Consider the following 114,831-nt stretch of genomic DNA (forward strand, 5'->3'; position numbering starts at 1 on the left):
GGATCGCCCTCGGTCACCGTGACCGCCGCGACCGGGGACGCGACCACCACCGGCCCCTGCACTGGCAAGAGGCGGGCGACCGACCCCTCGGGAGTCCACTCGGTGTTGCCATCGACGGGCAGGGCCAGGTCGAGCGTACGCCGGCCGGCCGGCAGGACGATCTCGTCCAGCCGGACGTCAGTGCTGTTCAGCAGCAGGCTGCGCAGGGTGGCTGGGCGGGCCAGCGGCCTCGACAGCGCGACGGTGACGCGGTGCGTCCACGGAGTGGAACCGTCGATGACGGTGGCAGGGCTCGGGGCCGTCAGGATGCTGGTGGGCGGGGCCATTCGGGCGGCGATGCCGCTGCGGGCACTCGACAGGTCGAGCACCAGGATCCGACCGGCGGCCCCCTTCCCACCATCCAGGACGACGCGGGTGATCCGCGCCAGGTCGATGCCGCCGGAGGAAAGGACGAAGCGCACCGTCTGCGCAAGCCACCGGCCTCCGGCCGCGTCGGTGGCGCCATGGATGCCTTGGCGCAGGGCCGGCCCCTGGGGCCGCAGCGTGGCACTGCGCCCCCGACTCGTCGACCAGGCGGAGGGTTGGTGTCCTCCTGGCCGTGGGTTCCATTGCCATGCGCACGTCCAGCGCCTCAGCACTCGACAGGCGCACCGGCCGCGCCGCACTCAGCACCATCGGGCTGCCCGCCTGCCAGACCCAGCCCTGCGGCTCCAGCGCGTCCCCGCCGAACTCCCGAGGCAGACGCCAGTGCGGGGGGCAGTTCCCCCTCCTGGGCGGCCACACAGTCCTCGGCGGTGCACCGCGCGGCCCCGGAGACCGTCCAGGCCGCATCGGTGGGCGTGGTCAGACGCTCCCGCGCGCCGCCGGTCGCCGAGCTCACCATGCCGGTCAGTGCTCCCTCGCCGGCGACAATCGCTGTTCTGCTGCGCACTCGGTCCACTCGCCGTCGTCCATGCCGGTGGGGGCGTCGGGGGTCCATTCGGTGTTGAAGTAGTTGTGGTTGGCGCCGGGCAGGTAGGCCGCAGTCGACAGGGCCTGCCGGGTGCCGTAGCGGATGGCGCCGTCGGAGTAGTCGACGCCCTGCAGGTCGGCGACGTCGCCGTCACAGCCGGGCAGGATCGTCAGCGTCGGCGTCAGCGGCGAGGCCGTCTGGAAGAAGTTCGTCGGGGCCACCAGCACCTGGCCAGCGATGTGCACGTCGCGATTGCCAAGGCTCTGGTTCGCGGCATGGGCCACCTTCTCGCCGCCGCGGTTGTGGCCGACCAGCATCGTGAGGCCCAGGTCATAGCGGGCCTTCACGGTGGAGGCAAAAGGTGCCGTCGCACCGCCCTGCCACGAGGCCAGCTTCGTCAGGTGCTCGCGCACCAGCCGGGCGCGGCCGTCCATGCCCAGGTCTGGGCAGCACCTGATCCTGGGCATTGATGGCATTGGCGTCGATGCTGACGGTGAAGTAGCCGCGGCTGGCGAGCTCCTCCTGCAGGTGGCGGTAGCCCTCGAGGTTCGGCACGGGGGAGCTGCCCTCGGCGCAGGGCCACTCGCCGGCACCCTCCTCGCACCACTGGTGGCGCCCGTGCAGGAAGACGACCACCGGCAGGTCACGTCCCGCCCTGGGCGCCACCACCCGTCCGGTCACCTCCTGCGGGTGGTCCATCCCGGGAAGTCGGATCGACCCGGTTGAGTAGGTGGCACTCACCACCGTGCCCAGCGGCGACGACTGGCGCGGAGCAGACCTCATGGGTGCCGGGGCCGTGCGTCGAACGTCCCTGACCGAGGACTCGCGCAGGGCCCCGTGGCGCACGTCCAGACGCGAAAGGTCCCGGGGGGGGGCCGCTGGACGCGCACGCGCACGGTGCCGTCACGATCGACGACGGCCGGGCCCAGGTCCTCCTCGCCGACGACGACGTGCGGCCGGGCATCGGTGACGGGCTGACCCTTCCAGGCGGGCCGGACCAGTTCGTGGCCGCCCTCGACGGGCCGGATGAACCATCCGGGCGGGGCCGTGGCCGCCACGTCAGGGGGGGTGGGGGTGTGGGTGCGGCGTGGGCGGCGGTGGTGCCGCCCAGCAGCAGTGCACCGGCCAGGGCGGGGGCCGCCGCACAGCGGTGGAGTGTCACATGGGATCCTTTGGTGGGTTGGGGTTCGTGGGGTCCAGCAGGTGGGGTGCCCGAGGGCAGTCCAAAGTTCCTGCCGATGCCCCGGTCACCGCAAGGGCTGTCTCACCCGGTGGCGGGAATTGTCCCGGGCCTTGGGGCAGAGACGGCCAGGGGGCACTGGGCACGCCCCCGGGCGCCGGGCACGTGCTGCAGCGACTGCGGGGTCGGACTCCGACGTGCACAGTGGGCGAAGGACCTCGGCGCACGGGCCCGGTAGGCTGGCTGCACCATGAGCAACTCCCAGCACGAGCAGATCGTCGCCACCCTCGTCGGCCGTTGGCCCGAACACCGCATCGCCCCCTCGCTGGGGCGCATCGAGGCCCTGATGGACCTGCTCGGGCATCCCGAGAAGTCCGCCCCGGTCATCCAGATCACCGGCACCAACGGCAAGGGCAGCACCGCGATCATGGTCGACGCCCTGCTGCGGGCCGACGGGCTGCGCACCGGCCGCTTCTCCAGCCCCCACCTGGTCGACGTCTCCGAGCGCATCTGCATCGACGGAGAGCCGATCAGCACCGAACGCTTCGACGAGGTCTGGGAGGACATCAGGCCCTATGTCGAGATGGTCGACGCCCAGCAGATCGACGGGGTCCAGATGACCTTCTTCGAGGTGATCACCGGACTGGCCTATGCCGCCTTCGCTGACGCGCCGGTCGACGTGATGGTCATCGAGGTCGGCATGGGCGGCACCTGGGATGCGACCAGCGTCTGCGAGCCGCAGGTCAGCGTCATCACCCCGATCGCCCTCGACCACACCCACATCCTGGGCGACACCATCACCGACATCGCCCACGAGAAGGCCGGCATCATCAAGCCCGGCAGCACCGCCGTGATCGCCGCCCAGGACGACGAGGCCGGCCCCATCCTGCTGGAGCGCGCCACCGAGGTGGGCGCGAAGCTCGTGCTGGAGGGCCGCGACTTCCAGGTGCTCGAACGCGCACGCGCCGTCGGCGGGCAGCTGCTGCGCCTGCAGAGCGCCGAGGGGCCTGTCGGCGACGTCCACCTGCCGCTCTTCGGCGCCCACATGGCCCACAATGCTGCCCTGGCGCTGGCCGCAGTCGAGGCGCTGCTCGGTGGCCGCGCGCTCAACCCGGAGGTGGTCGTCGACGGTTTCGCCGCCGTCGAGGCCCCGGCCCGGATGGAACTGGTGCGCACCTCGCCGCCCGTCCTGCTCGACACCGGCCACAATCCGCACGGCGCCCGCGCCACCATGGCGACGCTCGCCGAGAACTTCGACCTGCGTCCCTGCATCGGTGTGGTCGCGATGATGGCCGACAAGGACGTCGACTCCGTCCTGCGCATCTTCGCCGAACAGATGGACCAGGTGGTCTGCACCCAGGTCTCCTCGACCACCCGCGGACTCACCGCCCAGGAGCTGGCCGAGCGTGCCGCCGACGTCTTCGGCGAGGAGAAGGTGCACGTCAGCGAGGACGTCGCCGCCGCCCTCGAACTGGCCGTCACCCTGGCCGATGCCGAACCCACCGGCGGTGTCCTGGTGGCCGGCTCGGTCATCCTGGCCGGCGAGGCCCGCGCCATCCTGGCCACCGCCCCCACCGACGAGGTGGAACTCGACCGCGCCGACCTGCGCACCCCCTTCGACCTGGACGGAGACACCCAGTGGTGACGCTCGCGCTGCGCCCCGACAACCCGATGAACAAGGCGATGATGCTGATCCTGCTCTTCGAGGTCATCGTCTTCGGCCTGGGTTTCCCCGGCATGATCATGGTCTCCGACCGTCCGCTTGCCCCCGCACTGGCGGCCACCGTCGTCGCCTGCCTGCTGTGCCTGGTGGGCGCGGCACGGATCAAGACGCCCTTCGGCTACCTGGTGGGCTGGCTCGCCCAGCTGGCAGGCATCGCCCTGGGGCTGCTGACCCCGTGGATGTACGCGATGGGCCTGATCTTCTTCATGATCTGGGCCGTCAGCTTCGTCCTGGGACGTCGTATCGAGGCAACCCTCTGAGGCCTCGGCAGTTCCGGGGCCGTGGCGGGCGAGGCGATAGGGTCGCAGCCATGACGACCACCGAACGCACCCTGGTCCTGCTCAAGCCCGACGCCGTCGAGCGTCGCCTCGCCGGCGAGATCATCCGCCGCTACGAGGCCAAGGGCCTGACGATCGTCGCGATGCAGCTGCGCACCGCCGACTCCCAGACCGCCCAGAAGCACTACGCCGAGCACGTCGGCCGCGACTACTACGCCGGTCTGGAGGAGTTCATCACCTCCGGCCCGCTGGTGGCGCTGGTCCTCGAGGGCGAGCGCGCCATCGAGGCCGTGCGCAGCATCAACGGCACCACGGACTCCGCCGTCGCCGCCCCCGGCACCATCCGCGGCGACCTGTCGCTGTACAAGAACCGCAACCTCGTCCACGCCTCCGACGCACCCGACTCGGCCGCCCGCGAGATCGGCATCTGGTTCCCGGAGCTCTCCGCGTGAGCCAGCAGCCCCACGACGACGCGACGCCCGTCGCCTCGCAGCCGGTTGCCCTGGCGCCCGACCCGCACGGGCCGATGCCGTCGGTGTCGATGCCGCAGGTCGAGCTGCCCGTCGAGGCGCGGGAGTACCACCACTTCTGGCGAACCCCGCTGTGGAGCTGGTGGCGTCCTGTGGTGGCCGTGGTCGTGGGGCTGCTGGTCTTCCTCATCGTCTCCACCGTCGCCGGTGCCGTCGCGATCGGCATCGACGTGGCGACGGGACGCACCGGTCAGGCGGAGCTGGAGAAGATGGGCTCGGGCCAGGTGAATGCCACCCCGTCGCTCTTCCTGTCCAACAACCTGGCCCTGGCCCTGTTGATCCCGGTGTCCATGGTCATCTCCAAGGGCCCCTTCCGTCAGGGGCCGGGCTGGTTGGCGAGCGTCACCGGACGGATGCGCTGGGGCTGGATGGGCCGATGCTTCGCCGTCCTGCTGCCGCTCTGGCTGCTCTACACCGGCCTCGACCTCTGGACGCGTTCCCAGACCCCCGAGGGCCTGGGCCTGCACGTCAACGGCGACACCTGGCTGCTGCTGGCCGGCATCCTGCTCACCACGCCCTTCCAGGCCGCCGGTGAGGAGTACGGCTTCCGCGGGGTGCTCAACCGCAGCGCGGCCGGTTTTTTCCGGCACCGCGGCGTCGCCCTGGTGGTGGGTGCGCTGTTCAGCTCGGCCCTGTTCATGCTCGCGCATGGCGCCGGCGACCTGTGGCTCAACATCTTCTACTTCTGCTTCGGGCTGGTGGCCTGCGGCATGACCTGGCGCACCGGCGGCATCGAGGCGGCCATCGCCATGCACGTGGTCAACAACCTGCTCGGCGAGCTCCTGATGCCCTTCACCGACATCTCCGGCATCTTCGACCGCCAGGCTGGCACCGCCGACGCCTCGGTGCTGATCGGGGTGGCCGTCACCCTGGTCGGCTGGGCACTGGTGGAGTGGCAGGCCCGCCGTGCCCAGGTGGTGCGCTCCAGCGCCCCCGGCCGGGAGCGCCAGCGGGAGCTCGAGGCGAAGCTCGCCGCCTGGCAGCAGCAGGTGATTGCCTGGCAGCAGGCGCAGGCCCAGCCTCGGTCCTGAGCGTCGCTCTCGGAATTGAGCCAGGGTGCGAGGTGCCGACTACGCTGGGCGCATCATGACTTCTGTTTCCACCGGGGCGCCCGCTGCGCCCGAGAGCCTCTTCGGCCGCCTTGAGCCCCTCCTTGCCCAGGTGAGCAAGCCGATCCAGTACGTCGGCGGCGAGCACAACCAGGTGGTCAAGGCCTGGGACGACGTCGAGGTGCGCTGGGCCCTGATGTACCCCGACGCCTACGAGGTCGGCCAGCCCAACCAGGGCGTCGCCATCCTCTACGAGATCCTCAACGAGCGCGACTGGATCATGGCCGAGCGCAGTTACGCGATCTGGCCCGACCTGGAGAAGCTGATGCGCGAGCGCGGCATTCCCCAGTTCACCCTCGACCAGCACCTGCCCATGGCGCGCTTCGACGTGCTGGGGCTGAGCTTCTCCACCGAGCTCACCTACACCAACATGCTCAACTCGCTCGACCTGGCCGGCATCCCGGTCCACTCGACCGAGCGCACCGACGAGCACCCCGTCGTCCTGGCCGGCGGCCACGCCGCCTTCAACCCCGAGCCGATCGCCGATTTCATCGACGCCGCCATCCTGGGCGATGGCGAGGAGGCGGTGCTCCTGGTCAGCGAGATCATCCGCGACTGGAAGGCCGAGGGGCGCCCCGGTGGCCGCGACGGTCTGCTGCTGCGCCTGGCCACCACCGGTGAGGTCTACGTGCCGCGCTTCTACGACGTCAGCTACCTGCCCGACGGTCGCATCCAGCGCGTGGCGCCGAACCGCCCCGGGGTGCCCTTCCAGGTGCGCAAGCACACCCTGATGGACCTGGACCAGTGGCCCTACCCGGCCAAGCCCCTGGTGCCGCTGGCCGAGACCGTGCACGAGCGCTACTCGGTGGAGATCTTCCGCGGCTGCACCCGTGGTTGCCGCTTCTGCCAGGCGGGCATGATCACCCGCCCGGTGCGCGAACGCAACATCGAGACCATCGGCCAGATGGTCAACGGCGGGCTCAAGGCCACCGGCCTGGAGGAGGTGGGCCTGCTCTCGCTGAGCTCGGCCGACCACTCCGAGATCGCCGAGGTCACCAAGCAGCTCGCCGACCGCTACGAGGGCACGAATGTCTCGCTCTCCCTGCCGTCGACCCGCGTGGACGCCTTCAACATCGACCTGGCCAACGAGCTCTCCCGCAACGGACGCCGCTCGGGCCTCACCTTCGCCCCCGAGGGTGGCAGTGAGCGGATGCGTCGTGTCATCAACAAGCAGGTGAGCGAGGACGACCTGATCAACACCGTCGCCACCGCCTTCGGCAATGGCTGGCGCCAGGTGAAGCTGTACTTCATGTGCGGCCTGCCCACCGAGACCGACGAGGACGTGCTGGCCATCGCCGGCATGGCCCGTCGCGTGATCGAGACCGGACGCCAAGCGGCCGGCACCAAGGACATCCGCTGCACCATCTCCATCGGCGGCTTCGTCCCCAAGAGCCACACCCCCTTCCAGTGGGCCGGCCAGGCCTCGCCGGAGACGATCGACCACCGCCTGCAGCTGCTGCGCGAGACGGTGCGCGGGGACAAGCAGTTCGGCAAGTCCATCGGCATGCGCTACCACGACGGCAAGCCGGGCCAGATCGAGGGCCTGCTGAGCCGGGGGGACCGTCGCGTCGGCAAGATCATCGAGGCGGTCTGGCGCGATGGTGGCCACTTCGACGGCTGGAGCGAGCACTTCTCCTATGACCGCTGGGTGGCCTGCGCCGAGAGTGCCCTGGCCGACGACCCGGTGGACCTGGCCTGGTACACCACCCGCGAGCGCGACTACGACGAGGTGCTGCCCTGGGACCACCTGGACTCCGGCCTCGACCGTGACTGGTTGTGGGAGGACTTGCAGGACGCCCTCGACGGCGGCGACGTCGAGGACTGCCGCTGGACTCCCTGCTACGACTGTGGCGTCTGCCCGCAGATGGACACCGAGATCCAGATCGGCCCCACCGGCCGCAGCCTGATCCCGCTCAGCGTCGTCTGAGCAACCGTCCCTGACGCGACGGCGCGTGCCCCGGGTGACTGGGCACGCGCCGTCAGTGCGTTGAGGGGGCTCAGTTCATCGGGTCGACCAGCGCCCAGCTGCGCAGCGTCTCGCCCTTGTTGCGACCCTCTCCCACCAGCAGTGTCACCTTGCCGGTGGCCAGGTTGCGGTTGGCGATGGTGTTGGTGCCCGGGTCACACCCGTCGGCACGAGCCACAGTCACCACGCTGCCCTGCACCCGGATCGGGGCACCCGCATCGACCACCTTGGCGGTGCGGCCGCTGACCAGCCCGGTCTTGCGAGCCCCGCAGCCGACCATCAGCTCGACGACCTGGCCCCTCGGCGTGGTCCAGGAGTCGACGAAGCCCATCTTGGCCCCGTCGGTGCGGCGCAGGCCGGAGGTGAGTGGGGTGGGGCGCCCGCCCGACGTGCTCATGGAGAAGACCTGGGTCAGGTTGGGGCTGCCGGAGGTGGGGCTGCACACGGCGGTGAAGTTCGTGGCATCGCGGAAGTGCCTCGGGAAGCAGTTCTTGTATCCGCGGGGGTTGGGGACCACGCGCACCACCTTGCCGGTGGCATTGGAGTTGACGGTGACGCCGCGGGCCGTGTGCGCCACAAGGAGGGTGCCGGCCGGGTTCTGGGTGGCCACGTCTCCGATTCCCGGGAAGCTCACCTTGGCCCGTCCCGCGAGGTCGGCCCGCACCGTGGGGAAGGACGCTCCCGAGGTCTTGGGCAGGCCCTGCAGGATGAGCCCGGTGCCCGACGGCTTGGTGAAGCGGACGAAGTGCCAGTTCCCCTTGACTGGGGTGGTCTTGCGTGTCGCAGTGTCGTGGATGTTGATCTTCGTCACGCTGCCCGTCCGGTCCACCAGGAGGACGCGACGGCCGTCCTCACTGACGTCCTCGACGGACCAGTTGACCCCGACGCGCGCCAGGTGCTGCTGGCTGCCGTTGGCGCCGAAGCGCACCAGGCGGCCGACGGAGTCGCTCCCGCGGGCGACGACGGCGACGCCGCTGCCCTTGGTGGGGATGGTGGTGGCTGCCTGGCTGGTGCCGGCGGCCATCAGGCCGGTGCTGGCGACGGTGGCCAGGCCGGTGACGAGGGCTGCTGCGATGCGGGTCCTGCTCATGATGGGGTGCCTCTCGGTGACCGTGGGGCGGCCTGTCTGGCCGCTCTGCCCACACCACGGTGCGGGGCACCCGGATCGTCGCAGACGATGCCCAAGAGTTGCCGTAGGAGCTCCCTCAGCTTCTGATCAGCCCGGCGACGAACCACTGTGCACGTCCAGAAGCCACTGGGCACGCGATCCACGGAAGTTTTCAAGCTGCTTTGGACAGGTTGATGCCGGTGGGGCTTGGTAGTTCGGGGGCTCGGGGTGGTTGGTGGTAGCGCTCGGGGTGTTGGGCGTAATGAGCATCGAGTTGGGCTTGACGGCGGGCGTGGACGTGTTCGGCGGTGCCGGTGAAGACCTGTTCGGGGGTGTAGTAGCCGATCCCGGCGTGGTGGTGGGTGCGGGCGTAGCGGTCGAGATAGGTCGCCATCCAGGACCGGGCATGGTCCAGGTCGGTGAAGAACTCGGGCATGGTCAGGTCGTACTTGATCGTTTTGAACAGTGCCTCGCTGAATGGGTTGTCGTCACTGACGTGAGGACGGGAGAAGGACTGGGTCACGACCCCCTCGAGCAGCTTGGCCATGTCGTGGCTGCGCATCTGGCTGCCGTTGTCGGAGTGCAGCGTGACCGGTAGGCCGTGGGTGGCGAACGCCTCACGGAACATGGCCACGGCATGCCCCCGATCAGCGGTGGGCTCGACCCGCCAGGCCACCGGATAACGGGAGAACACGTCGAGCACGAGGAACAACTGGAACCGGGCCCGACCCCGGCCAGGCAGCTCGGAGATGTCCCACGACCACAACTGGTTCACCCCGCCGGCCTCGACGACTGGTTTGGCCCGCCCCGAACCCCGGACTTGTTGCTGGCCGTGGCGGCCCCGGCGACGATCCCCGACCATCGAGTGAGCTCGTGCGATGCGGTAGAAACTGGCCTGCGACATCACGACCTCGCCCCCATCGAGCGCCTCCCAGTAGACCTGCTGGACCGACAGACCCTCTCGTCCCTGTCGAGTGAGGGCCTCGATGACGGCCTCACGTTCAGCCGGTGTCAACGCCGCCGGTTGCAGGCTGTGTTTGCGACACCGACGTGACGGGTCGGCCGGGCCACGATGCTGACGGTCGTAGAACGTGGAACGCGGCAACCCGACGATCCGGCAGGCCGTGGCGATCGGCCAGCCGCCCGCATGGAGGGCCTCGACCGCGGCGATCAGGAAAGCTTGTACTGCTTCAGCCAGGCCTGGTACTCCTCCAGGCTCATCAAGGCGGTCGGGACGTCCTGCTGCGGGGCTGGGCTGTTCAGCGCGTCCTGCAACAGCTCGTGCTTATGTGGGTGATCGGTGTCAAGCGGTGGCGTGATCGAGGTCTTCGAGGAGGCTGGTGTAGATCTCGGCGCGGCGGGTTTGTCCTTTGGCGCAGGCGTCGTTTCGTTGGGCGATGAGGGTGGGCCGGTGGTGGTGGGTGGTGAAGAACATGGGGCAGGTTTCGCAGATCGTTTCGTAGCGGCAGTCGAGCTCGACGGGTCGGCGGCAGTAGCCGTTGCCCAGCAGGCGTTTGTCGACTTCGGCGTGCAGGGCGGTCATGGCTGGACCGGCGGCCTCGGCGGGCAGGACGGGGATGGCGGGCTCGGTGGCTTGGTAGAGGGCTTCGATCTTGTTGGTGACCTGGAAGTACTGGTCGGCGACGGTGCGGTCACCGATGCGGGCGTAGACCATCGTCATCGACAAGTCGGCGTGGCCGAGCAGCGCGGCGATCGCTTCGAGGCTCATGCCTCGGTTGATGGCTTGGGTGGCCAGGGTGTGTCGCAGCTGGTGGGGGTGGACGTGGCCGATACCGGCGGCGGTGGCAGCTTTCTGGACGGCCTTGTCGACGCGGGTCGGTGGAATGGGCCGTCCGCGTTCGAGCAGGAGCAGGTCGCTGGCCTGCCATGACGGGCGGTGGGCGATCCAGGCGTCGATGAGGGTCCTGAGGGCCGGGTCGAGGGGGATGTAGCGGTCGGTGTGGAGTTTCCCAACCGGGGTGCGCAGCCAGTAGCCGGTGCCGATCTGGACGACGGCGTTGATGCGTAGCCCGAGCAGTTCGCCGCGGCGCATGCCGGTGCGGGCCAGGATCTGGATCATCAACCGGTCGAGCTCGTCGGGTAGCTGGGCGGCGGCGGCCATGAACGCGGCAGCACGGGCATCGTCGAGGAACTTCGGCAGGGGCTTGTCCAAGCGTGGACGGTCTTCCCGGAAGACCAGGGCGCGGGTGGGGACATCGGGATAGTCCCATTCGGTGATGCGGGTGAAGAAGGTGTGCAGGTGACCCATCCGCATGCCCAGTGTGGTCTTCGACAACCCGGGCTGGCCGCGGTAGCCGGGTCGTTGTTCGAGCCAGTCGCGGTAGCCCTCGATGTGGCAGCGGTGCAGGTCGGCGATGCGAGCGGCATCGGGGTGGTGGGCGATGAGGTATCCGGCGAACTGCCGCAGTGTGGTCTCGAACAGCGTCACTGATGAGGGCCGCAGCGAGGCGTGGCATTGCTGCAGGTAGCGGCGCATCGTGGCCGCCATCACGGGAACATGGGTGGTGATCTGTTCCCAGTCGACCTCGGCGGCGCTGCGTGCCGCCCATGGCCGGCGGGTGGCTGGTTTGGGTGCTTGACCGCGGTGGAACATCACCGCGTCGAGGCCGAACAGTGGCGTCGACAACCATCGGGGCGGCGCGCTCGCTCGGGAGGCCATCACGGCTTCGACATAGCTGCTGCGCGCCTGCTGGTAGTCCTGCGAGGTCAGGGCATCAGGGCTGGTTCCGACGATCACGCAGATGCGCGCCAGGTGGGACCACATACGTCGGCTCTGTGCCGTGGTGAAGCCCAGCTCGAGCGCTTGGGTGGCGAATCTGTCGCGCTGCTCGGGGTAGGCGTCAGCGATGTAGATGCCCCAGTGACAGCATGACTGGGAGACGAACTCCGGGGTGACCGGCAGGCTGGTGGCGATGGCAGCGTGCGCTGCGAATGACATCACCTCGGTGCGGACCTGGCGGCGTTGCTCGACGTCGGCGTGGTTCCATCCGTCGAGATCACCGAACAGCCGTCCGAAGCGCTGTGCCGCCAAGCGCCGGCCCTTCGCCGATGCTGAACTGGAAGCAGCCGCAACATAGGAGGCCGTCACCTCATCGAGAGCCGCACTGGTGCTGACAGGGGCAACAGCAGTCATGGGCGTGGCCCTTCGATGATGGGTGGGTAGATGTCGGCCAGGACGTGCATGGCGTCGCGGTACTGGTCAGCGAGCCAGTCGTTGGACAAGTGCAGGTAGATGCGGGTGGTCTCCAGGTTGGCGTGGCCGGCCTGGGCCTGGATCGCCTCCAAGGCCATGCCCGCCTCCCGCAGCCGGGTGAAGCATGTGTGACGCAGCTCATGGCAGGTCGCGTGGCGCAACCCCGCCCGTTGACGGGCCCCAGCAAGGACTTCATCCAGCCCTGCCGCGCTCAGCGGCATGCCGCGGCGGGGCCCCTTCAACACCACGAACACCAGCCCGGTGTCACACCCCGGTGGCCGTTCGGTGGTCAAGTAGGCGGCCAGGTGCGTGAAGAACGCATCGACGACAGGGACGATGCGCTCGTGGCCGCCCTTGCCCTGGTGGACGAACACCCTGCCGTCGCCCAGCTGGATGTCTGTCAGACGCAGGCCCAGGACCTCACAGCGTCGCAGCCCGGCATGCAGCATCAGCGTGACCATCGCCCGGTCTCGCTCGGTGCGCAATGCGCCCATCAACGCGACCGCCTCCCCCGGGGACAGCACCTGCGGCAGCCGTTTCGGAGCCCGGACCAGAGGAGAGCCCCGCAACGACCGTGACCGGGGCGTCATCGACCGTGGAACCGGCTGACGTTCACAGACACCGCGGGTGACCAGATAGTCGAACAACGACGTGACCGTCGCCAGCCGGCGCTTGATGGTCGAAGCCGCCAGGCCTGGCTCGCCGTCGACCAGCCGGACCACGTTGCCGCCGTGGCGAGGTTCACGCTGCTGTTCGATGAAGGCCAACACATCCGCCGTGTCGACCTCGGCCGGGGGTTTGCCCACGATGGTGAAGAAGACCTTCAAGTCGAAGGCCTGCGCCAGCACTGAATTCGGTCGTAGGCGGGCCGCGGTGAACTTCAGGTACTCGTCGGTCCACTGCTCACCCAATCTGGGTGGCTGCCCCTCCACGAAGACCAGCTTCGGCACGAACCCAACCATGACCGGCCCCCAGCCGCTCGACGACACCACCATCGTCACCGCCGCGTCGCCGCGCTGTTCCACCGGGGTCAGGATCACCTACATATCAAGCCGCTTTTCCCATGATCGTCATCACCGCCTCGGCGGTCTCGACCCGCTTGCGCAGCTCTTGGTTCTCCTGCTCCAGGGCCATCAGCCTGGCCCGGTCCTTGTTGTCCATGCGCCACCTCGACAGTTCGGCCTGGGGCCCTAGCCTGCCCTCCCGCTCGGCCTGCAGCCAACGACGCACCGTTGCCTCAGCCAGATCCCAGCGCCGTAACAACGCTGCCCGCTCACCTCGAAGCCCTTCGCCCTGGTGGTACAACCGCAAGAACTCACGCTTCTCGTCATTGGTGAACTGACGTCGCCCCGTGGGCGTCACCACCGGCATCCCGCACCCTCCTCGCACTGAAACTGTCCAACACGAGCCTGACAAAATCCGTCCAGCACGTGCCCAGTGGAACTCCCGCGTGCACAGTGGAACTCCCGCGTGCACAGTGGGGCTGGCGCGGCCATGTCAGCAGTGGCCGATCACCTCGGGAATGAGGCCCAGGAGGCCGGGTTGGCTAGGATCACCGGGTGGCTCGACAGCAACCAGAACAGCAGGCACCTCCGGCACAGTGGCTCCGCGTCCAGTACGCCAAGCGCGGCCCGGCCCGGTTCACCTCCACCCGCGACTTCGGTCGCGCCTTCGAGCGTGCCCTGCGGCGTGCCGAGATCCCGATGGCCTACTCGTCGGGCTTCAACCCGCACCCACGGCTCTCCTATGCCAACGCTTCGCCCACCTCGGCGGCCACCTTCGCCGAGTACCTGGAGATCGGCCTGAAGGAGGAGCGCGATCCCGACCAGGTCTGCAAGGCCCTCGCCGAGGCCATGCCGCCCGGCCTCGAGATCGTCAAGGTCGTGCTCTCCGACCGGCGCGCGCTGGCCGACGTGCTCACCGCCTCGCGCTGGCAGGTGGAGCTCGACCCGGTGGGGGAGGGCGACATCGACGCCGAGGCCCTGCAGCGTGCCGTCGCCACCCTGCAGGAGCGCGACTCCTACGAGGTGAGCCGCATGACCAAGAGCGGTCTGCGCACCTTCGACGTGCGGGCACCGATCCTCGAGATGGCCATCACGGCGCCGCACACCCTGACGCTGCTCATGCGCCACACCATCCCGCTGGTGCGCCCCGACGACGTGGTGCGTGCGTTGCGTGAGCTGGAGCCCTCCCTGGAGGTGCCGCGCCCGGCCATGCTCACCCGGCTGGCCCAGGGCGAGCTGGTCGACGGCCAGCTCCGCGACGCCATGCAGCCCGCCCAGGACTGAACGCTCCCGCGCCACACGGCCCGGCACGGTCGCGATCCCGACCGTGCCGGGCCGTGGTGTGTCATACTGGCAGGCAGGTAAGCAGTCACGATGACTGCTCACTCGGACTGGTGAGCACTGCCAACCGCGACGATCATCTCGACCGCGGGGCTGGGCCGGCCGGTCCGACATCCGCCAGCTTTTCAGTCGCCGCCCTTGAGGTTCGCGACTGACCAACCGCACCCAAGTGGTGCCGAGGAGCGCACATGCTCGAAGATTCATCCCTTGTGCCAGAAGACTCCACGATGGGGCAGGACGCGGCGCAGGAGTCCCTGCCGCAGGAGCCCCAGGAGTCGGCCCCCGTCGAGGCAGTCGAGAAGCCGAAGCGTCGTCGCTCGGCGAGCCGGGCTGCCGGCGCCCCCAAGCAGGTCGAGGTCGTCGCGGAGGTGCCGCAGACCCGCGCTGCCGGCAATGCCTCGGTCGTCGTCCCCGACGAGAATGACCAGCCGGCCGAGAAGCCTAAGCGTCGCCGCGCGACCCGCCAGGCCGGTGCCGCCGCGCCCGTGCAGCCCGCCGCCGAGGTCCCCCAGACCCGACCCGCCTTCGAGGTGGCTCCCGAGGAGGCCACGACCGCGCCGGTCTTCGAGGAGCAGTCTTCGCCTCAGGCGTCCGCACTGGATGAGCCCGGATCGGACGAGTCCGTGCAGGACGAGGAAGCACCGGCCGAGGAGCCTCAGCCCGAGTCGGAGCCGGTCGAGGACGAGCCCGCCGAGGCCCCCGCCCCGACCGAGAAGCCCGCCCGCGCTCGCCGCAGCCGCAGCCGTCGGACCAAGGACGAGCCGAGCGAGGCCGTCGCCGAGGCTCCCGAGCTGCCCGCCGCACCTCAGGAGCCCGCCTCCCAGCAGGAACAGCAGGCGCAGGGCACCGACCAGCTCGATGCCGCCCTGGCCGCGGCCACCGAGGCCGCCGCGAAGCGTCCTCGTCGTGCCCGCAAGGTGGCCGGGACCCTGGCCAATCCCTTCATGACGCCCACCACTCCCGTCGGTGAGGACGGCGAGGTCGACGCCAAGGCGGTGCTGGACTCGCTCGCCGCCTCGATCGCTCGCGGGGATTCCCCCGAGTCCGAAGCCTTGGCTGCCGACCCCGAGGACCTCGACGAGGCCATCGAGGACGACGAGCAGGAGCAGGCTGTCGCTGACCAGGCCCACCATGGCCCGGAGCAGGACGAGCACGAGCAGGACGACCAGGACGAGGATTCCGACGAGAACGACTCCGACGACTCTGAGGGTTCTGACGAGTCCGACGACTCCGGGGAGGTGGGCTCGCGTCGTCGTCGCCGCCGCCGTGGGGGTCGTCGTCGTCGTCGCTCCAGCGACCAGGACAGCGAGACCAATGACCAGGCCGACGACGGCCAGGAGGATCGCGACGATTCGGAGGACGAGTCCTCCGATGACGAGGACGGCCAGGACGATTCCGGACAGTCCTCCTCCAGCGGCTCGCGTCGCCGTCGCCGTTCCCGTTCGGGCCGCCACCGCAGCTCCAGCGACGATGATGACCAGAACGGCTCCGACCAGGGCTCGGACGATTCCGATGACCACGATGACTCGGATGACTCCGACCAGTCGGGTGACGGCACGCGTCGTCGTCGCCGTCGCCGCCGTCGCCGTGGTGAGGACGCTGGTGGCACCGATGACGATCCCAGTGATGTCGTCGTGCGCGTCCGTGAGCCGCGTCGGATTCGCACTGCCGCCCAGGCCGCGGACGAGGTGACCGGCATCGACGGTTCCACCCGCATGGAGGCCAAGAAGCAGCGTCGTCGTGAGGGTCGCGCCGCTGGCCGTCGCCGCGTGCCGATCCTGTCCGAGGCCGAGTTCCTGGCACGCCGCGAGTCGGTGAACCGTCGCATGGTCATCCGCCAGGGCGAGGACTACACCCAGCTGGCCGTGCTCGAGGACGACATCCTGGTGGAGCACTACGTCGACCGTGCCTCGGCCACCAGCCTCATCGGCAATGTCTACCTGGGCCGCGTCCAGAACGTGCTGCCCAGCATGGAGGCCGCCTTCATCGACATCGGTCGCGGCCGCAATGCCGTGCTCTACGCCGGCGAGGTCGACTGGGCACAGTTCGGCGCCGCGGGTGAGCACAAGAAGGTCGAGCAGGTCCTCAAGAGCGGCCAGACGATCCTGGTGCAGGTCTCCAAGGACCCGGTCGGCGCCAAGGGTGCCCGACTCACCGGCCACATCTCGCTGCCGGGCCGCTATGTCGTCTACTCGCCCGGCGGTCACCTGTCGGGCATCAGCCGCAAGCTCGCAGACTCAGAGCGCCACCGCCTCAAGGAGATCCTCGGTGACGTCGTGGACGACAACTCCTCTGTCATCGTGCGCACGGCTGCGGAAGGTGCCAGCGAGGAGGAGCTCCTCCGTGATGTGAACCGCCTCAAGGCACAGTGGGAGATCATCGAGAAGAAGGCCAAGCAGGGAAGCGCCCCGCAGCAGCTCTACGCCGAGCCCGACCTGACGGTGCGCATCGTGCGTGACCTGTTCACCGAGGACTTCAGCGAGCTGGTCGTGGCCGGCAATGGCGGGCCCGAGGACGCCTACGAGACGATCAACGGCTACGTGACCCACGTCGCCCCGCACCTGGCCGGGCGCCTCACCAAGTGGGAGACCGAGGCCCAGGGCGATCCCTTCGCCAAGTACAAGATCGACGAGCAGATCGCCAAGGCCCTGGAGCGCAAGGTCTTCCTGCCCTCGGGCGGCTCGCTGGTGATCGACCGCACGGAGGCCATGACGGTCATCGACGTCAACACCGGCAAGTTCACCGGCAGCGGCGGCAACCTGGAGGCCACCGTCACCAGCAACAACCTGGAGGCGGCCGAGGAGGTCGTGCGCCAGCTGCGGCTGCGTGACATCGGGGGCATCATCGTGGTCGACTTCATCGACATGGTGCTGCCCAGCAACCGCGAGCTGTTGCTGCGTCGCCTGGTCGAGTGCCTGGGCCGTGACCGGACCCGCCACCAGGTGGCCGAGGTCACCAGCCTTGGCCTGGTGCAGATGACCCGCAAGAAGATCGGCACCGGATTGGCCGAGGCCTTCACCGAGGAGTGCGAGGGCTGCGGCGGCCGGGGCTATGTTCGCCACGACCATCCGGTCGAGAGCCAGTCGCCCGCCGACGGCGGGGAACGCAACCACGGTGGACGTCGCGGTCGTCGAGGCCACTGATCCACCTGGCCGGCCGCCAGTTTGACCCTGTGCCAGACGCACCGGTAGAGTTGGCGGTCGGTCCGGGTTGTCGGCGTGGTTCACCACAGCTGTTCGCGCCAGGCACCCACCGCAAGTCTTTCAGCCGATCCCAGGTTGGCTGGATTTTTTCTCCATGACATCGAAGAGAGTAGGTCAGGCGTGTACGCGATCGTGCGCAGTGGCGGCCGCCAGCACAAGGTTGCCGTTGGCGACATTGTCGAGATCGACAAGGGTTCGGCCAAGGTTGGCGACAGCGTTGAGCTGGCTCCGATCCTTCTGGTCGACGGCGAGTCCGTCACCTCTGACAAGGCCGCCCTCGACAAGGCTTCGGTCAAGGCCGAGGTGCTGGGCGAGACCAAGGGTCCCAAGATCCGCATCATGAAGTACAAGAACAAGACCGGTTACAAGAAGCGCCAGGGGCATCGTCAGCAGTACACCCAGGTCAAGATCACCGGTATCCAGGGCTGAGGAGGCTGACATGGCACACAAGAAGGGCGCATCGTCCTCGAAGAATGGTCGCGACTCGAACGCTCAGCGCCTCGGCGTGAAGCGCTTCGGTGGCGAGCTCGTCAACGCCGGCGAGATCATCGTCCGCCAGCGTGGCACCCACTTCCACCCGGGCAATGGTGTCGGTCGCGGTGGCGACGACACCCTGTTCGCCCTCGTCGGTGGCAACGTGGAGTTCGGCACCCGCCGCGGTCGCAAGGTCGTCAACATCCTGCCCTCCGAGGTTGCAGCGAGCTGACGCTCCCCGCGGAGCAATCCGCACTGATCCATCTGCCGAGGGGCGGTCCCACAGGGACCGTCCCTCGCAGCATGCCCGCACCCCCTGGCCCAGCACGTAGCCTTGGGGCGTCGAGGCCGTCGCCGGGAAGGAGCGCAGGGTGCGTCGCAGCAGGGCAGTGGCAGCAGCAACCGTCACCACCGTCGCGGTGGCAGGGGTTGGTCTGGCCGTCGCCGACCCCTTGGGCCTGCGTGATCGTCCCGCCCCGAGCGCGGCCGACGTGTTGCCCGAGGGCGTCGCCTCTTTTGTCGAGGTGGACCTTGAGCCCGAGTTGGCCCAGCAGATCCAGATGGCCGACTTCGCCCGTCACGTCCCCGGGCTCGCCTCGCGGCTGCCCGGGATGGCGGGTGGTGACGTGAAGCAGCACCTGGCGACAGCAATCGTCCGGCAGGCCGGCTGCCGCGACGTGGACTACGCACGCCAGCTGGAGCCGTGGCTGGGGGAGCGTGTGGCACTCGCCCAGCTGGACGACCAGACCCGGGTCCTTGCGGTCCAGGCGACGGACGAGCCCGCTGCCCGACGGGGGCTCCCTGCCCTGCTGTCCTGTGCCGGCTGGTCCAGCGGTCAGGTCCTCTACTCCGACGGCTACCTGGTGGCATCCAACACAGCCGGGGGAGCGGGCGAGGCGCTGTCCATGGCGACCCGCGGCGTCCTGTCGTCGAATGCCTCCTACGAGTCCGACACCAGACGGCTCGGCCCGCGTGGTGTGGTCACGGCCTGGGCCTGGGGTGGTTTGGCCGCTGAGGCGCTGCAGCGGACGGACGCGTCCAGCGGGGCAGCGACGCTGCGCTTCGCCGACGGTGCGCTCGAGGCCAAGGTGGTGGCGCGCTCGCGCCAGGACCTGCCCACCAGCACCTCGCACCCCAAGGTGGCCGACCTGCCCGCCGACACCAGCGTCGCGGTGGGAATCAGCGACGGCGCCAAGCGGGCGGACTGGCTCTGGGAGTCACTCGAGCGGCTGGGCGTGCGCGGGGACCTCCAGCGAGCAGCCACCGAGCGTGGCCTCGACCTGCCGCAGGACCTCGACCTGCTGCTGGGCAAGGACTCCCGCTACGCGCAAGCGCCTGGCGGGGCGGGGGAGTCACTGACCGTCACGGGAGACCGCGAGGGGCTGCAGCGGCTGGTCTCCGGTGGCCAGCTGGACAAGGACGGCATCGCGGTGCATGCCGACAAGGACGACACCATCCTCACCGCCGACACCGATCGAGCGCATGAGCTCTCCGATCCCGACGTGACGCTGGAGGAGTACGGGGACTTCCGTGCGGCCGTCGCCAGGCCAGACCATTCGCAGCTGACCTTCTTCGTCGACCGGGACGGGATCGAGCGGCTGCTCCTGCCGCGCCTGGGTGCACAACAGCGCGCGGAGTTCGTCGACGTGAAGGCCGTCGGGCTCAACACCCATGTGGAGGACGACGACTACCAGGTGGCCGTCGGACGGGTCGTCGTCGGCTGACCGCTGACCCACAGGCTCGACAGGTACACTTGGGTGGCTCATGCCCTGTCCATCGGGGCAAGAGCACTCCAACTCTGCAAGAAGGATCCACCATGGCCATTCCCTCCTTCGTCGACCGCGTGACGCTCACCGTCATTGCCGGAAAGGGCGGACACGGCTGCGCATCCGTCCATCGCGAGAAGTTCAAGCCGCTGGGCGGCCCCGACGGCGGCAACGGTGGTGACGGCGGCGGCGTCGTGCTGCGCGTCGACCCCCAGGTGACCACCCTGGTCGAGTACCATCGCCAGAGCGTGCGCAAGGCCAGCAATGGCCAGCCCGGCTCGGGTGACCACAAGAACGGTTCCTGCGGCGAGGACATCGTGCTCGGCGTGCCCGAGGGCACCATCGTCACCGATGCCGAGACCGGCGAGGTGCTCGCCGACCTCACTGGCGACAACATCGAGGCGACCGTCGCGGCCGGTGGCCGTGGCGGCCTGGGCAATGCAGCCCTGGCCAGTTCCTCGCGCAAGGCGCCCGGCTTCGCCCTGCTGGGCGAGGAGGGCGAGGAGCGCAAGATCATGCTCGAGCTCAAGGTGGTCGCCGACGTCGGCCTGGTGGGCTTCCCGAGCGCCGGCAAGAGCTCGCTGATTGCCGCGATCAGCCGCGCCCGGCCCAAGATCGCCGACTACCCCTTCACCACCCTCATCCCGAACCTGGGCGTGGTCGTCGCCGGCGACATCACCTACACCGTCGCCGACGTCCCCGGCCTGATCGAGGGCGCCAGCATGGGCAAGGGCCTGGGCTTCGACTTCCTGCGCCACATCGAGCGGTGCCAGGCAATCGTGCACGTCGTCGACTGTGCCACCTTCGAGCCGGGCCGTGACCCGCTGAGCGACCTCGACGTCATCGAGGGTGAGCTGGCCGCCCACGGCGGTCTCGAGGACCGTCCCCGTCTGGTGGCGCTCAACAAGGTGGACATCCCCGACGCCGCCGAGATCGCCGAGATGGTCAAGGCCGATGTCGAGGCGCGCGGGTGGAAGACCTTCGTCATCTCCACCAAATCGGGCGAGGGACTCAACGGCCTGGTCTTCGCGATGGCCCAGCTGGTGGCCGAGCGTCGCGCGACGCTGCCCGAGCCCGCCCCCCGCAAGATCGTGATCCGCCCCAAGGCCGTCGCCCAGGCCGAGCCCTTCACCATCAAGAAGATGGGCGACGGCATGGGCGGCTTCGTCTGGCGTGTGCGCGGCGAGAAGCCGGAGCGCTGGGTCAAGCAGACCGACTTCAACAATGGAGAGGCCGTCGGCTACCTGGCCGACCGTCTGAACCGTCTGGGGATCGAGGACAAGCTGCTGGAGATCGGTGCGCGTCCCGGCGACGGCGTCGCCATTGGTGCCGGCGACGACCCGGTGGTCTTCGACTTCGCGCCGCAGGTGGAGACGGGCGCGGAACTGCTCAGCCGTCGTGGGGAGGACCAGCGCCTCGAGAACGAGCGTCCGGCCGCGGCCAGGCGGCGTGAGCGGGATGCCGAGTACCAGGAGCGTCGTGGCGGCCTGCACCGTGATGCCTGGCGCAGCGTCAACGCCGCCACTGACGGCTTCTACGACGGCAGCGACTTCGACTCCGACGACAACGGGTTCGAGACCGACTATGCAGCCACGGGGGAGTCGACGGCCGACGACGCGGACCAGCAGGAGGACTGATGCGCGAGGCCATGCGAGGGGCCCAGCGCGTGGTGGTGAAGGTGGGCTCGTCCTCCCTGACCACCGCCGAGGGTGGCATCGACCCCGACCGAATCCAGCGACTGGTCGATGCCCTGGTGGACGTGCGGGCGCGTGGCACGCAGGTCGTCCTGATCAGCTCGGGCGCCATCGCCGCCGGCCTGGCCCCGCTCGGTCTCACGCACCGCCCCCGTGACCTGGCCACCCAACAGGCCGCCGCCTCGGTGGGCCAAGGGCTGTTGATGCACGAGTACACCCAGCGCTTCGGCCAGCACGGCCTGCGGGTCGGGCAGGTGCTGCTCACCGTCGACGACCTGACCCGCATGAACACCTACCGCAATGCCCGCCGCACGCTGGAGACCCTGCTGCGCCACCAGGCGGTGCCGATCGTCAACGAGAACGACACCGTGGCCACCCACGAGATCACCTTCGGTGACAATGACCGTCTGGCTGCCCTGGTGGCCCAGCAGGTGCGCGCCGACGCCCTGGTGCTGCTCAGCGATGTCGACGGCCTCTACACCGCGCACCCCGACGATCCGGGATCGCAGCGCATCGTCGAGGTCAGCGACGTTGACCTGCTGGAGGTGGACACCCACAAGTCCGGCACGTCGATCGGCAGTGGTGGGATGACCACCAAACTGCAGGCGGCCCGGATCGCCTCTGGTGCGGGGATTCCCGTTGTGCTGGCGCGCGCCGACCAGGCCAGGCCCGCATTGGCTGGGGAGGATGTCGGAACGGTTTTCGCAGCCGTCGGCCGGCCTCGGCCGCGCCGCCTGCTGTGGCTGGCCCATGCCACCAGTGCCAGGGGCCGGCTGCTGCTCGACGAGGGCGCGGTGGCGGCCGTCACCCAGCGCAAGGCCTCCCTGCTCGCGGCAGGGGTCACGGCCGTCGAAGGGGATTTCGTGGCCGGCGACCCGGTCGACCTGGTTTCACCGGTGGGCAAGGTGGTGGCCCGTGGCCTGGTCGGTTTCAGCAGCCACGAGCTGCCTGAGATGCTCGGACGCCACAGCCAGGAGCTCGCCGAGCACCTGGGAGCCCAGTTCGAGCGGGAGGTGGTGCACCGCGACGTGCTCGCGGTGCTGCGCCGTCCTCGCTGACCGTTGCACTGCGACCCGTCCTGCGCGACTCAGGAGGGCAGTAGTGTGCCGACACCAGCGGCTTCGGCAGCTGATGCCACGTGGCCGGCGATCACCAGGTCGCTGCTGCCATTGCCCAGGTTCTGGCCCAGCAACCTGCCGGTGCCGCGGGGCTGGCTCAGGGCCGTGCCGGTGAAGTCCGAGGGCAGTGGGTAGTCCGGCGAGAGTTTCGTGGGGGCGAGTGCACGGAACTGTTCCACGTCGTCACTGACGAGCCGGGCCGTGCGGGCCAGGTCCGGCCCGATGCAGCTGGCGTAGTCCAGCGGCAGGAGGAGTGCTTCCGGTCTCACCAGGTCGGGGTCGAGGCGGGTCCCCTCCAGTCCGATGGACAGTCCTGTGACCAGCACCGACGAGGCGGCCACGGCATCTTCGCGGTCCGTGGCCATGCGGGGGCGCAGCGTGGACAAGGTCTTGGCGGCCCAGTCGGAGAGTTCGTCGAGTGCCTCGGGGCGACGCCCCCAGACCAGCACGTCGGTGAACCCCAGCGCGTCCAGGACCGCCAGGTGTGAGCGTGCCTGCTCGCCGGTGCCGAGGAAGCAGACGGTCTCGTCACGACGCGCGAGGGCGTCCAGACAGGCACCGGTGACGGCAGCGGTGCGCAGCGCGGTCAGGGCACCGGCCTGCATGATGCAGCGCAGCGCACCGGTCCCGGCGTCGACGAGGAAGAGCAGGCCCTGGGCGGTGGCGAGGCCACGGCCCGGGTTGTCGGGGACGATGGAGACCCACTTGGCCCCCACGAGTCCCTCCTCGAGGATCGCGGCGGGCATGGCATTGGCGAAGCCGGCGCCGGCCAGCTGGATGGTCGGCTTGGGTGGCACCTGGGCCGTACCATCGGCGCGCGCGAGCAGTGCCCGGCGGGCCAGCGCCACTGCGATGAGCGGATCGGGCAGCAGGTGCTCCACCTGGGCTTCGCTGAGGAAGCGTGCGGGGACAGTGTCGTGGCGCATGTCCACCACACTGTCCAAGCCCAGAGGTGCCTGTCCAGCCCGACTAGGATCCCCGCATGAGCCACAGCGACTTCCACGACCAGGCCCGCGCGGCACGCGAGGCCGCGCACGTCCTGGCCGGCCTCACCCGATCCCGCAAGGACCAGGCGCTGCATGCGATGGCCGCGGCCCTGCTGGCCGCCCAGGACGAGGTGCTCGACGCCAATGCCGCCGACCTCGAACGTGCCAAGGCTGCTGGCACGGCGCAGTCGATGCTCGACCGGCTGGCACTGGACCCTGCCCGACTCGAGGCGATGGCGCGTGGGCTGCAGGACCTGGCGGCGCTGGCCGACCCGATCGGTGAGACGCTGCGCGGTTTCTCCACCCCGGACGGGCTGCAGATCAGCCAGGTGCGGGTGCCGCTCGGAGTGGTGGGCATCATCTATGAGGCGCGCCCCAATGTCACCGCGGATGCTGCCGGCATCTGCCTCAAGAGCGGCAATGCGGCCCTGCTGCGGGGCTCATCCTCGGCGCTGGAGTCCAACCGGGCGGTCGTGGCGGCCCTGCGCAACGGGCTGGAGCAGGTTGGCCTGGACCCGAACACCGTCAACCTGGTGGAGGGGGGCCGTGAGGTGACCGGTGAGATGATGACCGCCCGCGGGCTGGTCGACGTCCTCATCCCCCGCGGCGGGGCCGGCCTGATCGAGGCGGTCGTCACCGGTTCGACGGTGCCCGTGATCGAGACCGGCACCGGCAACTGCCACCTGTTCGTCGACGTGGATGCCGACCAGGACATGGCCCTGCGGATCATGCTCAATGCCAAGACCCAGCGCCCCAGCGTGTGCAATGCGCTCGAGACGGTGCTGGTGCACCGCGAGGTGGCCGAGACCTTCGTCCCGCGCATGGTCCAAGCCCTCAACGCTGCCGGGGTCACCGTGCACGGCGACGAGTCCGTCACCTGTCTGGAGCCGGCCGTGGTGCCCGCCGAGCCGGGGGAGTACGACGCCGAATACCTCTCGCTCGACCTCGCGGCCCGCGCCGTTGCCGACGTGGACGAGGCCGTCGACCACATCCGGACGCACAGCTCCGGGCACTCCGAGACGATCATCACGGGCAACCTTGTCACCGCAGACCGGTTCGTCTCCACGGTCGACGCGGCTGCCGTCCTGGTCAATGCCTCCAGCCGCTTCGTCGACGGTGGCGAGTTCGGATTCGGGGCCGAGATCGGCATCTCCACCCAGAAGCTGCACGCCCGCGGGCCGATGGCGCTGGCAGAGATGACCTCCACCAAGTACGTCGTGCGAGGACAGGGGCATGTGAGGGCCTGAGTCCGCTAGGCTTCTGCCCATGTCCATGGTTCTGCTTGAAAGCTCCCTGCCCACGTGGATCGCTGGCGCGGTCGCGATGGTGATGTTCCTGGTGGCCCTCGCCTTCCTGTTGAATGTGGGCGGCAATCGCCCCCACTGCTGATCAGCCGCGTGGCTGACGAGACCTTCGGCATCGCCCATGCGCCCACCGGTCGACGGTGGCGGCTGGGGGTGATGGGCGGCACCTTCGACCCGATCCATCACGGTCACCTGGTGGCCGCCAGCGAGGTCGCTGCTCGTTTCGGGCTCGACGAGGTGGTCTTCGTGCCCACGGGCGTGCCGTGGCAGAAGAAGGGCCGGGAGGTCTCCATGGCGGAGGACCGGTACCTGATGACGGTGATCGCCACCGCCTCCAATCCACAGTTCAGCGTGTCCCGGGTGGACATCGACCGCCCTGGCGACACCGTGACGGTTGACACCTTGCGCGACCTTCGCCGGCTGCGCGGCGACCAGGTGGACCTGTTCTTCATCACCGGCGCTGATGCCCTGGCCAAGATCCTCACCTGGCGTGGTGTCGACGAGCTGTTCACGCTGGCGCACTTCATCGGCGTGAGCCGTCCAGGCGTGGCCCTGGGCGAGGAAGACATCTCCCACCTGCCCGATGACAAGGTCACCCTGCTGGAGGTCCCCGCGATGGCGATCAGCTCCACCGACTGCCGCAAGCGTATCGGCGAGGGGCTTCCCATCTGGTACCTGGTGCCCGACGGCATCGTGCAGTACATCGTCAAGCGTGGTCTCTACGCAGCGGCGCAGGCCCGGCCCGAGCCCATCGACACCGGTGCCACCCCCGACGAGCTCGGCGAGCGCGCCGCTCGTGAGATCGAACGACTGAAGAAGGACGAGGAGCCCGCGTGAGCGCAACCGACCAGGCCATCAGCACCGCAAGGATCGCCGCCCAGGCGGCGGCGGACAAGCTCGGCAGTGACATCGTCGCCTTCGACGTGAGCGAGCAGCTGGCCATCACCGACATCTTCCTGGTGGCCAGTGCCCCCAATGAGCGCCAGGTGGGCGCCATCGTCGACGGTGTCGAGGAGAAGTTGCTGGAGCAGCAGGTGAGGCCGACCCGCCGCGAGGGCGACCGGGAGAACCGGTGGGTGCTCCTGGACTACCTCGACGTGGTGGTGCACGTGCAGCACACCGAGGAGCGTGAGCTCTACTCACTGGAACGGTTGTGGAAGGACTGCCCCCGGATTGACCTCGACCTCGACCAGCCCGAGCAGGACTGAGCAGGACTGAGCAGGGTGACCTCGAGCATCGTGCACGACACCGGGCCGGTCACCCGGCTCGTGCTGCTGCGCCACGGACAGACCGACTGGAATGTCGAGGGTCGCTTCCAGGGCCAGCTCGACGTGGGCATGAACCAGACGGGCCGGGAGCAGGCTGCCCTCGCCGCGCCGCAGGTGGCGCAGCTGGCGCCCGGGGTGATCTACTCCTCTGACCTTCAGCGGGCACGTGAGACCGCCGAGACGGTGGGGCAGTTGTTCGCGCTCCCGGTGGGGCTGGACGAGCGGCTGCGCGAGATCAACGTGGGCAGCTGGGGTGGCCTGACCGGCGCCGAGATGGCCGAGCGCGACCCGTCCTTCGCCGAGGCCCTGCGGGAGGGGCGCGACTTTCGCCGTTCGAGCGAAGGGGAGACCTCGCACGAGGTCGGCCTGCGGATGCGCGCTGCCCTTGAGGAACTTGCCGGTCGCCATGAGGGCAGCACCGTGCTGGTGGCCTCCCACGGCCTGGCCATCCGGATGGCCACGGGCTACCTGTTGGGATGGGACTTCGCGCACAGCTGGCAGCTCGGGCCGGTCTCCAATTGTGGCTGGTCGGTGCTGGTGCGGGGCGCTGGTCGCCCGTGGCGGCTGGAGGCCTACAACCGGGTGGCCCAAGTTGCGCCACCCGTTGTGGGAGTGTAAAGTTTCACCAGTCGTCAGGCACCGGAAGGTGCCAAATCGACTCCCATCTGGGGCTATGGCGCAGTTGGTAGCGCGCTTCCATGGCATGGAAGAGGCCAGGGGTTCGAATCCCCTTAGCTCCACTGAGTACCTCGGTACTCGAAGCACGACCGGCAGCACCCAAGAGCAAGACCTTTGGGGCTATGGCGCAGTTGGTAGCGCGCTTCCATGGCATGGAAGAGGCCAGGGGTTCGAATCCCCTTAGCTCCACGTAAGATGAGAAAATCGAAACTTGCCCCGCCTGATGGCGGGGCAGTTTTGTTTCTGCGGTGACGTGCGCCGGGGCGTCGATGCTGGTGTGGGCGAGGACGCTGGCGGTGGTCTGGTCCCGCGTCAAGCTTTCTGGCAGGCCGGTTATGAGGGCATGATCGGCGTCTAGAGACCAGGAGGACCCGATCATGGGACGACCACCGGTGTTCAGCCCGGAGACCAAGACCCGGATCGTGTTGAGCGTGCTGTCCGGCGAGGTGTCGGTGGCCGAAGCAGCGCGCAAGGAGAAGGTCTCCGAGCAGTCGATCGGTCGATGGAAGGCCGAGTTCCTCGAAGCAGGCAAGACCGCACTGGCGGCCGGAAAGTCCGGCCCGTCAACCCGCGAAGCCCAACTCGAGGCCCAGGTCGAAGACCTCACCCTCGCGCTCGGCGAAGCAGCAGTCGAACTGCGTGTCTGGAAGAAGAGCGCGGAGGGCCGCCTGGGCCCTTCGAAGACCTCGAAGTAATCCAAATCGACGAGGGAATGTCGACCGCGAGGTTCTGCGAACTGCTCGACATTCCCGAACGAACGTGGCGACGCTGGCAAGCCAGGGCCCGCGCCGGACAACCGGTCAAAGGTCCCTGGCCGGCCCCATCACGTGACCAGCACCGGGAAGCTGTGGTCGCGATGGCCAGCAAGCATTCCGCCTGGGGACACCGCAAGATCTGGGCCATGGTCCGTCACGACGGCCACCTCGTCTCGCCGTCGACGGTGTTGCGGATCATGGCCGACGAAGACCTCCTGCTCCGTTCTGACTACCAGAAACAGCGCCGCGAACTCGCCAAGCAACGCAAGGCCGCCTTCGCCGCGCCACCCACGAGGCCGAACCAGGTCTGGCAGTTCGACTTCAGTGAGTACGAGACCACCGGCGGCGGGACCTGGCGAGTCGCCGGTGTTGCGGACTACTACTCGAAGTACGAGTTCGGCTGGCACTGGTCACCCACCGCGAACCAGCACGACGCCATCGCCGGGGTCCAACTCGCCCTAGCGGAGGCAGAAGCCATGCTCGACGGCATCACGCTCATCGACCACCTGACCGACCCCGACACAGGTGAGATCGTCCCGATCACGCTGGTCACCGACAACGGCGGCCCATTCCGGTCGTTCCGCTTCGAGCACTTCATCACCGCGCACCCGGAGCTGCGTCATGTCCGGACCCGTGTCCGCACACCCGGCCAGAACGGCGTCCGCGAACGCGCCTTCCAGAGCCTGAAGTACGAGCGGCTCTACCGCGAGCAGATCGACGATGCGCTCGACCTGGTCCGTGAGGCCGATGCCTACCGGGCCGAGTTCAACACCGTCCGACCCCACGAGGCCCTGGCCTGGAACCGACCGTCAGAGGTCCACCGCGGTCTGGCCGACCCGACCATCCCCAACTTTCCCGAGCCCGAAATCCTGCCAACTACTTGACGCGGGACGAGTGGTCATGGTGGGCCTCCTTGCCGAGCTTCTATGTCGTAGACGACGGTCCGTGAGATTCCCCGCCAGCACTTTCGCTGCGGGTGCGGGGATCAAGCTCAGTCGGCAGCGGGCATCCGAACGGGTCAGGTTCGCCATTGAGATAGGCACGATGTCGGGCCTCAGCGATCCCCAACACTCAGTCAACCAGCTTGCTCACATCAGGCGCATCTCGCCTCATCACCTGAAGCCGTAAACACTGATCTCTCGTCCCCATGCCAAGTAGGTGCGCAGCACCTCCCAGAACGCAGGCGACGTGTCGAATTACTGCCCTCCACGGGACCTCTGCTTCAGCTGCCACGCGTCTTGCACATCGAGGACCGTGCTAGTACGTATGGAATTGTGGTGACGCCAGCCTACCTGCCTCTGGGTCGCTACGGCAGGGCGGGCTTCGGCAGCTGCAGTAAGCCCCGCCCCACCGCTGCCGTGAACAACCCCTCGGCCAGAGCATCGAACTCTGGCGCGAGCAGCTGCGCAGCTGCGTCAGCAGCCTCTGGATCGTCGCCGGGCTGATCGGCGCGGAGCTTGGTGATATCGCGGTACGGATGTCGTCGCACCAGCCTTATGTGGCGGTTGCGAGCGACTCGGTCGCTCCGGCGACGGGGTCGGCCAGCAGTCTGACCAACGCCTGTCCTTCCTTACGAGCGAACAGCCGATCCAGCGCGGCCACAATGCACGCCCGAACCTGCTCCGGCTCAGCGCTCACAGGCGTGATGTTGCCGTCGAGGAACGCGACCGCGTGGCCGCGCATGTGACTGATCGCATCCAGCGCCAGGTCTTCCTTGCCCCGGTAGTGGTGGTACATGCTCCCGTGTCCGACCCCGGAGCGCTGCTGGATCATCTGCGGACTCGTCGCCTCGAACCCGCGCTCAGCCAGCAGCGACGAGCTTCTGCTTCGAGTCATACGCCGGACGCCGTGGACCCCGCCCCTTCTCCATCGCAGACCTCCTTGGGATGCACATCCGCTATCCCATACAAAGTAGTACGGCGGGCTGCGGGTGGCGCAGTCCTGGACTTCTGCCAGCCACGGGCATGTCCACGCCACACTGTGTCGGGTCTTTCCGTGTAGACCGGAGCTACCCCGAGTAGGATCGGATCAACCCGTTCATACCCGGTCGATCCCACCCTGGAGGACTTGAGTGCCTGAGCCTTGGCTGTCTGCGGACGACATCGCCGCTCACCTCGGGGTCACCAAAGACACCGTCTACACCTGGATCGCCGAGAAGGACATGCCAGCTCACAAGGTCGGACGCCTCTGGAAGTTCCAAGCCAGCGAGATCGACGAGTGGGTGCGCCGAGGCGGTGCTGCTGCACGCGACGACACGGAACCCGACTGAGTAGAACGACTCTGGCCCGGCAGGAATGTCGGAACCCGAACGTATCCTGGTCGACTGCCCTGAAACTGGAAGGAGGTGCCCGTGAGTGAGACGACCGAGACACCCGTGAGTCTCGCGACGCTGCGCGCTGGGCAGCGCCTCCGCGGCCTGGTGCCGGGGCAGACGGTCACCCTAATCGCCATCGACCCTATCGACGCCGAGCTGTTCGAGGTCTTCTACCGTGACGATTCCGGTCGCAGTGGTGCCCGCGCGATCACTGACGCCGATGCGGCGCGCTTCGAGATCGCGGGCGACTTCGACTCTGCTCCGGCCTACGATGCAGACCCGGATGAGTTCCGGCTCGCGGCCGAGGCGCTGCGGATCAAGTATGCGGCGCTGTACGACCCGATGGCCGCGGTCAACAGCTCGGACGTCGACCCGTTGCCGCACCAGATTCGCGCGGTCTATGAGGAGCTCCTGCCACGCATCCCGTTGCGGTTCCTGCTCGCTGACGATCCTGGCGCAGGCAAGACGATCATGGCCGGGCTGTACCTCAAGGAGTTGATCCTGCGTTCGGACTGCGAGCGCGCGATCATCGTCGCTCCCGGCGGGCTGGTCGAGCAGTGGCGCGAGGAACTCAGCCAAAAGTTCGACCTGCGTTTCGAGGTCTTCAGCCGCCAGATGGTCGATGACGCGCAGGGTCGCAACGTCTTCGCCGAGCACCCGTTCCTGATCGCTCGCATGGACCAGCTCTCCCGCAGCGAGGACCTGACCGAGCAGCTCGCCGAGGTCACCTGGGATGTCGCCGTCGTTGACGAGGCCCATCGCATGTCGGCCCACTACTCCTCGTGGGCGGGCGAGGTCGATGAGACCAAGCGATTCAAGCTCGGCCGCCTGCTGTCAGAGACCGCGCACAACTTCCTGCTGATGACCGCGACCCCGCACGCAGGTAAGGAAGAGGACTTCCAGCTGTTCATGTCGTTGCTGGATCGCGACCGCTTTGAAGGCCAGTACCGGCAAGGCGTCCACCGCACCGACACCCACGGTCTGATGCGCCGCATGGTGAAGGAAGACCTGCTCACTTTCGAGGGCAAGCCGCTGTTCCCCGAACGCAAGGCCTATACCGTCGAGTACGAGCTGAGTCCCGCCGAGCGAGACCTCTACGAACAGGTCACCGACTACGTCCGCACCGAGATGGGACGGGCCGAGCGGATCGCCCAGGCCGGTGACAAGAAGCGCGGCAACAACGTCGGATTCGCCCTCACTGTGCTGCAACGCCGTCTGGCATCCAGCCCCGAGGCGATCCTGCGATCCCTGGAACGACGCCAGCAGCGGCTCGACACGAAGCTGCGCGACATGCAGCGCATCACCGACGACGCCCGATTCAGCACGTCGATCTCCTCGCACATCGACGAATGGACCACCAGCAAGACCACGCTCAACTTCGGAAGCGACGCACTGCCCGCGTTCTCGGTCGATGACTTCGAGGAGTTCGACGAGGAGACCACCGACGACGAACGCGCCCAGTTCGAGGAACAGGCCGACCAAGTGGTGGACCTGGCGACCGCAGCCCAGACCATCCCCGAGCTGCGTGCCGAGATCGCAATCCTCGAAGAACTCATCAGAGTCGCGAGGCGAGTCCAGCTTCAGGATGACGACAAGAAGTGGGTGCAGCTGCGCACCATCCTCGACGAGCAGCTCCTGACCCACGACGGCTCCGGCGACACCCGAAAGATCATCATCTTCACCGAGCACCGCGACACGCTCGACTACCTGCAAGCCAAGATCACCGCCCAGTTCGGGCGCGCGGATTCGGTCATCACAATCCATGGCGGCACCCGCCGCGAGGACCGCAAACTCGCCCGCGAACGCTTCACCCACAACCCCGACACCGTGGTCCTGCTCGCCACGGACGCAGCCGGTGAGGGGCTGAACCTTCAGCGCGCGCACCTGATGGTGAACTACGACCTGCCGTGGAACCCGAACCGTATCGAGCAGCGCTTCGGCCGCATCCACCGCATCGGCCAGCGCGAGGTCTGCCACCTGTGGAACATGGTCGCCAAAGACACCCGCGAGGGCGACGTGTTCACACGGCTGCTGGCGAAGATCGACCAGATGTCGATCGCCTACAACGGCAACCTGTTCAACGTGCTCGGCGACGCTGACGCCTTCCAAGAGCGCTCGCTGCGCGACCTGTTGATCGAGGCGATCCGCTACGGTGACCAGCCCCAGACCAAGGCCAAGCTCGACCGCATCATCGACGCCGGCGTCTCCCACGGCCTGGACGAGATGCTGGCCGAGCGTGCGCTCCACCCCGAGATGTTCTCCGCGCTCAACCTCGACGAGGTCCGAGCACGGATGGAGAAGGCGCGCGAACGGCGCCTCCAGCCCGGCTACACCGCCGCATTCTTCATCCCCGCGTTCGAGCGACTCGGCGGGCGCATCCGCAAGCGCGAGAAGGGCCGCTACGAGATCACCCGCGTCCCGGCCCGCTTGATCGACACCGCGCGCCGACTCAACAGGTGGGCACCCGTCGCTGAACAGTACGAGCGCATCACCTTCGAACTCGCACGCATGCACCCCGACGGACTCGCCGACGCCTCCCTCATCGCGCCCGGCCACCCGCTGCTCCACGCCGTGATCGAAGCCACCATCGACGACCTCGGCCCCACCCTCAAGCAAGGCACAGTGCTGGTCGACCGCCGTACCAAGCAGACAGAAGCGCCGATGCTGATGTTCAGTGTCGAGCAGCGTATCGAGAACACCGCAACAGACGCAGACACCGTCTCTCACCACTTCGACTACCCGCTCCTCGAACAAGACGGCACCGTCACCGTCTCCGCAGCACCGCCCTACCTCGACTACGACCGACCCGAACCCGGCGAGACTGATGCGATCACCGAGATCGTCAGCGGCGACTGGGCACGGCAGAACCACGAGAAGATCGTGCGAGCCTGGGCCTACCGCGAAGGGCTCCAGCCCCGCATGGACGAGATCAAGACCCGCCTCGATATCGAGACCGCGCGCACCCGGGCACAGGTCAAGGATCGACTGCTCGCCGAGATCAACCACTGGGACCGCGAACACAACCGACTCGAAGCACTCGAACGCGCAGGTACCGTCGGCAGACTCCGCGCCGAGACCGCGCTCATCCGCGCACGGCAACTCGATGACCGCTTGAACCACCGACTCGAACAACTCAACGAGGCAACCAACCTTGTCGCTGTACCCGCAGTGATCCGGGGTGCAGCACTCGTCATCCCGAGCAACATCCTCACCGCCGCCGAGGCCGAGCCTGAAGCTCAGACTTTCGCGCGGCAGACCGAGGAGGTTGAGCGTCGCGCTGTTGAATCCGTGCTGGCCGCCGAGCGTGCGCTCGGACGCGAACCGGTCGAGATGCCGCGCAACAACCCTGGCTACGACATTCGGTCCACCGATCAGAGTGGTTTCGTCCACTACATCGAGGTCAAGGGCCGAATCGAAGGCTCAGACACCTTCACGATCACCACGAACGAGATCACCTTCGCCCAGACACAGGGAGATCGCCACCGGCTCGCCCTGGTCGAGGTATCGACCAGTGGCGCCGTGCACGATCAACTGCGCTACGTGGGCGACGCTTTCACCCACCTCAAACCCTCCGCCACCACCCGTTCCTACAACGAGGTCTGGCGCGACTACTGGGAACGCGGAGGACCACCGCGATGACCCACGCCATCGACAACCAGACCAACGCCAGCGAGAGAAGCATAGTGACAGACGCACCCAAGAAGAAGCTCATCGAGGTCTCGCTACCGCTGAACGCCATCAACGAGGCCGCGCAGCACGAGAAGTCCGTGCCTCGTAAAGGACACCCCGCGACGATGCATCTGTACTGGGCACCGAGACCGCTTGCGGCGGCCAGGGCAGTGCTGTTTGCGCAGTTGGTTGATGATCCTTCTTCTCGCCCCGAGGAGTTTCCAACGTCCGAGGAGCAGGATGCTGAAAGAGCGCGCCTGCATGCTCTCCTCGCTGAGCTGGCGAAGTGGGAGAACTCGAACAACGAGCCGTTACTGGAACAAGCACGACACGAGATTCAACGATCCACGCCAGACCGTGAGCTTCGGTTTCTCGACCCTTTTGCAGGCGGAGGCGCGATACCTCTAGAAGCCCAACGACTCGGCCTGGAAACCTTCGCATCCGACTTGAACCCCGTAGCGGTCCTCAAGACCCGCGGGCTGCTGGAGATTCCAACACGGTTCGCAGATCAACCACCTGTCCATCCAGACGCCGAGGCACTCTCCGTTGCCTGGGCTGATGCATCGGGTCTCGCGGAAGATGTCCGAAAGTATGGCGCCTGGCTCAGGGACGAGGCCTTCGCTCAGGTCGGAGACAGATACCCGAAGGTTGTAGCTCCAGGTGGAACGGAGCATACGGTCATTGCGTGGCTTTGGGCCCGCACCGTACGGAGCCCGAACCCATTCAATCCGATCGAGACGCCGTTGGTGCGTTCGTGGTGGCTGAGCAAGAAGAAGGGCAAGGAAGCCTGGATCGAAGCAAAAGTCGTGAATGGAGTCGTCAAGTACACGATTCGCCACGACAAGTACGGACCGAGCAAAGATGACGACGGCACGATGCGGCGCGGCAATGCCATTGCCCTGGGCGACGGCACCGTGATCGACAATGACTACATTCGCGCAGAGGCAAAGGCCGGTCGTCTAGGTGTGCACCTGATCGCGATCGTCGCGGAGGGCCAGCGGCGCCGACTCTATATCGAACCAAGCCAAGAGCACATCGCAGCTGCACTCGTTGACCGACCCGCTGACGTCCCCGACCAGTTGATCCCCACTCGCAATCATGACGTCGATCGTCTGCCGATGTACGGCATGCCGACCTGGGCGGACGCCTTCACTAACCGTCAACTCCTGGCTCTTACGACTATCAGTGACCTCATCGCCGATGCTCGTGACAAGGTCATCGAGGATGCGATCGCCCAAGGTATGTCTGAAGGTGAGAGCTTTGAGTCCGGCGGGCGTGGAGCGGTTGCGTACGGGGACGCCGTCGCGACCTATCTCGCCTTCGCCCTTAGCAAACTATCTGACTGGTCGTCTTCGATTTGTAGTTGGATATCCGGAATCGAAGGCGTGCGAGATACGTTCGCCCGCCAAGCTCTTCCGATGGTCTGGGATTACGTCGAGATCAACCCGTTCTCGAACTCAGTCGGTCACTTCTATACGCATGTGGACTGGGTGGCGGCTGGCGTCGCAGCCATGCCAATGGGAGTCAGCTCGGCGGCGGGTCGCGTCAAGCAGGCAGATGCGGCCACCCGTGACTACGCCGGCTACGTTGTGAGCACTGACCCGCCGTATTACGACAACATCGGCTACTCCGACCTCTCAGACTTCTTCTACGTATGGCTCCGTCGGTCGCTGGGTGATGTCCACCCAGATGTTTTGGGAACTCTCCTCACACCGAAGGATGGCGAACTAGTGGCGAACCCGAATCGCCACGGTGGTCGTGATGGGGCAGAGAAGTTCTTTGTCCAAGGGTTCAATCAAGTTTTCCGGCGCATCCGCGAGGGAGCGGAGCTAGGTATCCCCATGACCGTCTATTACGCGTACAAGCAGCAGGACACCCGCGACACGGGAACCTCCTCGACTGGCTGGCACACGCTCTTGAGTGGGCTTATCGAATCAGGATGGGAAGTCAACGCAACATGGCCAATGCGTAGCGAGCGCAGTGGCCGCATGGTGAGCGTGGGAACGAACGCCCTTGCCTCATCGATTCTCTTGGCCTGTCGCCCGCGCGCGGCAACCGCGAGCGCGACGACGCGACGCGCGTTTGTCGCTGCACTGAAGTCGGAGTTGCCCGAGGCGCTGCGAACCCTTATCCAGGGTTCCATCGCGCCAGTCGATTTGGCACAAGCCGCTATTGGCCCTGGAATCGCGGTCTTTTCCCGATTCTCGCGTGTCCGTGAAGCTGATGGCTCAGATATGAGCGTGAAGGATGCGCTCTTGTTGATCAACTCCACTCTGGATGAAGTACTCGGTGAGCAGGAGTCCGACTTCGACCCAGATACTCGGTTCGCGGTGAAATGGTACCGGCAGTACGGATGGGGCCAAGAGAACTCAGGAATCGCGGATCAACTCGCAAGGTCTTCGGATACGTCCATCGGGGCGCTTGAGCGCGGTGGCATCTTCGAGGCGAAGGGCGGTAGGGCGCGCCTGCTAGCACCTGGTCAACTCGAAGGCGTCTGGGACCCAGCAGCCGACGAGCGCGTCAGTGTGTGGGAGGCCACAGTTCGTCTTGCCGCCGTGATGGCGAAGGACGGTGCCGACAAGGTGGCGGAGCTGCTGCCATCAGTTCAGACGCGGGTGAACCTGGATGCGGTGAAGGAGCTGGGCTTCCTGCTGTTCCATGAGGCAGAGAAGAAGAAGGACACGAAGGACGCGATCTTGTTCAACGGTCTGGTGAGTGCCTGGGGCGACGTGAACGAGCAGGCACGGAAGTTTGCTGCGACGCCGCGCTCGTCCCAGCAGGAGTTCGACTTCGACGAGGACGAGGATTAGGAGATGGCTGGCGAGGCTACCGGGGGACCTGTTCCTGGCGCTGACCTTGCTCCGTTGCGTGCCGTCGCGCATGCTGCGGGAGCTGACGGTGGGGCGCTCGTTGATCGGGTCTCGCGGCTGATCGAGCAGACCCGCAGCTTCGTGGCCGCGCAGACCAACGCAGCGCTGACGCTGCGCAACTGGTACATCGGCCAGATGGTCCATGTTGAGGTGTTGGGTGAGCAGCGGGCCGCGTATGGGTCGAAGATTGTTGCCACACTGTCGCACCAGTTGACGAACCGCTACGGGGCGGGGTTCGACCGCACCAGTCTGAACCGGATGGTCAAGTTCTCCCAGATGTTCCCCGAGGACGAGATTGGTGCCACACTGTCGCACCAATTGAGTTGGTCGCACTTCAGGCTGCTCCTCCGGGTGGAGAACCCTGAGGCCCGCGAGTTCTACATCGAGCAGGCCGTCGCCGCACGTCTGAGCGTGCGAGCCCTCGACGAACTCATCGGCAGGCAGGGCTACGAACGCAAGGAGATCCCCAACACGCAGACCTCGGCCACATCGCCGGTGCCCGCTGACAGCTTCCGCGACCCCTACCTTCTGGACTTCCTCGGGCTCCGAGACGCCTACGCAGAGCGCGATCTGGAGGAAGCGATCGTCCACGATCTGGAGTCTTTCCTGCTCGAAGTGGGTAACGGTTGGGCCTTCGTGGCTCGTCAGAAGCGGATGACGATCGAGCATGACGACTTCTACCTGGACTTGCTGTTCTACTCGCGCCCGCTGAAGCGGCTGATCGCTGTCGAACTGAAGGTCGGGAAGTTCAAGGCCAGCCACAAGGGTCAGATGGAACTCTATCTGAAGTGGCTCGATCGGTACGAGAGGCGCGAGGGTGAGGAGACCCCCATCGGCCTGGTCCTGTGCACCGAGACCAGCCGGGAGCAGATCGAGCTGCTGGAGATGCACAAAGACGGGATCGTCGTCGCGGAGTATTGGACCGCGCTGCCGCCGAAGGTCGAGCTTCAGGCGCGCATCCACGCGATCTACCAGGAGGCGCAGGAGCGCGTCGCGCGACGACGACTCGCAGCGACAGACGATGACAGTGATGAGTAGCAGGGATTGGCCGTTGTGGGGAGTGCCCTCGATGGTCGTAGGTAACGGGTCATAGGAGACAGCGATGGCGATGAACAACCGAGATCGAGTGGGCAAGGCGTTCGACCTGCTCTCCGAGGGGCTCCTGGACGAGGTCGATGAGGTCATGACGCAGGCATACAAGACCGCTGACTGGCCGGCCGCGTGGGCGAAGGAGGACGCCCAGCGCCGGGGCGGGCCGCTGCGCACACTGACCAAGCATGACGTGCAGGTGCAGCTCCGCGCGATCACCGAGCAGGGCTATCACTTCAAGGACGTGCTCTCCCGCGCCCAGCAAGGCTTCGCATCCGAGCTGCGCGAGACCCGGAACCTGTGGGCGCACAACGAGCCCTTCAGCTCCGATGACGCATCGCGTGCGCTCGACACGATTGAGCGTCTGCTGCACGCGGTCGGTGCGGTCGATTCCGCCGAGGACGTACGGAAGCTGCGCGTCGATCTACAGCGCACGGTGTTCGAGGACCAGACCCGCAAGCAGGTCAAGCGCACGAAGGTGTCACTCGAACCTGGCTCCGGGCTGCGTCCGTGGCGTGAGGTGATCCGGCCGCACGATGACGTGGCGCGCGGCGCGTTCACCGCGTCGGAGTTCGCGGCCGACCTGCACCTGGTGCACACCGGGCAGGCGACGAGCCCGGAGTACGGCGATCCGGTCGAGTTCTTCACTCGCACCTATCTCACCGAGGGGCTGCGTGACCTGCTGTCGCGCGCACTTCGCCGCCTGAACGGCGAAGCAGGTGCCAGCCCAGTGGTGAACCTTCAAACCAACTTCGGCGGCGGCAAGACCCACTCGATGCTGGCGCTGTACCACCTGTTCAGCGGCACTCCGGTCAAGGACTTCCCGCAGGAGCTTCAGGAACTCATCGCCGCGAACGGCAACCCCGACCTCGGCGCGCTCGATGTCCGACGGGTCGCGCTCGTCGGCACCTACCTGAAGGCCGGCTCGCCGATCATCAAGGACGACGGTACCGAGGTTCGCACGCTCTGGGGTGAACTGGCCTGGCAGCTCGGCGGGCGTAAAGCCTACGACCTGATCGCCGAGGACGATCGCGCTGGCACCAACCCCGGTGAAGCGTTGCGCACTCTGATCGTGCGCTACTCACCATCGCTGATCCTGATCGACGAGTGGGTGGCGTACGCGCGCCAGCTCGTCACGGACAAGGAACTCCCGTCCGGCTCATTTGAGACGCAGTTCACCTTCGCGCAGTCCCTGACCGAGATCGTGCGCTCCGTGCCTGGCGTGATGCTCGTGGTCTCGATCCCGGCATCCGACACGGGCACCGAAGGGCGCGGCAGCGACATCGAGATTGGTGGCGCGAACGGCCAGCTCGCTCTCGAACGACTCCAGAACGTGATCCGCCGTGTCGCTGACCAGTGGCGGCCGTCGAGCAAGGACGAGTCGTTCGAGATCGTTCGCCGCCGGCTGTTCCAGGCTCCGAACGCCGAAGGGCTTACGACCATCTCGGCCGTGGCGCGCAGTTTCACGAACCTGTACCGGAGTAACACAGCGCTGTTTCCGCGCGATGCGGCGTCGCCGAACGACGAGTACGAGAAGCGCATCCGCGCGTCCTACCCTCTGCACCCCGAACTGCTGGATCGCTTGTATGAGGACTGGTCGACGCTGGAGCGGTTCCAGCGCACCCGTGGTGTTCTGAAGCTCGTCTCGTCGATCGTGCACGAGCTGTGGGCATCGAACGACACGTCGCCATTGATCCTGCCCGGCAATGTGCCGCTGGATGCGACGACGGTGAACACGGACCTGACGCAGTACCTCGAAGACCAGTGGAAGCCGATCATCGACTCCGACATCGACGGCCCCGGATCGACCGCGCAGCAGATCGACTTGGACCGTCCGAATCTCGGCCAGCGGTTCATCACCCAGCGCATCGCGCGCACGATCTTCATGGGCGCGGCGCCCAGGATCAAGAGCACCCGTAAAGGGCTCGACAAGCAGTATCTCTGGCTCGGCACCGCAGTTCCCGGTGACACGCTCGGGAACTTCGGCAGCGCCGTCGAACTACTCGCACAGCGCTCGACCTACTTCTACGAGGAGCAAGGCCACTACTGGTTCGACACTCAGCCCTCGGTCACCAAGACTGCGAACGACTATGCCGAGCGTCTCCGCGAGGATGTCGAGATGGTCTGGAACGAGATCACCCGCCGCCTCCAAGGAGAGGAGCGCGTCCGTGGCGTGTTTGACCGGGTCCACATCGCCCCGTCGTCCTCCGCCGACATCCCCGATCTTGAAGACACGCGCTTGGTGATCGCCCACCCGCGTCACGCTCGGCGCAAGCAGGACGGCGCCGACTCGGCTGCGCACGCCTGGGTTCGCGACGCTATCGAGAGCAAGGGTGCGAGTCAGCGTATCCACCGCAACACGCTGATCTTCCTGATGGCGGACAAGAGCGAGTTGGAGAGCCTCGAAGCCGCGACCCGCAGCTACCTCGGCTGGAAGCGAGTCCAGGCGACCAGCGACAGCCTCAACCTGTCGGCACAGCAGCGCAAGCAGACCGACGACTGGGTCTCCCGGCTCGATCAGACCATCTCCGACCGTATCCGCGACACCTTCGTGTGGGCGGTCTACCCTGAGCAGTTCGACCCGACCAAGCCGTTCGAACTTGTCGCCGACAGGGTGCCCGACTCCGGCGGACGCTCGCTGGCCGAGCGCGTCAGCGCCAAGCTCGGGCGCGAGGATCAGCTCGTCACCGACTTCGGCGCCCCGATTCTCGGGGCCACCCTGCACCACGAGCTCGGCGCGCTGTGGCGCGACGCGGGCGAGATCACCGTCGGCGAGCTGTGGGGCTACTTCACCAGATACATCTACATGCCGCGTCTCGTGCGACGCGAAGTGCTCGATAACGCCATCGAGCAGTCGCTCTCAGCAGTGCTCGTCGACAACGAACGGTTCGCTATCGCATCAGGCAAGGATGCCGAGACCGGTCGCTACCGTAGCCTGCTCGTGGCACCGAACCCGAACACACGGATTCAGGTCACCGACAGCACCCTGCTCATCGAAACCGAGCGCGCCCAGAAGCAGGCCGAGGCTGACCGGATCGCAGCTATACGTGAGGCTGCGATGAACGCCTCCACAGCTGACGGCGACTCCGCTCCCGTCGGGCCGGTTGACTTCGTGTGGACGGGTAGCTCGTCCGCCGAGGGCGATGAGCCGTCCGAGGCCGAGTCTGCGCTGGAGGCAGTCCTTGCCCGGTTCTTCGGATCGGTGAAGATCGACTCCGACCGTTACGCCCGCGACATCGGCAACGTGACCCGCGAGGTGATCGACCGCCTTGCAGGGGCGGGTGCGCGGCTCGACATCACCATCGACATCCAGGCCACCAAGCCCGGGGGCTTCGACGAATCCGAAGTCCGCACCATCGGCGAGAACGCCCGCGTCCTCAAGTTCGACCCCAGCTCCGGCTTCGAGAAGAGCTGAGGGTAGCGGTGGCGCGATTCGGAAACGATCAGACGAACATCGGTCGCCTCGATGTCCGCACGGTGGACGAAGGTGGTCGAGTTGAGGCCTTCTTCGTTCCGACCGAGCTACCACATGAAGAGTCGTCGGCACACCGGCGCTTGGCTGAAGGTGTGAAGCTCGTGGAGTTCGACGCCACTACGGGCATCCTGAAGATTCACCCCATCAACACCCTCTCAAACCACAGCGAGTACCTTGGCCCGAAGTACGAGCAGGTGCGGACCCTTTCCCTGGAAACGTCGTTGCTGGATGAGTATTTCGAGGGATCCGACCTGGAGTCAATCTTTGAGACGCTGCCGCCCGGATTCGTCAAGGACTTCGCCTACGGGCTCGGGTTGCTCAAGGACTGCAATCGGCTGATTCGGTTGATCGAGACCAACACTCCCTGCACGGAGATCATCTTCACTGATGGCAACAATGCCGCAATCAACGGGACAGGGTTCCACCTCGGCCTATCGCGGTTCGCCGCGATCTGGGCCGAGATCGCTCGGATCAATGACCGGGGAAATCGTGCGGCGGGTCGAGTGAAGGACGTATTCGTACACAACAACCTCGCCGCGACACTTGGTCTCGCCAGCGCGGACTTCTCGCTTGGGCGGCACCCGGACTCGCGCGTGATCGCGAAGGCCGCCGACGGGATCGAAGAACTCAGTAGCGTTGAACGTGATGCTTTGGTCGAAGCGGTTGCGTTCGAGTCGGCAGCGATAGCAGCTGGATCACCCCAGAAGTTTCAGCAGCTCAAGCGCGACATCGAGCTCGTCAGCCTTGATCGCCTCATCGAGGCGTACGCAGAGGCACTGGAACAGGGCAAGGCTGAGCCCTACTGGCAAGCCTTCTTCGATGACAACGCCTTTGCGCTGCAACAGGTCTTCGGGGCCCCAATGGTAAGTGTGCGTTCTGGAGCGAACGTAGGCGGTCGGGGACTCTCTGGAAGCGGCGACAAGATCGCTGACTACCTGTTCAAGAACTCGCTCACGAACAACGTTGCTCTGGTGGAGATCAAGAAGCCGGGCACGCAGCTGCTGGAAGCGCGTGAGTACCGGCAGGGTGTATTCGGTCCATCGAAGGAGCTCAACGGCGCAGTCTCCCAGGTACTCGATCAGGCGTACAACCTGACGAAGAACCTCACCGGCCTGAAGGAAAGCTCGCGTCAATGGGACTTGGAGTCCTACGCGGTCTCCTGCTTCGTGGTTGCCGGACGGACACCATCGGCCAGCGATCCTGCAAGGCAGAAGTCGTTCGAGTTGTATCGCGCGAACTCCCGCAGCGTGACGATCGTGACCTACGACGAGATTCTTGAGCGACTGAGACTGCTTCGCGACTTCCTTACGCCGGCCTCGCCCACGGCCGAGGAGTTCTGATCGAGATGGCACGCCCACCTGCATGGAGGCACACGCTTGACGAGGCCCGGCGACAGGCGCTTGTCGCGATCGACTTCTACAACCGTCCCGGTGATCGACGCAGCTTCAGTGACTTCATCGTCCACATCCACCTCGCGTGGCAGAACCTACTTCACGCTGACCGCATGCGCCGCAAGGCCGAGATTTTCTACCGCGAATCGGGCGGTCGACGCATCTTCAAGCGAAACCCGGATGGCTCCAAGAAGACCTGGGACCTGAGCCAGTGCCTGAAGCACGAGTTCAAGGACAACGACCCGATCAGAGCAAACGTCGAGTTCTTTGTCGGACTGCGAAACCACGTCGAACACCGCTTCCAGGATTCTGTACTGGTGGCGACCGCAGCCGAAGCGCACGCTTGCATCATCAACTTCGAGGCAGAACTGGTCCGAAGGTTTGGCTCCCGTGAGACGCTTGGCTCCGAACTGAAGTTCCCCGTCTTCGTGCAGTCCCTCAGCCCGTCGAGATACGAGGAGCAACGCAACCTCCGACGTGGACTGCCCGCTACCGTCTCGAACTTCATCACCGAGTTCCAAGTCGGCCTGCCGGAGGACATCCGAAGCGATGAGCGATTCGCCTACCGACTCCTCTTGCTTCCGATGAAGGGGCCAAAGACGGAGGCGGACCTCGCACTCAACTTCGTTCGCCAGGACGACCTTAGCGAGGAAGAGCTTCAGGCACTCCTGGGGCAAGACGGCAGCGTGATCGTGGCGGAGAAGTACCGAGAGGCGATCCACGGTGACGAGATGCTCCCCAAGGCGGCCGCGGCAGCCGTGGAGGAGCGCATCGCTTTCAAGTTCAGCGTCAATGACTTCACGGTTGTCCGAAAAGCCTGGCAGATCGGCCCGGCGAAGAGTGGTGACAAGGAGCAGCTGTCGAAATCGGACGGCTACTGCCTCTACTCGCCCGCCTTTAAGCAGTTCGTCTATCGCCCGAAACTCGTGGACCGGATGGCCGAAGCCGTGGATACCGCAGAGAAGTACCAAGCCCTGCTACGCCGTCCACCCACCGCGAAACAGCCCGCACAGGAGTAAGGAATCCAACGGCCGCTTCGTGTGCGGGAGGAGATTCATCAGTCCTGCGTACTCCGAGTCTTCGCCCATACCGTCCCTCGGTGGACCGCGTACCGCCGCGCGAGTGCGTGCACACTGAGGTTTTCTCACCAGGCTCCTCGCATGTGAGTAGCGATCACGAGGGCTGAGCGGACGATGGCGGTGATTCGCCAGGGGTCGAGGGTGACCTTCTGGAGGGCCTTGAAGCGTTTGAGGATGGCGTTGGCTCGTTCGGCTGGGGCGCGGAGTTGGGTGATGAGTCGGTTGCGGGCGAGGGTGTCGGGTGCCAGGTGGTGGCCCTTGATGGGGTGGCAGATGCCGATCCCGGCTCCTTGGTAGCCCTTGTCGGTCAACGTTTTCAGCCCTTGGGCTGCGGCTGGGTAGAGCGCGGGGAGGACGTGTTGGCGGGCGGCGGTGAGGTCGTGGGTCGAGCCCGGGGACACTGGCGAGGTCCAGATCGGGAAACCGGAGCTGTCGGTGAGGACTTGGACGTTGCCGCCGTGACGGTGGTGTTTTGCTGAGTACCAGGCATCGGTGGTTTTCCCTTGTCCGGCGGGGGTGTGGACGGCGGTGGTGGCAATCAGGGTGCCGTCGAGGCAGAGGAACGCCGCGCCGTGGGCATGTTGTTCGTCGAGGACCTCGTGCAGGTCGGGTGCGCGCTCAGCGACCACGTCCAATGCCTCGTGGAGGTAGCGGTAGCAGGTGGCCTGCGACAGGCCATGGTCACGCGCCAAGCGGTGGATGGGGGTCGCATCACACATCCAGCGGCAGAGCAGGATCGCTTGGGTCCAGCAGGTGGCGGCTNAGGACAGCATGCGGGCTCGGATTCTGGTCGACGATGGGTGTCTTGGCAGAAACCGATCCTGCACCACCCGACCCGCATGCACCCACCCGAGTCGACCATCACCCCTTGCCAGAGCATCACTGCCGATGTTCTACAGGCAGCCCTGATGAGAAAACCTCACTGATTCCTTGCGCGCGGGCTGTTCGCATAGCATCCACTTCCTCGTCCGTCAGACGTGTTCGAGGTCGTTTACTTGGTTCCGCTGACGCGCCGATCAATGGGTCGTCCGGCTCTCGGGTAGGGTCATCTGTGCCGACAGGCCCTTGATTCCACGCGGAAACCAGCTTCTCAATCCGTGGTCGCCTGTTCCCGCAACGTTCCATTGAGGTTTTCTGGCTCTTCACAGATGAGGGTGTAGTTCGGTAGCGGGCCCCGGGTGGTGACAGGGATCGAGGTCCTTGGATGATGGAAGTTCTCACACAGCCATCGCCAAAGACCTCGACATGGACAACGTTACCTTTACCACCCCTGATCTGACCACGTTCTGCCAGCTTGACGACCTCGGTCTGAGAGTCGTCGGCCAGTACCTGACCGGCGAGCGCGCTGTCTTGTCGTGTCGCCCGATCGAGCCCGATGACTGGTGCCACCGCTGCGGCTGCCACGGCCGGGTCCGTGACAGCGTGGTCCGCGAGCTGGCGCATGGGGCCTTCGCCCCGGATCGTGGACACGGTGGTGATTGATTACGCTGCGACTGTGAGCGTAGCGGCCCGGCGGTCCTCGTAAGTGTTCAGGGACAGGTAGCCGCACCAGGAATGGCGACGGCGAGTGTTGTAACGGGTGACCCAGCGAAAGACCTGACGGCGACACAACTGCGGCCCAGCGAACGTGGCCTGCCCGGCGAGGAGTTCGCGTTGGAGGGTGGCGTTGAACGACTCGGCCAGACTGTTGTCGGAGCTCGTCCCCACGGCCCCCATCGACTGGGTCACCCCGAGACCCTTGCAGAGCTTGGCGTAGGCCTTCGACGTGTAGACCGACCCATGGTCACTGTGAAAGGTCGCACCCCGGAGACTGCCCCGCTCGGCATGGGCGGCTTTCAGCGCGTCTTCGACCAGTTCGGTGCGCATGTGGTCCGCGACCGCCCAACCGGCCAGCTTGCGGGAGTAACAGTCGATCACGGTGGCCAGGTACAGGTTCCCGCCACCAGCCAGTGGCAGGTAGGTGATGTCACCGACGTAACGCTGGTTCGGCTTCTCGGCGGTGAAATCCCGCTGCAACAGGTCCGGAAACTTCTCATCGGCCGGTTCCGGGACAGTGGTGCGAACCCTGCGACGCAGCCGGATCCCCGCCAGCTGGTGGGCACGCATCACCCTGGCGACGCGCTTGTGGTTGACACGATCCTCGCGGGCGGCGCCGTCGTTCAGTTCGACGGTCACCCGCGGTGCTCCGTAGGCCGGGTCCCCACCAGCTTTCGGGTCCTGCACGGCGCGGATCCGTGCAGCCAGGACAGCGTCGTCCTCGGCGCGCTGCTGGCGGGCCGGGCCGGCTTTCTGCCAGGCATAGAACGCCGAGCGGGACAGCTCCAACACCTGGCACAACCGCTTCACCTGGTAGGTGGTCTGGTAGTCCGCGACGAACCAGAAGCGGTTGGCCAGCTCGTCTCCCCGGCGAAATACTGGGCCGCCTTGCGCAGGATGTCGCGCTCGGTCTCCACCCTGGCCTTGTCCGCCCGCAACCGGGCATTCTCAGCCTCCAGCCGGGCGATCCGAGTCGCCGTCGACTCACCAACAGTGGGTTTGACGGTGACGGGCTCCTCGCCAGATCTCACGCCGTTGCCCAAGTCCTTGACCCACAACGACAGGGTCCCGCGGGAGACTCCCAGCTCCCCAGCGATCTGCTTCAACGTCGCGCCGGGCGTGGTCTCGTACAAGTCAACGGCTTGCTGACGAAACTCCATCGAGTAGTTCTTCCTGGCCATGATCCTGATCATCTCGCTTCCTCCAGCCCATGCTGGATTCCACGTGTCCACAACCCGGGGTCAAGCCTCTTGTCACCGGCGGCGCCGACTCGGCCCGTGGACCCGACAAGGCCGTTTGCTCTGATCGTCTCCACACATCGCCGGGCTCGAAATTGCGATCCCCTGTCCGAGTGAACCCGACACCACGCCACGCTCGTCTTCCCGCCGCGGCGGACCACGGCCATCTGCAACGCGTCGACCGAGAGCTGTGATGTCATGCGCAAGTCGATCGAATAGCCCATGATCCGGTTGTAGAACACATCCTTAACCGCGCATCGGCGAGGAACCGATACCCAAGACTCCGGATCGTCTCGATGCGCGTCCAGCACGGCGTTCGCGGCATGCGCATCAGACCATTCCCGGTCACTGACGGGATCGGTGAGCCACTGGTAGTAGGCCTGTCTCGAGAACCCCAGGACACGGCACGTCAGCTTCACCGGCACCCCGTCGCCGGCCAGCTCGGTGACGACGGGGAAGGTCATTTTGGGGACTGACCCAGCTTCAGGTTCGCCTGCGATAGATAGGTGGCAGCGCGACGCAAGACCTCGATTTCCATCTCGATCTCCCGGTTGCGCCGCTTGAGGGCCTCCAGTTCCTCGTTCTTGGCCCTCGTGACACCGGGCGGATCCCGGCCTCGACATCGCCCTGGGCGAGCCAGCGGCGCAGGCAGGACTCGGTGATCCCGAAGTTCTTCGCGACCTGGGTAACCGGGATCTCGCCCTTGCGGGTGACCGCGACCACGTCCTCACGGAACTCACGGGGACAAGCAGCAGGGCATGACAACATCCTTCCAGCAGCACCAGGGGTCACAGATCAGTTGTCAACCAAACTCAGAGCAGACCCGGCTTAGGATACCCGTTGTGCTGGCCGCGGCTGGCGTCTCCAGCGGTATGTCCCGCGCCGTCGAGCAGGTCCGTCTGGTGTGCTCGCGCGATCTGAATCGCCGGTGGGGCAAGTCTCGACAAGCCTCCTGCTAGGTCCACAACAGACGAAGGCGCCGGGAATCCCGGGGCCTTCGTCGTGTCCGCGCAGCAGTCCTCCCTCTCCATCGCCTGCAGCGAAAGCACTTCGGCCCAGGCGTTCTGCGCTGGCAGGCTGGAGGCATGGCTATCAAGGACAATGACGCGACCGAGCTGCACGACGAGAACGGCCAGATCGACGACCTGGACCGTGACCTCGACGGCACCGAGGACCCGGAGCACCTCGACGAGATGGCCGACGCCAACCGTCCCTACGGCGAGGTGACCGCCCAGGACCTGGGCACCCAGGACCTGGTGGACGACGGCGCCGATGCCGCCAGCGCCAGCATCAGTGACGACGAGGTCGTCGAGCACCGCGTCGCTGGCGTCGTGCCCGTCGACGAGGAGATCGTCTTCGACGAGCCCCGCAGCAGCGAGTCCCTGGAGGACCGCATCCAGCAGGAGGTCCCGGACCCGGCCACGGACATCGTGCCGCCGGACGCCGGGCGTCGCGCCTGACCCACGGCGCCCCGCGGCACGGGGAAGGGCTCAGGCCTCGCCGGCGCGCCACCACGGGGGAGCGGGGGCCTCGATCGTCGGCAGTGGCGAGTCCACCTGGCCGAAGCGGCCCTCCCGCTCGCGGTCGCGCCAGGCACGATAGGCCTCGTCGATCTCCTGGCGGTTGCGGGCGACGAAGTTCCACCACATCGAGATCTGTTCAGCCATGGGAGTGCCGCCGATCAGCACCAGGCGGGCCGGCTCGATGGTTTCGATGCGCACCTCGCCGCCCAGCACCACCAGGACGGTCGCCTCCCCGGTCTGGCGGCCGTCGGCGCGCAGGTCGAGCCGGGGCAGTTCGGTGAGGTGCTCGAAGGCGGCGCCACCACGACGGGTTTGTTCCGGCAGCGCCACCCACAGCTGGATGCCCTCCAGACGGCCGCGATAGTGGCCGGTGGCCTCCTCTGGATGGGTGACGCCATCGCCAGAGGTCATCCGGTTGAGCTGTTCGGGACGCACCACCTGCTCCGAGCCGAGGCTGTCTCGGTGGAGCACCTGGCCGTCGAGCAACCAGGTGACGGTCTGCAGGCCGATGTGCGGGTGCGGGCCAACGTCGATGCTTGCACCCTCGGTGACGTCGGCGGGCCCCATGTGGTCGGCGAAGCACCGGTGCCCGACCGTGCGAAGTCCCGACGGGGCAGGGCCCGGCGGATTGCCACCCTGGCCAGCTGGGTGGAGTGCGCGTCGCTGATCTCCATCTCCACGCGCATCGCCCAGGTCCGTGCGTCATCCGCGGCAGGGATGGGACCGGGTGGGTTAGACTGACCTGCCGAAGTTCGGCAGAGGTCTTTCGAAAGGCAAGTACGTGGTCTCCACCAATGATCTGAAGAATGGCATGGTGCTCGACCTGGACGGCCAGCTCTGGCAGGTCACCTGGTTCCAGCACCACAAGCCCGGCAAGGGCAACACCGTCGTGCGGTCGAAGCTGAAGCACGTCCTGAGCGGCAAGGTCGTCGACAAGACCTTCAATTCCGACACCAAGGTGGACACCGCCACCGTCGACCGTCGTGACATGCAGTACCTGTACAAGGACGGCGACGACTTCGTCTTCATGGACAACACCTCCTACGAGCAGATGACCATCCCGGCTGCCGTCGTCGGTGAGGCGGCGGACTACCTGCTGGAGAACACGGTCGCGACCGTCGCCATCCACGAGGAGAACCCGCTCTACATCGACATGCCCGCCAGCGTCGAGCTCGAGGTCACCTACACCGAGCCCGGCCTGCAGGGTGACCGCTCCACCGGTGGCACCAAGCCCGCCACCCTGGAGACCGGCAAGCAGGTCAACGTCCCGCTGTTCATCACCACCGGCGAGAAGATCAAGGTCGACACCCGCACCGGCGAGTACCTCTCGCGCGTGTCCAACTGATGAGTCCAGTCTCCAGGGACGAGGAGTTGGTCGGGGAGCCCGTGCCCGGGCGCCCCGACCTGCTCAAGATCAGCCGCGAGCCCGTTCCCGTGGTGCCCGACCCGCGCCACAGCAGCCGCACCAAGGCACGCAAACAGGCCCTCGACATCTTGTTCGAGGCCGAGCTGCGTGACCGCGACCTGCTGGTGACACTCGACGAGCACATCGTCGTGGGCAATCCCGCGGTGCGGGAGTTCGCGCGGGAGATCGTGCGTGGCATCGACGAGCACATGGGTGAGGTGGACCAGCGCATCGCCGAGGCCTGCAGCGCCGAGTGGACGATGGAGCGCATGCCCCGCGTCGACCGCAACCTGTGCCGCATCGCCGTGTGGGAGATCGACCACTCCGAGACCGCCGACGAGGCGGTCATCGCCGAGGCAGTCGCCCTGGCCACGGAGTTCTCCACCGACGACTCCGCGAGCTTCGTCAACGGGCTGCTGGCCCAGGTGGTGCGCACCAAGCACTGACGCCTTCCAGCACGCTCCACCAGTGCCCGTCGCGAACCATTCGTGGCGGGCACCGGTGGTCCGGGGCAGCCAGCCCGTCCGCGCACGCTCACGCGGTGGGGGCGGCGGTACTGAGCTGATAGTGTTCCTCCGATCCACTCACCCGCTAGGCCTTGCCCGGCTCGGGCAGGGGAGGATGGCCATGACCTCGTCCCAGTTCGGCTCCCATTCGTCGGTTCCGGCGATCCTGGTTCTTGAGGATGGCCGCAGTTTCCGCGGCACTTCCTTCGGAGCCACCGGTACCACCTTTGGTGAAGCGGTCTTCTCCACGGGGATGAGTGGCTACCAGGAGACGCTCACCGATCCGAGTTACCACCGCCAGGTGGTCGTCGCCACCGCCCCGCACGTGGGCAACACCGGCTGGAATGACGAGGACGACGAGTCCGAGCAGATCTGGGTGGCCGGCTATGTGGTCCGCGACCCCGCCCGGTTGGCCTCCAACTGGCGCAGCCGCCGCAGCCTCGACGAGGAACTGGTGAAGCAGGGCATCGTCGGCATCAGCGAGATCGACACCCGTGCCCTGACCCGCCACCTGCGTGAGCGGGGCGCGATGCGCGTGGCGATCAGCACCGAGGTGCTCGACGCCGAGGCCCTGCGTCAGCAGGTGCTCGACCAGCCCGAGATGAGTGGCGCCGACCTGGTCGGCGACGTCACCACCCGCGAGACCGTCGTGGTGCCCGCCAAGGGCGAGAAGCGCTTCACCGTCGCCGCCCTCGACCTGGGCATCAAGTCGAACACCCCGCGACGGATGGCCGAGCGCGGCATCGAGGTGCACGTGATGCCCGCCACGAGCACCCTGGCCGACATCCAGGCAATCCAGCCCAATGGCGTCTTCTTCTCCAACGGCCCCGGAGACCCGGCCACCGCCGAACACGCCACCGCCCTATTGCGCGAGGTGCTGGCTGCCCGGCTGCCCTACTTCGGCATCTGCTTCGGCAACCAGATCTTCGGCCGTGCACTGGGCTTCGGCACCTACAAGCTCAAGTACGGCCACCGCGGAATCAACCAGCCGGTGATGGATCGCACCACCGGCAAGGTGGAGATCACCGCCCACAACCACGGCTTCGCGGTCGACGCCCCGAAGGACGGCGCCACCAGCACCGACTTCGGCAGTGCCACCGTCAGCCACGTCTGCCTCAACGACGACGTCGTGGAGGGCCTCGAACTGCGCCGCGATGGCGCCGAGGGGCCACTGGTCGCCTTCAGCGTCCAGTACCACCCCGAAGCCGCCGCCGGCCCCCACGACGCCGACTACCTCTTCGACCGCTTCGTGGATGTCATGGAGGCCGCTGATGCGGATTGAGACGTTGACGGTCCGGGGTTACCGGACCCTGAGGGACGTGACCTTCACGAACCTGACACCCCTAACCGTGCTGTGTGGGGCCAACGGTTCGGGCAAGTCCACCGTCATTGACGTCTTTGCCTTCCTCCATGAGACGTTCACGCTGGGCCTTCGTGCGGCGTGGGATCGACGCAACCGTCGCGACGGTATCCGGAGCCGGGGATACGAAGGGGACGTGGTCTTCACCCTGAAGTATCGCGCAGCGGACGACGAGGGCAAGGAACGGTTGGTCACCTACACCTTGCAGATCGGCGAGCAGCGACTGCACCCGATCGTGGTGAAGGAGAAGCTGACCTGGTCGGTGAGTCCCGGGTCGGGCAGGCCCAAGGACATCCTCAATTTCGCCCACGGGGCGGGGACGGTCTTCGACGAGACCTCAGGCACGATCAGCGACGAGCGTCTTGCCTCCGAGGACCTGCTGGCGGTGTCGGCTTTGGGCCAGTTCCAGCAGCATCCTCGGGTCAAGGCCCTGCGGGACTTCATCACCGGATGGTACCTGTCCTATCTGGACGCCAATGCCACCAGGTCGACACCGGAAACGGGCCCCCAAGCGCGGTTGAGCCAGTCTGGGGACAATCTGGCCAACGTGATCCAATTCTTCCAGGAGAACCATTCGGAGGACCTGGGGCGGATCTTCACCGACCTGTCTCGACAGGTGCCCCGCCTGGAACGGCTCATCCCCGAGACCATGGCCGATGGGCGCCTGCTTCTGAAGTTGAAGGACGCGCCCTTCGACGAACCAATCCTGTCGAAGTTCACCAGCGATGGCACTCTGCGGCTGTTGGCCTATCTCACCCTCCTGCACGACCCAGACCCCGCTCCAGTCATCGGTATCGAGGAGCCGGAGAACCAGTTGCACCCCAAGGTGGTGCCGGTATTGGCGAGCAGCATCCGGGCCATGTCCGCACGCTCCCAGGTCTTCGTCACCACCCACTCGCCGGAGTTCCTGCGGGATCTGCAGCCCAAGGAGTTGTGGTCAATCCACCGTGGCGAGGACGGATATGCCAAGGTCTTGCGTGCCTCCGAGGACGCGAGGGTACGCGCCATGTTGGAAGCAGGTGCCAGCTTGGCCGAGCTGTGGTCAGAGGGCTACCTGTCCGGGGCGGATCCGGTTCGATGAGTGTGACCCATCTGGACTTGCTCGTCGAGGGATGGTCCATGAAGGAGGCTGTCGAACAGCTCATGCCGCGAATCTCTCCGGGTCTTGGCTTCGAGGTATTCGATCTGGGAAGCAAGTCGCAGTTCATGAACAAGCTCCCGGGCCGTCTGAAGGGCTACGAGTATTTCCTGGCCAGCGAGCCCGGCCGGGCTGTTGTCCTGCTGCGGGATGTGGACCAGGAGGACTGTCGTGCTGTTCTGGGCGAACTGCACGGATGGGTCCGCGCCGCGAACTTGAGCCTGGCCAGCGCCGCCACCAGGACGAGAGGGCAGGTGATGTGCCGACTGGCCGACGAAATGCTCGAGTCGTGGTTCTTCGGCGACGGGGCCGCGCTGCACGCGGCCTTCCCGCGCATCAGCGCCCACTGGACGCAGGAGCGGGGTCTGCGTCGACCTGACGACATCCGTGACCCCGCCCGGCGGCTGGAGGACCAGCTGAAGCGTCGCGGCTACTACCCGGCGGGCATGCCAAAGGCCGAGGTTGCACGGCTGGTTGCCAGCCACATGGCCATCGACGCCAACCAGTCGCCCAGTTTTGTTTGTTTTCGAGACGGCGTGAGATTCCTCGCCGCAACCACCACGCAGGAGGACGGCCATGCCGAAGCGCACTGACATCTCATCGATCCTGGTGATCGGCTCCGGCCCGATCGTCATCGGCCAGGCCGCCGAGTTCGACTACTCGGGCACGCAGGCCTGCCGGGTGCTGCGCGAGGAGGGCTACCGGGTGATCCTGGTGAACTCGAACCCGGCCACGATCATGACCGACCCCGAGTTCGCCGATGCCACCTATGTGGAGCCCATCACCCCCGAGTACGTCGAGAAGGTGATCGCCAAGGAGCGCCCCGACGCGATCCTGCCGACCCTGGGCGGGCAGACCGCACTCAACGCCGCCGTCGCGCTGCACGAGAACGGCGTGCTGGACAAGTACGGCGTCGAGATGATCGGCGCCAGCTTCGACGCGATCCAGCGCGGCGAGGACCGCCAGAAGTTCAACGACATCGTCACCTCGCTCGAGGTGAGCGGGGGAGTGGCCGAGGTGGCACGTTCCGAGATCTGCCACACCATGGACGAGGTACTGGCCGCCGCTGACAAGCTCGGATACCCGGTCGTGGTGCGTCCCTCCTTCACCATGGGCGGTGCCGGCTCCGGCTTCGCCCACGACGAGGACGAGCTGCGCCGCATCGCCGGCACCGGGCTCGACCTGAGCCCCACCACCGAGGTGCTCATCGAGGAGTCCATCCTCGGCTGGAAGGAGTACGAGCTGGAGGTGATGCGCGACAAGGCCGACAATGTCGTGATCGTCTGCTCCATCGAGAACTTCGACCCGGTCGGCGTGCACACCGGCGACTCGATCACCGTCGCCCCCGCCATGACGCTGACCGATCGCGAGTACCAGTTCATGCGCGATGTCTCGATCGAGGTCATCCGCAAGGTGGGCGTCGACACCGGCGGCTGCAACATCCAGTTCGCCATCAACCCGGACAACGGCCGCATGGTCGTCATCGAGATGAACCCGCGCGTCTCGCGCTCCTCGGCCCTGGCCTCCAAGGCCACCGGCTTCCCGATCGCCAAGATCGCCGCCAAGGTCGCCGTCGGCTACACCCTCGACGAGATCGACAACGACATCACCGAGCAGACGCCGGCGAGTTTCGAGCCCAGCCTCGACTACGTGGTGGTGAAGGTGCCCCGCTTCGCCTTCGAGAAGTTCCCCAGCGCCGACGACACCCTCACCACCCACATGAAGAGCGTCGGCGAGGCGATGGCCATCGGCCGCAACTTCACCGAAGCGCTGGGCAAGGCGCTGCGCTCGCTGGAGGACTCCAAGGCGCCCTTCCTGCTGACCATGCCCGAGCGCTCCAAGGAGGAGCTGCTGGAGCTGATCGCGCGCCCCCACGACGGCCGCACCGGCGAGGTCTTCCAGGCCCTGATGGCCGGTGCCACCGCCGAGGAGGTCCACCAGATCACCGGCATCGACCCGTGGTTCGTCGACCAGCTCGTGTTGCTGGTCGAGGTCGCCCGCCAGGTGGCCGAGGCCCCCGAGCTGACCGCCGACGTGCTGCGCCTGGCCAAGCGCCACGGCTTCTCCGACGCCCAGATCGCGTCGGCCCGCCACATGGGCACCGACGTGGTGCGCGGCGTGCGCTGGGCGCTGGGCATCCGCCCCGTCTACAAGACCGTCGACACCTGTGCGGCCGAGTTCGCCGCCCGAACGCCCTACCACTACTCGTCCTATGACGAGGAGACCGAGATCGCGCCCCGCACCAAGGAGGCGGTGCTGATCCTCGGCTCCGGCCCGAACCGCATCGGCCAGGGCATCGAGTTCGACTACTCCTGCGTGCACGCCGCCATGGCGCTGAGTGCCGCCGGCTACGAGTCGATCATGGTCAACTGCAATCCCGAGACCGTCTCCACCGACTACGACACCTCCGACCGGCTCTACTTCGAACCGCTCACGCTCGAGGACGTGCTGGAGATCTACCACGCCGAGTGCCAGGCCGGTCCGGTCGTGGGCGTCATCGTGCAGCTGGGCGGGCAGACCCCGCTCAAGCTCGCCCAGCAGCTCAAGGACGCCGGGGTGCCGATCGTCGGCACCAGCCCGGAGGCCATCCACCTGGCCGAGGAGCGCGGCGCCTTCGAGGCAGTGCTGCACGATGCCGGCCTGCGCGCCCCCGCCCACGGCATGGCCGTCAGCTTCGACCAGGCCCGGGTCATCGCCGAGGAGATCGGCTACCCGGTGCTGGTGCGCCCCTCCTATGTGCTGGGCGGGCGCGGCATGGAGACCGTCTATGACGAGACCAGCCTGCAGCGCTACATCGCCAGCTCCACGCTGATCAGCGCCACCAGCCCGGTGCTGGTGGACCGCTTCCTGCTCGATGCGGTGGAGATCGACGTCGACGCCCTCTACGACGGGACCGAGCTCTACCTGGGCGGCGTCATGGAGCACATCGAGGAGGCCGGGGTGCACTCCGGTGACTCCGCCTGCGCCCTGCCGCCGATCACGCTCGGCAGCGAGGTCATCGACCAGATCCGCACCTCCACCGAGGCCATCGCCCGCGGCGTGGGCGTGCGCGGCCTGCTCAACATCCAGTTCGCCCTGGCCGGGGACGTGCTCTACGTCCTGGAGGCCAATCCGCGGGCCAGCCGCACCGTCCCCTTCGTCTCCAAGGCCACCGCCACGGAACTGGCGAAGGCGGCGACCATGATCATGATGGGCTCCACCATCGCGGAACTGCGCGTGCAGGGCGTCCTGCGCAAGACGGTGGACGGCTCCCACACCTGGCCGGGCGTCCCCATGGCCGTCAAGGAGGCCGTGCTGCCCTTCAACCGTTTCCGCACCCCGGACGGCCACAATGTCGACACCATCCTCGGCCCGGAGATGCGCTCCACCGGCGAGGTGATGGGCCTGTCAGGCACCTTCGGCGAGTCCTTCGCCAAGGGACTGGCCGCGGCCGGGCACCACCTGCCCACCTCGGGCTCCTTCTTCGTCTCCATGGCCAACAAGGACAAGCGGCACTCGATCTTCCCGGTCAAGAAGCTGCACGACATGGGCTTCACGATCCTGGCCACCGGCGGCACCGCCACGGTGCTCAACCGCCAGGGGGTCGAGACCACGGTCGTGCGCAAGCTCTCCGAGGGACGCGGCCCCAATGGCGAGCCCACCATCGTGGACCTGATCCGCAGCGGCGAGGTGCACGCGCTGTTCAACACACCCGGCAAGCCCACCGGCACCGAGCGCGCCGACGGCTACGAGATCCGCGCCTCCGCCGTGGTCAACGGCGCCGTGTGCATCACCACGGCCCAGGGCTTCGCAGCCTGCGTCCAGGCCGTCGAGGTGATGCAGCAGCAGCACGAGGGCCGTTCCGAGATCGCCGTGCGCTCGTTGCAGGAATGGGCCGCCGAAGTCGAGGCCGCACTGGAGGCAGACAAGTGACCGGCTCCGAGGCCCTGACCCGGGGCCTGCTCGCTGGTTACCAGCACCTGGTGCGCCCCGCGCTCTTCCGCGCCCGCGGCGGGGACGCCGAGAAGATCCACGAGGACATGATCCAGGCCCTCGGACTGGTCGGCCACGTGCCGCAGCCAGTCCTCGGCCTGGGCACGGCTGCCATGGCCCGTCGCTCCAGCACCCTGGTGGCCGGGATCGACTTCCCCGGACGGGTCGGCGTCGCGGCTGGCCTGGACAAGAACGGCGTCGCCGCCCGTGCCTGGGCCGGCCTCGGCTTCGGCTTCGCCGAGTTGGGCACCGTCACCGCCTTCGGTCAGCCGGGCAACCCCAAGCCGCGCGTCTTCCGCGCCCGCGAGTCCCGCGGGATCGTCAACCGGATGGGCTTCAACAACGAGGGCGCCACGGCCTTGGCCGAGCGCCTCGACGGATGGGGCGTGCGCCGCGGCAACCGGGCCCTGGGCATCCCGCTCGGCATCAGCCTGGGAAAGACCAAGGTGACCCCGCTGGAGGATGCGGTCGAGGACTACCTCACCAGCCTGCGCCTGCTCGCGGACAAGGCCGACTACGTCGCGATCAACATCTCCAGCCCCAACACCCCGGGCCTTCGCAGCCTGCAGGACGGCGAGGCACTGCGCAAACTGGTCACGGCACTGGTCGCCGAGACCCGCGAGCTCGACCCGTCCGACCCGGTGCCGGTCTTCGTCAAGGTGGCACCTGACCTCACCACCGAGGCCCTCGACGAGGTGCTCGCCACCTGCGTGGAGGCCGGGGTGCGCGGCATGATCGCCACCAACACCACCCTGGCGCGCGACGGACTGGTGGGACAGGACCGCAGCCTGGCCACCGAGGCCGGGGGGCTGTCGGGAGCCCCGCTGACCGTGCGCTCCCGAGAGATGGTGCGCCACATCGCCGAGACCACCGACCTGCCGGTGATGGGGGTTGGCGGCATCATGACGCCCGCCGACGCGCAGGCCATGTTCGACGCCGGCGCCAGCCTGGTGCAGCTCTACACCGGCTTCATCTACCACGGCCCCGCCCTGGTGCGCGGCATCAACCGGCTCGGCTGAGCACAGGAGAGGCAGACATGAACTACTTCGAGCGCCTGCAGGCCCTCACCGCCGAGCGCGGGGCGCTGTGCGTCGGCATCGACCCGCACCCGCAGATCCTCGAGGCGTGGGGGTTGGTCGACGACGTCAAGGGCCTGGAGACCTGTGCCCGCACCATGGTGGAGGCCCTGGGCGCCGAGGTGGCCGTCTTCAAGCCGCAGTCTGCCTTCTATGAGGTGCACGGCTCGGCCGGCATCGCCGTGCTGGAGCGCGTGCTGGACGACATCCGGCAGGCTGGCGCCCTGAGCATCCTCGACGTCAAGCGCGGCGACATCGGCTCCACCATGGCCGGCTATGCCCGCGCCTACCTGTCCGAGGACGCCCCGCTGCGGGCCGATGCCATCACCCTGGCGCCCTACCTGGGCTTCGAGTCGCTGCGACCCGCGATGGACCTGGCCCACGAGACTGGACGCGGCCTCTACGTGCTGGCCCGCACCAGCAATCCCGAGGGTGGCGACGTGCAGTTGTCCACCACTTCGGCCGGGGGCAGCGTCTCGCAGTCGATCGTCGACGCGGCCGCCGCCGAGAACGAGCGGTCGGGCCAGTACGCCATCGGCCTGGTGGTGGGTGGCACCCACGCCGATCCCGGCTGTGACGTGAGCTGCTTCAACGGCTCGGTGCTGGTGCCCGGCATCGGGGCCCAGGGCGGCACCATCGAGGGTCTGCGCGAGATCTTCGGACAGGCCACCGATCGGCTGCTCCCGTCGGCCAGCCGCCAGGTGATGCGTGGTGGGCCGGAGCACCAGGGACTGCGCGCCGAGCTGCACCAGCTGCTCGGCTGAGGCCTGCTGCGTGGACGGGAGACCGAAAAAGTGCCGTTCGTGTGGTGAAAGGGGCTGCGGCTAGCCCTTTCTCACGCTATTTTGGGGATTGACCAGGCAACGGGGTGCCCGGCACCAAGGATTGGAGGCCCGTGATGGCGATTCCCACACTCTCACCCGAACAGCTCCAGGCGGCGCGCGAGGCAGCCACCCAGGCCCGTCGTGCCCGTGCCGACCTCAAGGAGAAGGTGCGCAGCGGCACCCTCACCCTGGGACAGGCCCTGGACATCGCAGCCCAGGACGACGTGCTGGCCCACGTGAAGGTCGTCGACCTGCTCAAGGCACTGCCGCGCGTCGGCGACAAGCGCGCCGGCGAGATCATGGACCGACTCGAGATCGCCAGCAACCGCCGCGTGCGCGGGCTGGGCCGCCACCAGGTGGCGGGTCTCAAGGCCGAGTTCGAGTGACGCAGCGCACGGAGTCCACCCTGGGGGTCCGAGCCCCCAGGGTGAGCGTCATCAGCGGCCCGACCGCTGTCGGCAAGGGCACCGTGGTGGCGCGGCTCAAGCAACTCCATCCCGGCGTCTACGTCTCGACCTCGGCGACCACGCGTCCGCCCCGGCCCGGGGAGATCGACGGGGTGCACTACCACTTCCTCACCGAAGAGGCCTTCGACGAACTGGTCGCCAACCGGGGGCTGCTGGAGTGGGCCGTGGTGCACGGCCGACACCGCTACGGCACGCTGCGCCGCCCGGTCGACGAGGCCGTGGCCCGGGGCGAGGCCGTCGTCCTGGAGATCGACCTGCAGGGCGCCCGCCAGGTGCGGCAGAGCTATCCCGATGCCCAGCACATCTTCCTGGAACCGCCCAGCTGGGACGAACTGGTGCGCCGCCTCGTGGGCCGGGGGACCGAGACGCCCGAGCAGCAGGAGCGCCGCCTGGTCACCGCCAAGGAGGAACTGGCGCGGATGAACGAGTTTGACCACGTCGTGGTGAACCGTGAGATCGATCAAACGGTGGAAGATTTGGTAGGCTTGCTGGGCTTGTGACCTCAGGTCACGCTCGGCGGCCACTGCCGTCACACACCCGGACAAGAACGAAGGCTCACCTTGACCACAAACATCCCCGAGGGCGTCACCAACCCGCCTGTCGACGAACTGCTCGACAAGGTCGACTCGAAGTACCGCCTGGTGCTCTTCGCGGCCAAGCGCGCCCGTCAGATCAATGCCTACTACTCGCAGCTCGGCGAGGGCCTGCTCGAGAACGTCGGCCCCCTGGTGGAGACCGGCGTGCAGGAGAAGCCGCTGTCCATCGCCATGCGCGAGATCCAGGCCGACGTGCTGGAGTGCAAGGAGATCGATCCCGAGGCGGAGGCTGCTGCCCGCGCCGAGGCAGAGGCCGAGGTCGATCCCGACTTCGCCCTGATCGGCGACCCCTTCGGCGAGATCGATCCCGCCTGACGGATCGGCCACGACCATGTCTGACACCACGTCCGACGCCAGCGGTGCCACCGCCCCCCGGGTCGTCCTCGGGGTGGCCGGTGGCATCGCTGCGTACAAGGCCTGCGAGGTCGTGCGGCGCCTGCGCGAGGCCGGCTGTGACGTCACCGTCGTGCCCACCGCCAATGCACTGAAATTCGTCGGCGCCGCCACCTGGGAGGCGCTCAGCGGCAAGCGTGTGAACACCGACGTGTGGAGCGACATCACCGAGGTCCCGCACGTGCGGCTGGGTCAGACCGCCGACCTGGTGGCCGTCGTCCCCGCCACCGCGGACCTGCTCTCGCGTGCCGCGACCGGCCGGGCCGATGACCTGCTCACCAATGTGTTGCTGACCGCGCACGGGCCCGTCGCAATGTTCCCCGCGATGCACACCGAGATGTGGCAGCATCCGGCGACCGTCGAGAATGTCGCCACCCTGCGTCGCCGTGGCGTTGTGGTGAAGGACCCCGCCGTCGGACGACTCACCGGCACCGACACGGGGCCCGGACGGCTCCCGGAGCCCGCCGAGATCGCCGCGATCTGCCTGCAACTGTTGGCAGGAGGCCACGAGGCCACCGCCCGCATCGCAGCCCAGGACCTTGCCGGGCGACGTGTCGTCGTCTCGGCCGGTGGCACCCACGAGGCCCTCGACCCGGTGCGCTTCCTCGGCAACTCCTCCAGCGGCCTGATGGGCGTGGCCATCGCCCGCGAGGCCAGCCTGCGTGGCGCCGAGGTGGAGCTGGTCGCAGCCAACATGCAGGCCGAGCCTCCCTCTGGCGTCACCGTCACCCGCGTCGTTTCCACCGAGGACCTGCACGCGGCGATGCAGCGCGCCGCCGCCGACGCCGATGCCGTGGTGATGGCTGCCGCACCGGCCGACTTCACGCCGGCCAGCGTCAGCGAGGGCAAGATCAAGAAGGACGGCGACGGCGCCCCCGAGCTGCACCTGGTGCAGACGACCGACGTGTTGCGCTCGCTGGTCACGACCAGGACCGAGGACGCCACACGCAAGGGCCAGGTGATCGTCGGTTTCGCCGCCGAGACCGCCCCGGAGGCTGAAGAACTGCTGGAGCTGGGCCGTCACAAGCTGGCCCGCAAGGGGTGCGACCTGCTGGTGCTCAACGATGTCTCGGGAGGCAAGGTCTTCGGCCTGCCGAGCACTCGTGTGGTCGTGATCGACTTCGCGGGTGCGGTGGCGCAGGCCGAAGGGACCAAGGCCGAGGCCGCCGCCGTCATCGTCGAGGCCATCCGGCGAAGCCTGGCCGCGCGCGACTGAGCCGGGCCCGGACTGTCAGGTCGTCCTGTCAGGACCTCGCGTTAGGGTGGAGGTGCCCCGCACGCCAGGGGGCCGTGGTCGGGCATGTGGCCCGACGCATCACACGTCACGCGCCGGGCTTGTCGCCCGGACAGAATGGAGAATCCCATGAGCAGGCTCTTCACCTCGGAATCGGTCACCGAAGGCCATCCCGACAAGGTGGCCGACGCGATCAGCGATGCCGTCCTCGACGCCATGCTGGCCCAGGACAAGGGTGCCCGCGTCGCGGTCGAGACCCTCGTGACCACCGGACTGGTGGTGGTGGCCGGCGAGGTCACCACCGAGGCCTATGCCGACATCTCTGGCCTGGCCCGCAAGACCGTCCTTGACATCGGCTACGACTCCTCCGACAAGGGCTTCGACGGCCGCTCCTGCGGTGTCAGCGTGGCCATCGGCTCGCAGAGCCCCGACATCGCCCAGGGCGTCGACCACGCCTTCGAGAAGCGCGAGGGCTCGGGCGATGCGCTCGACCTGCAGGGCGCCGGCGACCAGGGCCTGATGTTCGGCTACGCGTGCAATGAGACCGAAAGCCTCATGCCGCTGCCCATCGACCTGGCCCACCGCCTCTCCGAGCGGCTGACCGCCGTGCGCAAGCAGGGCGTGCTGGACTACCTGCGCCCCGACGGCAAGACCCAGGTGACCATCGAGTACGACGAGGCCGGCAGGCCGGTCGGTGTCGACACGATCGTCATGTCCACCCAGCATGCCGACGGCATCAGCATCGACAGCACCATCACCCCCGACCTGGAGCGCCACGTCATCGGTCCCGTGCTGGAGGGCTATGACCTGCGCACCGAGGGCATGAAGACCTTCATCAACCCCACCGGCAAGTTCGTCATCGGCGGCCCGATGGGTGACGCCGGTGTCACCGGTCGCAAGATCATCGTCGACACCTATGGCGGCATGGCCCGGCACGGAGGCGGTGCCTTCAGTGGCAAGGACCCGTCGAAGGTGGACCGTTCGGCCGCCTACGCGCTGCGCTGGGTGGCCAAGAACGTGGTGGCGGCCGGGCTGGCCGAGCGTTGCGAGGTGCAGGTGGCCTATGCGATCGGCAAGGCGGCCCCGGTGGGCTTCTACGTCGACACCTTCGGCACCGGCAAGGCCAGTGAGGCGCAGATCCGCGACGCTGTGCTGGAGGTCTTCGACCTGCGCCCGGCCGCGATCGTGCGCGACCTGGGACTGCTCGACGTGACCTACTCGGACTTCACCGCCTATGGCCACTTCGGCCGTCAGCTGCCCGGCATGAACTGGGAGAAGCTGGACCGCGCCGAGGCGCTGAAGCTCGCCCTGCGCTGAGCCGGTCCGGCTCGGCGCCGGAAGCCGGTGACAGTGGCGTGGAGTCCTCCAGCTGGAGGCCTCCACGCCCACTGGCCTGTTCGGGGCCTGAACCCGTGTCTGGCTCAGCGACGAAGCTTGCCCAGATGGTGCACCCGTCGCGCGATCCGCTTGTAGGGCAGGGCCAGCGCCGAGCCGACCAGCAGGCCCAGCGCGATCGAGGTGACCAGGCCCAGGACGTCATAGACCGCGGCCGCCTGGCCGGTGCCCAGGCCGACCGTTGTGATCCCCATCAGGCCGAGCGTTCCGGGCACCAGCAGCCAGAAGCTCGGCAGGAAGGTGATCAGTCGGGGCAAATTGGCGCGGGTGGCCTCCACCAGCGTCGACAGGAAGCTCGCGACCACGGCCCCGAGGAAGGCCCCCACCGGCAGGGAGTGGCCGTAGTACTGGCCGGTGGTCTGGGTGAGGAAGGTGGCCACCAACACCAGCGAGGTCCAGCCGAACAGGCTCCACGGCACCGATTCGCTCAAGGTGATGCCGAAGGCGATGAAGGCCAGGCCCACGAGGTAGGCCCACCAGCCCAGGCCGTCCAGCCGGGTATTGGTCAGGGTGCTGGTGGGCACCTGCACCACCAGCCCGGCGGCGATCACACCCAGGCAGAACAGCAGCAGCTGCACGATGCCCTGGAAGAAGCGGGCGGTGCCCGAGACCATCGAGCCAGTGGCCAGCTCGGCGATGCCCGTGCTCAACAGCGCCCCGGGCAGCAGCACGGCGATCGGGCAGATCAGGGTGCGCAGCGGGCCGTCGATGATCCCCATCCGGGCCGATCCCAGCACCACCAGCGAGACGACGAAGGCGGCGACGGTGGGCAGCAGCGCCCCGAGCAGGGCGTGGCGGGTGGAGCCGCGCATCAGGGCGCTGACCATCAACGAGCACAGCCCGGCCAGCAGCACATTGGCCAGCACCGGCTGCATGATCAGGCAGATTCCCATGCTGACCAGGACCAGGCCGCCGTAGAAGCCGGCCCGGCCGTAGCGGTGCGGGATGCGTCGGGCGTCACCCAGCGCCAGGACCGCCTGCGCGATGGTGATCCGGTCGGACATCAGGTCGCGGCGCACCTCTCCGACGGTCAGTGACTGGTCGAGCCGCAGGCCGCTGCTGATGCGCTCCACCGTCGAGGGCTCACCGGAAGCCAGGGGACAGCGTGAGGGCGGTGGGGTGGGCGGAGACCTGGACGTCCGGGTGGCCCAGGTGGGTGCCGAGGCGTCGCACCTCGTTCTCGGCATCGGTGACGGTGGCGCCTCCTGCGATGAGGGAGGCTCCGACATAGGCCAGCAGGCGTCGCATGGAGGTGGCCTCGAGGGCCTGGTCGGGGATCACGCGAACACCCTAGTGCCGCGGATGGCCCGGCTTGTCGGTGGCAGCCCCTACCATCGGGGACGTGACTGATCTCCCGGTGGCCCGCTGCGCACTCGACGTGCCCTTGGCCCACCTGGACCGCTTCTTCGACTACGAAGTGCCCGAGTCCCTGGTCGAGCAGGCGGTGCCAGGGGCCAGGGTGCGGGCTCGATTTGCGGGGCGGATGGTCGACGGGTTCGTCATCGAACGCCTCGCCACCAGCGATGCCGGGGTGAAGCTGGCCCGCCTGGAGAAGGTGGTCAGCGCCGAGCCGGTGTTGCTGCCCCAGCAGGTGGAGCTGGTGCGGGCCGTCGCCGCCCACTGCGCAGGCTCCTTCAGCGACGTGGTTCGCCTGGCCGTGCCGCCGCGTCACGCCGCCACGGAGAAGGCCAACCCCAAGCCGTGGCCGGAGCCGACGCTGCCCGATGACGTCCAGGGCCCGCTGCCGCTGCACGAGCACGGCACCGACTTCCTCGACCGGGTTGCCGCCGGCGAGCCGGTGCGCGCCTTCTGGCAGGTGGCCCCGAGCGCGGCCGTCGACCCCTTCCAGGGACTGGTGCAGGCTTGCGTCGCCGCGCTGCGTGCCGGCAAGGGGGCGCTGCTGCTCGTCCCAGACGTCAAGGACCTGGAGGCGCTGCAGGCTCGGCTGGTGCCCGTGGTGGGGGCCGGTGCCATCGCGCTGCTGCATGCCGAGATGGGGCCCTCGGCCCGCTATCGCAACTACCTGGCCGTGGCGCGGGGGAGTGCGAGGGTCGTCATCGGCACCCGGGCCGCGGCCTTCGCCCCGGTGCACGATCTGGGGCTGGTGGCGCTGTGGGACGACGGGGACGACCTGTGGTCCGAGCCGCGCGCACCGTACTTCCACGTCCGCGACGTCGCCGCGATTCGTGCCACCCAGGAGCGCACCGCACTGCTCTTTGCCGCCCGGGGCCGCAGCGCCGAGGCACAGCAGTGGGTGGAACGCGGCTGGTTGGCGCCAATCGAGATGCCGACCGCGGTGGCGCGACGTACCGCACCGGCGGTGCGGGTGGCCGGGGACAGCGACCAGGCCCTGGAACGAGACCCGCTGGCGGCGAGCATCCGCCTGCCGAACCTGGTCTTCCAGACGATCCGTGCGGGCCTGGCCCAGGGGCCGGTGCTGGTGCAGGTGCCCCGCAGCGGTTACCTGGTGACACTGAGCTGCCAGACCTGCCGCACCCCCGTGCGCTGCCCGCACTGCCAGGGGCCCGTGCAGGGTAGACGGAGCGACGGACAACGCCAGCTCTCCTGCGGCTGGTGTGGTCGGCTGGTGGTGGGCTGGCGCTGCCAGACCTGCGGCGACGACCGGCTACGGGCCCCCGTCGTCGGGTCGGTGCGCACCACCGAGGAACTGGGCCGTTCCTTCCCCGGAGTGTCCGTCGTCGACTCCTCGGGCGACCACGTGCGCGCCAGCGTGGCGGGCGAGCCAGCTCTGGTCGTCGCCACCCCCGGAGCCGAACCGGTGGCCGAGCTGGGCTATGCGGCGGCGGTGCTGCTGGACACCACGATGTTGCTCCAGCGCCCCGACCTGCGGGCCAGCGAGGAGGCACTGCGGCGCTGGCTGAACGTGCTCGGCCTGGTGCGCGGCGGCGACCAGGGCGGGACTGTGGCCGTCGTCGGGCCGAGCGAGGACCGCACCATCCAGGCGCTGGTGCGCGTCGACCCGGCGGGCTTTGCCGCCCGCGAGCTCACCGACCGGCGTGAGGCGCGGCTGCCGCCGGCCGTGAAGTTCCTCACCGTGGAGGGCAGCTCCGAGGCGCTGCGTGACTTCGTGGCGGTGGCGGAGCTGCCCGAGGTGGTCGACGTGCTGGGCCCGGTGCCCCTGCCGCCGTCGGCTGCCAGCGAGGAGCCGCTGGACCGGCTGACGCTGCGCACGCCGCTGGCCAGTGGCCGGGAGCTGGTCCGGGCGGCCCGGGCGGCGCTGGGGGTGCGCTCGGCCAAGAAGTCTGCCGGTGCGCTGCGGGTCCGGGTGGACCCGTCGCGTCTGGCCTGATCCCGGCCAGAGCTGTGGACTTGGCCGCTCGAACACCTGTGCGATAGGTTCGCCGCTTCTGTTCGCCTGCCCTTGAAGGGATCCCACCCGCATGATGGGTCGCACTCACGCCCTGGCCGGGGTCGTCATGACCCTGGCACTGCAACCCCTGTTCACGCCCTTGGGCATGCCCGACACCACCACGGGCACCTGCCTGGCGGTGGTGGGCGCGGCCGGGGGAGCGATGCTGCCCGACCTCGACCACCGCCACGCCACCGTCGCGCGCAGCCTGGGCCCGGTGAGCAAGGCCGTCACGGTCGTCGTCGCCGCGATCTCGGGTGGCCACCGCAACGGCACCCACAGCATCCTCGGGGTGGTGGTGTTCACGGCGTTGAGCTGGTGGCTCGTGGGCCTGGGTGGCTGGCCGGCGACGCTCTGGGCCGCCTTCGTGCTGGCCATCGGATCGGCGGCGCTGCACATTCGCTTCCGCAAGTCCAGCGCCGTGGCCCACACGCTGATGTGTCTCGCGGGGGTCGTCTGGCTGATCGACTCGGGGCGGACCGCGAGCTTCCCGTGGCAGGCCCTGACCTGGGGTGTCGGCGTCGGTGCCTTCTCGCACGCCATCCTGCCCACCGACGCGTTGACCCGTCAGGGCTGCCCGTGGCTGTGGCCGGTCAGTCGCAAGCGTTTCCGGCTGGCGAACCTGTCCACCGACCACTTCATGGAGAACGGGCCGGTGTGGTGGTCGCTGTGCGCCGGGCTCACCTGGCTCGTCCTGCTGAGGGCTGGCGTGACCTGGGTCGACGTGGTGAGCTCGGTCGAGTCCTGGCGTCACACCGGACGGGACCTGCGGGCAGCCTTCACGCGCTGACGAGGACCTCGAGCCTGGCTGGAGGGTGTGGCCCTTCCGGTCAGGCGGCAGCTGTGCGCCGCAGGGCTCGTCGGATGGGACCGACGACCATGAGTGCGGCAAGAACGACCAGACCGACAAGTTGGGTGACGGCCGTCGGGGTCCAACCGGCGCGGTCAAGCTCTTCCGGGAACCAGTGGAAGGCCAGACGCCAACAGGCGAGCAGACCGATGACGGACAGCACCAGGCTGGCGGAGCGGTTGGCTGGGTTCATCATTGACCTCCTCGTCCTTGGGATTTCCAGTAACGCCGCATGACAGGGATTGCGGCCGTGATCTTGGTGGAACGGCATGTGTCACGCACGAGATTCGGCATCCCACTGGGCCAGCACTCCTTCACCACCGGCGAAGCTCACTGTGGGGATCGTGAAGTCGCGGGTGATCTCGCGGAATCCGATCCGTGCGTGGAGGGCGAGCGAAGCCCGGTTGCGGGTGTTGGCGAAGAACCAGACATGGCGGGCTCCCCGCTGCTGGAGCCCAGGAAGCCGGGCCACCGTCAGTGCCTCAGCGACCCCTCAGTGCACTGATCTTCGGCGGTGAACTTGGCGAACTCGGCCATGAACGCACGCGCGCAGAGGATGCGAGCAGGGTGAAGTCCCAATCGATCTCCGTGGCAAGAACCCAGCTGCGATCTGAGGGCCACATCAGAGACGCCGACTGCCCTGAACTGCCAAGCTCATCGCATCCGGGCCACTGACGCAGGTCTCCCGGTGGCCCAGAAAAGACCAGGTGGCGCCGCCCCGGCAGCTCCAGCATCGGGCCATCCCACCGCGGCTCCGGCCACCAGCCGAAGCCTTTGTTGAGGATGCTCACGCAGCTGTCGCGCGATGAAAGGGCGGACGGCGGGGCGGTTCCGTTCACCAGCTCTTCCTGCAGTACCTGCGTGAGCGCGCTTGCCATTCGGATCGCACGCCGAAGGTTTCCCCAAACACTTGTTTTCGATCACATGTTCGATACAATGAAGTATCGAATCAGTCACTCGGGGAGGGGGCAGGTCATGACGCTGACGGTCACGAACGACCTGCCGCACGATGCCGTCTCCACGGTCGAGGCCTTCAAGCAGATCAAGGCCAGGCGGCGGTCCTTGGAGGTCGAGGAGCTGGTCCTTGCCGTACATTTCGCGGACCTCTACGGACACGTCGACGTGCCGATGCACGTGCTGCCCGGGCAGCAGCGGATGGTGGGCTTCGGTGGTGACGGCACCCCGCAGGTGGCCGAGTTCTGCACCTTGGAGCTGGCTGCAGTGCTCGACCTGCGGGACGTGACGGTGAAGTCACTCATCGCGGATGCCCTCGATCTTCGCCACCGGTTGCCGCGCGTCTGGAGCCTGGTCCTGGAGGGCCGGGTTCCGGTTTGGCACGGACGCCAGATGGCGAGCGCCACTCGTGTCCTGGACGCGCACGCGGCTGGTCTGGTGGATCTGCAGCTGGCCCGTCAGGTCGTCGGCATGACCTTGAGGCGAGTGCAGGAGCTCGTCGACGGGCTCGTGCTTGTACACCTTCCCGTCGAGGAGGCGGAGGAACGACGCCAGTCGGCCCTGGACTCACGTGGGGTGTGGATCGGGCAGATGGTAGATGGGGTGGCCGGCGTCGACGCCGTCCTGGACGCGCCCGACGGCCTGCGTCTGGAGGCTGCAGTCGAGAAAGTCTCACAGGTCCTGGCTGCCGGCGGTGCCCCGGGTGGCCGTGACGCCCGTCGCGCCCAGGCCCTCGGCCTGCTGGCCTCGCCTGCTCGTGCCTTGAACCTGTTGCAGGCTGACCTCCTGGACGAGCTGCCCATCGACCACTGTGCGGCCAAGGATCGCAGGAGCGATTCGGCCGCGGCGCCTAACCCTGAGCCAGTCGAGGGCACCCGAGAGGACGCCAGCTGCGACGGTGAAAGGGTTGCCCAGGTCGAGCCCGGCGAGGCGCCACTCGCCCAGATCCTGCACGACGCTCGGATGATCGACCTTCCGGCCCTCACACCGGCGCAGCTCACAGCTCTCGAACCACGGGCGGACCTCGTCGTCCACATCAGCGACGAAACGCTCGTCGCCGGCAGCGGCCCGGCCAGGGCAGCGAAACTCCAACCCTTGCTGGCCGAGTGGCTCGACCATTTGCTCCCCGGCCATCGCATCACCGTCCGGCCCGTCATTGACGCCAACCACCAGGTGCCGTCGGACTCCTACGAGTGCCCGCCGACGATGCGCGAGGCGATCGAGTACCGCAACCCCTATGAGGTTTTCCCCGGCTCCACCAGGCGCTCCGCCGGTCTCGACCTGGACCACACCATCGCGTGGACGCCACCGCCCAGCACCACGGGCCCAACCATGGCTCCAACCCGGTCACCGTCCGTGTCGGCGGGCGTGGGAACGGTCTCCGGGCTGGTCGGCAGGTCCAGAACCGGCCCGCCCGACGGGTACGGAACCCCGGCCAGTCCGCCCGGCGGAGACGCGGTCTCGAACAGCGCGCCGTCATCGCCGCCGTCGGCACCACCGGCACAGCCACTGACCAGGCCCGACAACCTTGGCCCGCTCACTCGGAAGGTGCACCGGGCCAAGACCCACGGCGGCTGGTCCCTGCACCAACCCCTCCCGGGTCACTTCCTGTGGCAATCGCCGCTGGGCTACCGCTACCTCGTCACCCCGTCGCGCACCATCGACCTCGGACGCCCCGACGCGCCTGCACGTCAACGCGTCACCTGACACTGCCCAAGCCCTGACAACCGCCCAGCTCTGACAGACCCCACTGCCCAAGCCCTGGCACCGCCCTCGGTGGGCAGGCGGGCAGAAGGGGGGCGGGGAGGCCAGTGGCTGGGCGGGTTGGAGCATTGAGCAGGTGCTCGCGGCCCATCACTGCCCTCGGTGCGGCGAGGGGTCGTCTGATGCCCGGTAGGTTGGAGCGGTGAGAATCGTCTTCGCCGGAACCCCGGACCCTGCAGTCCCCAGTCTGGATGCCCTCGTGGCCGCCGGGCACGAGGTGGTGGGCGTGGTGACGCGTCCCGACGCGCCGTCGGGACGCGGCAAGAAGCTGCGGCCCTCACCGGTCGCCGTGCGCGCCGCGGAGCTCGGCCTCGAGGTGGTCAAGCCCACCCATCCCCGCGACGAGGACTTCATCGCCTGGCTCGCCGCCAAGGCACCCGAGGCCTGCCCAGTGGTGGCCTACGGCGCCCTGGTGCCCCAGAAGGTGCTCGACATCCCCACCCATGGCTGGCTCAACCTGCACTTCTCGCTGCTACCCGCCTGGCGCGGTGCGGCCCCCGTACAGCGCAGCATCATGGCCGGCGAGACCATCACCGGTGCCAGCGTCTTCGAGCTCGTCGCAGAACTCGACGCCGGACCCGTCTACCGCACGCTGACTGAAGACGTCGGCGCACTCGACACCTCCGCCGACCTGCTGGAGCGCCTGTCCCACAGCGGTGCCGAGCTGCTGGTGCAGACCCTCGCCGACATCGCCGCGGGCGCCACACCGACGCCGCAGCCAGACGAGGGCATCACCCTGGCCCCCAAGATCACCGTCGACGAGACCCGCATCGACTGGCAGCAGCCCGCCGCGCGGATCGGCGCCCTCGTCCGCGGCGCCAACCCGAACCCCGGCGCCTGGACCATGCTGGAGGGCCAGCGCTTCAAGGTGCTGCTCGCCACCCCCGCCACCAGCCTGCCCGAAGGCCTCCAGGAGGAAACCCTGTTCCCCGGCGCCCTGCACGCCACCAAGCGCCAGCTGCTCGTCGGCACCGGCGACGGCGTGCTGGAACTGGTGCAGGTGCAGGCCTTCGGCAAGAAGCAGATGGCCGGCGCCGACTGGGCGCGCGGCATGCACGCCCTGCCCGAGGGATTCGAGCGCGACCACGAGGAGAACCGATGAACCAGCAGCGTCCCCGCAAGGACTTCCGTGGCCGTCGCGACCTGCCGCCCGAGCGCTTCATCGACTTGGCCCGGATGGCCGCCTTCGACACGCTGCGCGACGTCCACTCCTCAGGCGCCTACGCCAACCTGGCGCTCGCCGACCAGCAGCGCGCCCACGACCTGACCCCGCAGGAGGCCGGCCTGTGCACCGAGCTGGTCAACGGCACCTGCCGCTGGGAGGGCACCTACGACCGCATCATCGAGGCCGCCGCCGGGCGCAGCCTCGACTCCCTGCAGCCCGCTATTGTCGACGTGCTGCGCCTTGGCACCCATCAGCTGCTCGGTATGCGCACCCCGACCCACGCCGCCGTGTCCACCTCGGTGGACCTGGCCGGTGTCGCGCTGGGGGAGCGCACCACCGGCGTCGTCAACGCCATCATCCGCAAGGTGGCGCGCAAGGACCTCGACGAGTGGCTCGACGAGCTCACCGAGGGCATGGGCACACTCGGCGCGCTGGTGCTGCGCACCGGCCACCCACGCTGGATCGTCGACGCCTGGGCTGCGGTGCTGCCCGCCGACGAGCTGGAGGCGGCACTGCAGGCCGACAATGTCGCGCCGGTTCCCAGCCTGGTGGTGCGACCCGGGCTGGCCGAGCGCGACGAACTGCTGGCCGACGGCGGCCGCCCCACCAAGTATTCGCCCTTTGGCGTCGTGCGCGAGGGCAACCCCTCCGACATCCCTGCGGTCCGCCAGCGTCGAGCCGGAGTGCAGGACGAGGGCTCGCAGCTGGTGGCCCTCGCCCTGACCCGCGTCGAGACCGACCAGGGGCGCTGGCTCGACCTGTGCGCCGGACCGGGCGGCAAGGCGGCACTGCTGGCCGGCCTGGCCCAGCAGGACGGCTCCACCCTGCTGGCCAATGAACTGCACGAGCACCGCGCCGAGCTGTTGCGCAAGGCGCTGATGGCCTATCCGGTCAACCAGTGGCAGGTGGTGACCGGCGACGCCACCGCCGGCGACTGGGAGCCCGGCAGCTTCACCCGCGTGATGGCCGACGTGCCCTGCTCCGGGCTGGGCTCGCTGCGACGCCGCCCCGAGTCCCGGTGGCGCCGCAGCCCCCAGGAGGTGCATGAGCTGTACGACCTGCAGGCCCAGCTGCTGGATGCCGCGATCGAGGCGGCCGCCCCCGGCGGCGTGGTCGCCTACGTCACCTGCTCCCCGCACAAGGCCGAGACCAGTGCCATCGTCACCCAGGTGGTCGACGATCGCGTCGAGGTCCTCGACGCGCCGTCGCTGCTGCCCGAGGTGGACGGTGCCGCCGCGCACACCGACTCACGCTTCGTGCAGTTGTGGCCCCACCGCCACGGCACCGACGCGATGTTCCTGGCGCTGCTGCGCCGACGCTGAATCACACCGTCCAGCTGCGCGGATGTGAGGCCCGCCCCGTCATCGCCTTCCAGAATCGCCTTCCAGACACCCCGCCGTCCCTGGGAGCGGGATGCCGTGTGGCCTGCCGTCCATCTGCAGGGATGCCAAGAGCGTGCGGGCAAGGCGACGTGGAGTGATGACGATGGACCATCCGCTGGACTTCGCGGCACGGCTGCGCGAGGCACTGGTGAACTCCGGCCTGACCCTGTCGCGGATCAGGGACCAGCTGGCCGAGCGCGAGCTGGCCGTCTCACTGGCCACGCTCAGTTACTGGTCCTCGGGACGCTCGGCCCCCACCCGGGGCCGCTCGGTGGCGGTGGTGGAGGCTCCGAAGGAGATCCTTGGAACACCGCCGGGCTGGCTCACGTCCAGCCTGTCACACACTGTGCGCGAGCATGGGCTCGACCGCGTCTTCGGCCGCGAGGACTTTCTGCGTGAGGCGATCGAGGAGCACGGCCTGGCAACCTCGGTGTGGTGGCGGCACCACACCGTGCACCACATCGTCACCATCGGCGCGGACCGCCGCGAGCGAGGATTCGAGACGCGCATGCTGCAGACGGCAGCGCGCAGGGGCCCAGCGCTGGTCCATCCTGCTGGAGAGCGGCGACACTGCCAGCGTCCGCCAGGACGGCCTGCTGAGCCAGCTGATCCGCACCGTGCCCCTGGCGGAAGACCTGATGGCCTTCGAGTTCGGCCTGCAGGAGCCGCTGGAGCGAGGCCAGAAGGTGCTGGTGGCCCACAGTGTCGAGCAGGCCCGCTCCAAACCCGCGCCGGGCATCGGCTACGGCCTCAAGCGGGTGGTGGAGGAGCGGTGCTCGAAGTCCACTTCGAGGGACAGATGCCCAGCGCCATGCAGTACGAGCTGCGCGTGCCCGGCGGCGACGAGGACGTCGAACAGCCCACCCAGCCAGTGGTCTCCGGCCAGGTGGCGCAGTTCATCATTCCCGAGGCAGCCGCCGGCATGCACCAGCTCAGCTGGCAGTGGTGACCCGGGCCTGAAGTGTGAAGCCCTGGACGCGCAGCCGCTCGACCAGGGCTGTGCCCAGCGCACTGGCCGGCGTTGCCACCCCGGCCCTGAGGGCCTCGCCCGCCGCCAGGGCCAGCGCGGCCTGGCTGATCATCACCGCCGTGCCCTCGTAGCCGGGGTCGCGCCGGTCGGAGACTGTGGTGACGATCCGTGCGCCACCGGTGGTCTCGGCGTGGACCTCGATGCTGAAGTGGCCGCGGGCCCGCTGTTCCGGGCTGGGGCCCTGGCCGGGCGCGGGCAGCACCCGGTCGGCCACCTGCCGCAGCCCGGGCGTCGCCAGTGCCGCGACGAAGGCGGGCAGGGCGGCGGCGATGCCGATGCCCCGGACCAGGCCTTTGAGGCCGCGGCCGGTGTCGTGCACCTCGCGGTAGCGGAAGGCTCGGCCATAGCGCCAGCCCATCAGGGCATTGCTGCGGCGCACCAGCTGCTCGTTGTAGCGGGCCATGAAGAAGGGGGCGCTGAACTCCTTCACCTCGGCCGAGGACTCCAACCAGACCAGGTTGTTGCGGTGCCGCAACGGCTGCGGCTCCGACGCCCGGTCGGGGCTCAGGGCATAGGGGTCGGAGGACGAGCGTCCTGGGGTGCGCACACCGTGGCGGGATGCGTCGATCTGGGTGCGCAGCGCGTCGATGGTGCCGCCGGACATTGCGCCGGAGAGCTCACGCAGGTGCATCGTGGTTCCCAGCAGCTGCTCCCCGCGCTCGGCGGCGGCCTCGGCGGCAAGCATCACGCCCAGGTCGGAGGGGATCGAGTCGAAGCCGCACGAGTTCACCAGCGTCGCGCGGCTGGCCCTGGCGGCCTGGTCGAAGGAGTCGGCGACATCACGGGCGAAGAGCACCTCGCCGTTCAGGTCGACGTAGTGGGTGCCGGCCCCGGCGCAGGCCCCGGCCAGGGCCATGCCGTACTTGACGTAGGGGCCCGCGACGGCGATCACCACCGCCGTGCGACGGGCCATCGCCGCCAGCGCGTCGGCGTCGAAACTGTCGGCCACCAGCAGTGGCAGATCGGCGTGCCCCAGCTCCTGGGCGACGGCGCGCAGCCGGTCCAGGTTGCGGCCGGCCAGCGCGATCCGGGTGCCCCTGGGCGCAGAACGCACCAGCTCGGCGGCGATCAGGCGCCCAACGTATCCGGTGGCACCGTGCACCACGACGTCGAACTCGCGTCCGTGTTGGGGCCGGTCCGGCATTGCCGGTCCGTCCGTGCGGGGGGTGACTACCACCGCGCGCTCGTCGTCGGCCAGCAACAGCTCCGCGGCCTCCACCGGGCTCCCGGCGACGACAAGGTCGGCGCGCTCCCACGGCCGGTCCTCGGCGAAGAAGTCCAGCTCATGGGCCATCCACGCATGCCAGAAGGCGGTGGTCTCGTCGGCATCGCCGTTGACGCCCTGGGCGATGTCGCGCTCGATGCCGCGTCGCTCGGCCTCTTCGAAGTCGGACTGCACCCACACCACCGCATCCAGCAGGTCGGCCACGGCCCACTGGGCGGCGCCGGTGCCCTCGACGACCACCAGCGGGCTTCCTGCCGGCACGTCGATCGATCCCTCCCGGCCGCGGGCCGTCCACTGCGGTGGCACCAGGTGGACCTCCTGGCCGGCGCGGGCGGCGGTGAGCAGCTGGTGCTCCAGGTGGGCCCAGCCGAACAGCGGCTCGTGCCAGGCCAGGTCGTCGGAGTGGACCACGACGGCACCCGGCACCCGCTCGGCCAGGTCGGACGCCAGGGTCGTCTTGCCCGCCGCCCCGCGGCCGTCGACGGCCACGATCCTCGGGCGTCCCTCGACCGCGCGGGCGGACAGGACTTGCAGGACCTCGTCGGTGGACATCGGCTGCCATCCGGTGAAGGGGATCTCCGGTGCGGGAAGGTGCATGGTTCCTCCTGTGTGACGGACCTCCATCGTGGCACGGCCGATAGGCTCCCCCCATGGCCATGCGCATCACACCCTCCGTCCTCAACGCCGACCTGTCGAACCTGTCCGGCGAGATCGCCCGCATCCCCAGCGCCGACGGCGTGCACCTGGACGTGATGGACAACCACTTCGTGCCCAACATGACCTTCGGACTGCCCGTCGTCGAGAGCATCCGCCAGCGCACCGAGGCCTTCCTCGACATCCACTTGATGATCGCCAATGCCGACCGCTGGGCACCGGCCTTCGCCGAGGCCGGTGCCGAGAGCGTCACCTTCCACGTCGAGGCCTCCGACGCACCCATCCGCACCGCCCGCGAGATCCGCGCGCAGGGCGCCCGGGCGTCGATGGCGCTCAAGCCAGCCACCCCCATCGAGCCCTATGCCGACATGCTCGGCGAGCTGGACATGGTGCTGCTGATGACCGTCGAGCCCGGCTTCGGCGGCCAGAAGTTCCTCGACCTGGTGCTGCCCAAGATCCGCCGCACCCGCGAACTGGTCAAGGCCACCGGCCAGGACATCTGGCTGCAGGTCGACGGCGGTGTCTCGCTGGAGACCATCGAGCGCTGCGCCGAGGCCGGCGCCGACACCTTCGTCGCCGGCTCGGCCGTCTACAGCGCAGGCGACCCCGACCAGATGGTGCGCGACCTGCGCGAGAAGGCGGTCGAGGCCTGCCGGCACTGAGCGGGCACCCTCACTCAGCTCACTTGGTGTAGCCGATCTCCTCGGGCAGCGGCGAGTACATCAGCGTGGCGCCGACATTGGCCAGGTCCTTGCGCACCGCATAGGTGGACGGGCCGCTGTACATCGGCAGGATGTTGTAGCTCTTCATCGCCTCCACCTCGACCTCGTTGGCCTTGTCGAACTGCTCCTTCGGGTCGGACATGGCATTGACCTCGGCGATCTTCTTGTCGACCTCGGCGCTGCCGATGCGGGTGATGTTGTCGGGGCTGGTCGAGTCGTGGAAGGTCGACAGGTTGAGCACGCCGTAGGGGTCGTCATTGCGGTAGCCCGAGATGACCAGGTCGAACTTGTTGCCATTGATCCCCGTGGCCCACTGGGCGGGATCGGTGGGCACCGTCTTGATCTCGATGCCCGCCTCCTTGCCCGAGGCAGCCGGTCAGCGCATGCGGCAACCGGCCACACGGTCGTGGATGCAGGCACCCCCGACAGAGGGTGTATCGAGGCAGCGCACGCGGTCCAGGTGGATCATGATCACGCCAACAGAGATGGTCCAAGGCCGAAGTGTGGGCTTTGCCTTGCGGTCCATCCGCAGCACGCCGGTCATGGTGCCCTGACACCACACCGATTGCGGGGTGATGGTGCCGACCATCTGGAGGCTGTCGCGCAGCCCGCTCCACCCCACGGCGGTGCGCGAGGTGGTGGCCCCGGTGGCGGCGTCGATGCTGATGGCATTGAAGATGGTGCCGGTGATGCCCAGCGGGGCGGGCCGTTCGATGGTGTAGATGGTGTCGTCGGCCAGCGACCAGCGCGGCACCGCCGCGGACAGCACCGGCCTCGACCAGCGACGGTTGCAGCCCGATCCGTCGGGCGTGACTTCCCAACGCTCCATCCCGCCGACCGTGAACTGCGCCGACGAGGGCACCGATCTTCCGGCGCCCTCCGGTAGCGCCGGATAGGGGTAGCCGTAGGTGCTGGCGACGATGATGCTGCGGCCGTGGCCCATGGCGGAGTTCTCGGTGCCGGAGGCACCCCTGCGGAAGATCGCGGGCTCACAGACAGTCGACCCGTCGGCGGTGCGCAGCACCAGCAGGTGTTCCTGGCCGTCGGCATTGTCGGTGATGGTCAGGTACTCGTCGCTGCCGTCGGGGCCGAGGAAGGTGGGTGTGGCGCCGGTGCCCCAGCTCAGCTGTCCCGGCTTGCGTGCCGTGCCGCGGTCGTAGGCGCGGCGCCACCGGATCGTGGGTGCACCGTCGGCGTCGTCGAGCAGGTAGAGGGCGTGCGAGGTGGCCACGGCCACGCCGCGGGGCGAGGCGGAGATCGAGTTGTCGATGCGCTCACCCGATGGCAACGTCACCGTCGAGACCGCCCCGGAGGCGGGATCCAGGACGCCGACCTTGCCCTCGCGGGTGGCCAGCCAGACGTGGCCGTGACGATCCGGCACCAGCCCGACGACCGCGTCGGTGGGCGTGGCTCCCGTGCCCGTGACGAAGGCGGACAGGTCGAGGCTCGCGGCTGTACTGAGTCGCGCCCGGCCGGCGACATCGGTGCTGGCGGCTATCCGTCGCAGACGATGCGTGCCGTCCACCAGGACCAACCGGTCGGCGTCGTCGAGGTAGGCGTAGACGCCTCCAAGCAGCGCGCCCTTCGTGATGGGCAGCGAGGCCAGCGTGTCACCGGTGGCTGGATCGAGCAGGTTCACCACGGGGGCTCGTCCGAAGACCTCGGTGCACAGCGACCAGATGCGGCCCTGGGAATCAGCCAGGATCGTGGGGCAGGCTGCCGCCTTGGCACGGAAGGTGGACCGAAGCGGACCGCGGCCGGGCCCGGGGCTGGCGGTGGTGTCGCTGGACTGGGCATCTCCGTGCATGGTGGCCGTGCCGACCGGCCCCAGGCCCTGGACGTCGTTGTCACCAGCCCGGGCGGTGGTGGCCATGGTCAGCGGTGCCAGGCAACAGATGGCCAGGGCCGTGAGGCGGGCGGTGCGGATGGATCGGCGGTGCATGGGGGCTCCCTGCTGGGCTGTGGTTGGTCTCTCGTGTCGAACAGGAAAAGTGTCACAGGGATGTGGAAGAGTTGCGTGGCTGGCCCGAAGGGGCCGCGGGGACCCGGGAGGAGTGGCATGGCGCAGGTGGCCCAGCGGGCAGTGCAGGTACGCGCCCGCACCCGCGAGGACGCGTCGCTGTCGCTGCTGAGGGCCGACAACCTCCCCGCCATCAGCGCGGTGCTGGCCTCGCGCTTCACCCGGGAGCGCCGGGTGGTGGCCGTCAGCGACTTCCTGCTCGGGCTGGAGGAGGACCTGGACGAGCTGCGCGATGCCGGTTTCGAGCTGCCCCAGTCGCCGCAGGAGTACCTGGCCGAATGGGTCAACGAGCGCCGCTGGCTGGTGCGCCGGCCCAGTCTGGACGGCGACGAGACCGTCGAGCTGTCGGTGGGGGCCGCGACGGCGCTGGCCTACTTGGAGCAGTCGGCCACGCAGCGTTCGGCGCTGACCTCGTCGCGCCTGTCGAGCATCATCGAGCAGGTGGGGCGTCTGGCCCGCGACACCCATCCCGACCAGAGCCGTCGCATCGCCGCGATGGTGGCCGAGCGCGACGTGCTGACCGAGCGCATCGAGCATGCCGAGCGGGTGGGGCTGGAACCGCTCGACGACCACACCGCCCGGGAGCGGCTGCAGGAGATCGTGTCGCTGGTGGTGGACCTGCCACGTGACTTCGCTCGGGTCAGTGCCGACGTCGAGCGCCTGAACCGGGACCTGCGCGAGCGCATCATCCGCAGCCAGGGCAGTTCCAGCGAGGTCCTCGAGGACACCTTCAGCGGCGTGGAGGCCGTCGACCATTCCGAGGCCGGGCGCACCTTCCGCGCCTTCTACGCGATCCTGCTCGACCCCAGCCGTAGCGAGGCCTTCGACGAGGCCGTCGACGAGGTGCTGGGCCGCGGCTTCGCGCGTGGCCTGCCACACCACCAGCGGCTGCAGCTGCAGGATCTGCTGGCCGACCTGCAGCGCGAGTCGGCGCAGGTGCGCGACACCATGACCTCCCTGTCGCGCAGCCTGCGCCAGTTCGTCCACTCCCGCGCCTGGGCCGACCAACAGCGACTCGACCAGACCATCACCCAGGCCCAGGGGATCCTGCTGGACCTCACCCGCCGCCACGGCCCGCGACGTCCCAGCGGCGTCACCCTCGACCTGACCGCCGTCCCGGTCGACTCGATCGCTGCCCGTCGCCCCTACAGCCCGGGCACCATGCGCTCGGCCGCCGCGCTGACCAGCGCCAGCACCGGCCCGGTGGACATGGCGGCGCTGCGCGAGCGCGTCCGGGAGAGCGAGATCGACTTCGAGGAGCTGGGAGAACTGGTGGCGCGCACCCTGGCGGTGCGGCCGGGGGCGAGCGTGGCCGACGTGCTGAGCCTGCACGGCGCCAGCCAGGGCCTCGCCTCGGTGGTGGGCCTGCTGCTGCTGGCCCAGACCCACGGCGAGGCCACCGACCAGACCGAGACGGTGCGCTGGACCAGCGCCGGCGGGGCGGCGCGGGCCGCCCAGGTGGTGCGCCAGGTCTTCACCAGCGCGCCGCCTTCCAGCCAGCACCATCCGCTCGAGGACGACGAGGAGAACCGGTGAGCGAGCCACGCACGAATGACGACGACCAGCTGGCCCGGCACCAGCTGGGCAGCCGCGACCGCGGACGGCTGGCCGACGACACCCGGCGCGCCATCATCGCCCTGGTCCGCGGGCCCTACCTGTCGGCGGCGCGCCAGCCGGAGTTGTGGCGGGCGCTGCTGCGCGACCGCGCCGCGATCGAGCTGCACCTGGGCAACATGTTCCTGGAGATGGTCGTCGACCTGGAGCGCCAGTTGGCCTTCGTCCACAATGCCGAGCTGGAGGTGGAGACCCCGCGAGTGGTGCGCCAGCTGCGCCTGGGCCTGCTCGACACCGCGCTGCTGCTGGACCTTCGTCAGCGACTGCTGCACGATGTCGACGTCTCGGGCCGGGTCTTCGTCGACCGCGCTGAGCTGGAGGAGGCGCTGGCCGCCTACCGTCCGCAGGCCAGCACGAACCTGGCCGGTTTCGCCCGCGCGGTGACTGCTGCGATCGAGAAGATGCGCAAGGCCGCCGTCCTGCTGTTGACCAGCCAGCCGGAGCGCTTCGAGATCTCGCCGGTGCTGGCGGTGGCCTTCGACGCCGACGAGCTGGCGGCGGTGGCCCGCGACCTGGCCGAGCTGCGCGACCGCGGCGACGGCGGGCTGGACCTGTCGGCCGAACCGGACGAGGCGGACGAGAACGACGACACCGACGAGGAGCTGCAGGGCTGATGCACCAGCAACACCGACTGCGCACCATCCAGGTGGCCAACTGGGGCACGCTGGACGGCTACCACCGCGTCGAGGTGCCCAGCAAGGGGCTCCTGGTCACGGGCGAGTCCGGTTCGGGCAAGTCGAGCCTGCTCGACGCGATGGCCACCCTGCTGGTGCCGCCGGCCAGTCTGCGCTTCAACGCGGCCGCCCAGCAGGGCGACCGCGGCGACCAGTCGCGCAATGCCGCCAGCTATGTGCGCGGCGCCTACCGCCGCGAGACCGACGAGGCCACCGACCAGATCGTCACCGGCTACCTGCGCCCGCAGGTGGCCACCTGGAGCGGGGTGGCGCTCACCTACGCGCACGCCGACGGCCGCATCACCTCGCTGGTGCACCTGCTGCACATCCCGGCCGGCACCAACAGCCCCTCCGACGTCTCCCACCTGTACGTGGTGGCCCACGAGGAGGTGGACCTGCGCTCACTGGCCCCGGCGATCGCCAATGGCGTCAACGTGCGCGCCCTGCACGCCGAGCATCCCGACTGGTTCGCCGACCGCAACCACCCCAAGTTCAGCGCGCGGATGCAGCGACGGCTTGGATTCCGCGACGAACAGGCCCTGCAGCTGCTGCACAAGACGCAGTCGGCGAAGAACCTCAACAACCTCAACCAGCTGCTGCGTGACTTCATGCTGGACCGGCCCGACACCTTCGCCCTGGCCGAGGAGGCCGTCAACCAGTTCGTCGAACTGTCCAGCGCCCATGCCCAGGTGGTCGACACCCGGCGCCAGGTGGAGTGCCTGCAACCCCTGTCCGAGCACGCCGAGGTGGCACGCGAGGCCCAGGAGCGCACGGCTCGCCTGGAGGAGCAGTCGCGCCACCTGGGCCAGTACGTGCTGCGCACCCGCCACCGGCTGGGTTCGCGCGCGCTGGACGAAGCCACCGAGCGGCTGGATGCCCTCGAGGTGGAGATGGGGCGCGTGGAGGACGAGCAGCAGAAGGCGCGGGAGGCCCGTGACCAGGCGCAGCGCCGGGTCGACGGGATCAGCTCCGACCTTGGCAGCCTGGAACAGATCGTCGCGCTGCGCGAGCAGGGCCTGCAGCAGGCCCAGGCCGCCCGGGCCCGGCTGGCCGCGCAGTGCGCCCGCGCCGGGCTGGAGGTGCCCGACGATGCCGCGGCCTTCGAGCTGTGGCAGGCCTCGCTGGACGGCGACGAGCTGGCCAACCAGTTGGCCGCGTCGGAGGTGCAGGCCCGCGCCAGCGTCTCGCGACGCAGCGAGGCCGAGCGCGAGCGGGACCGGCTGCAGGCCGAGCTGGACTCGCTGAGCACCGGGTCGGCGATGAGCCCGCACCTGCTGGCGGTGCGCGAGCTGCTGTGCCGCGAGACGGGCGTGGATGCCGCACGCCTGCCCTTCGCCGGGGAGCTGCTCGATGTCGACACCGCCCATGCCGACTGGCAGGGGGCGATCGAGCGGGTGCTGCGTCCGCTCGCCCAGACCCTGCTGGTGCCCGAGGAGCTCCACCGCGAGGTCTCGGCCGTCGTCGACCGCACCCACCTGGGAAGCAGGCTCGTCTACGCCCGCACCACGGAGGCCGCAGAATGCGGGACGCAGGACTGTGCTCCCGACTCGCTCGTGCGCCGCGTCCTGGTGGCTGACGGCGAGCAGCACGACTGGCTGGCCGCCCACCTTGCCGAGCGCTTCGACTATGCCTGCGTGGAGGACAGCGCTGCCCTGTCCCGGGTGGCGCGGGGCGTCACCCGCCAGGGCCAGGTGAAGCACACCGCCAGCCGCCACGAGAAGGACGACCGGCGCAGCATCTCCGATCGCACCCAGTGGCTGCTCGGCAGCAGCGTCGAGACCAAGCGTGCCGCCGTCGAGGAGGCCCTGGCCGCGGCGCAGGAGGCCGTCGACGCCGCGATCGAGTCGTCCGACCGGGACTGGACCGCCCACCGCCAGCTCGCCGAGCGAATCCAGCTGCTCGGAGAGCTGCAGCAGGCCAGCTGGGCGGAGCTCGACGTCATCACCGCAACGACCGCCCTCGACGAGGCCCGCCGGGAACTCCAGCTGCAGCTGGAAACCACCGAGGGACTGGTGGATGCGCAGCAGGAACTACAGCTGTGCACCGAGCGGCGGGAACAGGCAGAGCTGCGGGCGCGTCAGGTGGCCGCCGAGCACGCCCAGGTGCACGGCCGGGTGCGGCAGCTGGAGTTGTCGGTGGCCGGCTGGGAGCGCGAGCTGTCCGAATCGGCGGAGCTCCCCGACGAGGTCCTCGAGGAGCTGGCCGAGAGCCGGCCGCTGGGTGAGGACCTGACCCAGGTGGATGCCCGCGCGATGGAGACCACCCAGCAGCTGGCGGCCGAGCAGCTGCTCACCGGCCAGCAACTGGCCGAGGCCGCGGGCGCCATGACCCAGGCGATCAACAACTACCGACGCGAATGGCCCGCCGAGAGCGCCAACCTGGCCTCCGGCATCGCCGCCGCCGACGACTACCTGGCGATCCTGCGGCGCCTGCTCGACGACGGACTGCCCGACTTCGAGGGCCGCTTCTTCGGGATGCTCGCCACCCAGTCGCGCAACAATGTCGGCGAGCTGGCCAGCCGCGTGCGGGCCAGCCGGGAGCTGATCCGCACCCGGGTGAAGCCGATCAACCGTTCGCTGCGCGAGACCGAGTACGCGCCGGGCAAGCATCTGCAGGTGAAGGTACGCGACCGGCACCTGCCCGAGGTGCGGGCCTTCCTCGACACTCTCAGCCAGATCACTGCCGGGTCCCTGGACGACGTGATGGATGCCGACGACAGTTCCGAGTCGCGCCAGCGGGCCGAGCAGCGCTTCCTCACCATGAAGGAGCTGCTGGACCGGCTGGCCTCGCAGGAGCCGGCCGACGTGGAGTGGCGCAACCAGGTGCTCGACACCCGGCGCCACGTGGACTTCCGTGCCGTGGTGGTCGACGAGACCGACACCCAGGTGGACGCCTTCGAGGGGTCGGGTGGCCTGTCGGGAGGCGAGCGGCAGAAGCTGGTCACCTTCTGCCTGGCCGCGGCGCTGCGCTACCAGCTGGCCCATGACGGGACCGGGCTGCCGGAGTATGCGCTGGTGGTGCTCGACGAGGCCTTCGACAAGACCGATCCGCGCTTCACCCGCGCCTGCCTGCAGGTTTTTGCCGACTTCGGTTTCCAGCTGCTGCTGGCCACGCCGCAGAAGATGCTGCAGGCGCTGGAGGACCATGTGGGTGGTGTCGCGCTGGTGGTGCGCCCCGACGAAGGGCCGTCGTGGTTCCAGCAGGTGCTCTTCGACGAGGAGCAGGAGCCGCTGGTGATGCCGGTCGCGGAGCAGCGTGAGTTGATCTGACCGAGCGCGAGGCGTGGGCGGGCACGTCGCCCGCGCTCCTTCGCGAGCTCCACGGCGACGAGTCCTGACCCGTCCCGACAGGGCGAGTCAGCGACCTTGGTTGCGCCGCCTCAGGTAACGCTGGAACTCGGCGGCGATCGAGTCGCCGGTCGCGGCGGGCAGGCCCTCCTCGTCCTGGGCGGCCTCCAGCCGTGCGATGTACTCGGCGATGTCCGGGTCCTCGGCGGCCAGCTCGTTGACGCCGCGCTCCCACGCCAGTGCCATCTCGGGCAGGTCTCCCAGGTCGAGGCTCTCGTCGAGCAGGTCCTCCAGCTGCCCCAGCAGGCCGAGGGTGGCCTTGGGATTGGGGGAGTCGGCGACATAGTGCGGTACCTGCGCCCACAGTGAGACGACCGGCATGTTGGCACGCCGGGCGGCGTCCGCCACGACGCCGACGATGCCGGTGGGACCCTCGTAGCTGGACGGCTCCAGGCCCAGCCGCGAGGCCAGGACCGGGTCGTTGACGGTGCCCGTGACGGGCAGTGGTCGCGAGTGCGGGGCATCGGTCAGCATGGCGCCGAGCACGACGACGAGCGCCGGCTGGATGCTGCGCAGCGCCGAGACGACGGTCTGGCTGAAGGACTTCCAGCGCAGGTTCGGTTCGGGACCACTGACCAGCACCAGGTCGCGTTCGGGCAGGTGGGCCACGGCGAAGCGCACCGCCGGCCAGGTGATGGTGCGCTCGTCGGCATCCATGCCCTGCACGCGCGGCCGGTTCACCTGGAAGTCGTAGTAGTCCTCACCGTCGATCTCGAAGGCCATGGTCGCCCGACAGGTCTGGGCGAGATGCTCGACGGCATGGCTCGCGGCATCGGCGGCGTCATTCCAGCCGTCGAAGGCGATGACCACGACCGGGTTGCGCAGCGTCGAGAGCGATTCCATGCCCGCCACCCTAGACCGTCCACGAAACCGAGCAGGTTGCCTGACGACTCTGAAGGGTCCGCACCGCCGGCGTCGTCGTGGTGATGGGCACCAGCCCAGCCCGTTCGAGGATGGGTCGGGAGAACTCCGTGCAGTCCGACTGCAGGTAGCGGTAGCCCTTGGCGCTGGCCGACGTGGCGCGGGCGGCGGTGATCGCCCGATAGAGCCCCAAGCCTCGATGCCGCTCGTCACACGCACCGCCCCACAGGCCGGCAAAGTCTGTCCCGGCGACGAAGTCGACCCGCCCCGAACACACCACCTCACCCGCGGAATCCCTGACAAGCCACATCTCGAAGCTGCCCGGATCGTCCTCGAAGCGCCTGACGAGCTCATCGGCGCGTCGGGACGAGTGCTCGGCGGTGTCCCCGAAGACGCGACCGGCGAGCGTCTCTGCCTCCCGGATCGCGTCAGCCGTCGCGGCGCGCTCGACAATGTGGCCAGCTGGCGGGGGAGTGGCGGCGGCAATGGCAGCCTCCACCGGGCCAGCCATCACCGTCTCGGGCTCCTCGAAGCGGAAGCCGTGGCGCCGCAATGTCTCGTCCAGGGCGGGCAGGTCGTCGTGCCCTCGGGTCTTCCACTCGAAGTGGTCCACCCGCGGATCGCGCTGGTAGTGCTCGATGACGGCCTGGATCAGGGCGTCGAGATCAGTCCCGGCAGGGACGTGCGAGTAGGTGACGAAACCGCGCCCGCGCCCCGGGAAGGTCGCTGCCCACACCGGTCCCATCTTGGCGACTTCGTCGGCGTCGGCCACCTCGGCCTCGGCGCGGAGCTGGGAATCGTAGAGGGCAAGCAGGGCAGCGTCGGTCATGCCGGCCAGTCTCAGCCATACGGTGTGACCAGCGCCACGGGTTTTTGCAGTGGGGGCCCGGGGGTGTCAGTGACGCGCCACGACCGGGTTCCACGGGCCGAGGTTCACCACGGCCACCAGGGCGACGGTGGCGAGGCTGGCGACGAGCGCGGCGAAACCCAACAGCAGCGTCCACGAGTCACCCTCCCACCGGAAGACCGTCGCGAAGCAGGTGGCCACGGCCAGCCAGACCACGGACCATGCCGCCAGCGGCGAGTGTGCGTGCAGGAAACGCATGGCCAGGACCATGAGGGCGCCGACCGCGATTGTGATGGACACTCCGCCGTGGGTGAGGTCCAGGCCTGCCAGCACCGCCCAGGCAAGCGTCAGGGGAATCGTCACGATCCACGCAATCCTGTGGGGGCTCATGGCGTCTCCTCTGCTGGGGATCCTTTGCTGCAAGCTACCCCCCCCGGACCGCTGTCGAGAGGCGTTGGGGTGTGTCGAACCGGGCCTGCGCGGGCAGGTGGGGCCGGCAACCTATGCTGGGACGCGATGCGCACTCGTCTGGCCATGCCGGCGGCGAGTGGCGCCCCGTCAGCAGTGAGTCCGAGCGCAGGAAGGGTGGCAGTGGCCCACAAGAAGCAGCCGGACGGTTCGAGCCCGACGATCTGGACGGTGGCAGAGCGGGCCGGGGTGAGCCACATGACGGTCTCTCGCTATCTGCGGGGGGATCGACTGCGCCCCCAGAACCAGCAGCGGGTGGAGCAGGCGATCGCCGAACTCGGCTACCGCTTCAACGACACGGCCAGCGAGTTGGCCTCCCGCCAGCCCCGGCGCATTGGTGCGTTGGTCTTCGAGGTGGACGACTGGGCGCCGCAGCGGGTCCTGGCGGGTGCCGCGGAGGCGGCGCGCGAGAGCGGCCACATCCTGGAGATGATCCGTGCCGAGGTGGGGGATGCGGACTCGTTCACCTCGGCCCTGCAGATGATGAATCGTGCCTCGCTGGCCGGTGTGGTCGTCCTGTCGCCGCCAGACCAGGTGATGGAGCAGATGGACATGGGCTCCCTGCAGACGCCGTGGGTGCTGGAGGTGGAGCCGCACCTTCCCAGCGGCCATCCGCTGGCGCTGCAGCATCCGCTGTCACTGGCCGTGCGGCATCTGGCAGGGCTGGGCCACGAGGACTTCTTCCTGCTCGGCGGGCCGGAGGACTGGTCGTCTGGACGCAACCGCGCCACCGCCTTCCATGACACCGTCGCGGTGCTCGGGCTCGAGGATCGTGGTGCCTCCCGCGGGCCCTGGACGGCGGAGAACGGCTACCGGGCCATGGAGCAGTTCTCAGGCCGTGAGCTGCCGACGGCGATCGTGGCGGCCAGCGACCAGATCGCACTGGGGGCCCTGGCCTGGCTGCGCGAACGCGGGATCGCGGTGCCCGAACGGGTGAGCATCACCGGCCATGACGGGCTGCGCGAGAGCGCCTTCTACGCGCCGGCGCTGACCACCGTCGCCATCGACTTCGCCGCCATGGGGCGTCGTGCGGTGCAGGCCTTGGTGGGTGGCCAGTACCTGGGCGCCGGGCCCTCGGTGGAGCAGTACTCCTTCGCGGGGGAGCTCGTCGTGCGGGCGTCCACGGCCGCCGCGAAATCAGTGCGCTGAAACCATTGTTATCGGTAACAACCTTGCGCTACAGTCTTTCTTGTTACCGGTAACATACCGCCGGTCATTCCAACGGAGGAAGAAGGTCACCATGGCGCGCCCCCTGCACTTCCAGACTCGCAGGGCGCGCCAGATCGTCACGGGCTGACCGCACCGCCGCGGCCCACCCGCCTGAACCATCCCACCCGGCGACGCCGCCGGACGCAGGGACGAGAAACAGCCAAGGGAGCACAGCGATGAACATCCCCCAGCACCACCAGGGCCTCGAGGTCCTTCACGAGAACACCCTTCCCACCCGCGCCTACTACCTGCCCGCCTCGCAGCCACTGCCCGACGTGGTGATGGCGCGGGCCGACTCCGACCGGGTGCGGCTGCTCAACGGGGCATGGGCCTTCCAGTACCACGCCAGCATGCGCGACCTGCCCGACGGCTTCGGCACCGACGGCTTCGACGCCTCCGGTTTCGAGACCGTCACGGTGCCCAGCACCTGGCAGCACACCGGCCACGACGCCCACCAGTACACGAATGTGCGCTACCCGATCCCGCTGGACCCGCCCTTCGTCCCCGCCGACAATCCCTGTGGCGCCTATGTCGTCGACTTCGAGCACACCACCACGGCACAGGCGCCGCACACCACGCTGGTCTTCGAAGGGGTCGACTCCTGCTTCTACGTCTGGCTCAACGGCCACTACGTCGGCTACAGCCAGGTCAGCCACGCCACCAGCGAGTTCGACGTCACCCAGGCCCTGCGCGAGGGCACCAACCGCCTGCAGGTGCTGGTCTTCAAGTGGTGCGACGGCACCTACCTGGAAGACCAGGACAAGTTCCGTACCAGCGGCATCTTCCGCGACGTCTACCTCATCGACCGTCCCGAACAGGTGCTCTTCGACTACTTCACCACCACCCGGCTCGACGGCGACGGCGGTGCGACGGTCTCGGTGCGCGGCAACTACCGCGGCGGGCCGGTGCCCACCGAGCTGACGCTGCTGGATGCCGACGGTTCGACGGTGGCCGCCGCCACCATGCAGCGCTCCGCGGATCGGCACGGATACAGCCACCAGGCCACGCTGGTGGTCGACCGCGCGCGGCTGTGGAACCCCGAGGACCCGCAGCTGTACACCCTGCTCATCGAGACCCCCGGCGAGGTGGTCACCGACGAAGTGGGCATCCGCGAGGTCGCCGTGACTGACGTCGTCCTGACCCTCAACGGCGCGCCGGTCACGCTGCGCGGCGTCAACCGTCACGACTCCGACCCGGCCACCGGGCGGGTGGTGGACCTTGACCACATGGTGCGCGACTTGCGGATGATGCGCCAGCACAACGTGAACGCGGTGCGCAGCTCCCACTACCCGAACGACCCGCGCTTCTACCAGTTGTGCGACCGCTACGGCTTCCTGGTGATGTCCGAGGCCGACAACGAGAGCCACGGCACCCAGACGCAGTTCTTGGCCGACGACGAGTGGGACAACGTCGTCGAACACTGGAATGAGCCAATCGCCGACAACCCGGACTGGACCGAGGCCACCGTCGACCGGGTCCAGCTGTGCGTGCAGCGCGAGAAGAACCGCCCCAGCATCATCTCCTGGTCGGCCGGCAACGAGTGCGCCTACGGCTGCACCTTCGAGGCGGCGCTGGAATGGATGAAGGACTTCGACCCCACCCGGCTCAGCCACTACGAGAGCTCCTACTACCGAGACTCCAAGCGGCGCTACGACTACTCCAACATCGACCTGTTCAGCCGCATGTACCCCTCCCAGCAGGAGATGCGCGACTACCTGGACAGCGATCCCGACAAGCCGCTCATCCTGGTGGAGTACTGCCACGCGATGGGCAACGGCCCCGGCGACCTGGAGGACTACTGGAAGGTCATCCTCGACGAGCCGCGGCTGTGTGGCGGGTTCGTGTGGGAGTGGTGTGACCACGCCATCCTCGACGGCCACACCGCCGACGGCCGCCCCCGCTACCTGTACGGCGGCGACTCCGGCGAGACGGTCCACGACGGCAACTTCTGCGTCGACGGGCTGGTGTGGCCCGACCGCCGCCCCCACGGCGGGTTGTTGGAGCTGAAGAACGTGCAGCGCCCCGCCCGCGTCGTCTCCTACGACCAGGCCCGCGGTCTGCTTCGGCTGCGCAACGACCTCGACTTCACCCACCTCGACCAGGCCGTGGACATCTCCTGGCAGTTGGTCTGCGACGGAGAGGTCGTCGAGTCCCAACCCCTCGTCCTGGACCAGCCGGTGGCGCCGCACGAGGTGGCCGAGGTCACCTGTCGGCCGCGGCTGCCCGAGGCGGGCCGCTGCCAGCTGCGCCTGGAGTACCGGTTGCGCCAGGGCGACGCGCTCCGCGAGGCCGGACAGGAACTGGGATTCGACGAGGTGGAGCTGGCGACGGCCGACCCGCGCAACCAGCACGCCGCACGGATCGCTGCCCCCGCCGACGGGCCGTCCCCGCAGGTGGTCGACGACGGCGACGACATCGTCGTCTCCGGCGAGACGTTCCGCTACGTGTTCGCGAAAGCCACCGGCCTGCCCACGTCACTGCAGGTGGCCGGCGCCGAGCTGCTGGAGCGGCCTGCCGAGGTGAACGTGTGGCGCGCCCCCACCGACAACGACAGCCGTATCCGCCTCGAGTGGCAGCGGGCGCGCTACGACCAGACCACCACCCGCGCCTACCACTGCGAGGCGAAGGTGGGCGACGGCCAGGCGGTGGTCACCGCGTCCATGGCGCTGGTGGCGCCCACCATCCAGCCCATCCTCCGCATCGAGGCCACCTGGAGCATCGACGGTGCGGGGCGGATCACCTGCCGGATGCGCGTGCGCCGCTCCGACGGGTTCCCCACCCTGCCCCGGCTCGGGCTGCGGCTGTTCCTGCCACAGGCCATGGACCAGGTGGGCTGGGCCGGCCTCGGCCCCCAGGAGAACTACCCCGACAAGCGACAGGCCAGCCGCCACGGCCGCTACCAGGCCACGGTGGACGACTTGCAGGTGGGTTACCTGTGCCCGCAGGAGGGCGGCAGCCGCGGCGACTGCGACTGGATGAGCATCACCGGGGCAGGGGCGGGCCTACAGGTCAGCGCCGCCCGACCGTTCTCGTTCAACGCCTCGCCGTACACCCAGGAACAGCTCACCGCAGCCCGGCACGACGTCGAACTGCAGCCCAGCGGCCACACCGTGCTGTGCATCGACCATGCCATGGCCGGCATCGGATCCAACAGCTGCGGACCCGAATTGTTGCCGCAGTACCGCGTCGACGACGACGTGCACCACATCGACATCACCCTCATTCCCACCACCCGCTGAGCGCCACCGGCCGGAGCGTGAAAGGCACACCCATGAGCACCACACCCGCTGCGCCAACGGCGCAGAAGACCTACCTCACCTGGGGCAACAAGATCGGCTACGGCTCCGGCGACGTCGCCGGCAACGTCGTCTACGCCTTCCTGTCGGCCTTCCTGATGATCTACCTGACCGACCAGATGGGCCTCAACCCCGGCGTCATCGGCACCCTGATGATGGTCGCGCAGCTGTTCAACGGCGTCACCGACCTCGGCTTCGGCGCCCTGCTGGACCGCACCCACACCCGCATGGGCAAGGCCAGGCCCTGGATGCTGTGGCCCTATGTGGGCTGCGCCATCACCCTGGTGGCCTGCTATGCCATCCCCTCGGGGCTGGGTGACACCGCACAGTACGTGTGGTTCTTCATCGCCTACACCCTGCTCAACAGCGTCTTCTTCACCGCCAACAACATCGCCTACTCGGCGCTGACCGCGCTCATCACCAAGAACTCCGCAGAACGCGTCCAGATGGGCTCCATCCGGTTCATGTTCGCCTTCACCACCAGCATGCTCATCCAGACCTTCACCGTGCAGGGGGTCCGCGCGCTGGGTGGCGGCGCCGACGGCTGGCGCTGGATCGCGATCATCTACGCGGTCATCGGGTTGGTGGTGAACACCATCTCGGTGATGTCGGTCAAGGAGCTCCCCCCGGAGGAACTCGACGAGGGTCGCGAGACTGGTGTCGCGGACAAGTACACCTTCAAGGAGGGCGCCCGGATCCTGCTCAGCAACAAGTACTACCTGATCATCCTGGTGATCTTCCTGGTGCAGCAGATCTTCACCGCCACCCTCAACATGGGCATCTACTTCATGACCTACATCCTGGGCGACGCCACCAAGCTGGGCGTGTTCGCGTGGGCCATCAACATTCCGCTCATCATCGGCCTGCTGTTCACCCCCGCGCTGGTGAAGCGTTACGGCGAGATGTTCAAGGTCAATGTGTGGGGCTACGTCATCGCACTGGTGGGCCGGCTCGGCGTGGTGGCCAGCGGCTACCTTGGCAACATCCCCTTGATGATCGCCTGCTCCGCGATCGCGTCGTTCGGCATGAGCCCCCTGCAGGGAACCCTCAACGCGCTGATCGCCGAGGCCTCCGAGTACAGCTTCCTGCGCACCGGCAAGCGCATCGACGGAATGATGTTCTCCTGCACCACCCTCGGCGTGAAGATCGGCGGCGGCGTCGGGACCGCCCTGGCCGGCTGGCTCTTGGCGGCCAGCGGCTACGTCGGCAAGGCCACCACCCAGCCCGACTCGGCCATCACCATGCTCTATTTCATGTACCTGTGGATCCCGGCCATCGCCACCGGCATCATCCTGTTCTTCCTCACCCGACTCAACGTCGAGAGGGCCAATGCATCCCTTCGGGCCAGGCTCGCCACGGCGTGATGGCAGCGGCCCGCTGGCCGTGGGCGCAGACCCACGGCCAGCGGGCCGATCCGTGTCAGGGGTGGAGTGGGGTCACTTCGTGGTGACGCCCACCTTGCGGTAGACCAGCGGCAGCACGCCGCCGGAGTTCACGATGGCCAGGGCGGCGATCCAGGCCAGCTTGGGGCCGCGGATCTCGTCGTCGTCACGCTTGAGGGCATCGCGGATCGCGGCGACACGGGCCGCGAGGTCGACGCTCACGAAGGCGAACAGGCCGCCGCGCTTGGCGGCGCTCAGGGAGGCGATGGTCTTCAGCAGCTTCTTCATGGCTCCATCGTGACCGCTGACCATGCTCTCAGTCACGGTCCGAGCAGGCCTTTCCACCCACAGCGTGACACTCCCACCCCGCAGGGCGTGACTGGCGACGTTCCGGGGCTGGCTGCAGATCCTGTCCACGCATCGGTGCTGGGCGGTGAATTTGGTCACATCACCCTAGGCTTGACCCCATGACTACCTCCCTTCGTGACCTGTTGAACCGTCGTGTGCTCGTCGCCGATGGGGCGATGGGCACGATGCTGCAGGCCGTCGACCTGACCATGGACGACTTCGAGAACCTCGAGGGCTGCAACGAGGTGCTCAGCATCACCCGCCCCGACGTCATCGAGTCGATCCACCGCGCCTACTTCGAGGCCGGCGCCGACATGGTGGAGACCAACACCTTCGGCACCAACCTGGCCGCGCTGGGCGAGTACGGCATCAGCGACCGGATCGAGGAGCTGGCCGAGGCCAGTGCCCGCATCGCGCGCCGCGTCGCCGACGAGTTCAGCACCGACGAGAAGCCGCGCTTCGTCCTTGGCTCGGTCGGCCCGGGCACCAAGCTGCCGACGCTCGGCCACGTCACCTTCGCCGCCGTCCGCGACGCCTACCAGCGCCAGGTCTCGGCCATGATCGCCGGCGGCATCGACGCCGTGCAGATCGAGACCTGCCAGGACCTGCTGCAGGCCAAGGCGGCCGTCATTGCCACCAAGCGTGCCCGTGCCGCGGCCGGAGTCGACCTGCCGATCCTGGTCAACATCACCGTCGAGACCACCGGCACGATGCTGCTGGGCAGCGAGATCGGCGCCGCGCTGACCGCGCTGGAGCCGCTGGGGGTGGACGTGATCGGCATGAACTGCGCCACCGGTCCCGCCGAGATGAGCGAGCACCTGCGTCACCTGGCCAAGCACAGCCGCGCCGGGGTGGGCTGCATGCCCAATGCCGGTCTGCCGGTGCTCGGCCCCAACGGCGCCGAGTACCCGCTGGACGCCGAGGGCCTGGCCACCGCACTGGAGCGCTACGCCACCGACTACGGCCTGGCGGTCGTCGGCGGGTGCTGCGGCACCACGCCCGAGCACATCAAGCTGCTCGCCGAGACCGTCGGTGGACGCGAGGTCGCACCGCGCAGCCCGGAGCACGTCACCGGCGCCAGCTCGCTCTACAGCGAGGTGCCCTTCGCCCAGGACGCCAGCTACCTGTCGATCGGCGAGCGCACCAATGCCAACGGCTCCAAGGCCTTCCGCGAGGCGATGCTCGCCGGCAACATCGACGAGTGCGTCGAGATCGCCAAGGCCCAGGTCCGCGACGGCGCCCACCTGCTCGACCTGTGCACCGACTACGTGGGACGCGACGGCGCTGCCGACATGCGTGCCCTGGCCAGCCGCTTCACCACCGCCGTCACCCTGCCGATCGTGCTCGACTCCACCGAACCCGAGGTGATCGAGGCCGGACTGGAGACCCTGGCCGGGCGCTGCGTCATCAACTCGGTGAACTTCGAGGACGGTGACGGACCCACCAGCCGCTACGCCCGCCTCATGCCCGTCGTGCGGGAACACGGCGCTGCGGTCGTCGCGCTGACCATCGACGAGGAGGGCCAGGCACGCACCGCCGAGTGGAAGGTGCGCGTCGCCAGCCGCCTCATCGACGACCTCACCCAGAACTGGGGCATGGAGGTCGGCGACATCCTCGTCGACTGCCTCACCTTCCCGATCGCCACCGGCCAGGAGGAGACCCGCCGCGACGGCATCGAGACCATCGAGGCGATCCGCGAGCTGAAGCGCCGCTACCCCGGCGTGCGCACCACGCTGGGCGTGTCCAACATCTCCTTCGGGCTCAACCCGGCCGCCCGCATCGTGCTCAACTCGGTCTTCCTGCACGAGTGCGTCCAGGCCGGGCTCGACTCGGCGATCGTGCACGCGGCGAAGATCATGCCGATGGACCGCATCCCCGAACAGCAGCGCGAGGTCGCGCTCGACCTGGTTCACGACCGTCGCCGGCCCGCCACCGACGACCAGCCCGCCTACGACCCGCTGCAGAAGTTCCTGCAGCTCTTCGAGGGCGTCAAGGCGGCAGACATGCGCGCCTCGCGGGCCGCCGAGCTGGCGGCGCTGCCACTGGCCGAGCGCCTGCAGCGGCGCATCATCGACGGCGAGGCCAAGGGCCTGGAGGCCGACCTCGACGAGGCCATGCAGACCAAGAAGGCCCTCGACATCATCAACGAGGACCTGCTGGCCGGCATGAAGGTGGTCGGTGAGCTGTTCGGGTCGGGCCAGATGCAGCTGCCCTTCGTGCTGCAGTCTGCCGAGGTGATGAAGACGGCGGTGGCCCACCTCGAACCCCACATGGAGACGGTCGAGGACGACGATCCGAGCGGTTCCGGCCAGGGCCGCAAGGGCAAGGGCACCATCGTGCTGGCCACGGTCAAGGGCGACGTGCACGACATCGGCAAGAACCTGGTCGACATCATCGTCAGCAACAACGGCTACACCGTGGTGAACCTGGGCATCAAGCAGCCAATCAGTGCGATCGTCGAGGCAGCCGAGAAGCACCAGGCCGACGCGATCGGCATGAGCGGCCTGCTGGTGAAGTCCACCATGGTGATGAAGGACAACCTCGCCGAGCTCGACGCCCAGGGCCTGGGCGGCAAGTACCCGGTGATGCTGGGTGGCGCGGCGCTGACCCGCAGCTTCGTCGAGCACGACCTCAACGAGCAGTTCTCCGGCGACGTGCGCTACGCCAAGGACGCCTTCGAGGGCCTGGCCCTCATGGATGCCGTGATGGCCGTGAAGCGCGGCGAGCCCGGCGCCAAGCTGCCCGAGATCAAGCCGCGACGCGTCCCCAAGGGCCCCAGCGTCGAGATCGAGGAGCCCGAGCTGGGCGTGCGCAGCGACGTCGCCCGCCCCACGCCCGAAGGGGGAGTGGACGTCCCCACGCCGCCCTTCTGGGGAAGTCGCGTCGTGAAGGGCATCAAGCTGGCCGAGGTGGTCGACTGGCTCGACGAGCGCGCCACCTTCCTGGGGCAGTGGGGTCTCAAGCCGGGACGTGGCCAGGACGGTGCCTCCTACGAGGAGCTGGTGGAGACCGAGGGGCGGCCGCGACTGCGCATGTGGCTGGACCGCATCAAGGCCGACTCGCTGGCCAACTTCGCCGTCGTGCACGGCTACTTCCCGGTCTACTCGATCGACGAGACGCTGGTGCTGCTCGACCCCGAGGACCACGGCCGGGAACTGACCCGCTTCACCTTCCCGCGGCAGCGCCGGGACCGTCGCCTGTGCCTGGCCGACTTCTTCCGCGACAAGGCCGAGTTCGACGCCCACGGCCCCGACGTGCTGCCGATGCAGCTGGTCACCATGGGCAGCGAGGTGGCGCGCGAGACAGCCAAGCTGTTCGAGGCCAACTCCTACCGCGACTACCTCGAGCTGCACGGGCTGAGCGTGCAGCTCACCGAGGCGCTGGCCGAGTACTGGCATGCCCGCACCCGCGAGGAGCTCGGCTACGCCGCCACCCAGTCGACGGTGGACCGGGCGATCCAGAAGCAGGACTACCGCGGCTCGCGCTACTCCTTCGGCTACCCGGCCTGCCCCGACCTGGAGGACCGCGCGAAGCTCGTCGCCCTGCTGCGCCCCGAGCGGATCGGGGTCGAGCTGTCGGAGGAGCTGCAGCTGCACCCGGAACAGTCCACCGACGCGATCGTGGTGCACCACCCGGAGGCGAAGTACTTCAACGCGAAGTGAGGTGGGTGCCGGGCAGGTCCACTGCCCGGCACGCGCCTCAGTTGGGAGTGCCTCCCAAGAGGCCCTGACCAGCACCTCCGCAGCACTTGTTGAGAGTGATGGTGAGTGTCATACCAGTGGTTGACAATGGGTGATGGGTGGGAAAGTGTTGACCGTGTCAGCACCACCGGCACACAGCACAACCCATCAGGAGGAGTCACCATGAGCGCCACCCTCGAGCACACCGAGCACATCGGACACGACCACCAGCACGGCACCGACTGCGGCCACGAGGCGGTCCAGCACGGCGACCACGTCGACTACATCCACGACGGCCACGCACACTTCCAGCACGACGGCCACTACGATGAGTGCAATACCTGCACCTGCGACGGCTGCAATGACACCTGCGCGAAGTGCGACTGCGCCAACTGCACCTGCCCCACCTGCGAGCACGCCGCCTGAGTGAGGCCGCGGCACACCCAGCAGGATCGCAAAACCCCAGGAGGACCCGGCCCCGGCCGGGTCCTCCTGCCCATTCCCACACCTGGTCCTCCCAGGCCTGTTCCTTTGCTGCCCGTCAACGCCATACACCGCCTGCACCTGACAGCCCCCAACTAGTCTTGGATCCATGTTGCGTCTGACCAGCCCCACGATCACTGACCGCCAGCCGCTCCCGGTCCAGGTGGTGGGCCCCGGGCAGGGGGAGAACCTGTCGCCCGCACTGGAGTGGACCAGTGACGCGCCGGCCCCCGCCGCCTGGGCGCTGCAGCTCACCGACGTCGACGCCCCCGACTACCGCCACTGGATTGTGCTGCTGCCCGGCCACGTCTCGGCGCTGGAGGCCGGACTGCTGCCCGACGGTGCCGTGCAGGGACAGGGCACCCGCGCGCTGGGCTACGAGGGCCCCTGCCCGCCCTCGGGCACCCACCACTACGTCTTCACCCTGAGCGCGCTGGCGGCGATGCCCGGGCTGGCCGAGGGCTTCGAGGGCTCCGACTTCGACCGGGCCGTCGCCGAGCACGCGGTGGAGTCCGCGACGCTTCGTGGCACCCACCGTCCCCGCATCGAGCACATGGTGCGCGTCGAACTGGGCCGGGTGCTCAACGGCGCCCGCAAGCGGTTGCCTGCGGGCGCCGTGGCGCGCCTGGTGCGTCGGGGCTGATCCTGCGGGTCAGCGCCCGCAGAACTGGGCCGTCGGGCCGTTCCAGGCCAGCACCTGCGGGGAACCCGAGCAGATGGTGGAGGTGACCACCGGCTGCTGGCCCTCCTGGGCGGTGGCGGCCGGCGCCAGGCCGGGGATGCGCGCCTCGGAGGAGAGCACCGACTGCCAGAAGCCGGGCATGGCCGAGGCCACCATCTTGGTGCTGGCCGGGTCCAGCCCGTTCAGCTTGGCGGCGGCCCGGTAGGCCTCGTCGCGGCCCATCACATCGTCGACGAGCTTCTTCTCCTTGGCCGTCTCGGGATCGAAGATGTGCGCGCCCAGGTCATTGCGGATCGTTGCGGCAGGGATCTTTCGGTGGGTCGAGACCCAGTTGACGAAGCCGTCGTACTCGCGGTTGATGCCGTCGCTCCAGACCTTGCGCTCCTCGGCGGTCATGTCGCGGAAGGGATTGCCGAAGTCCTTGCCCTTGCCGGCGCTGATGTACTCGCTCTCGATGCCGCCGGTGGTGGTGACGCCGCCGCCCAGCAGGCCGCCGTCGACTGCCTTGACGTCCTTGTAGCGCTCGAAGGGGCCGCTGATCACGCCGATGCTGCCGGTCAGGGTGCCGTGGTCGGCGATGATCCGGTCGGCGGGGGCCATCGCGAACATGCCGCCCGAGGCGCTCATGCCTTCGACGACCGCGACGACCTTGTGGCCGGTGCGCTTCTGGTAGCGCTCGACGGCCTCACCGATGGCGCGGGCGCCGTTGATGGTGCCGCCGGGGGTGTCCATGCGCAGCACCAGGCCGCCGGCGTCGTCCTTGTCGATCTTGTCGATGGTGTCGGCGATCTCGTAGCCGTAGGTGGCCTGGGTGAGGCCCATGCCGGAGTCGCCGCCGGCCATGATGGCGCCGCGCACGTCGATGGCGCGCAGCGTGTCCTTGGCGTCCTCGGGGCCCCAGACGGTTTCGGTGGCGGTGCTCAGGTCACTGGAGCTGCCCATACCGACCTTGCTGAGGGCCGCGCCGAGGGCGGTGAACAGCAGACCCATCAAGGTGCTCGCGATCAGGGACAGGGCCAGGGTGACCACGCCGATGCCCAACGCAGCACCGGCGCCGATGCCGAAGCCGCGGTGGAACCAGTTGGGCTCGGGATCGGGCCCGCCGAACTGGATGGTGCGCCGGGAGGACTTGCCCTTGGGTGCCATGGGGGCGGGGGCAACGGGCTGTTGGGGCGGCGGGAACTGCGTGCTGGGGGTCTGGGTGCTCTGGTCGGGCCGCGGCGCGGCGGAGGAACCGGTGCCCGGCTGCATGCCGGGGCCGTCGGGGGTGGGCGACTGGGCGTCGTCGGGAGTGGTCATCAGAAGCCTTCCGGGTCGATCGTGTCACTCCCATCCTGACTGATCCGGAGCCAGTCGGCATGGATCTTTGGTCGGGTGGTGCACCCACTCTGGAAGAATGGTAGACATCATGAAGAATTCCTCGTTCACCGCAGCCCGCCCCGAGGCCGTCCTGTGGGACTTCGACAGCACCCTGGTCAACACCGAGCCCCTGTGGACGCAGATGGAGGTGGAGGTGGCCCGGCGCCACGGCATCGAGTGGAGCGAGCAGGAATCGGCCAGCATCGTCGGCACCGCCGTCACGCGCCTGGCCGAGATCTTCTCCGAGCGCAGCGGCGGCCGGGTCGATGCGGGCACGATCCTCGACGACCTCGTCGGCGGAGTCATCGAGAGTGCCACCCACCAGGGCGAGGAACTCTTCCTGCCCGGCACCCGCGCACTGCTCGCCGAGATGGAACAGCAGGGGGTCAAACTCGCGCTGGTCAGCTCCAGTCCCCGCCACATGATCGACAAGATCCTGGCCGGGCTGCCCGCGCTGGGCTTCAGCGAGATCGTCGGCGGCGACGAGGTCAGTGCCAACAAGCCGGACCCCGAGCCCTATCGCAGGGCCGCCGAACTGCTCGGGGTCGACGTCACCAAGTGCCTGGTGCTCGAGGACAGCACCACCGGAGCCGACAGCGGCAACGGCGCCGGTGCCGTCGTGGTCGCCATCCCGGCCATGGCCCCGGTGCCCGAGGCCCGCCGACGCGTCGTGATCGACAGCCTGCAGGACGTCACCGTCGCACAGCTCTTCCAGCTCTACCGCCGCTGCATCGGCCAGCCCGCCAAGCTGGTGGCGCCCCCGCCGCCGGTCACCGAGAACCTGTCGGGCGTGCGCACCGGCGTGATGCAGGCCGGCGAACGCGTCACCCTCACCGACTCCAAGGGACGACGCCACTCGCTGCTGCTCACGCCTGGCAAGAGCTTCCACGCCACCAAGGGCGGAATCCGCCACGAGCAGATCATCGGCCAGCCCGAGGGGATCACCGTCGACAGCGTCGGCGGCGCCACCTACCTGGTGATGCGCCCGCTGCTCAACGACTACATGGTCTCGATGCCTCGCGAGGCCGCGGTCATCTACCCCAAGGACGCAGCCCAGATCATCATGTGGGGAGACATCTACCCCGGCGCCCGGGTGCTGGAGGCCGGCGTCGGCTCCGGCGCCCTGTCGCTGGCGATGCTGCGCGCCATCGGACCGAACGGCACCCTCAACTCCTACGAGCGCCGCGAGGACTTCGCCGAAGTGGCCCGCAACAACGTCGAGACCTTCCTGGGCGAAGCCCACCCGGGCTGGAAGCTGACCGTCGGTGACCTGGTGGAGAGCCTGCGCGACGAACCCGTCGACCGTGCCGTGCTCGACATGCTCGCCCCCTGGGAGTGCATCGACGCCGTCGGCGACGTGCTGGTGCCCGGCGGCGTGCTCACCTGCTACGTCGCCACCGCTACCCAGCTCGGCCGCGTCATGGACACCCTGCGCGCCCACGGCGGCTGGACCGAACCGCAGGCCACCGAGACCACCCAGCGCGACTGGCACGCCGAGGGCCTCGCGATCCGGCCCGGGCACGGCTCCACCGGCCACACCGGCTTCCTGGTGCACTCGCGTCGCCTGGCCCCCGGCGTCGAGGCCCCGATGCGCAAGCGTCGCCCCGCCGCCGGCGCCTACGGCCCCGACTACACCGGACCGCGCCCCAAGAACGTGCCGATGAGCAACCAGGAGGTCCCCGAGAACGGCATGGCAGAGCCCCGTCCGGGACGCCCGTCGGAGCTCGGCGTGCCCGCGCCGTCGGCCACCATCGAGCCGGCATCCGTCGAGGAGACGGGCGCCTGACATGCCCTTCGACCCGAACTGCCAGCCCGGCAAGGGATTCGACCACCGCCTCGGGGTCGCCGAACGACGCATGGCCGATGCCCGCGCGGACGCCCGCAACCTGGCGGCGCAGAATGAGAAGCTCAACGCCACCCTCAAGGAGGCGCGCTCGCGGCTGGTCGGGTTGAAGCAGCAGGTCGACGCGCTGTCGAAGCCGCCGCTGAACCTGGTGCTGGTGGTGCGGATCGTCGAGGCATCCGGCGAGGATCCCGGCATGCTCGAGGTCAGCGCCCTGGGACGGCTGATGCGGGTCGCGGCGCTGCCGGAGGTGCTCAGCGGCGCCCAGGTGGGGCGCGGCGTGCTGCTGAACGAGTCGAGCGTCGCCGTCGCGTTGTGTGACTTGCCACTCTCGGGCGACCTCGCCCGGGTGGTCGAGGCCGGACCCGGGGGAGTGGTGGTGCAGTCGTCGGCCGGCGACGAGGTGCTGCTGGCCCGGGTTCCCAGCCTCGACGAGGTCGACGTCGACGCCGGCGACACTGTCTTGGTGGACCGCAGGGCGGGACTCGCGCTGGCCAGGGTGGCGCGCAGCCAGGTGGAGGAACTGGTGCTGGAGGAGGTGCCCGACGTCTCCTATGACGACATCGGCGGCCTGGGCCAGCAGATCCAGCAGATCCGCGACGCCGTCGAGCTCCCCTTCCAGCACAGGGATGCCTACCATCGCTACCAGCTCACCGCCCCCAAGGGGATCCTGCTCTACGGCCCTCCGGGCTGCGGCAAGACGATGATCGCCAAGGCCGTCGCCAATGCCCTGGGCGGGGGTGCATCGGGCGCCGAGGGCGGCTCCTGGTTCCTCAACGTCAAGGGCCCCGAGCTGCTCACCAAGTACGTGGGCGAGTCCGAGCGCCAGATCCGCGCCATCTTCGCCCGCGCCCGGGAGCATGCCAGCGACGGCCGCCCGGTGGTGGTCTTCTTCGACGAGATGGACTCCCTCTTCCGCACCCGCGGCTCCGGCGTCAGCTCCGACGTGGAGAACACGATCGTGCCGCAGTTGCTCAGCGAGATCGACGGGGTGGAGGGCATCGACAATGTCATCATCATCGGTGCCTCCAACCGGGAGGACATGATCGACCCGGCCATCCTGCGCCCCGGGCGCCTGGACGTGAAGGTGAAGCTGGAGCGCCCCGACGCCGACGGCGCCCGCGAGATCCTGTCCAAGTACCTCACCGAGGCCACACCACTGGCGCCCGGCGTCGAGTCCGCCTGCGCGCTGGTGGAGCTGGCCGTCGAGGAGATCTTCGCCGTCGCCGACCGCAACCGCTTCCTCGAGGTCACCTATGCCAGCGGCGCCCGCGAGGTGCTCCACTTCGGCGACTTCGCCAGCGGCGCCATGCTGCGCAATGTGGTCGACCGCGCCAAGACCGCCGCCATCAAGGACGAACTGGCCGGCGGCCCCGGAGGCGTCTCCCGCGAGGGGATCGTCGAGGCCTGCCGCGCCGAGTTCGTCGAGAACGAGGACCTGCCCAACACCAGCAATCCCGACGACTGGGCGCGCATCAGCGGCCGTCGCGGGGAACGCATCGTCTTCCTGCGCTCCCTGGTGGGCTCGGGCCGCGGGACGGCGGTCGACTGATGGCCAAGCAGCGCAAACAGCCCAGTTCCCGAGGTGCCAGGAAGGGCGAGGCGCAGGTCGCCGTCTCGCGCATCGAGCAGCACCACGTCGACGCCTTCAGCGAGCTCGGTGCCGACTGGGCCGACCGCGCCACGAGCCTGCTGCGTTCGCGCACCGAGGGCACCGGCTTCGGCCTGGCCGTGACCGTCGACGGTGAGGCCGCTGGCCTCGTGGGGGTGCGCTTCGGCGAACCCTGGGAGCTGCACGACCTGCACGTCCACCCCGACCGCCGCGGTCAGGGGATCGGCACGCGACTGGTGACGGCCGTGGAGGAACTCGCGCGCCTGACCGGCTCGCTGCGGGTCATGGTCGGCCTCGACAACCACGACGCGCGTCGGCTCGTCCAGCGACTGGGCTACCAGGCCACCGGCGAGCTGCAGACCAGCACCTACACGCATCTGGACGACGACGGCACCCCGCACCAGGCCACCGAGACCGACGAGGCGTTCCTCAAGCGCTTCTGAGGCGCACACCGGGCCGAATTCATGGCCTGCGCCGCCGTCCTTGTGGCGGCGTGGTTCACTCCGAATCCGGGTGACGCGCGGAGCATGCCCTTCCTCGCGGTGCCGACCACGGCGACACTGCCTGGGGGCGGTGGGGATAGTCCGCTGCCGGTGAGGATCACGAGGGGCCGGGGCCAGGACGCGGACGTGGCACACGGTGGAAAGGTCTTGGCGGCCTGTGTGGGGCTGCTGGTGAGCGTGGCCTACTCCTGGCTGGCCACTCGCATCCACGCCCGACTGGGCACCGGGATGGACCTGGCCATCTTCGACCAGGGCGTGCGCACGCTCGCCCTTGGCACGTGGCCCACCAGCTCCATGAAGGCCGTCGCGATGAATCTCTGGGGTGACCACCTGCATCCGATCATCCTGGGTGCAGTACCCGCCTACTGGGTGCGACCCGACCCGACCACCCTGTTGGTGCTCCAGGCCGCCTGTCTCGGTCTCGCGTGCGCAATCCTCGTCCACACCGCCTGCCGCCTGCTGCCGGGGCAGCGGCTGCTTCCCGTGGCCCTGGGACTGTCCCTTGCCGGCGCTCCCGGAGTGCAGTCGGGGATGACCTTCGACGTGCACGAGGTCGGGTTCGGCCTTCCGGTGCTGGCACTCGCGCTGTCGGCGCTACTCCTCGAGCGGTGGAGGCCATTCATGCTGTGGTCACTGGCCCTGCTACTCACCAAGGAGGATGCCGGGCTCCTCGTGCTGGGACTGGCTCTGGTTGCAGTGGTCAAGGGGGCGCGGCGGCAGGCCGTGGTACTCATGGTTGCCGCGACCTCCTGGACGTGGTTTGCCGTTCAGGTGGTTATCCCGCGATTCAGCCCCTCAGGCAGCTGGTTGTACGCCGACAAGGTCCAGGACACCGGCCAGAGCTTGCGCAGCATCGTCTTGAGCATGTAGGGCTGCCAAGGGCTGGCATGGACGGGTCTGGTGATGCTGTCTGCCGTGGCTTTCCTCTCCCTACGATCTCCGGTCCTTCTGGCGGTGGTACCGGCGCTGGTGTCGAGGGCGGCCAGCGGCAATCCGTCGTACTGGGGTAACGACTTCCACTACAATCTGGTCCCCAGTGTCATCCTCGCTTTCGCTGTGCTCGACGCCGTCAGACGTATGCGTCACTGGCATTTGTGGGCGTGGGTGCTGCTCGCCCTGTCACTGCTCGGAATTGCGTGTGGCAAGGCCACGGACGAAGCACTGCACAACACGGACCCTGCCCGACTGGACGATGCCAGACGGGCCATGGCCATTGTTCCCGAGGGAGCCCCGGTAGCCGCCGATTTCTACGTGACACCCCATCTGACGGCCGCACATCCGGTGACGCAAAAACTGCTCCCGCCCAATTTCACGGACGACCTGGGCGAACCGATCCGGCCCGAGTGGGTGGTCGTCGATCTGGGGAGCCGCAGCTACGGCGGGGCATCGGGGTGGGCACCCCAGGCGATCGCGCACTTCTCGCAGCAAGGATTCGTCGTCCACGAACATGTGGGGGACTTCGTGGTCCTGAGGCACATGTCCCGACCCTGACCTGGGTGTCACGACCCTGACGTCGCAACGTGTGGGGGCGGCCACCTTCTTCAGGGTTCGGCGCCCAAGCCCAGGGAGGACGACGGGTATGTGGGAGTGCTGGTCGGCAGAATCCGGGCGAGACACCCTGTTTCTGTGGCACAGTGGCACCCACGGCGAGACCCAGCGCCGAGCCCACGCACGGACCCCAGTTCCCGCGTCGAGGCGAAGGGGAGCAGATCCTCGGGTTGCTTCGTGGTGATCATCGTCCGACCGGACGGGCAGACTGGGGGTGCGTCGCCCGGTCGAGGTATGAGATGACACGCGACAAGGACTTCAAGACCCTGGTGCGCCGCCGCATGCGCGAGACCGGCACCAACTACACCTCCGCCCGGGCCGAGCTGCTGGGTGATGCCGGAGTTCCCGACGACTCGCCCAGCGAACGCACCGACGCGGCCTGGCGACGCGCCCGCGACGAGCACCACAAGATCCTGGGGCGCTTCCTCGGTGACGGCCGCCTGGTCAGCTTCCCCGCCCGCCGCAAGGTGCGCGTCCACGTGCTGCTGCACCTGGTCGGCCTCTTCGATCCACGGGGGCGCTACAGCGAGACGCAGATCAACCAGCTCCTCGGCCAGGTCGTCGACGATCATGCCTTCTGGCGCCGCGAACTGGTCAACTACGGCTACCTCTGCCGCGAGGCGGGCCAGTACTGGCTGCCCGACCGCGCTCCCGAACGTCCCGCACACATGGAGCAGGAGATCCCCGACTGGGAGGGGTTGTGGTTGCCGCGCTTCCTGGCGGGGCGGGCCTGACCGCTAGCTGGCGCCCACCCGACGGACCACCTCGAACCTGGTGCACACCACCGGGGTGTCGTCGTTCAAGACGAGGGGTGGGTCGCCAAGGTCCGCGACGAATTCCGGCGAGATCCAGAACTCTTCGTGGGCACGCCGCCAGGCGGCCGCGTCGGCGTGGCCCTCGCCCTCGGCCTGGGCATGGTCGTCGGTGACCTCGCCCAGGGCCACCACCTCGACCGTCGTGGTCCGGGTGACGCAGACCACCTTGCCGTCCGAGTCGAGCACCGCCTCTTCGTCTCCCACGCGGGGCAGCTCCTCGCCGGTGCGACGGTATTCCTCCAGCAGCCCGGTGGTGGCGACCTTGGTGCCGTCGAAGATGGCTCCGACGAGCCGCTCACGGAGCTCACCGGGAAAGGCGTAGAGCCCCACCAATGGGCCGTCCACCAGCCGAAGCGTCTGGTCTAGTGCCTCGTCCGGGTCTGATGCATCGATGCGGGCGCGGGGCCCGTCAGGCTCGACGTCCCATGGCGTCCAGTCCGAGGCCGTCACCTCAGCCCAGGTGGGCGGCCGGTGACCGTCGAGATCGGCCGTGCGCTGCTCGACGCGGCGGCGATGCTCGGCCTCGTCATCCAGGTGGAGTTCGACGACGTGCAGGTCTGCCCCAGCGTCGGCCGCGGTCTGGGCCCAGGAGGCGCGCGCCTCGGGTACGGGGTTGACGGCATCGACCACGACGTCATTGCCCAGCAGGAGGTTGGAGCGCGCCAGCCCGTGGCAGACGGCATAGCCGGCGGCACCTACCTCGCCCTGGTCGTGCGCCAGGAGGGACTCGACGACGTCCACCCGCAGGTAGCCGGCGCCGGTGGCGCGCACGACGTTGGCGGCCAGCGTCGTCTTGCCCGTGCCGGGGCGGCCGGCGAGGACCAGCAGCCACGGACGGCGATGTTCTTGGCGCTCACACGAAAGGTTGGACGGCATGCGTCGATCCAAGCACTCGCTGAGCTCCCCACCGAGCGCCAGACCTCGCTGTGCGTCGCTGGGGTCTGGCTCAGAGCCCGGCGAGCTTCTTGCGGAAGATGAGCCGCCAGCCCACCAGGAAGAGGCCGGTGACCACGGTGGTCACGACCATGAAGGCGAAGGCCGTCCCGCCACCGACGGCAGCTCGCAGGGCCAGCCCACCCCAGGCGGTCACCAGCCAGACGAAGACGCCGGCCATCACGGTCCCGACCGGACGGCGGCGCAGGAGCAGGATCGCCCAGGCCACGGCGCAGGCCAGCAGGAAGGGCCAGGCCACCGGGACAAGGCGGTTCGCCAGGTCCCCGTCGTGGCTGAGGACCCCGATGATCGAGAAGACCACCACGAGCACCATGTCGATCGCCAGCGCAACTTGCTTCGTCATGGGCCCACCCTATCGAGCACCCATCCACAAACCACCGTGAGAAGTGCCGATGGTGCAGCATCTGCACCATCGCCCGCCCACAGTGAGGTTTGTGGACGAGGGGCCGGATACTGTCGCAGGCATGAGCATCATGGGCCTCGAGACCGAGTACGGCGTCCTCGTCACGGGCCTCGCACCCGGCGAGGCGCAGCCCGACCCGATCAGCCTGTCCGAGGCGGTGATCGCGGCGGTGGATGCGGCCGGCACGAGCTTCACCCTGGCCGACGAGCAGCCCCTGGTCGACGCTCGTGGCACGGTCCTGCCGCGCCACATCGCCCACCCCGACCTGCTCACCGACCAGGTGACGGTCGCCAATCGCCTGCTGGCCAATGGTGGCCGCAGCTATGTGGACCACGCCCACCCCGAATGGTCCGGGCCCGAGGTCACCACCGCCACGGAGGCGCTGGTCTGGGACCGTGCCGGCGACCAGCTGCACACCGCCGCCGCCCGGGCCGCGAGCCAGCGCACCGGTCTAACGATCCACCTGGTGAAGAACACCACCGACAACAAGGGCCGCAGCTATGGCCGCCACGAGAACCACCTGCTGCCCCGGAGCCTTCCCTTCGAGACCATCGTGGAGCAGTTCCCCGGTTTCCTGGCCAGCCGCGTCGTGGTCAACGGGGCCGGGCGGGTCGGGATCGGGGAGACGGGGGAGCGGCCCGGCTTCCAGACCAGCCAGCGCGCCGACTTCTTCGAACGGCTCGTCGGGCTGGAGACGACCCTGCGTCGCCCGATCATCAACACCCGCGACGAACCCCACGCCGACCGCGCCACCCACCGCCGCCTGCACGTCATCACCGGCGACGCCAACCTCTGCCACGTGGCGACCCTGGTCACGATCGGCTCGGCCTCCCTGGCGCTGCGCGCGATCACGGCCGGAGCCCGCCTGCCCCAGCCCGTCGATTCTGTGGCGGCGATGAGGGCGTGGAGCCACGACCCCAGCTGCACCGTGCGCCAGCCCTGCACCGACGGCACGGCCCGCACCGCCGTCGAGCTGCAGCAGCTGTGGGCCCACGCCACCGAGGAGCACCTCTCCAGCGAGGACGACGCCCTCGTGCAGCGCCACTGGCGGGGCATCCTCGACGACCTGGCCGTCGATCCGATGCGCTGTGCAGACCGGCTCGACTGGGTGGTGAAACTGCGCCTGCTGCAGGGCCTGTGCCAGCGCCACGGATTCGGCTGGGACGATCCGCGGCTGCAGGCCCTCGACCTGCGCTACGCCGACCTGACCGACGGACTGTTCGCCCGGCTGGAGTCCAGCGGTGCGGTCCAGACGATCGTCGACGACGGCGACGTCACCGCTGCGACCACCCGGCCGCCGGTCACCACACGCGCCTGGCTGCGCGGCACCCTGCTGGAACGATTCGGCACCCACGTCGTCGCCGCCAGCTGGGACCGGATCGTCCTGGCCACCCCGCAAGGAGAACGGAGCCTGCAGCTGGTGCAACCCTTCGACGGCACCGCGGCCCAGTGGCACGACCGGATCGCGTCCACCACCACCATCGACGAGCTGACCAGCCTGTTCGACTCGTTAGGCTGGCGGGCATGAGCGAGCAGCAGCGCATCCAGCGCCCCGGAAGCAGCGACGGCACCGATCCCGAGGCCGGGCAGGTGCAGCAGCAGGGCGAACAGCGCACCGACGACGGTTTCGAGGCGCTGCTCGACGAGATCGACGGCGTGCTGGAGACCAATGCCGCCGAGTACGTGCGCGGCTTCATTCAGAAGGGTGGCCAGTGAGCCCGGCCGCCGGTGGGCTCGACGGCGGCGCAGACCTGGTTCCGGTGGAGGGGAGCCTCGGCCCGGTCGTGGTGATCGGGGCCGGACTGATCGGCGCCTCCATCGGCATGGCGCTGACCGCAGCCGGCGAGCAGGTACACCTGGTGGATGCCAGCAATGTGCACGCCGTCGTGGCCGCCGGCCTGGGCGCTGGTCTGGTGGACTACCCACAGACCGAGACGATCCGGCTGGTGGTCGTCGCCACCCCGCCCAGTGCCGTGGTGCAGGAGGTGCTGGAGGCTCTGGAGCTCTCCCCTCGGGCCGTGGTGACCGACGTCGCCAGCGTGAAGGGGGCCGTGCTGGACAAGCTGCGCGCTTCCGGCGCCGACCTGTCGCGCTATGTCGGCTCGCATCCGATGGCGGGCTCGCAGCACGCCGGGCCGCTGACGGCCAGCGGTGAGCTGTTCGTCGACCGCACCTGGGTGGTCTGCCCGCGGGACGAGAACGACCCGGAGCATGTCGAGGTGGTGCGGCAACTGGCCGGCACCTGCGGCGCCCGCATCGTCGAGATGGCGGCTGACGACCATGACGAGGCCGTGGCCCAGGTGAGCCACGTGCCGCAGCTGATGAGCACGCTGACCGCCGGCAACCTGCGCGAGGTGCCCGAACCACATCTGCAGCTGGCGGGCCAGGGAATCCGGGACGTGACGAGGATCGCGGGCAGTGATCCGGTGTTGTGGCGCCAGATCATCAGCGCCAATGCCGAGGCGGTGCGGGCCGAGCTGGACGGGATCCGTCGAGACCTGGACGAGCTGTTGAGTATCCTGGACGACCCGCCCCGGCTCGAGGAGTTCATGGCCCGCGGCCGGCAGGGCGCCAGGACCCTGCCGGGCAAGCACGGCGCCCTGCCCGTCGACTGGGAGCAGGTGGTCATCGAGATCCCCGACGCCCCCGGCGCCCTGGCGCGGCTCTTCGCCGACATTGGCGGCGAGGGCATCAACGTCGAGGACCTGGCAATCGAGCACGACAGCGAGCGCCAGGTTGGTTTCCTGGCGGTCGACGTCGCCCCCCGCGGGGCCGCCAGCCTGCGCGAGGCGATGGTCTCGCGCGGCTGGAGCCTGCGGCCCTGAACCCTCAGGCCCTCGGGATCACTCCTGCAGCAGCTTGGGCAGCTGGCGCTTGCGCAGCTCACCCAGCTCAGCCTCCTGGGAGGCGGCGCGCTCGATCAGTTCGTCGAGCTGGGACTGGTCCAGGCGGGGGTCGTGCAGGTCGCGGAGGGCTTCGAAGCCGACGAGCTTGCCGTGGACGGCGAGCATCAGCGCCTCCAGCTCCACGACGTCTGACAGCGGAGAGCGGGCGATGGCGCGCTCATTGGGCTTGAGGCGCGCCGCCTTCTCTCCCAGTCGGGAGCCGGCATCCTTCAGCGTGGAGACGGTGGAGCCGACGCGCTCCATGATCTGTTCGAGGCTCTTCTGGTCCTCGCGGACCTGCTCGGCGATGCGTGCCACGGCGGCGCGCACCTCCGGGTCACCGTGGCCCTCGGCGACGCGGTCGAAGGCATCGACGCCGGCGGCGGACCCGGCGTGGTGGTCCTGCAGGTAGGTGGCGATCAGTTCGCTCATGGGTGGCTCCTCTCATGGGGCCCCGCTGGGCTGACTGCCCGGTTGGGCTGCCCGGCGAGGCCTGTGTGGATGTTGCCGTCGCGACATGGGGTCGCACCTCCACGCTAACCAGACGGGCCGGGAATCTTTTCCACCACAGGGGGTGGGCTGGCTACGCGCTCAGCGCACTCAGAACCGTGCCGTGGGCTGGTGGGTGGCGGCGACCTCGTCGGCGGTGGGCTCACGCAGCACGACGAGCTCGTCGCCGTCGATGCGCAACAGCCCCCGGGCGGCGAAGGCATCCAGCCAGCCCACCATCGGCCAGCGTCCCCAGCGCTGGTGGAAGCGTCGGGCATTGGTGACGATGCTGGCGAAGTGGTGCAGCGGCGGGCGGTGCACCGCATGGGCCTGGTGCAGCACGCGGGCCGGGCTCAGGAAGAAGTTCATCCCGGCATCGCGGCACCGGAAGGCGAAGTCGGTGTCCTCGCCGCCGTAGCCGCGGTAGTCCTCGTCGAAGCCACCCACGCACCAGAAGTCCCCGGCGGTGATCGCGAAGCCGAGCGACCAGAACATGTGCCAGTCCGTGCTGGCCCCGGTGCCCAGTCCCTCGCGGGACGGGTGGGGGATCGCCACCAATGACGGGTCACTTGGCGGCGCCCAGCCCGGTGGCAGGTAGCAGGGGGAGGCCATCACCAGGCGTCCCGGGCGGCAGTCGGCTGCCAGCGTGGCCACCGTCGTCGGCTCGGCCAGGCAGTCGACGTCGAGGAAGACCAGCACGTCCTCGTCCTGGGCGCGGGCCGCACGGGCGCTGGCATTGCGGCCAGCAGCCAGCGCCAGCCCCTCGGCCTCCAGATGTTGCGTCCGAACACCATCCGGGGGGAACTCCCAGGGCTCGGTGTCCTGGTTCACGAAAGTCACCACGACCTCGTCCCAGCCACGTCCGGCAGCCCCATCACACCCCTGGGTGTGTTGCAGTGAATCCGCTTGTCGCAGCAGGTGTTCGTCTCGATCGTGGGTGAGCACCAGCACGGATGTCGTCGGCATGATTCGAGAGTACATTCACCCTGTGACCCACATTCCCACCAGCGTGCCGAGGCCTCGACGATGAGGATCGGAGTCCTGGCCCACCTGCACCACCCGATTGGCCAGCCCTACCTTGGCGGGCTCGAGGCCCACACGGCCCAGACCTGCGAGGCGCTGGCGCGACGTGGCCACCAGGTGAGCCTCTACGCCAAGCAGGGCAGCCGGTTGGCCGAGCCGTCGGTGCGGGTCGTCGTCATGCTGGAGGAAGGCTTCACCTGGCGCCCCGGCAACCAGGACGACGAGATCATCGTCGACGAGGCCACCCGGCGGGCCTGTGCCGCCGCATCGGCACAGAACGACGTGGTGCTGAACAACTGCCTCAACCCCGTGCCCTATGTCGAGATGGCCGAGACTGCCATGCTCACCGTGCTGCACACCCCGGCGACGCTGGAGCGCGTCAATGCGCTTGTCGAGCGTCCTGGCTGGGCGCCCGGTCCGCGGCATGCCTGGGTGAGCGTCTCGCAATCCAATGCGGTCGGCTGGCGCGAGGTGCTGCCCGAGGTCACGGTCGGGGTGGTGCCCAACGGGATCGACCTGGACCAGTGGCCCTCGGTGCTCGATGTCGATGCCGACGCGCCGCTGGCATGGTCGGCCAGGATCACTCCCGAGAAGGGTCTGCACGTCGCCATCGACGCTGCGATGGCCGCAGGCATGCGGTTGGAGGTAGCCGGCCCGATCAGCAACCAGGGTTACTTCGAGGAGCAGATCCAGCCCCGGATCAGCGTCTCGGAAGGTCGCGTCCGCCATCTCGGCCACTTGCCGCACGACCAGCTGGCCGCCCTGCTGGGACGCAGCTCCGCCTTCTGCTGCACGCCGCTGTGGGAGGAGCCCTTCGGCCTGGCACCGCTGGAGGCGATGGCCTGCGGCACGCCCGTCGCAGCGCTGGCCCGTGGCGCCGTCCCCGAGCTGGTCGGGCCGGACGGGGGAGCGATGGCCGACGGCGCCGAAGGCCTGCCCGAGGCGATCCGGCGCGCCGTCGGCATGGACCGCGCTGCCGTGCGTCGCCGCGCCGAGCACTTCTCCCAGACGGCCATGGTCGACGACTACCTACGCATCCTGGACGGCCTGCGCGCCTGAGCTCCCGTAGATGCTCGCTTCGCCGAGGCGTGACGAACGGGCATGACGGCACCCATCGACCTGCACCGGGACTCGGAACTCATCAGTTCAATTCCTGCTGAGCAGTTCTCGGCCAGCGAGGTTGACGGCGCATCGGAGAACCAGGAACAGACCCCAAGGACTCGCGGCAGGTGATTGCGGTGTCGGATGGCCGGGATTGCTGCGCAGGGTAACTTCTGGGCATGACGACCAGCCTGGCGAGAATGGACCCGACCGGTGCTGATCGGGACGCCCTGATCGAGTTCCTCACGAGCAATGACTGTCCGTTCCGCGTGCGCTCGTGCGTCGACCGGGAACAGGCGACACGAGCCATTGATGCCGGACGCTATCGAGACAAGGACAACGACACTTGGTGGATCGAGGAGGACGACGGCCGTCGCATTGGCTTCGTCCGCTTCGAGGACCTGACCAGTTCTCCCATGCTGGACCTTCGCGTGCAGGCTTCGGCACGCGGCCACGGACATGGCCTCACGGCCTTGTCACTGGCGACCGAGCACGTGTTCACGACGATGCCCCTCGTCACGCGTTCTGAAGGGACCACCCGGCAGGACAACGTGGCGATGCGCACGACGTTCGAACGCGCTGGCTGGGTCAAGGAGTGCCACTACCGGCAGTCCTGGCCCACCGCCGACGGGCAGCTGCTCGAGGCGTCGGTTACGCCATCCTGCGCTGTGACTGGGAGTCCGGCACCACCACGCCCGTGACGTGGGACGACCTTCCGACCAGGTGACTGCCGGTCGAAGGAACGCTTTCAGCGCAGCGGAAGCGGTCGTTCAGGGGAGCAGGTCCCAGAACTGCTTGCGCGCTGGCATCGCGTGGATGACCAGCTCGTTGCCGCTCTCGAAGACCAGGACGATGGTCTCCAGCAGCCGGCCGTGGGTATCGAATCCCAGCCGTAATTCCCGATGGGGCCAGTCGTCGTCCTCCAGGGGCTCGATCCATTGCGCCCAGTGGGCTGCCTGGATTGAGTCCTCGTCGTCGACACCATGCTTGCGGGCGCTCGGATGGATCTTCACGCGGCGAACTGGGCGAGTGCTCGACGGATCGCCTCGGAGCGGCTGACCTGGTCGCGGGCGGCGACGGCATCGAGTGCCTCGACCTCCTCCGCACTCAAGCGCACCGCGACCACCTGCATCGGCTCGGCGCCCCGCCCCGGACGACCGCGCCCGCGCCGCTTCAGTGCCTCCACGTCATAGCCCGCCTCGGCCTCGTCGGCCCAGGCCTGGATCTGCTCGTCGGTGATCTCGTCCTCACGCATGACAAAATCGTAAACGAAAATTGCGACCACGGGAATGGACGACCGGTCCTTGGCAAAGTGGTACCGCCAAGCACGTCGGCGAGGATCTGGCCACCATGGTGAGAACCTGCGGCAGCGACCAGGCCCAAGTCGGTCAGCCCAGCAGCCCCCGGTACAACTCCTCGTGGGCCCTGACGACGCGGCGTCGCTCCTCGGTGCGCTCTGCCACCGACAGGCACGGACCGACCGGCTCCTGGGCCAGCCGTTCGACAGCCCGGGTGAGCGAGTCGCAGTCCAGCCCGTCACGGTCCTGGTGGTAGCAGAGCACCCGACGCTGGTCGGCGTAGTAGCCGCAGTTGGGGGCGATCACCCAGGTGCCCAGGTCGACGCAGGCCTCCAGCCATCCCGAATGGGTGCCCCAGCGGTAGGGCAGCACGGAGGCATCCAGCGACTGCAGGTAGTCGAACAGCTCGTCCTCATCGAAGTAGGGCCGCACCTCCAGTGAGATCGAGCCGTCCTCGGCCAGCGAGCGCAAGTGCTCGGGCAGACCTTCGGGCCGCTGGTGGGCGGTGCCGTCCATCACCTCGGGATGGGCATTGACCTGGATCGACACCTGCCGGCCACCGTGCCCATTGACGAGGCGCGCCGACTCCACCAGTGCGTCCACCAGCTCGGTGGAGGCCATGTTCGGCCGTAGGCTCTTGAGGTGCACCCCGACCCGCAGCGGCTCGTTCGGCACCCGCGGCTCACGCTGGCGCACCTCCAGCTTGTCCAGGTCGACGACGTGGGGGTGCGGCAGCACCAGAGCCTCACGACCCCACAGCTCGCGCACCTCCTGCGCTGCACCCTCGGTGAGGGTCACCAGCGCGTCGGCGCTGGGCACCAGCACGTCAAGAGCTGCGCGGTGGAGCGCCGGGTCTGTGTGGTGCGGGTTGCCCAGATCATGCACGGTGTAGACCAAGGGCTTGCGCTCCCGGCGCAGGTCGGCCACCACCCGCTCCAGGTCCTCGGGGGCCAAGGCGTCGAAGCCGAAGTGCACATGCATGATGTCGAACTCGTCGCGGTGCTCGGTGATCCAGCCCCGCTCCAGCATCGCGGGCGGCCACCAGCCGGACTGCTCGGTGCCGTCGCCGCGAGATGGACGCGGATCGGGCAGCCGTTCGAAGGTGACCGGATCGCCCGGCACCGGGCCGCAGTGGCGAATGTAGACCTGGTCATGGGGGACGCTGGCAATACGAATGACAGGCATCCAGCCAGCATTGCCGCTCATGCCGGTCGACCAGCACCCCCACAGGGATGCAGCTGCAGGGGTGTGGCCACCGACGCAGCTCGGCTGGTCTGCTGGCTTGATGCGGATCGTGTACTACGCCCACCACCACGGCAGTGGGCACCTGCAGCACGCCCGCAGGTTCCAGGAGTCCGGCGTGGCCGAGGTGGTCACCGTGGGTGCTCCCGGGACCGATCGTCCGCTGCCGCCGGACGTCGACGCCGACCAGCCGCACCAGCAGGACCCCCGCAATCCCTTCCACTGGACGCCCACCAACAGGGCTGTCCAACGGCGCTTCGCCGAACTGCACCGGGTGCTGCTCGACGTCGAGCCCGACCTCGTGATGGTCGACGTTTCCGTCGAGGCCGCCGTCTTCTGCCACCTGGCCGGATTCCCGGTGGCGCACCGACTGATGCCCGGCGACAGGACCGACGCCGCCCACCAGCTGGCCTATGCCAGCGCGGCGGGCCTGTTCGCCTACTACCCGCACGCCCTGCAGTCGCCGGGATTCGAGTGGGAGAACAAGACTGCCTGGATCGGCATGCTCGACGAGAGCCCAACCGGGCAAGCATCGCTGGTGGAGCCGAGGACGGTGGCGGTGCTCAGCGGCGCCGGTGGCGACGGCGTCCCCGTCGACGAACTGGTGCGGGCCGCGCGCACCAGGCCCCACGAGCAGTGGCACGTCCTGGGCCCGACCCTCGGCAGCGCCGACCACACCAGCCTGCCCGCCAACCTGCACCTGCACGGCTGGGTCGACGATCCCAGGGATCTGCTTTCCCGCGCCGAGTTGGTGGTCTGCGGGGCGGGGCACAACACCATCGCCACCGTGGCTGGCCTGCGACGACCGGCCCTGGTGATCCCCGAGCAGCGACCCCACCGCGAACAGGAGGCCTTCGCAGAGCGACTGTCGGAGGCGCTGGGGCAGCCAACCGCCCCGTCCTGGCACACGGTGGACTGGACCTCTGCGGTGACCAGGCCCGGCGACCCGGACCTCCTGGCGCGCGGTCTGCTGGTCGGGGCGAACGAATACCGCGAGCGCCTGCGGCACTTCCTCCAGGACTGCCTGCCGACCCCGCCACCGCCCGGCGTCACGATCGCCGCCTGAACGGCGCCGGCCCAGGTCCCGTCAGCCCAGGAGGCGGCCTGCCAGGTCAAGAGTGGGCGGCAGCAGGAAGAGCATGCCCAGGGACCACGTGAGGTGGGTGACCACCGGGGCCACCAGTCCGCCCGTGGCCCGTCGCTGCAGCGCCACGACGGCCCCGAGCATGAGGGCCGCGAGCACCAGCAACGGAACTCCCGACATGGCGGTCACCGCCCCGTAGAGCACTGTGGTTCCCGCGATCCTCCACCGCGCCGGCAGCGCCTGGAAGAGGGCGCCCCGGAAGAAGTACTCCTCGGTGAGCCCGTTCACGGCAGTCACCACCGCCACGACGGCCAGAGATCCCTTGCGGGCATGGTCGAGCAGCCCCTGCACGGGGGCCTCCAGCACGGGGACCTGTGAGACGCCGACGGCGCCGACGAGGAAGAGCAGCAGCAGCGAGAGGCCGATGACGAAGGCCTCTCCCAG

99 protein-coding genes, 2 tRNA genes and 4 pseudogenes (2 of these 105 cut by a window edge) are annotated in these 114,831 nt (G+C 68.5%); 70 read left to right on the top strand and 35 right to left on the bottom strand.

The genetic code is table 11. The features are described from left to right. The 3 genes from ACYVKA_RS00505 to ACYVKA_RS00515 form a co-directional block, all read right to left on the bottom strand. Positions 1 to 461, bottom strand: partial view of a hypothetical protein gene (locus ACYVKA_RS00505; protein WP_460702087.1) — the 5' portion only. The gene continues 388 nt to the left of window position 1, outside the view; the window shows 461 of its 849 coding nt (coding positions 1–461); its start codon is at positions 459 to 461; the stop codon falls past the left edge of the window. Between the two features lie 427 nt (positions 462 to 888). Then, the gene (locus tag ACYVKA_RS00510) at positions 889 to 1,299 is read right to left on the bottom strand and encodes a hypothetical protein (protein WP_460702089.1); all 411 of its coding nucleotides are present in this window, start codon (positions 1,297 to 1,299) and stop codon (positions 889 to 891) included. Beyond that, positions 1,283 to 1,651, bottom strand: a complete 369-nt coding sequence (locus tag ACYVKA_RS00515; RefSeq protein WP_460702091.1) for a hypothetical protein — start codon at positions 1,649 to 1,651, stop codon at positions 1,283 to 1,285. The genes ACYVKA_RS00510 and ACYVKA_RS00515 overlap by 17 nt, the downstream gene beginning before the upstream one ends. Positions 1,652 to 2,382: 731 nt before the next feature. Here ACYVKA_RS00515 and ACYVKA_RS00520 point away from each other — a divergent pair. Genes ACYVKA_RS00520 through ACYVKA_RS00540 form a run of 5 tightly spaced genes read left to right on the top strand, consistent with a single transcriptional unit; the run spans position 2,383 to position 7,699 of the window. Further along, a complete protein-coding gene (locus tag ACYVKA_RS00520; RefSeq protein ID WP_460702093.1) occupies positions 2,383 to 3,777 on the top strand; it encodes a bifunctional folylpolyglutamate synthase/dihydrofolate synthase in 1,395 nt (464 codons plus the stop codon). Then, positions 3,771 to 4,115 carry a DUF4233 domain-containing protein gene (locus ACYVKA_RS00525; RefSeq protein WP_460702094.1) on the top strand — a complete coding sequence of 115 codons (345 nt, stop codon included), beginning with the start codon at positions 3,771 to 3,773 and terminating at the stop codon, positions 4,113 to 4,115. The genes ACYVKA_RS00520 and ACYVKA_RS00525 overlap by 7 nt, the downstream gene beginning before the upstream one ends. Positions 4,116 to 4,165: 50 nt before the next feature. Beyond that, positions 4,166 to 4,585, top strand: a complete 420-nt coding sequence (gene ndk / locus ACYVKA_RS00530; protein WP_460702096.1) for a nucleoside-diphosphate kinase — start codon at positions 4,166 to 4,168, stop codon at positions 4,583 to 4,585. Then, a complete protein-coding gene (locus ACYVKA_RS00535; RefSeq protein ID WP_460702098.1) occupies positions 4,582 to 5,694 on the top strand; it encodes a lysostaphin resistance A-like protein in 1,113 nt (370 codons plus the stop codon). Before ndk ends, ACYVKA_RS00535 begins: the two co-directional genes overlap by 4 nt. 55 nt (positions 5,695 to 5,749) lie before the next feature. Then, the gene (locus tag ACYVKA_RS00540; RefSeq protein ID WP_460702100.1) at positions 5,750 to 7,699 is read left to right on the top strand and encodes a TIGR03960 family B12-binding radical SAM protein; all 1,950 of its coding nucleotides are present in this window, start codon (positions 5,750 to 5,752) and stop codon (positions 7,697 to 7,699) included. Positions 7,700 to 7,769: 70 nt separating this feature from the next. Here the strand turns inward: ACYVKA_RS00540 and ACYVKA_RS00545 are convergent, their stop codons facing one another. The 5 genes from ACYVKA_RS00545 to ACYVKA_RS00565 form a co-directional block, all read right to left on the bottom strand. Beyond that, complete coding sequence (locus ACYVKA_RS00545) at positions 7,770 to 8,828, bottom strand: hypothetical protein (RefSeq protein ID WP_460702102.1); 1,059 nt, start codon at positions 8,826 to 8,828, stop codon at positions 7,770 to 7,772. A gap of 190 nt (positions 8,829 to 9,018) precedes the next feature. Beyond that, positions 9,019 to 10,044, bottom strand: coding sequence for an IS3 family transposase (locus ACYVKA_RS00550; RefSeq protein ID WP_460702318.1), 1,026 nt, complete (start codon positions 10,042 to 10,044; stop codon positions 9,019 to 9,021). Between the two features lie 105 nt (positions 10,045 to 10,149). Beyond that, positions 10,150 to 12,000: a tyrosine-type recombinase/integrase gene (locus ACYVKA_RS00555; RefSeq protein ID WP_460702104.1), complete on the bottom strand. Its 1,851-nt coding sequence runs from the start codon at positions 11,998 to 12,000 to the stop codon at positions 10,150 to 10,152. After that, positions 11,997 to 13,100, bottom strand: a complete 1,104-nt coding sequence (locus tag ACYVKA_RS00560) for a tyrosine-type recombinase/integrase (protein WP_460702106.1) — start codon at positions 13,098 to 13,100, stop codon at positions 11,997 to 11,999. The genes ACYVKA_RS00555 and ACYVKA_RS00560 overlap by 4 nt, the downstream gene beginning before the upstream one ends. A 7-nt stretch (positions 13,101 to 13,107) precedes the next feature. After that, positions 13,108 to 13,431, bottom strand: coding sequence for a transposase (locus ACYVKA_RS00565; protein WP_460702108.1), 324 nt, complete (start codon positions 13,429 to 13,431; stop codon positions 13,108 to 13,110). A gap of 188 nt (positions 13,432 to 13,619) precedes the next feature. On the opposite strand from ACYVKA_RS00565, the gene ACYVKA_RS00570 reads away from it, so the two are divergent. The 7 genes from ACYVKA_RS00570 (at position 13,620) to proB (ending at position 22,600) form a co-directional block, all read left to right on the top strand. After that, positions 13,620 to 14,348, top strand: a complete 729-nt coding sequence (locus ACYVKA_RS00570) for a TIGR03936 family radical SAM-associated protein (protein WP_460702110.1) — start codon at positions 13,620 to 13,622, stop codon at positions 14,346 to 14,348. 245 nt (positions 14,349 to 14,593) lie between these two features. Beyond that, entirely contained in the window at positions 14,594 to 17,548 is a 2,955-nt protein-coding gene (locus ACYVKA_RS00575) for an Rne/Rng family ribonuclease (protein ID WP_460702112.1), read from the top strand. 180 nt (positions 17,549 to 17,728) lie between these two features. Further along, positions 17,729 to 18,037, top strand: coding sequence for a 50S ribosomal protein L21 (gene rplU / locus ACYVKA_RS00580; RefSeq protein WP_460702113.1), 309 nt, complete (start codon positions 17,729 to 17,731; stop codon positions 18,035 to 18,037). A gap of 10 nt (positions 18,038 to 18,047) precedes the next feature. Continuing rightward, a complete protein-coding gene (rpmA, locus tag ACYVKA_RS00585) occupies positions 18,048 to 18,314 on the top strand; it encodes a 50S ribosomal protein L27 (RefSeq protein WP_394275580.1) in 267 nt (88 codons plus the stop codon). A 139-nt stretch (positions 18,315 to 18,453) separates the two neighbouring features. Then, positions 18,454 to 19,806, top strand: coding sequence for a hypothetical protein (locus ACYVKA_RS00590; RefSeq protein ID WP_460702115.1), 1,353 nt, complete (start codon positions 18,454 to 18,456; stop codon positions 19,804 to 19,806). Between the two features lie 92 nt (positions 19,807 to 19,898). Next, positions 19,899 to 21,485 (top strand): GTPase ObgE, encoded by a 1,587-nt coding sequence (gene obgE / locus ACYVKA_RS00595; protein WP_460702117.1) that lies wholly within the window; start codon positions 19,899 to 19,901, stop codon positions 21,483 to 21,485. After that, positions 21,485 to 22,600 (top strand): glutamate 5-kinase, encoded by a 1,116-nt coding sequence (proB, locus tag ACYVKA_RS00600; protein ID WP_460702119.1) that lies wholly within the window; start codon positions 21,485 to 21,487, stop codon positions 22,598 to 22,600. Before obgE ends, proB begins: the two co-directional genes overlap by 1 nt. Positions 22,601 to 22,629: 29 nt before the next feature. Here proB and ACYVKA_RS00605 read toward each other — a convergent pair whose 3' ends face one another. Then, a complete protein-coding gene (locus ACYVKA_RS00605) occupies positions 22,630 to 23,586 on the bottom strand; it encodes a hypothetical protein (RefSeq protein WP_460702121.1) in 957 nt (318 codons plus the stop codon). 56 nt (positions 23,587 to 23,642) lie between these two features. Between ACYVKA_RS00605 and ACYVKA_RS00610 the strand changes: the two genes are divergently transcribed. From ACYVKA_RS00610 to ACYVKA_RS00650, 9 genes are all read left to right on the top strand, one after another. Next, positions 23,643 to 24,893 (top strand): glutamate-5-semialdehyde dehydrogenase, encoded by a 1,251-nt coding sequence (locus ACYVKA_RS00610; RefSeq protein WP_460702123.1) that lies wholly within the window; start codon positions 23,643 to 23,645, stop codon positions 24,891 to 24,893. Positions 24,894 to 24,912: 19 nt separating this feature from the next. Then, a complete protein-coding gene (locus ACYVKA_RS00615) occupies positions 24,913 to 25,035 on the top strand; it encodes a hypothetical protein (RefSeq protein WP_394275574.1) in 123 nt (40 codons plus the stop codon). Positions 25,036 to 25,043: 8 nt separating this feature from the next. Then, on the top strand, positions 25,044 to 25,787 hold the full coding sequence (gene nadD / locus ACYVKA_RS00620) for a nicotinate-nucleotide adenylyltransferase (protein ID WP_460702125.1): 744 nt from the start codon (positions 25,044 to 25,046) through the stop codon (positions 25,785 to 25,787). Beyond that, positions 25,784 to 26,158 carry a ribosome silencing factor gene (rsfS, locus tag ACYVKA_RS00625; protein WP_394275572.1) on the top strand — a complete coding sequence of 125 codons (375 nt, stop codon included), beginning with the start codon at positions 25,784 to 25,786 and terminating at the stop codon, positions 26,156 to 26,158. Before nadD ends, rsfS begins: the two co-directional genes overlap by 4 nt. A gap of 15 nt (positions 26,159 to 26,173) precedes the next feature. Next, positions 26,174 to 26,836, top strand: a complete 663-nt coding sequence (locus ACYVKA_RS00630; protein ID WP_460702127.1) for a histidine phosphatase family protein — start codon at positions 26,174 to 26,176, stop codon at positions 26,834 to 26,836. A gap of 49 nt (positions 26,837 to 26,885) precedes the next feature. Continuing rightward, positions 26,886 to 26,958 (top strand) — tRNA-Ala (locus ACYVKA_RS00635). A 54-nt stretch (positions 26,959 to 27,012) separates the two neighbouring features. Continuing rightward, positions 27,013 to 27,085: transfer RNA gene (locus ACYVKA_RS00640), tRNA-Ala, on the top strand. Positions 27,086 to 27,273: 188 nt separating this feature from the next. After that, on the top strand, positions 27,274 to 27,591 hold the full coding sequence (locus ACYVKA_RS00645; protein WP_460702129.1) for a transposase: 318 nt from the start codon (positions 27,274 to 27,276) through the stop codon (positions 27,589 to 27,591). Positions 27,592 to 27,608: 17 nt separating this feature from the next. Further along, positions 27,609 to 28,535, top strand: a complete 927-nt coding sequence (locus ACYVKA_RS00650) for a transposase (RefSeq protein ID WP_460702131.1) — start codon at positions 27,609 to 27,611, stop codon at positions 28,533 to 28,535. A 610-nt stretch (positions 28,536 to 29,145) separates the two neighbouring features. Here ACYVKA_RS00650 and ACYVKA_RS00655 read toward each other — a convergent pair. After that, positions 29,146 to 29,487, bottom strand: a complete 342-nt coding sequence (locus ACYVKA_RS00655) for a TetR/AcrR family transcriptional regulator (protein ID WP_460702133.1) — start codon at positions 29,485 to 29,487, stop codon at positions 29,146 to 29,148. Positions 29,488 to 29,722: 235 nt separating this feature from the next. Between ACYVKA_RS00655 and ACYVKA_RS00660 the strand changes: the two genes are divergently transcribed. From ACYVKA_RS00660 to ACYVKA_RS00690, 7 genes are all read left to right on the top strand, one after another. Further along, entirely contained in the window at positions 29,723 to 29,920 is a 198-nt protein-coding gene (locus ACYVKA_RS00660; RefSeq protein ID WP_377784412.1) for a helix-turn-helix domain-containing protein, read from the top strand. Positions 29,921 to 30,001: 81 nt separating this feature from the next. Then, positions 30,002 to 33,604, top strand: a complete 3,603-nt coding sequence (locus ACYVKA_RS00665) for a helicase-related protein (RefSeq protein ID WP_460702135.1) — start codon at positions 30,002 to 30,004, stop codon at positions 33,602 to 33,604. Further along, the gene (locus tag ACYVKA_RS00670) at positions 33,601 to 36,444 is read left to right on the top strand and encodes a DUF1156 domain-containing protein (RefSeq protein WP_460702137.1); all 2,844 of its coding nucleotides are present in this window, start codon (positions 33,601 to 33,603) and stop codon (positions 36,442 to 36,444) included. The genes ACYVKA_RS00665 and ACYVKA_RS00670 overlap by 4 nt, the downstream gene beginning before the upstream one ends. Before the next feature lie 3 nt (positions 36,445 to 36,447). Next, positions 36,448 to 37,542 carry a PDDEXK nuclease domain-containing protein gene (locus ACYVKA_RS00675; protein WP_460702139.1) on the top strand — a complete coding sequence of 365 codons (1,095 nt, stop codon included), beginning with the start codon at positions 36,448 to 36,450 and terminating at the stop codon, positions 37,540 to 37,542. 64 nt (positions 37,543 to 37,606) lie between these two features. Continuing rightward, entirely contained in the window at positions 37,607 to 41,008 is a 3,402-nt protein-coding gene (locus tag ACYVKA_RS00680) for a Swt1 family HEPN domain-containing protein (protein ID WP_460702141.1), read from the top strand. A gap of 8 nt (positions 41,009 to 41,016) precedes the next feature. Continuing rightward, positions 41,017 to 42,408: a Shedu immune nuclease family protein gene (locus ACYVKA_RS00685; protein WP_460702143.1), complete on the top strand. Its 1,392-nt coding sequence runs from the start codon at positions 41,017 to 41,019 to the stop codon at positions 42,406 to 42,408. A 5-nt stretch (positions 42,409 to 42,413) separates the two neighbouring features. Next, positions 42,414 to 43,478, top strand: a complete 1,065-nt coding sequence (locus tag ACYVKA_RS00690; protein ID WP_460702145.1) for a DUF3644 domain-containing protein — start codon at positions 42,414 to 42,416, stop codon at positions 43,476 to 43,478. A gap of 125 nt (positions 43,479 to 43,603) precedes the next feature. Here ACYVKA_RS00690 and ACYVKA_RS00695 read toward each other — a convergent pair whose 3' ends face one another. After that, the gene (locus ACYVKA_RS00695) at positions 43,604 to 44,311 is read right to left on the bottom strand and encodes a transposase family protein (RefSeq protein WP_460702147.1); all 708 of its coding nucleotides are present in this window, start codon (positions 44,309 to 44,311) and stop codon (positions 43,604 to 43,606) included. A gap of 472 nt (positions 44,312 to 44,783) precedes the next feature. Between ACYVKA_RS00695 and ACYVKA_RS00700 the strand changes: the two are divergent. After that, positions 44,784 to 44,990 (top strand): annotated as a pseudogene (locus ACYVKA_RS00700) (ISL3 family transposase); the annotation flags it as partial. A 30-nt stretch (positions 44,991 to 45,020) separates the two neighbouring features. On the opposite strand, the gene ACYVKA_RS00705 reads toward ACYVKA_RS00700, so the two are convergent. Continuing rightward, a protein-coding gene (locus ACYVKA_RS00705; protein ID WP_460702320.1) for an IS3 family transposase occupies positions 45,021 to 46,255 on the bottom strand; the annotation gives its coding sequence in 2 pieces (ribosomal slippage) (positions 45,021 to 45,940 and positions 45,940 to 46,255; 1,236 coding nt in all). Between the two features lie 80 nt (positions 46,256 to 46,335). Then, positions 46,336 to 46,841, bottom strand: a pseudogene (locus ACYVKA_RS00710) (DDE-type integrase/transposase/recombinase); the annotation flags it as partial. A 556-nt stretch (positions 46,842 to 47,397) separates the two neighbouring features. Between ACYVKA_RS00710 and ACYVKA_RS00715 the strand changes: the two are divergent. Further along, positions 47,398 to 47,772: a hypothetical protein gene (locus tag ACYVKA_RS00715; RefSeq protein ID WP_394274824.1), complete on the top strand. Its 375-nt coding sequence runs from the start codon at positions 47,398 to 47,400 to the stop codon at positions 47,770 to 47,772. A gap of 30 nt (positions 47,773 to 47,802) precedes the next feature. Here the strand turns inward: ACYVKA_RS00715 and ACYVKA_RS00720 are convergent, their stop codons facing one another. After that, positions 47,803 to 48,528 (bottom strand): pirin family protein, encoded by a 726-nt coding sequence (locus ACYVKA_RS00720; RefSeq protein ID WP_460702322.1) that lies wholly within the window; start codon positions 48,526 to 48,528, stop codon positions 47,803 to 47,805. A gap of 88 nt (positions 48,529 to 48,616) precedes the next feature. Here ACYVKA_RS00720 and efp point away from each other — a divergent pair, with 88 nt between their 5' ends. From efp to metK, 13 genes are all read left to right on the top strand, one after another. Further along, a complete protein-coding gene (gene efp, locus ACYVKA_RS00725; RefSeq protein WP_394274822.1) occupies positions 48,617 to 49,180 on the top strand; it encodes an elongation factor P in 564 nt (187 codons plus the stop codon). Then, entirely contained in the window at positions 49,180 to 49,686 is a 507-nt protein-coding gene (gene nusB / locus ACYVKA_RS00730) for a transcription antitermination factor NusB (RefSeq protein WP_394274821.1), read from the top strand. The genes efp and nusB overlap by 1 nt, the downstream gene beginning before the upstream one ends. Positions 49,687 to 49,867: 181 nt before the next feature. Beyond that, positions 49,868 to 51,028 carry a glutamine-hydrolyzing carbamoyl-phosphate synthase small subunit gene (gene carA, locus ACYVKA_RS00735; RefSeq protein ID WP_460702149.1) on the top strand — a complete coding sequence of 387 codons (1,161 nt, stop codon included), beginning with the start codon at positions 49,868 to 49,870 and terminating at the stop codon, positions 51,026 to 51,028. Beyond that, positions 51,018 to 52,187, top strand: a complete 1,170-nt coding sequence (locus ACYVKA_RS00740) for an AAA family ATPase (RefSeq protein WP_460702324.1) — start codon at positions 51,018 to 51,020, stop codon at positions 52,185 to 52,187. The genes carA and ACYVKA_RS00740 overlap by 11 nt, the downstream gene beginning before the upstream one ends. Continuing rightward, positions 52,184 to 52,837: a DUF4276 family protein gene (locus ACYVKA_RS00745; protein WP_460702151.1), complete on the top strand. Its 654-nt coding sequence runs from the start codon at positions 52,184 to 52,186 to the stop codon at positions 52,835 to 52,837. The genes ACYVKA_RS00740 and ACYVKA_RS00745 overlap by 4 nt, the downstream gene beginning before the upstream one ends. Then, the gene (gene carB / locus ACYVKA_RS00750) at positions 52,821 to 56,156 is read left to right on the top strand and encodes a carbamoyl-phosphate synthase large subunit (RefSeq protein WP_460702154.1); all 3,336 of its coding nucleotides are present in this window, start codon (positions 52,821 to 52,823) and stop codon (positions 56,154 to 56,156) included. The genes ACYVKA_RS00745 and carB overlap by 17 nt, the downstream gene beginning before the upstream one ends. Continuing rightward, on the top strand, positions 56,153 to 57,235 hold the full coding sequence (locus ACYVKA_RS00755) for a quinone-dependent dihydroorotate dehydrogenase (RefSeq protein WP_460702156.1): 1,083 nt from the start codon (positions 56,153 to 56,155) through the stop codon (positions 57,233 to 57,235). Before carB ends, ACYVKA_RS00755 begins: the two co-directional genes overlap by 4 nt. 17 nt (positions 57,236 to 57,252) lie before the next feature. Next, entirely contained in the window at positions 57,253 to 58,056 is an 804-nt protein-coding gene (pyrF, locus tag ACYVKA_RS00760) for an orotidine-5'-phosphate decarboxylase (protein ID WP_460702158.1), read from the top strand. Positions 58,057 to 58,190: 134 nt separating this feature from the next. Continuing rightward, a complete protein-coding gene (gene mihF / locus ACYVKA_RS00765; protein ID WP_460702160.1) occupies positions 58,191 to 58,502 on the top strand; it encodes an integration host factor, actinobacterial type in 312 nt (103 codons plus the stop codon). Further along, complete coding sequence (gene gmk / locus ACYVKA_RS00770) at positions 58,499 to 59,083, top strand: guanylate kinase (protein WP_394274815.1); 585 nt, start codon at positions 58,499 to 58,501, stop codon at positions 59,081 to 59,083. The genes mihF and gmk overlap by 4 nt, the downstream gene beginning before the upstream one ends. A 60-nt stretch (positions 59,084 to 59,143) precedes the next feature. Further along, on the top strand, positions 59,144 to 59,494 hold the full coding sequence (gene rpoZ, locus ACYVKA_RS00775) for a DNA-directed RNA polymerase subunit omega (RefSeq protein WP_394274814.1): 351 nt from the start codon (positions 59,144 to 59,146) through the stop codon (positions 59,492 to 59,494). Positions 59,495 to 59,510: 16 nt separating this feature from the next. Then, a complete protein-coding gene (gene coaBC, locus ACYVKA_RS00780) occupies positions 59,511 to 60,788 on the top strand; it encodes a bifunctional phosphopantothenoylcysteine decarboxylase/phosphopantothenate--cysteine ligase CoaBC (protein ID WP_460702162.1) in 1,278 nt (425 codons plus the stop codon). A gap of 147 nt (positions 60,789 to 60,935) precedes the next feature. After that, the gene (gene metK, locus ACYVKA_RS00785) at positions 60,936 to 62,123 is read left to right on the top strand and encodes a methionine adenosyltransferase (RefSeq protein ID WP_460702164.1); all 1,188 of its coding nucleotides are present in this window, start codon (positions 60,936 to 60,938) and stop codon (positions 62,121 to 62,123) included. Between the two features lie 104 nt (positions 62,124 to 62,227). Here metK and ACYVKA_RS00790 read toward each other — a convergent pair whose 3' ends face one another. Continuing rightward, complete coding sequence (locus tag ACYVKA_RS00790; RefSeq protein ID WP_460702166.1) at positions 62,228 to 63,274, bottom strand: threonine/serine exporter family protein; 1,047 nt, start codon at positions 63,272 to 63,274, stop codon at positions 62,228 to 62,230. Positions 63,275 to 63,284: 10 nt separating this feature from the next. Then, positions 63,285 to 63,482 (bottom strand): hypothetical protein, encoded by a 198-nt coding sequence (locus ACYVKA_RS00795; protein WP_460702168.1) that lies wholly within the window; start codon positions 63,480 to 63,482, stop codon positions 63,285 to 63,287. 61 nt (positions 63,483 to 63,543) lie between these two features. On the opposite strand from ACYVKA_RS00795, the gene ACYVKA_RS00800 reads away from it, so the two are divergent. Next, the gene (locus ACYVKA_RS00800; protein ID WP_460702170.1) at positions 63,544 to 65,511 is read left to right on the top strand and encodes a primosomal protein N'; all 1,968 of its coding nucleotides are present in this window, start codon (positions 63,544 to 63,546) and stop codon (positions 65,509 to 65,511) included. 91 nt (positions 65,512 to 65,602) lie between these two features. After that, entirely contained in the window at positions 65,603 to 66,361 is a 759-nt protein-coding gene (locus ACYVKA_RS00805) for a metal-dependent hydrolase (RefSeq protein WP_460702172.1), read from the top strand. A gap of 40 nt (positions 66,362 to 66,401) precedes the next feature. On the opposite strand, the gene ACYVKA_RS00810 is transcribed toward ACYVKA_RS00805, so the two are convergent. Continuing rightward, complete coding sequence (locus tag ACYVKA_RS00810) at positions 66,402 to 66,614, bottom strand: hypothetical protein (RefSeq protein WP_460702174.1); 213 nt, start codon at positions 66,612 to 66,614, stop codon at positions 66,402 to 66,404. 81 nt (positions 66,615 to 66,695) lie between these two features. After that, positions 66,696 to 66,893 (bottom strand): GNAT family N-acetyltransferase, encoded by a 198-nt coding sequence (locus ACYVKA_RS00815; RefSeq protein WP_460702176.1) that lies wholly within the window; start codon positions 66,891 to 66,893, stop codon positions 66,696 to 66,698. Positions 66,894 to 67,396: 503 nt separating this feature from the next. On the opposite strand from ACYVKA_RS00815, the gene ACYVKA_RS00820 reads away from it, so the two are divergent. The 3 genes from ACYVKA_RS00820 to ACYVKA_RS00830 all read left to right on the top strand — a co-directional run bounded on the left by ACYVKA_RS00820 (position 67,397) and on the right by ACYVKA_RS00830 (position 71,626). Continuing rightward, on the top strand, positions 67,397 to 69,082 hold the full coding sequence (locus ACYVKA_RS00820; RefSeq protein WP_460702178.1) for a DUF222 domain-containing protein: 1,686 nt from the start codon (positions 67,397 to 67,399) through the stop codon (positions 69,080 to 69,082). A gap of 199 nt (positions 69,083 to 69,281) precedes the next feature. After that, a complete protein-coding gene (fmt, locus tag ACYVKA_RS00825; protein ID WP_460702180.1) occupies positions 69,282 to 70,241 on the top strand; it encodes a methionyl-tRNA formyltransferase in 960 nt (319 codons plus the stop codon). Further along, a complete protein-coding gene (locus ACYVKA_RS00830) occupies positions 70,238 to 71,626 on the top strand; it encodes an RsmB/NOP family class I SAM-dependent RNA methyltransferase (protein ID WP_460702182.1) in 1,389 nt (462 codons plus the stop codon). The genes fmt and ACYVKA_RS00830 overlap by 4 nt, the downstream gene beginning before the upstream one ends. 397 nt (positions 71,627 to 72,023) lie before the next feature. Here the strand turns inward: ACYVKA_RS00830 and ACYVKA_RS00835 are convergent, their stop codons facing one another. Continuing rightward, positions 72,024 to 72,236, bottom strand: a complete 213-nt coding sequence (locus ACYVKA_RS00835; RefSeq protein WP_460702184.1) for a hypothetical protein — start codon at positions 72,234 to 72,236, stop codon at positions 72,024 to 72,026. A 222-nt stretch (positions 72,237 to 72,458) separates the two neighbouring features. On the opposite strand from ACYVKA_RS00835, the gene ACYVKA_RS00840 reads away from it, so the two are divergent. Then, positions 72,459 to 72,635, top strand: a complete 177-nt coding sequence (locus ACYVKA_RS00840; RefSeq protein ID WP_460702186.1) for a hypothetical protein — start codon at positions 72,459 to 72,461, stop codon at positions 72,633 to 72,635. On the opposite strand, the gene ACYVKA_RS00845 is transcribed toward ACYVKA_RS00840, so the two are convergent. Further along, positions 72,619 to 74,538: a saccharopine dehydrogenase NADP-binding domain-containing protein gene (locus ACYVKA_RS00845; protein ID WP_460702188.1), complete on the bottom strand. Its 1,920-nt coding sequence runs from the start codon at positions 74,536 to 74,538 to the stop codon at positions 72,619 to 72,621. The genes ACYVKA_RS00840 and ACYVKA_RS00845 overlap by 17 nt on opposite strands. A 53-nt stretch (positions 74,539 to 74,591) precedes the next feature. Here ACYVKA_RS00845 and rpe point away from each other — a divergent pair, with 53 nt between their 5' ends. Then, entirely contained in the window at positions 74,592 to 75,257 is a 666-nt protein-coding gene (rpe, locus tag ACYVKA_RS00850; RefSeq protein ID WP_460702190.1) for a ribulose-phosphate 3-epimerase, read from the top strand. Positions 75,258 to 75,276: 19 nt separating this feature from the next. Here the strand turns inward: rpe and ACYVKA_RS00855 are convergent, their stop codons facing one another. Then, positions 75,277 to 75,651, bottom strand: coding sequence for a hypothetical protein (locus tag ACYVKA_RS00855; RefSeq protein ID WP_460702192.1), 375 nt, complete (start codon positions 75,649 to 75,651; stop codon positions 75,277 to 75,279). 42 nt (positions 75,652 to 75,693) lie between these two features. Further along, positions 75,694 to 77,259 carry an NHL repeat-containing protein gene (locus tag ACYVKA_RS00860; RefSeq protein WP_460702194.1) on the bottom strand — a complete coding sequence of 522 codons (1,566 nt, stop codon included), beginning with the start codon at positions 77,257 to 77,259 and terminating at the stop codon, positions 75,694 to 75,696. Between the two features lie 117 nt (positions 77,260 to 77,376). Here ACYVKA_RS00860 and ACYVKA_RS00865 point away from each other — a divergent pair, with 117 nt between their 5' ends. Genes ACYVKA_RS00865 through ACYVKA_RS00875 form a run of 3 tightly spaced genes read left to right on the top strand, consistent with a single transcriptional unit; the run spans position 77,377 to position 82,894 of the window. Next, the gene (locus ACYVKA_RS00865) at positions 77,377 to 78,873 is read left to right on the top strand and encodes a DUF3375 domain-containing protein (RefSeq protein WP_460702196.1); all 1,497 of its coding nucleotides are present in this window, start codon (positions 77,377 to 77,379) and stop codon (positions 78,871 to 78,873) included. After that, a complete protein-coding gene (locus ACYVKA_RS00870) occupies positions 78,870 to 79,565 on the top strand; it encodes a DUF4194 domain-containing protein (RefSeq protein WP_460702198.1) in 696 nt (231 codons plus the stop codon). The genes ACYVKA_RS00865 and ACYVKA_RS00870 overlap by 4 nt, the downstream gene beginning before the upstream one ends. Continuing rightward, on the top strand, positions 79,565 to 82,894 hold the full coding sequence (locus ACYVKA_RS00875) for an ATP-binding protein (protein WP_460702200.1): 3,330 nt from the start codon (positions 79,565 to 79,567) through the stop codon (positions 82,892 to 82,894). Before ACYVKA_RS00870 ends, ACYVKA_RS00875 begins: the two co-directional genes overlap by 1 nt. 87 nt (positions 82,895 to 82,981) lie before the next feature. Here the strand turns inward: ACYVKA_RS00875 and ACYVKA_RS00880 are convergent, their stop codons facing one another. From ACYVKA_RS00880 to ACYVKA_RS00890, 3 genes are all read right to left on the bottom strand, one after another. After that, complete coding sequence (locus ACYVKA_RS00880) at positions 82,982 to 83,815, bottom strand: PAC2 family protein (protein ID WP_460702202.1); 834 nt, start codon at positions 83,813 to 83,815, stop codon at positions 82,982 to 82,984. A gap of 10 nt (positions 83,816 to 83,825) precedes the next feature. Continuing rightward, positions 83,826 to 84,662: a GNAT family N-acetyltransferase gene (locus ACYVKA_RS00885; RefSeq protein ID WP_460702204.1), complete on the bottom strand. Its 837-nt coding sequence runs from the start codon at positions 84,660 to 84,662 to the stop codon at positions 83,826 to 83,828. Between the two features lie 66 nt (positions 84,663 to 84,728). Next, entirely contained in the window at positions 84,729 to 85,070 is a 342-nt protein-coding gene (locus ACYVKA_RS00890; RefSeq protein ID WP_460702206.1) for a hypothetical protein, read from the bottom strand. Positions 85,071 to 85,271: 201 nt separating this feature from the next. On the opposite strand from ACYVKA_RS00890, the gene ACYVKA_RS00895 reads away from it, so the two are divergent. The 3 genes from ACYVKA_RS00895 to ACYVKA_RS00905 all read left to right on the top strand — a co-directional run bounded on the left by ACYVKA_RS00895 (position 85,272) and on the right by ACYVKA_RS00905 (position 91,017). After that, positions 85,272 to 86,297: a LacI family DNA-binding transcriptional regulator gene (locus ACYVKA_RS00895; RefSeq protein ID WP_460702208.1), complete on the top strand. Its 1,026-nt coding sequence runs from the start codon at positions 85,272 to 85,274 to the stop codon at positions 86,295 to 86,297. A 236-nt stretch (positions 86,298 to 86,533) separates the two neighbouring features. After that, positions 86,534 to 89,596: a glycoside hydrolase family 2 TIM barrel-domain containing protein gene (locus ACYVKA_RS00900; RefSeq protein WP_460702210.1), complete on the top strand. Its 3,063-nt coding sequence runs from the start codon at positions 86,534 to 86,536 to the stop codon at positions 89,594 to 89,596. A gap of 32 nt (positions 89,597 to 89,628) precedes the next feature. Then, the gene (locus ACYVKA_RS00905) at positions 89,629 to 91,017 is read left to right on the top strand and encodes an MFS transporter (RefSeq protein ID WP_460702212.1); all 1,389 of its coding nucleotides are present in this window, start codon (positions 89,629 to 89,631) and stop codon (positions 91,015 to 91,017) included. Between the two features lie 72 nt (positions 91,018 to 91,089). Here the strand turns inward: ACYVKA_RS00905 and ACYVKA_RS00910 are convergent, their stop codons facing one another. Further along, entirely contained in the window at positions 91,090 to 91,323 is a 234-nt protein-coding gene (locus tag ACYVKA_RS00910) for a hypothetical protein (protein ID WP_394277744.1), read from the bottom strand. Between the two features lie 179 nt (positions 91,324 to 91,502). Here ACYVKA_RS00910 and metH point away from each other — a divergent pair, with 179 nt between their 5' ends. From metH to ACYVKA_RS00925, 3 genes are all read left to right on the top strand, one after another. Next, positions 91,503 to 95,045, top strand: coding sequence for a methionine synthase (gene metH, locus ACYVKA_RS00915; RefSeq protein ID WP_460702214.1), 3,543 nt, complete (start codon positions 91,503 to 91,505; stop codon positions 95,043 to 95,045). A 201-nt stretch (positions 95,046 to 95,246) separates the two neighbouring features. Next, positions 95,247 to 95,489: a hypothetical protein gene (locus ACYVKA_RS00920; protein WP_460702216.1), complete on the top strand. Its 243-nt coding sequence runs from the start codon at positions 95,247 to 95,249 to the stop codon at positions 95,487 to 95,489. A gap of 166 nt (positions 95,490 to 95,655) precedes the next feature. Next, a complete protein-coding gene (locus ACYVKA_RS00925) occupies positions 95,656 to 96,189 on the top strand; it encodes a YbhB/YbcL family Raf kinase inhibitor-like protein (RefSeq protein WP_460702218.1) in 534 nt (177 codons plus the stop codon). Between the two features lie 9 nt (positions 96,190 to 96,198). Here ACYVKA_RS00925 and ACYVKA_RS00930 read toward each other — a convergent pair whose 3' ends face one another. Continuing rightward, on the bottom strand, positions 96,199 to 97,527 hold the full coding sequence (locus ACYVKA_RS00930) for a S49 family peptidase (protein ID WP_460702220.1): 1,329 nt from the start codon (positions 97,525 to 97,527) through the stop codon (positions 96,199 to 96,201). Positions 97,528 to 97,636: 109 nt separating this feature from the next. On the opposite strand from ACYVKA_RS00930, the pseudogene ACYVKA_RS00935 reads away from it, so the two are divergent. The 5 genes and pseudogenes from ACYVKA_RS00935 to ACYVKA_RS00955 all read left to right on the top strand — a co-directional run. Then, positions 97,637 to 99,259 (top strand): annotated as a pseudogene (locus ACYVKA_RS00935) (HAD-IA family hydrolase); the annotation flags it as partial. Positions 99,260 to 99,374: 115 nt separating this feature from the next. Next, positions 99,375 to 100,982, top strand: a complete 1,608-nt coding sequence (gene arc / locus ACYVKA_RS00940) for a proteasome ATPase (protein ID WP_460702222.1) — start codon at positions 99,375 to 99,377, stop codon at positions 100,980 to 100,982. Next, entirely contained in the window at positions 100,982 to 101,485 is a 504-nt protein-coding gene (locus ACYVKA_RS00945) for a GNAT family N-acetyltransferase (protein ID WP_460702224.1), read from the top strand. The genes arc and ACYVKA_RS00945 overlap by 1 nt, the downstream gene beginning before the upstream one ends. 237 nt (positions 101,486 to 101,722) lie before the next feature. Next, a pseudogene (locus ACYVKA_RS00950) lies at positions 101,723 to 103,036 on the top strand (DUF2079 domain-containing protein). A gap of 296 nt (positions 103,037 to 103,332) precedes the next feature. Then, a complete protein-coding gene (locus ACYVKA_RS00955; protein WP_460702226.1) occupies positions 103,333 to 103,827 on the top strand; it encodes a DUF2087 domain-containing protein in 495 nt (164 codons plus the stop codon). 3 nt (positions 103,828 to 103,830) lie between these two features. On the opposite strand, the gene ACYVKA_RS00960 is transcribed toward ACYVKA_RS00955, so the two are convergent. Beyond that, positions 103,831 to 104,784 (bottom strand): ASCH domain-containing protein, encoded by a 954-nt coding sequence (locus tag ACYVKA_RS00960; RefSeq protein ID WP_460702228.1) that lies wholly within the window; start codon positions 104,782 to 104,784, stop codon positions 103,831 to 103,833. Positions 104,785 to 104,854: 70 nt separating this feature from the next. Continuing rightward, positions 104,855 to 105,205 (bottom strand): DUF3054 domain-containing protein, encoded by a 351-nt coding sequence (locus tag ACYVKA_RS00965; protein ID WP_460702230.1) that lies wholly within the window; start codon positions 105,203 to 105,205, stop codon positions 104,855 to 104,857. A 121-nt stretch (positions 105,206 to 105,326) separates the two neighbouring features. Between ACYVKA_RS00965 and ACYVKA_RS00970 the strand changes: the two genes are divergently transcribed. From ACYVKA_RS00970 to ACYVKA_RS00980, 3 genes are read left to right on the top strand one after another with little or no spacing between them, the layout of a single operon-like run. Further along, positions 105,327 to 106,793 carry a proteasome accessory factor PafA2 family protein gene (locus tag ACYVKA_RS00970; protein WP_460702232.1) on the top strand — a complete coding sequence of 489 codons (1,467 nt, stop codon included), beginning with the start codon at positions 105,327 to 105,329 and terminating at the stop codon, positions 106,791 to 106,793. After that, positions 106,790 to 106,981: a ubiquitin-like protein Pup gene (locus ACYVKA_RS00975; protein ID WP_460702234.1), complete on the top strand. Its 192-nt coding sequence runs from the start codon at positions 106,790 to 106,792 to the stop codon at positions 106,979 to 106,981. The genes ACYVKA_RS00970 and ACYVKA_RS00975 overlap by 4 nt, the downstream gene beginning before the upstream one ends. A gap of 35 nt (positions 106,982 to 107,016) precedes the next feature. Continuing rightward, positions 107,017 to 108,090 (top strand): prephenate dehydrogenase, encoded by a 1,074-nt coding sequence (locus ACYVKA_RS00980; protein ID WP_460702326.1) that lies wholly within the window; start codon positions 107,017 to 107,019, stop codon positions 108,088 to 108,090. 18 nt (positions 108,091 to 108,108) lie between these two features. Here the strand turns inward: ACYVKA_RS00980 and ACYVKA_RS00985 are convergent, their stop codons facing one another. Both ACYVKA_RS00985 and ACYVKA_RS00990 read right to left on the bottom strand, forming a co-directional pair. Then, the gene (locus tag ACYVKA_RS00985; protein WP_460702236.1) at positions 108,109 to 108,582 is read right to left on the bottom strand and encodes a DUF892 family protein; all 474 of its coding nucleotides are present in this window, start codon (positions 108,580 to 108,582) and stop codon (positions 108,109 to 108,111) included. A 168-nt stretch (positions 108,583 to 108,750) separates the two neighbouring features. Next, positions 108,751 to 109,605 carry a glycosyltransferase family 2 protein gene (locus ACYVKA_RS00990; protein WP_460702238.1) on the bottom strand — a complete coding sequence of 285 codons (855 nt, stop codon included), beginning with the start codon at positions 109,603 to 109,605 and terminating at the stop codon, positions 108,751 to 108,753. Between the two features lie 60 nt (positions 109,606 to 109,665). Here ACYVKA_RS00990 and ACYVKA_RS00995 point away from each other — a divergent pair, with 60 nt between their 5' ends. Both ACYVKA_RS00995 and ACYVKA_RS01000 read left to right on the top strand, forming a co-directional pair. Then, a complete protein-coding gene (locus tag ACYVKA_RS00995) occupies positions 109,666 to 110,721 on the top strand; it encodes a glycosyltransferase (RefSeq protein WP_460702240.1) in 1,056 nt (351 codons plus the stop codon). Positions 110,722 to 110,942: 221 nt separating this feature from the next. Further along, entirely contained in the window at positions 110,943 to 111,464 is a 522-nt protein-coding gene (locus ACYVKA_RS01000; RefSeq protein WP_460702242.1) for a GNAT family N-acetyltransferase, read from the top strand. Positions 111,465 to 111,533: 69 nt separating this feature from the next. Here ACYVKA_RS01000 and ACYVKA_RS01005 read toward each other — a convergent pair whose 3' ends face one another. From ACYVKA_RS01005 to ACYVKA_RS01015, 3 genes are all read right to left on the bottom strand, one after another. Further along, the gene (locus ACYVKA_RS01005) at positions 111,534 to 111,776 is read right to left on the bottom strand and encodes a hypothetical protein (protein ID WP_460702244.1); all 243 of its coding nucleotides are present in this window, start codon (positions 111,774 to 111,776) and stop codon (positions 111,534 to 111,536) included. Further along, positions 111,773 to 112,018: a ribbon-helix-helix protein, CopG family gene (locus tag ACYVKA_RS01010; protein WP_460702246.1), complete on the bottom strand. Its 246-nt coding sequence runs from the start codon at positions 112,016 to 112,018 to the stop codon at positions 111,773 to 111,775. Before ACYVKA_RS01010 ends, ACYVKA_RS01005 begins: the two co-directional genes overlap by 4 nt. A 133-nt stretch (positions 112,019 to 112,151) precedes the next feature. After that, complete coding sequence (locus ACYVKA_RS01015) at positions 112,152 to 113,246, bottom strand: glycosyltransferase (protein WP_460702247.1); 1,095 nt, start codon at positions 113,244 to 113,246, stop codon at positions 112,152 to 112,154. Positions 113,247 to 113,346: 100 nt separating this feature from the next. On the opposite strand from ACYVKA_RS01015, the gene ACYVKA_RS01020 reads away from it, so the two are divergent. Beyond that, complete coding sequence (locus ACYVKA_RS01020) at positions 113,347 to 114,369, top strand: glycosyltransferase (protein WP_460702249.1); 1,023 nt, start codon at positions 113,347 to 113,349, stop codon at positions 114,367 to 114,369. A 21-nt stretch (positions 114,370 to 114,390) separates the two neighbouring features. Here ACYVKA_RS01020 and ACYVKA_RS01025 read toward each other — a convergent pair whose 3' ends face one another. Beyond that, positions 114,391 to 114,831: the 3' portion of a lysostaphin resistance A-like protein gene (locus ACYVKA_RS01025; RefSeq protein ID WP_460702251.1), read on the bottom strand. 288 nt of this gene lie beyond the right edge of the window; the window shows 441 of its 729 coding nt (coding positions 289–729); the start codon falls outside the window, past its right edge; its stop codon occupies positions 114,391 to 114,393.

The organism is Luteococcus sediminum (assembly GCF_054783495.1).

Bases quoted from the DNA above. Each gene is read 5' to 3' on its own strand.
- ACYVKA_RS00515 (WP_460702091.1), bottom strand. From the start codon at position 1,651: ATGGACCACCCGCAGGAGGTGACCGGACGGGTGGTGGCGCCCAGGGCG.
- ACYVKA_RS00520 (WP_460702093.1), top strand. From the start codon at position 2,383: ATGAGCAACTCCCAGCACGAGCAGATCGTCGCCACCCTCGTCGGCCGT.
- ndk (WP_460702096.1), top strand. From the start codon at position 4,166: ATGACGACCACCGAACGCACCCTGGTCCTGCTCAAGCCCGACGCCGTC.
- ACYVKA_RS00540 (WP_460702100.1), top strand. From the start codon at position 5,750: ATGACTTCTGTTTCCACCGGGGCGCCCGCTGCGCCCGAGAGCCTCTTC.
- ACYVKA_RS00545 (WP_460702102.1), bottom strand. From the start codon at position 8,828: ATGAGCAGGACCCGCATCGCAGCAGCCCTCGTCACCGGCCTGGCCACC.
- ACYVKA_RS00555 (WP_460702104.1), bottom strand. From the start codon at position 12,000: ATGACTGCTGTTGCCCCTGTCAGCACCAGTGCGGCTCTCGATGAGGTG.
- ACYVKA_RS00565 (WP_460702108.1), bottom strand. From the start codon at position 13,431: ATGCCGGTGGTGACGCCCACGGGGCGACGTCAGTTCACCAATGACGAG.
- ACYVKA_RS00575 (WP_460702112.1), top strand. From the start codon at position 14,594: ATGCTCGAAGATTCATCCCTTGTGCCAGAAGACTCCACGATGGGGCAG.
- rpmA (WP_394275580.1), top strand. From the start codon at position 18,048: ATGGCACACAAGAAGGGCGCATCGTCCTCGAAGAATGGTCGCGACTCG.
- obgE (WP_460702117.1), top strand. From the start codon at position 19,899: ATGGCCATTCCCTCCTTCGTCGACCGCGTGACGCTCACCGTCATTGCC.
- proB (WP_460702119.1), top strand. From the start codon at position 21,485: ATGCGCGAGGCCATGCGAGGGGCCCAGCGCGTGGTGGTGAAGGTGGGC.
- ACYVKA_RS00605 (WP_460702121.1), bottom strand. From the start codon at position 23,586: ATGCGCCACGACACTGTCCCCGCACGCTTCCTCAGCGAAGCCCAGGTG.
- ACYVKA_RS00610 (WP_460702123.1), top strand. From the start codon at position 23,643: ATGAGCCACAGCGACTTCCACGACCAGGCCCGCGCGGCACGCGAGGCC.
- ACYVKA_RS00615 (WP_394275574.1), top strand. From the start codon at position 24,913: ATGTCCATGGTTCTGCTTGAAAGCTCCCTGCCCACGTGGATCGCTGGC.
- ACYVKA_RS00645 (WP_460702129.1), top strand. From the start codon at position 27,274: ATGGGACGACCACCGGTGTTCAGCCCGGAGACCAAGACCCGGATCGTG.
- ACYVKA_RS00650 (WP_460702131.1), top strand. From the start codon at position 27,609: ATGTCGACCGCGAGGTTCTGCGAACTGCTCGACATTCCCGAACGAACG.
- ACYVKA_RS00655 (WP_460702133.1), bottom strand. From the start codon at position 29,487: ATGACTCGAAGCAGAAGCTCGTCGCTGCTGGCTGAGCGCGGGTTCGAG.
- ACYVKA_RS00670 (WP_460702137.1), top strand. From the start codon at position 33,601: ATGACCCACGCCATCGACAACCAGACCAACGCCAGCGAGAGAAGCATA.
- ACYVKA_RS00675 (WP_460702139.1), top strand. From the start codon at position 36,448: ATGGCTGGCGAGGCTACCGGGGGACCTGTTCCTGGCGCTGACCTTGCT.
- ACYVKA_RS00680 (WP_460702141.1), top strand. From the start codon at position 37,607: ATGGCGATGAACAACCGAGATCGAGTGGGCAAGGCGTTCGACCTGCTC.
- ACYVKA_RS00690 (WP_460702145.1), top strand. From the start codon at position 42,414: ATGGCACGCCCACCTGCATGGAGGCACACGCTTGACGAGGCCCGGCGA.
- ACYVKA_RS00715 (WP_394274824.1), top strand. From the start codon at position 47,398: ATGGCTATCAAGGACAATGACGCGACCGAGCTGCACGACGAGAACGGC.
- nusB (WP_394274821.1), top strand. From the start codon at position 49,180: ATGAGTCCAGTCTCCAGGGACGAGGAGTTGGTCGGGGAGCCCGTGCCC.
- carA (WP_460702149.1), top strand. From the start codon at position 49,868: ATGACCTCGTCCCAGTTCGGCTCCCATTCGTCGGTTCCGGCGATCCTG.
- ACYVKA_RS00740 (WP_460702324.1), top strand. From the start codon at position 51,018: ATGCGGATTGAGACGTTGACGGTCCGGGGTTACCGGACCCTGAGGGAC.
- ACYVKA_RS00745 (WP_460702151.1), top strand. From the start codon at position 52,184: ATGAGTGTGACCCATCTGGACTTGCTCGTCGAGGGATGGTCCATGAAG.
- carB (WP_460702154.1), top strand. From the start codon at position 52,821: ATGCCGAAGCGCACTGACATCTCATCGATCCTGGTGATCGGCTCCGGC.
- pyrF (WP_460702158.1), top strand. From the start codon at position 57,253: ATGAACTACTTCGAGCGCCTGCAGGCCCTCACCGCCGAGCGCGGGGCG.
- mihF (WP_460702160.1), top strand. From the start codon at position 58,191: ATGGCGATTCCCACACTCTCACCCGAACAGCTCCAGGCGGCGCGCGAG.
- coaBC (WP_460702162.1), top strand. From the start codon at position 59,511: ATGTCTGACACCACGTCCGACGCCAGCGGTGCCACCGCCCCCCGGGTC.
- metK (WP_460702164.1), top strand. From the start codon at position 60,936: ATGAGCAGGCTCTTCACCTCGGAATCGGTCACCGAAGGCCATCCCGAC.
- ACYVKA_RS00805 (WP_460702172.1), top strand. From the start codon at position 65,603: ATGATGGGTCGCACTCACGCCCTGGCCGGGGTCGTCATGACCCTGGCA.
- ACYVKA_RS00810 (WP_460702174.1), bottom strand. From the start codon at position 66,614: ATGAACCCAGCCAACCGCTCCGCCAGCCTGGTGCTGTCCGTCATCGGT.
- ACYVKA_RS00820 (WP_460702178.1), top strand. From the start codon at position 67,397: ATGACGCTGACGGTCACGAACGACCTGCCGCACGATGCCGTCTCCACG.
- ACYVKA_RS00830 (WP_460702182.1), top strand. From the start codon at position 70,238: ATGAACCAGCAGCGTCCCCGCAAGGACTTCCGTGGCCGTCGCGACCTG.
- ACYVKA_RS00835 (WP_460702184.1), bottom strand. From the start codon at position 72,236: ATGGACCAGCGCTGGGCCCCTGCGCGCTGCCGTCTGCAGCATGCGCGT.
- ACYVKA_RS00845 (WP_460702188.1), bottom strand. From the start codon at position 74,538: ATGCACCTTCCCGCACCGGAGATCCCCTTCACCGGATGGCAGCCGATG.
- rpe (WP_460702190.1), top strand. From the start codon at position 74,592: ATGGCCATGCGCATCACACCCTCCGTCCTCAACGCCGACCTGTCGAAC.
- ACYVKA_RS00860 (WP_460702194.1), bottom strand. From the start codon at position 77,259: ATGCACCGCCGATCCATCCGCACCGCCCGCCTCACGGCCCTGGCCATC.
- ACYVKA_RS00865 (WP_460702196.1), top strand. From the start codon at position 77,377: ATGGCGCAGGTGGCCCAGCGGGCAGTGCAGGTACGCGCCCGCACCCGC.
- ACYVKA_RS00875 (WP_460702200.1), top strand. From the start codon at position 79,565: ATGCACCAGCAACACCGACTGCGCACCATCCAGGTGGCCAACTGGGGC.
- ACYVKA_RS00880 (WP_460702202.1), bottom strand. From the start codon at position 83,815: ATGGAATCGCTCTCGACGCTGCGCAACCCGGTCGTGGTCATCGCCTTC.
- ACYVKA_RS00885 (WP_460702204.1), bottom strand. From the start codon at position 84,662: ATGACCGACGCTGCCCTGCTTGCCCTCTACGATTCCCAGCTCCGCGCC.
- ACYVKA_RS00890 (WP_460702206.1), bottom strand. From the start codon at position 85,070: ATGAGCCCCCACAGGATTGCGTGGATCGTGACGATTCCCCTGACGCTT.
- ACYVKA_RS00900 (WP_460702210.1), top strand. From the start codon at position 86,534: ATGAACATCCCCCAGCACCACCAGGGCCTCGAGGTCCTTCACGAGAAC.
- ACYVKA_RS00905 (WP_460702212.1), top strand. From the start codon at position 89,629: ATGAGCACCACACCCGCTGCGCCAACGGCGCAGAAGACCTACCTCACC.
- ACYVKA_RS00910 (WP_394277744.1), bottom strand. From the start codon at position 91,323: ATGAAGAAGCTGCTGAAGACCATCGCCTCCCTGAGCGCCGCCAAGCGC.
- metH (WP_460702214.1), top strand. From the start codon at position 91,503: ATGACTACCTCCCTTCGTGACCTGTTGAACCGTCGTGTGCTCGTCGCC.
- ACYVKA_RS00920 (WP_460702216.1), top strand. From the start codon at position 95,247: ATGAGCGCCACCCTCGAGCACACCGAGCACATCGGACACGACCACCAG.
- ACYVKA_RS00925 (WP_460702218.1), top strand. From the start codon at position 95,656: ATGTTGCGTCTGACCAGCCCCACGATCACTGACCGCCAGCCGCTCCCG.
- ACYVKA_RS00930 (WP_460702220.1), bottom strand. From the start codon at position 97,527: ATGACCACTCCCGACGACGCCCAGTCGCCCACCCCCGACGGCCCCGGC.
- arc (WP_460702222.1), top strand. From the start codon at position 99,375: ATGCCCTTCGACCCGAACTGCCAGCCCGGCAAGGGATTCGACCACCGC.
- ACYVKA_RS00945 (WP_460702224.1), top strand. From the start codon at position 100,982: ATGGCCAAGCAGCGCAAACAGCCCAGTTCCCGAGGTGCCAGGAAGGGC.
- ACYVKA_RS00955 (WP_460702226.1), top strand. From the start codon at position 103,333: ATGACACGCGACAAGGACTTCAAGACCCTGGTGCGCCGCCGCATGCGC.
- ACYVKA_RS00960 (WP_460702228.1), bottom strand. From the start codon at position 104,784: ATGCCGTCCAACCTTTCGTGTGAGCGCCAAGAACATCGCCGTCCGTGG.
- ACYVKA_RS00965 (WP_460702230.1), bottom strand. From the start codon at position 105,205: ATGACGAAGCAAGTTGCGCTGGCGATCGACATGGTGCTCGTGGTGGTC.
- ACYVKA_RS00970 (WP_460702232.1), top strand. From the start codon at position 105,327: ATGAGCATCATGGGCCTCGAGACCGAGTACGGCGTCCTCGTCACGGGC.
- ACYVKA_RS00975 (WP_460702234.1), top strand. From the start codon at position 106,790: ATGAGCGAGCAGCAGCGCATCCAGCGCCCCGGAAGCAGCGACGGCACC.
- ACYVKA_RS00985 (WP_460702236.1), bottom strand. From the start codon at position 108,582: ATGAGCGAACTGATCGCCACCTACCTGCAGGACCACCACGCCGGGTCC.
- ACYVKA_RS00990 (WP_460702238.1), bottom strand. From the start codon at position 109,605: ATGCCGACGACATCCGTGCTGGTGCTCACCCACGATCGAGACGAACAC.
- ACYVKA_RS00995 (WP_460702240.1), top strand. From the start codon at position 109,666: ATGAGGATCGGAGTCCTGGCCCACCTGCACCACCCGATTGGCCAGCCC.
- ACYVKA_RS01000 (WP_460702242.1), top strand. From the start codon at position 110,943: ATGACGACCAGCCTGGCGAGAATGGACCCGACCGGTGCTGATCGGGAC.
- ACYVKA_RS01010 (WP_460702246.1), bottom strand. From the start codon at position 112,018: ATGCGTGAGGACGAGATCACCGACGAGCAGATCCAGGCCTGGGCCGAC.
- ACYVKA_RS01015 (WP_460702247.1), bottom strand. From the start codon at position 113,246: ATGCCTGTCATTCGTATTGCCAGCGTCCCCCATGACCAGGTCTACATT.
- ACYVKA_RS01020 (WP_460702249.1), top strand. From the start codon at position 113,347: ATGCGGATCGTGTACTACGCCCACCACCACGGCAGTGGGCACCTGCAG.